This window comes from Stenotrophomonas sp. (assembly GCF_032099025.1).
GTDB lineage: Bacteria > Pseudomonadota > Gammaproteobacteria > Xanthomonadales > Xanthomonadaceae > Stenotrophomonas.
Genome location: NZ_DAMCID010000016.1, coordinates 1 through 104,313, shown reverse-complemented (window position 1 = coordinate 104,313; position 104,313 = coordinate 1). Strand labels below are relative to the sequence as shown.

Here is a 104,313-nt window from a genome sequence, read left to right as displayed (position 1 = left end):
CACCGCGGGTGGAGGTCATCCTGCTGTCGCGCAACTCCGCCGACACCGGGCTGCGCATCTTCAATTCGATCCAGCATTACGACCTGGGCATCATCCGCGCGACGTTCACCGCCGGTGAGCCGACCTGGCCGTATGTGAAGCCGTTCGGTACCGATCTGTTCCTGTCGGCCAACCCCGAGTCGGTGCGGCGTGCACTGCGGCATGGGATCGCGGCGGCGACGATCCTGCCCAAACCGCCGGGCGAGACCATCGCCGCGGCCGAGCAGGTGGATCTCAGCAAGCCGCTGGGCCAGCTGCGCATCGCCTTCGATGGCGACGCGGTGATCTTCGGCGATGAAAGCGAACGCATCTCGCGCGAGCAGGGCGTGGAGGCGTTCGGCCGGCATGAACGCGAAAACGCGCGTGAGCCGCTCAGCGGCGGTCCGTTCCGCAATTTCCTGTCGGCACTGCACACGCTGCAGGCGGTGTTCCCGTCGGGCGAAGATGCGCCGATCCGCACCGCGCTGGTCACGGCGCGCTCGGCACCGGCGCATGAGCGGGTGATCCGCACCCTGCGCGAGTGGGGCGTGCGCCTGGACGAGGCGCTGTTCCTGGGCGGCCGCCACAAGGGCCCGTTCCTGGAAGCATTCGGCGCGGACATCTTCTTCGACGATTCGCAGCACAACATCGACAGCGCCCGCCAGCATCAAAGCGTGGCCGCCGGCCACGTGCCGCACGGCGTGGCGAACGATTGAAGGTAGGTCACGACCGTTGGTCGTGACACATCGCCGGTAGGTCACGACTGTTGGTCGTGACACCGATCAATCGAGCGGAAGCTCGATATTCACCAGCTTCCACACCAATCCCTGCCGCTGCAGCACGAACACCATCGGCGCGCCCTCCGGCGTGTGGGTGGTGGCGGTGAATCGTGACGTCGACTCGAAGCGATGTGTGGCGCCCTCCAGCGGCCGCGCCGCACGCGGCGCGGCATAGGCGTCATTGCTCTCGAGGTCATTGCTGGCCCGCTTCCACAGCGTATGGCCTTCCATCAACGCACCGATCCCGGTCGGCGTCACCATCGCGTCCACCGCCGTTCCGCTCAACTTCTGGCCAGCGGTCAGCAGCAGCGCGCCAATCAGGTTGGACTGCACGTCCGGCCCAGCGCGCCGCACCATGTAATCGTCCAGCTGCGCGCGCAGGTTGGCACGCAGCATCGGGAAGTCCACGTACCGGTCCAGCGTCGAGGTGTCGCGCTGTTCAACCGCTGCGGCCAGCCCACGCAGGGTCAAATACGGCCCGCTGACCAGCCAGCCCGCCAGCAGCACCACGACCAGTCCCAGCAGCAGAAGCAGTTTTTTCATGTCACCAGCTTGCCGCAGCCCACGTCAACGCTGGGTAGAGTCGCGCTGTATGACCAAGGGGCGCCGTTTCGACGAACGCATCGCCATGCGCGCGGCGCCCACCGCCGGTCTCGGGACGGAGTTCGTGCGTGTAGGCACCGGAAGCGACCCACCCTCAAAACTCCAGATCCAACGCAGCACACAGATAGTCCACAAACGGCCCCAGCGCCACCAGATCCTTCGCCAGCGTCTGCCGCAGCTTCGGCCCGGTCATGGTGGCATCGTCCAGCGAGCGCCAGAACACCCAGTTGCGGTGCTTGAGGTCGTCGATGAACTCGAAATCCGGCTCGAAGCCGCGCGGCGCGCGCACCAGCTTCTCGCTTTCCTCGAAATCGAACTTCTTCCGAAGCGCAGGCGCATGCGCGGCCGCCTTCCAGGCGCCGGGGTTGTCCACGATGAAGTGGCGCACCTTGCGCTGGGTGGCCGGCTCGGGGTGCCACAGACCCGCGCCGACGAAGCTCTCGCCCGGCTGCAGGTGGATGTAGAACGACGGTGCCGGCACCTGCTTGCGGCGCTCATGGAACAGGCGCGCGCCCTGCCAGCTTTTGTAGGGCGACTTGTCGTTGGAGAAGCGCGCATCGCGGTAGATGCGGAACAGCGAACCACCCACGCCGCGCGGGTCGGAACGGAAGTGGGTGCTGACCTCGGCCAGGTCCGGCTGCAGGTCGGTGATCAGGCGCAGGAACGGCTGCCGCACATGCTCCTCGTATTTCGCCTTGTGTTCGTTGAACCAGGTCTTGTCGTTGTTGCGCGCCAGGCCACGCAGGAAGGTGAAGCTGGCGGGACTGAAATAGCTGCTCACAGGCTCTGCTCCAATTGGGTGCCCCAGTCGCCCAGCTGCTGCAGCAGGGCGAGCTTGGCGGGGTCGGCCGCGTGTTCGACGGCCAGGGCGTCCAGCTGCGCGCGGAACTCGCCCAGGCGCTGCTCGCCCAGCGCGGTGTCGCCAAACAGGCGCTGCCGACGGTAGTCGTTCCAGCGCTGGCGTTCGGCGGCATCCAGGGTGTGCGGGTGGTTGCGTGCGCGATAGCGGAACAGCAGCTCCGGCATGCGTGGGTCCTTCAGGCGCTCGGCGAAGCCGGCCAGTTCGGCCGGCGGGCTGGTGCGCAGGCGGGCCATCAACGCCTTGTCGCCGTCCGCCAGGAAGCCGTCGTAGAGCGAGGCGTCCACGTCACTGACCGTGGCTGTGCGTTCACCGCCGTAGACCTGCCGTACCTTCTCGACCAGCGCCGGGCCGGCCTCGCGCACACGCGCGGCATTGGCCTCCACGGTCGCCACGTCGATGCCCAGCCGGGCATGGTCGGACGGGCGCAGGTGGTTCCAGGCGACCAGCGCGGGCACCTTGTTCAGGTGCACTTCCTTGAGCGGCACGCGCTGCTCGCCCTCGGCCAGGTCTGCCGCCCGCGTGTACAGGCGGGCGGCCAGCGTTTCGGCCGGCAGCGCGAGCAGGCCGTCGATGTCGCCTTCCAGGTCGAGCGCGATGACCCGGTTGTTGATGTACGGGTGCCGCGCGATCGGCAGCACCGGCGCGGCGCACATGCGCTGGGCGGGGTAGCGCATGGACACGTGCAGCACCGGCTGCATCGCGTCCACATCGAGCAGGCTGCCGACGAAACGCTTGTCGCGCAGCTTCAGCGCGTACTCCCACAGCCGCGGCTGTGACTGCCGGAACAGCCGTGCCATGCCGATGGTGGCATGCACGTCCGACAACGCTTCGTGCGCATCGCCCTGGCGCACGTCATTGGCCAGCGCCAGGTGTTCGAGCTTGAACGAGGTGGCGCCGTCTTCGCGTTGCGGCCAGGCGATGCCCTCGGGGCGCAGCGCGTGCGCCAGGCGCAGCATGTCCAGCAGGTCCCAGCGCGAATTGCCGTTGCGCCACTCGCGCTCGTAGGGATCGTAGAAATTGCGGAACAGCCCGTGGCGGACGAACTCGTCATCGAAGCGCAGCGTGTTGTAGCCGAGCGTGCAGGTGCCCGGGCGCGCCATGAGGTCGTTGATGCGCGAAAACGCCTCGGCCTCGCTCACCCCTTCGGCGTGCGCGTGCTGCGGGGTGATGCCGGTGATCAGCGTGGCGATCGGCGAGGGCAGCAGGTCGTCGGCGGGCTTCACGTAGAAGCTCACCGGCGTGTCGATGATGTTCAGCGCGGCATCGGTGCGGATGGCGGCAAACTGGGCCACGCGGGTGCGGCGCGGGTCCTGGCCGAAGGTTTCCAGGTCGTAGAACAGGAAGCTGTCGTCGGCCATCAGTGCGCGCCCTCCAGCACCGGCAGCTGCGCGTGCACGATACGTTCCAGGGCGTCCCAGTCGATAGGGTCCAGGCTGTCGTGGCCGGCAGTGGCGTCCGCGAGGATGCGCCGTTGCAGTTCGGTGCGTTGCAGCGCCACCGCGTACGGCGTGTGCAGGAAGGTCACCATGGTGTAGTGCGGCACGAAGCGGGTCGGCCAGCGTGCCTGCAGCTGCTGCTCCAGCTCGCGCTGCAGCAGGAAGGCCGGGTCGGCCACGCGGTCGCGCATTTCCAGGTAGTTCTCCAGCGCCATCTGCTGGATGGCCTCGGCATTGGGCTTGCGGTCGCGTTCGAACGCGGCGAAGGCGCCGGCCAGACTGTCCTGCTCCAGCAGGTGGCCGGCCAGGGCAACGCAGTCCTCGAACGCGCAGTTCATGCCCTGGCCGTGGAACGGCACCATGGCATGGGCGGCATCGCCGATCAGCACGGCGCGGCCCTGCAGGTGCCACTGGCGCAGGTGCAGCGTGCCGAGCAGGCCGGGCGGGTGTTCTTCCCAGTCGCGGCGCAGGTTGGGAATCAACGGCAGTGCGTCGGGGAAGTCGCGCGCGAACAGCGCCTCGGCCTCGGCACCGCTGTTGGTGGTGGCGAAACTGGGCTCGCCTTCGTTGGGCAGGAACAGGGTGACGGTGAAGGTGCCTTCGTCGTTGGGCAGCGCGATGCACATGTAGTTGCCGCGCGGCCAGATGTGCAGGGCATTGGCGTCGATGCGGAAGCCGCCGTCCTCGGTGGGCGGGATCTCCAGCTCCTTGTAGGAGTGGTCCAGGAAGTCGATGCGCTCGTCCAAGGGGTGCTTGCGGTTCATCGCCGCACGCAGCGCCGAACCGGCACCGTCGGCGCCGATCAGCGTATCGAAACGGATGTCGTGCGGGTGGTCGTTGCGGTCATCGATGAAGCGGGCGTAGCCGGCATCGAAATCGACGGTGTGCAGGCGGCGGTGGAAATGCACCTGCGCACCGGCATCTTCGGCCAGCTGCAGCAGCGTGGTATTGAGGTCCTTGCGGTGGATGGACCAGATCACTTCGCTGTCGTCGCGGCCATAGCGCTGCAGCTGCGGTTCGCCGTGGCGCGGGTGGACCATGCGCCCGCGCATCATGACCGCCTTGGCCATCACCGCGTCTTCGACGCCGGCCTGGCGCAGGGCATTGCGACCGCGCTCGGCCAGGGCCAGGTTGATCGAGCGGCCGGATTCGTAGTCGCTGATGCGCGGGTCGCCGCGACGCTCATACAGGGTGATCCGCCAGCCCTGGCGGGACAGCAGGATGGCCAGCAGGGAGCCGGCCAGGCCGGCGCCGATGATGCTCAGGGAGCGGTGTGCAGTAGCGATCAAGAGCGGTTCCGCGAAGGAGGGGGAGTGCGGCTCAAAGTCCGGCCCAGGATTCCACTTCCTCGACGAAGTGGTGCAGGTCAAGGTAGCGGTTGTACAGCGGGGTCGGTGAGATGCGGATCACGTCGGGTTCGCGCCAGTCGCCCAGCACGCCGACCGTCTGCAGGTATTCAAAGAGGTGGCGGCCGCGCTCGCGGCCATCCACGACACGCAGTGACAGTTGGCACCCGCGCCGTTCCGGCTCGCGCGGGGTGAGCACCTCGAGCACACCCGGCAGGCGGGCACGGACCAGGGCGTCGAGCAGGCCGGTGAGCTGCAGGGACTTGTCGCGAAGCGCCTGGATGCCACCGGCCTTGTCGACCACGTCCAATGCCGCGCGCAGCGGGGCGAGCCCCAGCACGGGCGGGTTGCTGAGCTGCCAGCCTTCGGCACCCACGGCCGGCACGAACTGCGGCGCCATCTTGAAGCGGGTGGCTTCCTCATGACCCCACCAGCCGGCGAAGCGCGGCAGGGTGTGGTCGCGGTGATGGCGCTCGTGCACGAAGCAGCCGGCCACGGCGCCCGGACCGCTGTTGAGGTACTTGTAATGGCACCACACGGCGAAGTCGGGGGCGATGTCGTGCAGCTGGAGCGGAACGTTGCCCACCGAATGGGCCAGATCGAAGCCCGCCCGGGCACCCTGCAGGCGGGCCATGCGGGTGATCGCGTCCAGGTCGAACACCTGGCCGCTGCGGTACTGCACGCCCGGCCACAGCACGAGCGCCAGGCGCGGGCCGTGTTCGGTGATGGCGCGCTCGATGGCCTGCAGCGAAATCGTGCCGTTGGGCTCATCGGGCTGCACTTCGACCAGGCAGGTGGCCGGGTCCAGGCCATGGAAGCGGATCTGCGATTCCACGGCGTGGCGGTCGGTCGGGAAGGCGCCGGCCTCCATCAGGATGACCGGCCGCGCGGCGGTGGGCCGGTAGAAGCTGACCATCATCAGGTGCAGGTTGACGCTCAGGGTGTTCATGGCGACCACTTCGCTGGGCAGGGCGCCAACGATGCGGGCCAGCTGCGCATTGACCAGGCGGTGGTAGCCCAGCCACTGGGTCTCGCCGGTGAAGTGGCCTTCCACGGCCAGCGCACCCCACTTGTCCATCACCTCCTGCACGGCGGCCTTGGCCGCACGCGGCTGCAGCCCCAGCGAGTTGCCGACGAAGTACGTCTGGTCGCGATGGTTGTGCTGCGGGAACACGAACTCACCGCGCAGGGCGCGCAGGGGGTCGGCAGCGTCCAGGGCCACGGCATGGGTGCGACTGAGGATCTCGGACATGGGGCGATTGAGGTTGTCTGTGAACAGACAGTCTATCTGTGTGTCCTGCCTATGGGCTGAATCCGACGTGGGGGGTGAAGGCTGCCGGTCATGGACGTCTGATGGGCGGCTTCGGTACGTCTCCGGAAGGATCGTAGAGCCAGGCCCTGCCTGGCTGCTGTTGGCGCGGCAATCAGGCGATCAGGTGCCCGGCAGCGGGTCCACGTGCCCGCAGGCGTCGCAGGTGCGCATCTCGACGGACGCCTGGTAGCGTTCGAACAGCTTCGGCAGGTCCGTTTCGATGTTCTGCAGGGTGAAATATTCTTCGTAGAGTTTGTGGTTGCAGCGTTCGCAGAACCACATCACGCCATCGCGCTCGTGTGCCAGGCGCTTGCGTTCCACCACCAGGCCCACGCCGCCGGGCGGGCGGCGCGGTGAATGCGGCACCTTGCCCGGCAGCAGGAAGATCTCGCCGGCGCGGATCGGAATGTCGCGCACCGCGCCGTCTTCCTGGATCTTCAGCAGCATCTCGCCTTCGAGCTGATAGAACCACTCCGGGCCTTCGTCGTAATGGAAGTCGGTGCGGCTGTTCGGGCCTCCCACCACCATCACGATGAAGTCACCGTTCTCGATCATCTTGTTGCCCACCGGCGGCTTGAGCAGGTGGCGATTCTCGTCGATCCAGGCCAGCAGGTTGATCGGGGAGGCGAGCATGGGCGGTTCCGTGCGGTGGGGGGTCAGTCGCGCCGGCCGCGGCGCGGTACGTGGGCCAGCGCCTGCTCGTAGGCCGGCTGCAGGTCTTCCGGGCGACCCACGTCGATGCCCATTTCGCGCACGCGGCCGTCCTTCAGGCTGTATACCCAGCCGTGCACCATCAGCTTCTGGCCGCGCGCCCAGGCGTCCTGCACGATGGTCGAACGGCAGGCGTTGACCACCTGTTCGATCACGTTGAGCTCGCACAGGCGCGCATGCTTCAGGTCGGGCTCCTCGATCGCATCCATGATGGCAGCGTGCTTCTGCGCCACGTCGCCGACATGCCGCAGCCAGTTGTCGGCCAGGCCGACGCGCGTGTTGTTCAGGCTGGCATGCACGCCGCCGCAGCCGTAGTGGCCCACGATCAGGATGTGCTTCACCTTCAGCTGGTCCACCGCGTACTGGATGACGCTCAGGCAGTTCAGATCGGTGTGCACCACCACGTTGGCGACGTTGCGGTGGACGAACACCTCGCCCGGTGCCATGCCGATGATCTGGTTGGCCGGCACGCGCGAATCCGAACAGCCGATCCACAGGTATTCCGGGTGCTGCTGCTTGGCCAGCTGGTGGAAGAAGTCCGGGTCTTCCTTCTCGATCCGGTCGGCCCAGTCGCGGTTGTTCTGCAGCAGCTTGTGGATGTCTTTCATGGTTGCGGTACCTCTAGTTTCCAGCGCATCCACTGCGCCAGCTCCTGGGAAGAAGGGGAGTCGAGCGCCGACAGCGCATCGATCACGTTGCGCTGGTTGGCCTCGGGATGGTTCTGGCTGAGCTTGAGCTTGATCTGCGCCTGGGTGGCGCGGAAACGGAACCCGATGATGCCGCCCAGCATGCGCCGCTGGCGTGGCTCGATCGGCAGCAGGCTCCAATCGCCGCCCACGGTGGCTTCGTAGGTCGCGCTCAGCCGGTCCAGCATGGCGATCAACGCCTCTGGATCGGTGACCGGTTCGAGCGTGCCGCGCAGTTCGGCGGCCGCATAGTTCCAGGTCGGCACGCGCGCCTGCGCGTCCTTGTCCGGATACCAGCCCGGCGATACATAGGCGTGCGGCCCGTGCACCAGCACCAGCGCCGGGCCGGCATGGCCGGCCTGCGGGTTGGGGCGGGCCCAGTGGCCCTCGATGAAAATGTCGTCGCCATCGCGCCGGTAGACCACCGGCAGCAGGGTTACCTGCGGAAGCCCGTCGCTGCCGGTGGTGACCACGGTGACGAACGCATCGCGCGCCATCAGCCGGTCCAGCCAAGTCAGGTCGGTCTCAACGAAGTCGGACGGAATGAACATCGTCGGTCAGGCGCGCGCGCCCAGGTTCTGCACCATGCGCCCCTGCAGTCCGTCATCGCTGTCGGCCTGGGGCGGGCGCACTTCGTGCAGGCTGAAGCCGCGGATCAGCGCGTCTTCCTCATCCAGCCCGTCGTAGGCGACGAATTCGGCGTCGAACAGCTGCGAGCGCGCGGTGTCCTCGCTGTCGTAGCTCAGCGTGTTGCCATCGCTGTCCAGCACTTCGGCAGTGCCGCCGGGACGCACCCGCAGGCGTGCCCAGATCAGTGTGTTGCCCAGGCTGGCGAGGAACCACTGGTCGTGGTGGGCGGTGATGTCGTTCATGTCAGTACCATCGAAAGCAGCCAGAGCAGGGCGGCCATGCCCAGTCCGGCCAGCAGGGTGAGCAGCGACAGCCAGGCCGGCGTGGCCAGCCCCGACAGCGAGCGGTCGGGGGTGTCGCGGTAATCGCGGCCCAGCAGCCAGCGCAGCGCGTCCGGGCGCAGGAAGGCACCACTGCCGAAGCGGGTGGCCAGGGCAGGGTGGCGGTCGCGGATATGCACCAGCGTCAGCGGCCAGAAGATCACGAAGGCACTGAACCCGGCGATCGCCACGCCGACGAAACACAGCGCGAAGAACAGGGTCATGGGGGCATGCCTCCGTGGTCGGGATCAGAACTCGGCGGTGCCGGGTGCGCGCGGGTAGGGGATCGCATCGCGGATGTTGCCCAGCCCGCACACGTAGACCACCAGGCGCTCGAAGCCCAGGCCGAAGCCGGCATGCGGAACCGAACCGTAGCGGCGGAAATCGCGGTACCAGCCGTAATGGGCCGGGTCCAGACCGAACTGCGCCATGCGCGCGTCCAGCACGTCCAGGCGCTCTTCGCGCTGGCTGCCGCCGATGATCTCGCCGATGCCCGGGGCCAGCACGTCCATCGCCGCAACGGTCTTGCCGTCGTCGTTCAGGCGCATGTAGAACGCCTTGATGTGCTCGGGGTAGTTGGTGACCACCACCGGGCGCCCGATGTGTTCCTCGGTCAGCCAGCGCTCGTGCTCGGTCTGCAGGTCCAGGCCCCACTCGACCGGGAAGTCGAACTTCCTGTCGGCCTTCTGCAGCAGCTTCACCGCGTCGGTGTAGTCGATCTGCTCGAACGGGGCGTTGATGAAGTCTTCCAGCTTCTTGATCGCGTTCTTGTCCACGCGTTCGGCCAGGAAGGCCAGGTCGTCGCCGCGCTCATCGAGCACCGCGCGGAACAGGTACTTCAGGAACTGCTCGGCCAGGCGTGCGTCTTCGGCCAGGTCGGCGAAGGCGATTTCCGGCTCGATCATCCAGAACTCCGCCAGGTGGCGGGTGGTGTTGGAGTTTTCGGCACGGAAGGTCGGGCCGAACGTGTACACCTTGCTCAGTGCCAGGCAGTAGGCCTCGACGTTGAGCTGGCCGGACACGGTGAGGAAGGTTTCCTTGCCGAAGAAATCGCGGCTGAAGTCGACCTCGCCCTTCGCGTTGCGCGGCAGGTTGGCCATGTCCAGCGTGGACACGCGGAACATCTGCCCGGCGCCTTCGGCGTCGGAGGTGGTGATGATCGGGGTGCTGATCCAGTTGAAGCCGTTCTGGTGGAAGAACCGGTGCACGGCCTGGGACAGGCAGTTGCGGATGCGGGTCACCGCGCCGAACAGGTTGGTGCGCGGGCGCAGGTGCGCCACTTCGCGCAGGAACTCTGCGCTCATCGGCTTGGGCTGGATCGGGTAGGTCAGCGGGTCTTCGACCAGGCCGACGATCTCGATGCCGCTGGCCTGGATCTCGAACGACTGGCCCTTGCCCTGCGACTTGACCAGGGTGCCGCGGGCGATCACCGAGCAGCCCGGGGTCAGCGCCTTGACGTCGTCAAAATTGGCCAGGGTGTCATTGGCCACCACCTGGATGGGGGCGAAGCAGGAGCCGTCGGTGACATTGACGAAAGCAAGGGCCGCAGAGCCGCGCACCGTGCGCACCCAGCCCCGTACAGTTGCCTCGCCGCCTTCCGGGATCTTCCCGGCAAGCGCATGTTCAACGCTGACCACCGTCATGACTTGAATCCTCTGTTGATCGACTCGATCTCTGAACGAGGAGTTTAACGGTTGCAGCGTTCTGCTTGCGAGGCATTTCTGACTGGGCCGTGGACCTATAATGTGTCTGATCCGCTGGAGTTGTCTGTCATGGCCGTAACCCTTACCCCCGTTGCCTTTACCCGCGTCCAGAAGTTCGTCGCACAGACCCCCGATGCGCTGGGCCTGCGTTTCGGCGTGACCCGCACCGGCTGTTCGGGGTGGGGGCACATCACCGACCTGGCCCGTGACGAGCGTCCCGGAGACACCGTGTTCGAGCAGGACGGGGTGCGCATCTACGTGGACGCCGACAGCCTGGCGCTGGTCGATGGGACCCAGATCGACTTCGGCAAGCAGGGCCTGAGCGAGACGTTCACGTTCAGGAACCCCAACGCCACGGCTGAATGCGGCTGCGGCGAAAGCTTCACCACCGAGGCCGACAAGGCCTGAAACGGGCGCCGCATGGTCTCGCGTCCCCGGTTCAGCTTGCCGGGGCAGGACTTTGCTGCCACAATGCGCGGCTTCCTGCCTGATTTCTGGCAGGACCCTTGCTCCACCGCGTTCACCTGCGGGGGGCTGTCCGGCCCGACAAGGGCCACATCCGAAAGGTAACAACACATGAGTCGTCATTACGAAGTCGTGTTCATGGTCCACCCGGACCAGAGCGAACAGGTCCCGGCCATGATCGAGCGCTACAAGTCGCTGGTCGAAACCGGCAACGGCACCATCCACCGTCTGGAAGACTGGGGCCGTCGTCAGCTGGCTTACCCGATCCAGAACCTGGTCAAGGCACATTACGTGCTGATGAACATCGAAGTGGATCAGGCGGTGCTGACCGAACTGACCGAGAGCTTCAAGTTCAACGATGCAGTGCTGCGCAACCTCGTCATCCTGCGTCCGGGTGCCGACACCGAGCAGTCGCTGATCATGAAGAGCAAGGACGAGAAGGGCGACAAGCCCGAGCGCGGTGAGCGTCGTCGTCGTGATGACGAAGAAGGCGAAACCACCCCCGCCGCTGACACCGATGCCGGCGATGACGCCGCTTCGGCCGCTTAAGGAGCACTGACATGTCCAAGTTCTTCCGTCGCCGCAAGTTCTGCAAGTTCACGGCCGAAGGTGTCAAGGAGATCGATTACAAGGATCTCAACACCCTGCGCCAGTACCTCACCGAGAACGGCAAGATCGTGCCGAGCCGCGTGACCGGTACCAAGTCGAAGTACCAGCGCCAGCTGGCAACGGCCGTCAAGCGCGCCCGTTTCCTGGCCCTGATTCCGTACACCGACAACCACGACGTCTGATGAGGGCGGGCGGCCCCTGGCCGCCGCTTTCGTAGTCTCGACCGCCCGCGCCGCAAGGCAGCGGGCGGTGCCGGGTCTACCGTTCGGATATTCGGACAGCCATCCGCTGCGGGGTTCGCCTCGCTAACGAATACATATTGGAGCAACACCATGAAGCTGATTCTTCTTCAGAAGGTCACCAACCTCGGCGGTCTGGGCGACCAGGTCGACGTGAAGCCGGGCTACGGCCGCAACTTCCTCGTCCCGACCGGCAAGGCCATTCCGGCCACCGCTGGCAACGTTGCCGAGTTCGCTGCCAAGCGCGCCGAGTACGAAGCCAAGGCCGAGTCGATCCACGCTGACGCCGAAGCCCGCAAGGCCAAGCTGGAAGGCAAGAGCGTCTCGATCGCCGCCAACGCGTCGACCGAAGGCAAGCTGTACGGCTCGGTTGGCCCGCGCGACATCGCCGAAGCCTTCACCAAGGCCGGTCTGCCGCTGGAAAAGAGCGAAGTCATCCTGGGCGAAGGCGCCTTCCGCAACGTGGGCGAGTACGAGGTGACCATTCACCTGCACGCCGACGTCGAAACCACCGTCAAGGTGGTGGTGGAAGCCGAAAAGGCCTGATCCCTGCCGCAAGGCTTGGATTCTGAAAACGGGCGCCCGAAAGGGTGCCCGTTTTTGTTTGTGTGCGCCAAGAGCAGCGTTTCTGTTTTTCCGTGGTGGGGCGGCCGCCGGGCAGCCCCGCTCCGGGACACGCCGTGAACCCATCCATGGGGGCTGCTAGAAAACATCCATGTTTTCTAGCGTCCCTCCGGGGGCTACCCGCCGGCCGCCCCGATACATGGTCGGCGGCGGAAAGAAGGAGCAGCCAGGTATGGCCTGGCTCTACGGCGTGGCGTATTGCGCCTGCGCCGGTAGGGCTGTTCCCAAACGACCGCCGATCAACTGAACGCCCGCGGTAACGCATGACCCAGACCGAAGAGCGCACTGGCTGTTGCTCGTGATCGCCCTTGCGCACCAGCCATCTGCGGGCGGGACGGGCTGGGTGGGGTGGCGGGACTGTCGAAAACATGGATGTTTTTGCCAAGCCCCCATGGATGGGTTCACGGCGTGTCCCGCCACCCCGCCCAGCCCGGCGCGCTATCCGATAGCCCCAACGCCCATGGCTTTGGCTTTGCTCTGGCTCTGGCCCTATCGCCTCAACCGCCCGCACAACACCCACCCCGTTATACTCCGCCTATCGCGACTGTCCGGAAGCCCACCACGCCATGCGTCTGTCCACGATCAAGCTCTCCGGCTTCAAGTCGTTTGTTGATCCCACCACCCTGCATCTGCCCACCAACATGACCGGCGTGGTCGGGCCCAATGGCTGTGGCAAGTCCAACATCATCGATGCCGTGCGCTGGGTCATGGGCGAAAGCTCCGCCAGCCGGTTGCGTGGCGACTCGCTGACCGACGTTATTTTCTCCGGGTCTTCCGCACGCAAGCCCGTGTCGCAGGCAACCGTCGAACTGATTTTCGACAATACCGACCACACCATTTCCGGCGAGTACGCCTCGTTCAACGAAATATCGGTGAAGCGGACCGTCAGCCGCGACGGCAGCAGCAACTATTATCTCAACGGCACCAAGTGCCGTCGCCGCGACATTACCGACCTGTTCCTCGGTACCGGCCTGGGGCCCCGCAGTTACTCCATCATCGAGCAGGGCATGATCAGCCAGATCATCGAAGCCCGGCCCGAAGACCTGCGCGTCTATCTTGAAGAAGCCGCCGGCATCTCCAAGTACAAGGAGCGCCGCAAGGAAACCGAAACCCGCATCCGGCACACCCGCGAGAATCTCGACCGCCTCGGCGACCTTCGCGAAGAGATTGGCAAGCAGCTCGAACACCTCAAGCGCCAGGCCCGCCAGGCCGAGCAGTACCAGACCCTGCAGGAAGAGCGCAAGGTCAAGGATGCCGAATGGAAGGCGCTCGAATTCCGTGGCCTCGACCAGCGCCTGGGCGGCCTGCGCGAGGCCCTGTCGCAGGAAGAAACCCGCCTGCAGCAGCTCATCGCCGAACAGCGCGACGCCGAGGCCCGCATCGAGACCAGCCGCGTCCGCCGCGAAGAAGCGTCCGATGCCCTCAGCACCGCACAGGCCGAGGTGTACCAGGTGGGCAGCACCCTGGCCCGGCTTGAACAGCAGATCCAGCACCAGCGTGAAATGTCGCAGCGCCTGCACAAGGCCCGCGACGAAACCCAGCAGGCCCTGGCCGAACTGGGTCAGCACATCAGCGGCGACGAAGCCAAACTGATCGTGTTGCGCGACGCCGTCGAGCTGGCCGAACCCCAGCTGGAGCAGCTGCAGGAAGAAAACGAAATCAAGCAGGAGGCCCTGCGCGACGCCGAAGCCCGGCTTGCCGACTGGCAGGCGCGTTGGGAAGCCCATACCCGCAACACCTCCGAAGCCTCCCGTGCCGGCGAAGTCGAGCGCACCCGCGTCGATTACCTGGACCGCCAGGTGCTCGAAGCCGACCGCCGCCGTGAGGCCCTCACCGCCGAACGCACCGGGCTGGACCTGGATGCGCTGGCCGAGACCTTTGAGGAGCTGCAGCTCCAGCACGAGACCCAGAAGGCCGCGCTGGATGGCCTGACCGAGCAGGTCGAGGCACGCAAGGAAGCCGTGGCTGGCCTGCAGGATCGCCAGCGCAGCGGCCAGACCGAACTGGCGGATATCCGCAAGCAGGCCCAGGCCGCGCGCGGTCGCCTGTCTTCGCTGGAAACCCTGCAGCAGGCCGCACTGGGCCAGGAGCAGGGCGCGGCGGTGGCCTGGTTGAAACAGCATGGCCTGGATTCGGGTGCGCGCGTCGGCGAGCGCCTCAACGTGGAAAGCGGCTGGGAAAACGCCGTTGAAAGCGCACTCGGCCAGCTCATCGAAGGCGTGCTGGTCGAGGCGCCCGAACGCCTGGTCGGCGCGCTGGCCGAGCTGGGCGATGGGCGCATCGCCCTGGTCTCGGCCGACCAGAGCCCGCTTGAGGTCGCCCCGACCTCGCTGGCCGCCAAGGTGCAGGGCCCCACCGCGATCCGTCGGCTGCTGGCCCGCCTGCATGCCGCTGAAGACCTCGAACAGGCGCGTGCGTTGCAGGCGCAGCTGGGCGAGGGCGATTCGGTCATCACCCGCGGTGGCGAGCGCCTCGGCGACGGCTGGGTGCGCGTCTCGCGCTCCGGCGCCGCCAAGCAGGGCGCGCTGCTGCGCGAACGCGAAATCGTCACCCTGCGCGAGCAGATCGACAGCCTGCAGGAACGCGAAGCCGGTCTCGAAGAGCGCCTGGCTGGATTCCGTGACCAGCTGCTGGCCGGCGAGCAGCAGCGCGAAGACGCGCAGCGCCAGCTGTACCTGGCGCACCGCAGCGTGTCCGAGCTGGGGGGTCAGCTGCAGAGCCAGCAGGGCAAGGTCGATGCCGCGCGCACCCGCATCGATCGCATCGAAGGCGAGCTCTCGCAGCTGCTTGAAACGCTTGATACCGGGCGCGAACAGGTCCGCGAGGCACGGTCGCGGCTGGACGATGCGGTCAACAGCATGGGCGATCTGGAAGCGGTGCGGCACGCGCTGGAAAGTGAGCGCCGCCAGTTCAGCGACGCCCGCGACCAGGCCCGCGAGGCCGCCCGCAACGTGCGTGAGAGTGCGCATTCCCTGGCCCTCACGCTGGAGTCGCAGCGCACCCAGGTGACCTCGCTGAGCCAGGCGCTGGAGCGCATGAGCACCCAGCGCGGCCAGCTCGATTCACGCCTGGGCGAACTGCATTCGCAGCTCGACGACGGCGGTTCCCCGGTCCAGGCGCTGGAAGCCGAACACCAGAATGCGCTCGGCGAGCGCGTGCGCGCCGACCGCGTGCTGGGCGAAGCCCGCACCCTGCTGGAAGGCATCGACGCGGAGCTGCGCAATTTCGAACAGACCCGCCACCATCGCGACGAACAGGCGCTGGCCCAGCGCGAGCGGATTTCCCAGCGCAAGCTGGACCAGCAGGCGCTGGTGCTCAGTGCCGACCAGCTCACCGCCTCGGTGGAGAAGGCCGGCTTCGTGCTGCAGGACGTGATCAACGCACTGCCCGAGGACGCCCGCATCGGCGACTGGGAACAGGCCGTGCACCAGATCGACGGGCGCATGCGCCGCCTGGAGCCGGTCAACCTGGCCGCCATCCAGGAATATGGCGAGGCCTCGCAGCGCTCGGACTACCTGGATGCGCAGAACACCGATCTGTGCACCGCGCTGGAGACGCTGGAAGACGCCATCCGCAAGATCGACCGCGAGACCCGCGGCCGCTTCAAGGACACCTTCGACCGCGTCAACGCCGGTGTGCAGCAGCTGTATCCGCGCCTGTTCGGCGGCGGCCACGCTTACCTGGAACTCACGGGTGAAGACCTGCTCGACACCGGTGTTGCGATCATGGCGCGGCCGCCGGGCAAGCGGGTGTCCAGCATCTCGCTGCTGTCCGGTGGCGAGAAGGCGATGACCGCGGTGGCGCTGGTGTTTGCGATCTTCCAGCTCAACCCGGCGCCGTTCTGCCTGCTGGACGAGGTGGATGCGCCGCTGGATGAAGCCAACGTCGGTCGCCTGGCCAACATGGTCAAGGAGATGAGCGAGAAAGTGCAGTTCCTGTTCGTGAGCCACAACAAGGCGACCATGGAGGCGGCCCACCAGCTGTCGGGCGTGACCATGCGCGAGCCGGGCGTCAGCCGCCTGGTCAGCGTTGACCTGGAAGAGGCGGCACGATTGGCGGGCGCGGCCTGACGTGCCATGCTTACCTGAATGTATTTAGCCGGAGACCCCCCGAATGTCCGACATGGCACTGCTCCGCATCGGCATCCTGGCCGCCGGCCTGCTGTTGATTGCCGCGATCTTCCTGTTTGGCCGTCCGAAGAAGAAATCGCAGGGCCGTCGCCTGGAAGGCGCGGAGAACAGCACCGGCCAGCGGCGTGAGCCGATGCTGGGCGACGGGGAGGCCCCCGGCGCCGACGGCACGGCCAGCCGCGACGACGGCGTCTCGCAGCCCGAACTGGGCCTGCCCGACGTGGACGCCCCGGTCAGCGACCTGGGCAAGCGCGCCACGCAGGATTTCGACAAGATCGTGTCGCTGTTCGTGGCGGCCCGCGCCGGCGAGCAGCTGCGCGGCGAAGACATCGTCGTCGCCGCCGAGAAGACCGGCCTGGTGTTCGGCCACATGAACGTGTTCCACCGCCTGGTGGAAGGGCATCCCGAGCGCGGCCCGATCTTCTCCATGGCCAGCATCATGAAGCCGGGCAGTTTCGACATGGCCAACATCCGTGAGATGGAGACCCCGGCGATCGCCTTCTTCCTGACCCTGCCGGCGCCGCTGACCGCGCTGGACGCGTGGGAAAAGATGCTGCCGACCGTGGAGCGCATGGCCGAGCTGTTGAACGGCATCGTCCTCGACGACAGCCGCGCCTCGCTCGGCCGCCAGCGGGTCGCGCACATCCGCGACGAGCTGCGCGCGTATGACCGCCAGCACCAGGCGCCGCCACTTACGAAAGCCCCGCGTTGGTGAAGCCAACGCGACGCGTTCGACGGGCGGCCCGCGCATTCCACCTTAACCCTGCGCCGTTGGCGCGCCTGTGATCGCCGCGAACGCCGTGCGGAAGGCGGCCATCTCGGCTTCGGTGCCGACGGTGACGCGCACTACCTTGGGCCAGATCGGCCAGCTGCGGCCGATCACTACGCCGCGTTCGGCCATGGCGGCCGTGAACGCCGCACCGTCGCGCTGTACGTCGACCATGAAACAGTTCGCTTCGGACGGCACGCAGCGGAAGCCGCGCTTGCGCAGCCATTCCACCGTGGCCTGGCGCACGCTGGCGTTCTGTTCGCGCCGCTGCGCCACCAGGCCAGGCTCGCGCAGGCTGGCCAAACCGGCGGCCAGCGCCGTGACCGGCAACGGGTTGTCGCCCAGGCTGGCCAGTTCGCGCAGCCGGTCCGGGTGCGCGGCGGCCACGCCCAGCCGCAGCCCGGCCATGCCGTACAGCTTGGAGAACGTGCGCAGCACGATCAGGTCGTCGCGCTGCATCACCTGCGCGATCACCGACGGTTGCGCACTGAACTGCAGGTAGGCCTCATCGACCAGCACCCGCGTCTGCGCCGGTTTGTGCGCCAGCAGCCAGGCGATGTCGGCGTCCGGGGTGATCGAACCGGTGGGGTTGTTCGGATTGCACAGATACAACAGGCCGGCGTTGATGCGCGCGGCAGCGTCCACCATCGCGCGGACATCGTGGGCGCCATCGGCCGTCAGCGGCACGCGCGCGACAGTGGCACCGCGCGCGGCGGCCAGGTCACCGAGGCTCTCGAAGGTCGGGTCGGCCACCACCAGTCCGGCGGTAGCCGAGGTCCACACCACGGCGGCCCGGTTCAGTGGCTCGCTGGAGCCGGGGAACAGCCGCACGCGGTCCGTGCCGATCCCTTCCTGCGCGGCAAACACATCGCGCAGTTCGCCGGCCAGCGCGAACAGGTAGCGGCCGCTGTCGGCGACGATCGCGCGCGCGGCCGCCTGCGCGGCGGGGGCAGGGCCATACGGGCTTTCATTGAAATTGAGCAGCACCGGGCCGGTCGCCCGGGGTGGCGCGGAGGGCGACGCCACGGCGGTTGACGTCGCCGGCACCAGGCCGATGCCGGACAGGGCCAGGCCGGTGCCGGCCAGGTGCAGGAAGGTGCGGCGGGACGGCAGGTGCGATGACATCGCGGGAACACCGGAGGCGGGACAATGCCTGCACGCTAGCGCCACGCCGCCCGGCCGGCAAGCCACCCGCGCGCAGGCGTGCCGTCGTCGTCGCCACCATCGGCAGGGGCGGTGTGGTTGCCCGGCGCCGCCGTCACCTCAGCGGGTGGCCGCTGGCCGCCGCAGCGCCTAAAATTCACAGCCCTTCCAGGATGCCCGTCGCATGAGTCCCAGTCCCGCCCAACGTGCCGAAGGCCTGCGCCGCCAGATCGACGAGGCCGGCAAGGCTTACCACGACCGCGACGAGCAGCTGATTCCGGACGCCGAGTACGACCGGCTGGTGCGCGAACTGGAGGCGCTGGAGCTGGCCCATCCCGAGCTGGTGCAGGCCGATTCACCGACCCAGCGGGTAGGCGGCAAGGCCGCGTCGCGTTTTGCGGAGGTGCGCCACGCGGTGCCCATGCTGTCGCTGGGCAATGCCTTCAGCGATGAGGAGGTGCACGACTTCGTGCGCCGCATCCGTGAGCGCCTGCGTCGCGACGCGCTGTTCTTCTCGGCCGAGCCCAAGCTGGACGGCCTGGCGATCAGCCTGCGCTTCGAGGACGGCCGGTTCGTGCAGGGCGCCACCCGCGGCGACGGCGCGACCGGCGAGGATGTCAGCGCCAACCTGCGCCAGATCAAGGTGATTCCGCAGGTGCTGCAGGGCGGTGGTTGGCCTCAGGTACTGGAAGTGCGCGGCGAGGTGTACATGGCGCGCGCGGACTTCGAGGCCTACAACGCCGACGCACGTCTGCACGAGGGCAAGGTGCTGGCCAATCCGCGCAATGCGGCGGCCGGTTCGCTGCGCCAGCTGGACCCCAAGCTCAGTGCGCGCCGCAAGCTGAGCTTCTACGCCTACGGGATTGGCGAAGTGCAGGGCGGAGAACTGCCGCCGACCCATTCGGGCACCCTAGCGCAACTCAACGACTGGGGATTCCCGGTCAGCGATCTGTGCAAGGTGGTGGAGGGCAGCGAAGGGCTGTTGGCCTATTACCGTGACATCGGCGCGCGTCGCGATGGCCTTGCGTTCGATATCGACGGCGTGGTCTACAAGCTCGACGACCGCGCCGGGCAGGAACAGATGGGCTTCGTCTCGCGCGCGCCGCGCTGGGCGATCGCGCACAAATTCCCGGCCCAGGAACAGACCACCACCGTGGAGGCGATCGAGATCCAGATCGGCCGCACCGGCGCCGCCACGCCGGTGGCGCGCCTGAATCCGGTCGCGGTGGCCGGCGTCATCGTCTCCAACGCCACCCTGCACAACGCCGACCAGATCGCGCGGCTGGACGTGCGCGTCGGCGACACGGTGATCGTGCGCCGCGCCGGCGATGTGATTCCCGAAGTGGTCAGCGTCATCGCCGACCGTCGCCCGGCGGGTACCACGCCGTGGCAGATGCCCGCCCACTGCCCGGTGTGCGGCGCGGACATCGTGCGCGAAGAGGGCGAGGCCGCCTGGCGCTGCTCCGGCGAACTGAGCTGCCCCGCACAGCGCAAGGAAGCCATTGCGCACTTCGCCTCGCGCCGCGCGATGGACATCGACGGGCTGGGTGGCAAGTACATCGAAACCCTGGTCGACGCCGGCATCGTGCGCAGCGTGGCCGACCTGTACCGCCTCACCCGCGACCCGCTGCTGCACCTGAAGCTGGTGCTCGATGCCGAATCGCCCGAGGCGCTGGCCAGCCAGATCGCCCTGCACCTGCCGCCCGAAGGCAGCGGCGATTACCTGCGCGGCATTCTCGCGCTCGATGCGGCCGATGAGGGCTGGCGTGCACGCGCACTGGCGTTGCAGACCCCGTTCAACTGGAACACGAAGAAGATTGCCACCCGGTGGGCCGACAACCTGATCGCCGCGATCGACGCCAGCCGCAGCACCACCCTGGAGCGGCTGCTGTTCGCGCTGGGCATCGAACACGTGGGTGAAAGCACCGCCAAGGCGCTGGCCGCGTGGTTCGGTGATCTGGAACTGATCCGCCACCTGCCATGGCCGCTGTTCAAGCGCGTGCCCGATATCGGCGGTGAAGTGGCGCGCTCACTCGGCCACTTCTTCGAACAGCCGGGCAACCAGGAGGCCATCGACGCGCTGCTGCAGGTGGGCCAGGTAAAGATCAGCGACACCCATGCGCCGAGCGCGAAACTGCGCGACGGCCTGGACTTCCCGCAGTTGCTGGTCGAGGCCGAGATTCCCGGCATCACCCGGCTGCGCGCGGAGAAACTGGCCGCGCTGCTGCCCGATGCCGCCGCCGTGCTCGACGCCGAGCCCGTCCAGCTGGTGGCCGCCGGTCTGCCCAACGAGGTCGCGCTCGGCGTCGCCGAATGGCTGGACCGCGACGGGCATGGGCCGATGCTGCTCAAGGCCGAGGCGTATCGGCGCACGCTGCTGCAACGCGCGCCCGAACAGGCCGATGTGGCCGCCGGGCCGCTGGACGGCCAGACCGTGGTGCTGACCGGCACGCTCGCACAGATGACCCGCGACGAGGCCAAGGAGCGCTTGGAAGCACTCGGCGCCAAGGTCGCCGGGAGCGTCTCGAAGAAGACCTCCTTCGTGGTCGCCGGCACCGACGCGGGCTCCAAGCTCACCAAGGCCACCGAACTGGGCATCGACGTCTGGGACGAAGACCGCCTGGTCGCCTACCTCGCCGCGCAGCACTAGCGCGCGGTACCCCTTGAGGGGTCATTACGCGCTGGCGGCGGCGGTTGGCCGGCCCACGCAGACCCCACCCACCGGATGGAAACAGCATGCAGACCTCCCCCCTCGATTTCCGCCTCGCCACCGTCGCCGACACTGAACTGGTTATCGGCCTGATGCGCGCGTTCTACGCCGAGGACCAGCTGGACTTCGACGAAGCGCGCGTGCGCCGCGCACTGGCCGCGCTGCTCGAAGACCCGCGCAACGGCGAGGTGCTGCTGTGGTTGTCCGAGACCGGCGAGGTGGTGGGGCATGCCGCGCTGGCCATGGGCTTCAGCCTGGAGCAGGGCGGCCACTTCGCGCTGCTCGACGAGTTGTACCTCAGCCACGCCGCACGCGGCCGTGGCCGCGGCAAGCAGGCGCTGGCCATCCTGGAGCAGCGCGCCAATGCGCGCGGGGTGGAGCGCATGCGCCTGGAAGTGAACCACCACAACGAACTGGCGCGCCGCCTGTACCTGGCCACCGGCTACGTGGACGACACCCGCAGCCTGCTCACCCTGCAGCTGGAGAAGCGCATGCGGGACGCGCGCGCGTGATCGCCGCGCTGCGCCAGCGTGCCGCGCTCAACGCGCTGATCCGCGCCTTCTTCGCCGAGCGCGACGTGCTGGAAGTGGAGACGCCGATACTCTCCGCCGCCGGCAACACCGAACCCAACATCGACAGCTTCCACACCCGCTTCAGCGGCCATGTGGACGCCGGCAGCGCACAGCGCTGGCTGCGTACGTCCCCGGAATACCCGCTCAAACGGCTGCTGGCCGCCGGCGTGGGCGACTGCTACGAACTCGGCCGGGTGTTCCGCAACGGCGAGGCCGGCGGTCGCCACAATCCCGAGTTCACCATGCTGGAGTGGTACCGAGTGGGCTGGGACCACCACCGCCTGATCGACGAGACGGTGGCGCTGGTGCGCGACGCGTTGGCACTGGTGCAGCGCGAGGCGACCTTGCGGGTGCTCGACTACCGCAGCCTGTACCAGCAGTACGTGGGGCTGGACCCGTTCGAGGCCGGTATCGAGCAGCTGCAGGCACCGCTGGCGGACGTGCGCATCGACGCCGATGGGCTGACCCGCGACGACTGGCTCGACCTGCTCATGACCCACTGCATCCAGCCGCACTTCGGTGACGACAGCATGACGGTGGTGCACGACTGGCCGGCCAGCCAGGCCGCACTGGCCCGCATCCGTCCCGGCACCCCGCCACTGGCCGAGCGCTTCGAGTTGTACCTGGGCACGGTGGAGCTGGCCAACGGCTATCACGAACTGAACGACGCAGATGAACAGCGCACCCGCTTCCTGCGTGACCATGCCGTGAGGCGTGCACGTGGCGCGGTCCTGCCGCCGCTGGATGAACGCCTGCTCGACGCGTTGCCGGCACTGCCCGCCTGCGCCGGCGTGGCGGTGGGCGTGGACCGGTTGCTGATGGCGATGAACCGCACCGGCCGCATCGCCGACGTACTTGCATTCGACTTCGCCCACGCCTGAACGACGTTCATTCGCGACGCCGATGTCTTGCGCGCTGCGCATGATGATGCTCTGATCACACCCGATGTTGGAAGGTGGCGACGTGATCGTTCAGTGGCGGCGGGGACCGTGTTGATGAAGCTGTTGGAACCTGCAGGACCGTCGCCTTCGCTGCCGAGGTGGCGCATGCCGCGCCTGGGCGCCGCGCGCTGGACGCTGTCGATGCTTGGCCTGGCCTTGTGTGCCGGCGCACTCCCATCGCTGGCGTGGGCCGAGACCGGCTACGCCGGCCAGGTCGTCCGTTGCCAGTCGCGTGACATGGAATGGGTGCACTGCGACATGCCGGTCGCCAATGGCGTCGACCTGGTGCGCCAGCTGTCCGACAACAGCTGCGTGCGCGGCTCGGAGTGGGGCACCGATCGTTCCGGGGTGTGGGTGACCCTGGGCTGCCGGGCCGAGTTCCGCAGCCGTACGCCCGCCGGCACCGCCGGCACCGGCGAACGCAAAGTGCGCCGGGTGGTCCGCTGCGAATCCAGCGGACGCCCGCAGAACTGCCCCGTGGTGCTGCAGGGCGCACCGGTCCGGCTGTTGCGCCAGCTCTCGGCCATGCCATGCCGCGAAGGCCACAGCTGGGGCGCGCGCCGCAACGAAGTCTGGGTGACCCGGGGCTGCCAGGGCGACTTCGAGGTGGGCGCCGTCGACGGCAGCGGCTTCGTCGACGCCCCGCGCCTGCTGGTATGCGAATCCAAGTCCCGCCAGCGCCGCTTCTGCGGTGCCAGCATCAGCAAGGGCGCGCGGCTGTCCAAGCAGCTCTCCGGCAGCCCCTGCGAGGAAGGTCGCGGCTGGGGTTGGGACGCGCGTGGGGTCTGGGTGGACAACGGCTGTCGCGCCGAATTCCAGGTGAATTGACGGCCCAGGCGCGGGAAGGTCGCAGCCACGCAGGACGTGGCTCTACAATTGGGGGATGAACGCATCCTCCGAAATCGACTACGCCCGCTACGACCACATCCGTCCGATCCTGTGGACCGGTGATTCCCTGCAGCTGCTCGACCAGCGCAAGCTGCCGTTCGTGGTGGAACATGTGGAATGCCGCGACAGCGACGCGGTGGCCGAGGCCATCCATGCGCTGACCGTGCGCGGTGCACCGGCCATCGGCATCGCCGCGGCCTGGGGCGTCGTGCTGGCCGCGCAGGGCGTGCAGGCCGAGGACGGCGCGCAGGCGCTGGCCAAGCTGGAACCCGCGCTGCAGCGCCTGAACGCCTCGCGTCCCACCGCCGTCAACCTGGCCTGGGCACTGGCCCGCATGCGCCGTGCGCTGGCGCCGGCCGGGGCCGACTGGGCCCAGGTGCTGGCCGACGAAGCGCAGGCGATCGCCGAAGAAGACCTGGCGGCCAACCGCCACATGGGCGCGCTGGGCGCCGGCCTGATCGACACCGGCAGCGGTGTGCTGACCCATTGCAACACCGGCTCGCTGGCCACCGCCGGTTTCGGCACCGCGCTGGGCGTGATCCGTGCGGGCATGGCCCAGCACCGCATCGGGCGCGTCTTCGCCGGTGAGACCCGGCCGTGGCTGCAGGGCGCGCGGCTGACCGTGTGGGAACTGCAGCAGGACGGTATCGATGCCACCCTGATCGCCGACTCGGCCGCCTCGCACCTGATGAAGACCGGTGCGGTGCAGTGGGTGATCGTCGGCGCGGACCGGATCTGCGCCAACGGCGATACGGCCAACAAGATCGGCACCTACCAGCTGGCCATCGCTGCCCGCCACCACGGCGTGAAGTTCATGGTGGTGGCCCCCTCGTCCACGGTGGACATGGACACGGCCAACGGCGACCAGATCGAGATCGAGCAGCGCGACCCGGGCGAGCTGTACGGCGTGGGCGGCACCCGCACCGTGGCCGAAGGCATTGCCGCCTGGAATCCGGTCTTCGACGTCACCCCGGGCGAGCTGATCGATGCCATCGTGACCGAGAAGGGCGTGATCCTGAGCCCGAACACCACCAACATGCAGGCCGCATTCGGCTCCAACCCCTCGTAAGTGCCTGATTCTCGCCGGTAAAACCGGCGTAAAAACGGGCGGAAAGGCCCCCGTTATGGTAGACTCCGTCAGTTAATCGAGATTCCGGCGCAACCGCCCCGAAAGGGCTGGCGCGACGGACTGGACCGCTACCAGACAACGGAACCCGAATGGCAGAAACCGCCAAGGAAATCATCCAGGTCAACCTGGAAGACGAGATGCGCAAGAGCTACCTCGATTACGCCATGAGCGTGATCGTGGGCCGCGCCCTCCCGGATGCGCGCGATGGCCTAAAGCCGGTGCATCGCCGCGTGCTGTTCGCAATGAGTGAGTTGAACGCGCACAGCAACAAGCCTTACTTCAAATCGGCGCGTATCGTCGGTGACGTCATCGGCAAGTACCACCCGCATGGCGATCAGTCGGTGTACGACACGCTGGTGCGTCTGGCACAGCCGTTCTCGCTGCGCTACATGCTGGTCGATGGCCAGGGTAACTTCGGTTCGGTCGACGGCGACTCCGCCGCCGCCATGCGTTACACCGAAGCCCGCATGTCCAGGCTCACCCATGAGCTGATGGCGGACATCGACAAGGAAACCGTCGACTTCCAGCCCAACTACGACGAGAAGGAACTGGAGCCGACGGTCATGCCGACCCGGTTCCCGAACCTGCTGGTCAACGGTTCGGCCGGTATCGCCGTGGGCATGGCGACCAACATTCCGCCGCACAACCTGACCGAATCGATCAACGCCTGCATCGCGTTGATCGACACCCCGGACATCGATGTCGACGGCCTGATGGAATACATCCCGGGCCCGGACTTCCCGACCGCGGGCATCATCAACGGTACGGCCGGCATCGTCGCCGGTTACCGCACCGGCCGTGGCCGGGTGCGGATCCGCGCCAAGGCCGATATCGAAGTGGCCGACAACGGCCGCGAATCGATCATCGTCACCGAGATCCCGTACCAGGTGAACAAGGCCCGGTTGATCGAGAAGATCGCCGAGCTGGTCAAGGAAAAGAAGCTCGAAGGCATCAGCGAGCTGCGCGATGAGTCCGACAAGGACGGCATGCGCATCTACATCGAAATCAAGCGTGGCGAGTCGGCCGATGTTGTCCTGAACAACCTCTACCAGCAGACCCAGATGGAGTCGGTGTTCGGCATCAACATGGTGGCGCTGGTCGATGGCCGCCCGCAGTTGATGAACCTCAAGCAGATGCTCGAGGCCTTCGTGCGCCACCGCCGCGAAGTGGTCACCCGCCGCACCGTGTTCGAGCTGCGCAAGGCGCGTGCCCGTGCCCACGTGCTCGAAGGCCTGACCGTCGCGCTGGCCAACATCGACGAGATGATCGAGCTGATCAAGACCTCGCCCAATCCCACCGAGGCGCGCGAACGCATGCTCGCCCGTCTGTGGGAGCCGGGCCTGGTCGGTTCGATGCTGGGCGCTGCCGGCGCCGAGACCTCGCGTCCGGAAGACCTGCCCAAGGGCGTGGGCCTGCTTGCCGGCGGCTACCAGCTGACCGAGATCCAGGCGACCCAGATCCTGGAAATGCGCCTGCACCGCCTCACCGGGCTGGAGCAGGACCGCCTGACCGAAGAGTACAAGCTGCTGCTGGAAACCATCGCCGGGCTGATCCACATCCTGGAAGATCCGGACCGCCTGCGTGAGGTCATCCGCGAAGAGCTGGTCAACGTGCGTACCGAGTTCGGCGACGAGCGCCGCACCGAGATCCGCCACAGCGAAGAAGACCTGGACATCCTCGACCTGATCGCCCCGGAAGACGTGGTGGTCACCGTGTCGCACGCCGGCTACGTCAAGCGCCAGCCGGTCAGTGCCTACCGCGCACAGCGCCGTGGCGGCCGTGGCCGCAGCGCGGCGTCGACCAAGGAAGAGGACTTCATCGAACAGCTGTGGCTGGTCAACACGCATGACACGCTGCTGACCTTCACCAGCTCGGGCAAGGTGTTCTGGCTGCCGGTGCACCAGTTGCCCGAAGCCGGTTCCAACGCGCGCGGGCGCCCGATCATCAACTGGATTCCGCTGGAATCCGGTGAGCGGGTGCAGGCCGTGCTGCCGGTGCGCGAGTACGCCGAAGGCCAGTTCGTGTTCTTTGCCACCCGCAACGGCACGGTCAAGAAGACCCCGCTCAGCGAGTTCGCGTTCCGTCTGGCGCGCGGCAAGATCGCCATCAACCTCGATGAGGGCGACGCGCTGGTTGGCGTTGGCCTGACCGACGGCGACCGCGACATCATGCTGTTCGCCTCCAACGGCAAGACCGTTCGCTTCGGCGAGGATCGGGTTCGTTCGATGGGCCGTACCGCTACCGGCGTGCGTGGCATCAAGATGCCCAAGGGCGAGGAAGTCGTCAGCCTGATCGTGGCCGAGCGTGCCGGCGGCAGCGATGACGAGAGCGAAGACGACGTGCAGGTCGAGGAAGCGGTGGTCGAGAACGGTGATGCCGTGATCGAGGCCGGTGACGACGACAGCATGCTGTACATCCTGACCGCCACCGAGAACGGCTACGGCAAGCGCACCCCGCTGCCGGATTACCCGCGCAAGGGACGTGGCACCCAGGGCGTCATCGGCATCCAGACCACCGAGCGCAACGGCAAGCTGGTGAGCGCGGTGTTGATGGGCTCGCGCGACGAGGTCCTGCTGATCTCCGACGGCGGCACCCTGGTGCGTACCCGTGGCTCGGAAATCTCGCGCGTGGGTCGCAACACCCAGGGCGTGACCCTGATCCGCCTGTCCAAGGACGAGAAGCTGCAGGCGGTGGAGCGGATGGATGCCTCCATCGACGAGGGCGAGGACGAGGTTGAAGCGGCGGTGACGCCGGTCGACGCCGCCCCCGCACCGGCCGTCGGTGACGACACACCGCAGGGCTGATCCACGCCTGCGGTACCCGCGAACAACGCCGGCCCTGTGCCGGCGTTGTTCGTTTCACGCCGCGCACCAAACCGCGCGGCGCCCAACGGGTAGTGCCGGCCGCTGGCCGGCTAGCACCGATCCGTAGTGCCGGCCGCTGGCCGGCTCCCGGATTGCCGCCACAAAAAACGCGCGGCATTCACACCCGCACTGGCATAAGCGGCGTAAGCGGCCGACGGGGGAGGCCGGCCATGGTTCTGCCGTACCGGGGAGACCACCGATGTCCGCAGCAGCGTCGTCCGATCCGACCGTGGGGGTGCCCGCGCGCCACCCGCTCATCACCGTGCTTGCCCTGATCCTGCTCCTGCTCGGCGGGGTGCTGGGCGGCTTGGGCGCCTGGTTGGCGCAGCTGGGCGGCTCCTGGTACTACGTGCTGGCGGGGGCAGGGCTGTTGGTGTCCGGCGTGCTGCTGTGGGGCAACCGCCGCAGCGGCGCGTGGATGTACCTGCTGGTGTTCGCCGGCACGCTGGTCTGGACCTGGTGGGAATCGGGCAGCGACTACTGGCGCTGGGTGCCGAGACTCGGGGTGGTGACCGCCTTGGGGTTCGTCCTCGCACTGCTGCTGCCCACCCTGCGCACACCGGTGCGGAAGCGTCTCTCGCGTACCTTGGCCGCCATCTTGGGGCTGTTGTTCGCGGTGGCCTTCACCCTGGCGTTCGTCCCGCATGGTGCGGTGGCGGGCGCGCAGCCGTTTCCGGACAGCACGGCGAGCGCCGGTCTGGCGCCGACCCGCGAGGCCAGCCCGCAACCGGCCGACGAACCGGCCGCCGGCGACTGGACCGCGTGGGGCCGCAGCAATGCCGCCACGCGCTACTCGCCGCTGCAGCAGATCACCCCGGCCAACGTGGGCGAGCTGGAACTGGCGTGGCAGTTCCGCACCGGCGACCTGCCGAAGAAGCGCTGGGGGGCCGAGACCACGCCGCTCAAGGTCGGCGACAGCCTGTACCTGTGCACCGCGCGCAACCAGCTGATCGCGTTGGACGCGGCGACCGGCAAGGAGCGCTGGCGCTTCGATCCCAAGGTCCGCGACGCCTCCATTCCCTATACGGCCGCCTGCCGCGGCGTGGCCTATTACGAAGTGCCCGGAGTGCCGCAGGTGGACCCGGTACTGGCCGACGTCGCCGCCGACCTGGCCCTGCCCGAGCCACCGCCCAGCGTGAGCACGCGTTCGCTGGCGGCGGGCAATCGCGCGCTGTGCGCCGCACGCATCATCGAAGGCACGCTGGACGGACGCCTGATCGCGGTCGACGCCGCCACCGGCCGGCCGTGCCCGGGATTCGGCAACAACGGCCAGGTCGACATCACCCTGGGGATGGGCGAGGCGCCGCCGGGGTATGTATCGATCACCGCACCGCCGGCGATCGTGCGCGGCGTGATCGTGACCGGCCACCAGGTGCTGGACGGCCAGCGTCGCGATGCGCCGTCCGGCGTGATCCAGGCCTACGACGCGCAGACAGGCAAGCTGCGCTGGGCGTGGGACATGGACGCGCCCGAGCGCAGCGGCCTGCCGCCGCAGGGCAAGACCTATACACGCGGCACGCCGAACATGTGGACCACCGCAACCGGTGATGAGCAGCTGGGCCTGGTCTACCTGCCGATGGGCAATTCGGCGGGCGACTACTGGAGCGGCTCGCGCACGGACAACCAGAACCGCTACGCCACCTCGCTGGTGGCGCTGGATGTGACCACTGGCAAGCCGGCATGGCACTTCCAGGCAGTGCGCAAGGACGTCTGGGACTACGACCTGGGCTCGCAGGCCACGCTGGTCGATTACCCCACCGCCGCGGGCAAGGTGCCTGCGATCCTGCTGCCCACCAAGCAGGGCGACCTGTACGTCCTGGACCGGCGTACCGGCCAGCTGCTCACCCCTGCCGAGGAGCGCAGGGTGCCGGGCGGCGGTGTCGAGCCTGACCAGCGTTCGCCCATCCAGCTGTTCTCGCTGTACCACACCCTGCGCAGGCCCGACCTGACCGAGCGCGACATGTGGGGCATCACCCCGATCGACCAGCTGGTGTGTCGCATCCAGTTCCGCAAGGCCAGTTACGAAGGCTTCTACACACCGCCCACCGCCGACCGCCATTCGATTGAATATCCCGGTTACAACGGCGGTTCGGACTGGGGTGGGGTCGCGGTGGACCCGCGCCACGGCGTGATCGTGGCCAATTACAACGACATGCCCAACTACAACCGGCTGGTGCCGCGCGCCGAAGCGGATCGCAAGGGCTGGGTCCCCCGCGAACTGGTGCGCGCCGACCGTGGCGGTGCAGAGGGGGCAGGGGATCCGCAGACCGGCACGCCATACGGCATCGATGTCAACGCCGGCTGGCGGCTGCCCTTCACCCGGCTGCTGTGCAAGCAGCCGCCCTATGGCGGCATCCGCGCCATCGACCTGCGCAGCGGTGAACTGCTCTGGGACCGCCCGTTCGGCAGCGCACGCGGCAACGGCCCGTTCGGCATCCGTTCGGGCCTGCCGATCGAAATCGGCACGCCCAACAATGGTGGTTCCGCGATCACCGCCAGCGGCCTGATCTTCATCGCCGCCGCCACCGACGACCTGCTGCGCGCGATCGACCTCAAGACCGGCAAGGAGCTCTGGCACGCCAGACTGCCCGCGGGCGGCCAGGCGAACCCGATGGTCTACGAATACCAGGGCCGACAATACGTGGTGATCATGGCCGGCGGCCACCACTTCATGGAAACGCCACCGGGCGATTACGTGATGGCGTACGCGTTGCCGAAGACGCAGCGTTAGCGCGAACGTGCAGACCGAGTAAAACGGCCCGGGCAAAACGGACCGGGCATGACCAGCCGGGCAAAATCGGCCGGGCAACACCGATCGGGCGAAACCGACCGGGCTACACCGGCCGGGCTACACCGGCCGGGCTACACCGGCCGGGCAAAACCGACAGGGCAAAACCGGACAACACCGACTGGGTAGAGCCGACTGTTAGTCGGCTGCCGTTGATTGGAGCGTCGCCGGCGGGGAGCAGCCGACTAACAGTCGGCTCTACCCAGTCGGCCAGTCGGCCAGCCGGGCAGCCTGCCAGCCGCCCAGCCGCCCAGCCGCCCAGCCGCCCTGCCATAGACCCGACACTCAACAGGCGGCTGCCCCGACAAAACCAATCACAGAACGCCGATACCGCGACTTCGCCACGCACGGCATCGTGGCCCCATGAGCAGCCCACAACTCCACATCGGGCGCCGGTCCATGATCGGCAACGTCTACGCACTCACCATGGTCTGCGAGCAGCGTCATCGCTACTTCGACGACGCCCGATGCGCGGAGATTCCCATGCGCATCCTCCGCGCGATGGATGCGGAAGGCGTCACCAGCTCACTGGCGTGGGTCGTCATGCCCGATCACATCCACTGGCTCGCACAGCTGCGCGGCCACACGCTGGGTTACTGCGTCCAGCGCTTCAAGGCGCGCACCAGCTTCCTGCTCAACCGCTGCCAGGGGCGCAGCGGCAGAGTGTGGCAACCGGGCTATTACGACCATGCCATTCGAACGGAGGAATCCCTGCGCGAACAGGCGATGTACATCCTCGCCAATCCGGTGCGCGCAAAGCTGGCGGAATGCCTGGGTGAGTACCCGCATGCATGGTGCCGCTGGCCGGTTGGGTAGACCCAACCGGCTGTCGGTGCAGCCTTTCATGACCCACCGTCAAACCACCCGCACCATCTTCCGCATCAGATGCTCCACCACCCCCTGCGGGTCCGCAGTGCGCCCCACATGCGTGCTCGACATCTGCACGATCGAGCTGCGCTTCGCGGTCAGGAAATGGAAGCGCGCACGCGCCGGCAGCTGGGCGATCGGTCCCGCGTTGGCGTCGCCCCGGCAGATCGCCACGATCGCATCCAGCCACGGTTGCAGCGCCTCCACGTCCAGCGAGGGCGCAAAGGCGTGCATGCGCACGGCGTCGATCTCGATCGCGGCCTGCAGGTGGCGTGCGCCGGGGCACGAGACGATCACCCCGACGTTGATGAACTCTTCGCGTTCCACCCGCGGTACCACGCGGATCACCGCATAGTCATACGTATGCAGCGTGGGCACGGACGGCCTCCTGGACGAAAGCGGCGCGCGACCGCAGGCGGCACGTCAGATAATCGATGTACGCCTGGCGGTACGCTGCCGGGGTGTCGAAGGCGGGCTCGTCGACCAGCCAGCTGTCAGGCACCAGCCCGACGATGCGCTCGATCTCCGCATCCGGCAGCCGCGCGGCCAGCTCGGCATCGACCTCGGCGATCTTCGTGGCGAACGGCAGCAGCACCTGGTCGCGGATCAGCAGGAACGGCTTCTCGCATACATCGCCGGCGGTGGCCCAATCGTGGTGGAAATACATCGCCGCGCCATGGTCGATCAGATACAGCTTGCGGTGCCAGACCATCAGGTTCGGGTTGCGCGCGGTGCGGTCCACGTTGCTGGTGAAGGCATCGAACCAGACGATGCGCGAGGCCAGGTCAGCGTCCACCGGCATGGCCGCCGGATCGTAATTGATCGCGCCGGGCAGGTAATCGCTGCCCAGGTTCAGGCCTTCACTGGCGCGGATCAGGTCCTGGATTTCCGGGTCCGGCTCGGTGCGGGCGAACTCGCGGTCCAGCTCCACGAACACGATGTCGGGAATAGGCAGGCCGAGGGTGCGGGCCAACTCGCCGGCAATCAGCTCGGCGATCAGCGCTTTGGGGCCCTGGCCGGCGCCCCGGAACTTGAGGACCACCATCCCATCGTCGTCAGTCTCGACCACGGCAGGCAGGGAGCCCCCCTCGCGGAGCGGGGTGATGTAGCGGAGCGCGTGGACGGTACGCACGGGGATCCAGTGATGAAAAGACCTGGACATCTTAGCGTGGCCCATGCATCCCCGCGCCCGGGCGGTGGGTGTCGCCGAGGCCAGGCAGGCGCGGGAGGCGCGCGGAGTGTCCTGCGCAGGCCGCGCGGGGCCGCCGCCCGCGTCAGGCGAAACTGTGATGCGCCTCTCGTCCAATAAGAGCGCACCAGTGTGAAAACTATCCGGATAACGACAGATTCAACGACATTCCATTTCGACGGATCATGCGTGCTAAAACAAGGCGCCAGACATCCAGCATCTGGTATTCGATATCGGGACAACAACGAAACAACCAGGAGTCATATCATGGCTAATCTTGTTCGCGCCTTGCAGGTTTCCCTGAACCTCCGTTCGGTCAGTCCGACCCAGAGCATCCGTTCGAAGTACATTTACTGGATCATTTTCTAAGCGCAGATTCTCCGCGTGTTTTCATGAGCACGCCAGGGGTGGTCAATGGCCACCCCTGGCATTTCAGGGAGGCGGTGAGATGGCGGATCAGGGCACAGACGCGGAAGTCGTTTCAATCGACGACCTGCTTGAACGGGTTCGCCGGGAAGGGCCGGTGCTTGCATTCCAGAACGACGTGGTCGGCATTTTCGATCCAACGCTGGCGGTCAAGGTCGACAAGGCCAACACCGACAAGCACACGGTGCCTGATTCACTCATCGATTTTCTCGGCCTGCGTGGATCGCGCACACCCGTTGCATGGCGGGAAGTCCGGGCATTGCTGAGCGAGCAGGGCGGCCGGCTTGCGGCACCGGAGCACATGCGCACGCTGTATACGCGCATGCATGCATACCTGTCCCAGCGCTGCGGCACGGTGCAGGACCTGAGCGAACTCAGCTGGTGGACCATTTCCGAGCCGCTGCTTCCCCTTTTGATCGGTGGCATGAACCAGCGCGATATCGATGCGCTGGTGGGCGAGCAGAAGACCCGCTACAGCGGCATCGTGCAGCAGGATTTCTCGCTGCTGCGCCGCATTCTGAATTTTCACCTGTCACGCAAGGCGGCGCGCACGGTCACCCGCCACATCAAACAGCGGTCGCGCGATAAAGGCCGCACGCATGACGATTTCCTGCAGTCGCTGCTGCCCCTGGCGGGGCGGATTGGCGTCGACCGCGTGGCCTATCTTGTTTCGACGGTGCTGGCCGGAATGTCCGGCCTGCCGGGCATCACCGCGGCGAGCCTGCTGTATGCGATGCATCGCTACCCCGAGTGGCGCGAGCGCATCCAGGCCGAGACCACGGCGCTTGACCTGGAAACGCTGTATTCGCTGCCCATGAAGGATCTGCCGTGCACCTCGCGGTTCGTCAAGGAAACCATCCGCGTGTGGCCCGGCCTGTTCGCACTGCGTCGCCCGGCCTGGCATGACATCGAGGCCGAGGGCGTGACCATCAAGAAGGGCGCGGCCTACGAGCTGTCCTCGTATTACCAGCACCATTCGCCGGAGTTCTGGGATGCGCCCGACGTATTTGATCCTGACCGGTGGCTCCCGTCGCGCCGTCAGCCCAACAAGGGCGCCTACGTCCCATTTGGATTCTCCTCCCGGGCATGCATCGGCAGCGCGGTCGGGCACGCCCAGCTGATCCTGTTCTGTGCGCTGGTCACGCGGGATTTCGATATCCAGGTACAGGCCGATCCGGCGCCCTGGATGCAACTGGAGGGGTTTGCCATTCCCATCGACTTCAAGGGGGTGGTGGCGCCGCGTCAGGTGGGCACTCCTGCACCGCGACCGGTACCCCAGCGTGATGCCGCGCCGGTCTGTCCGCATGCCGCAGCGGCGCGCATGGCCGCTGCGCACGGGGATCCATTGACGGAGTAAGTGCGCTCGTCTTACCGTGATGCCGTAGCGGTCCGCAGGGGGTGGGCCGCCAACGCATGCAGCGACACGACCCAAACACCATCACGGAAGAAACCCATGTATACCGATGAACTGCGCATCCCCGACGGCGTGTTGAGTGACCCGGAGGCGTTCGAGATCATGCGCCTGTGGGCGGCTCACGAAGAACTGCACGTGACGCTCAATTCCGATCTCAGTGGCGGCGCTGCCGACTTTGGTGAGCTGTTGTCCGATCTGTTCGAGCACGCCGCGCGCATGTTCTCCGAACGCGATGGCCAGTCACTGGAGCACTGCCGGGACGTGATGCTGCGCGACTTCATGGAACGTGTCGGCGCACCCAAGGACAGCATCGAAGGCGCGATCCTGGACAGCGGCGAACGCCGGCTGTCGAACTGAGGACGGGTTTCTTGCAGACCTACACGTACATCCTGGACATCAGGATCACCCATCCGTCCTTCGATCCTGAGCTGATCAGCCAGGCACTTGGCAAGTCTGCAGACACGTTCTGGAAGGCAGGAGAGCCGCGCCGCACGCCGAAGGGCACGTTGCTGCAGGGGACGTGGCCGGAATCGTACTGGACCTGCAACCCCTTCTCCGAGCGTTGGCGGGAGTCCACCGAAGAGCGTTTCGAGGACGCGCTGGAGGACACATTGGGCTGGCTTGAGCCACACGCAGCGTTCCTGTTGAAGATCGCCGAACAGGGGACGATCCGCATATGGTTCAGTTCGCACAGCAACCGGAACTTCGCCGTTGAGCTGCCGCCCCGGTTGCTCGGTCGCATGGCAGCGCTGGGCATCTCGCTTGTCCACGACGTATACCAGGGCGCCTGACTGACGGCATCCGCAGCGCAAGGCCGGCAACGCACCTAGTGCTTTCGGCCCATTCCAGCACGGCGCCCCGGTGCTAGATTCCACGGGATGCCGGCGACACGTGCGCCGCCGGGAACCCATACTTTCAAGGGGATCTGGATGCTCATCCGTCGTACCTGCCTGGCTTCGGCCATTGCCGTGGCAACGCTCACTGTCGCCACACCGGCCTTCGCCGACTACGCCAAGCCGCCGGAGGCGCTGCTCAAGGTGCTCAAGGCACCGCCGCCGCCGCAGCCCAGCCTGGACCCGAGCGGGCAGCGGCTGCTGCTGACCACGCTGCAGACCTACCCGTCGATCGAGCGCGTTGCCCAGCCTTATCTGAAGCTGGCTGGCGTGCGCCTGGAGCCGAAGAACCGCAGCCGCCACGACACGCAGGGCGGCTACGGCATCCCGGCCTGCGTGGCCGATTTCACCCTCGTCGAGGTCGGCACCGCCCGCAACACCAAGGTAGCGTTGCCGCAGGGCTGCGCGAGCGCCGCGCAGTGGTCGGCCGATGGCAGCCGCTTCGCGTTCCAGAACGCGGTGGAGACCTCGGTGCAGCTGTGGGTGGGCGACGCGCAGACCGGTCAGGTCAAGCAGATTCCGAACGTACAGCTCAACCCGATCTTCGGCTACACCGTGCAATGGCTCGGCGGCGGCCAGCAACTTCTGGTGAAGACCGTGCCGGCCAACCAGGGCCCGGCGCCGTCCAGCGGCAATGGGCCGGGCGGCCCGGACGTGCAGGAGTCGCTGGGCAGCAGCGGCGAGAGCAGCACCTATGAGGCCCGCGACACGCTGACCAGCGTGCACGACGAAGCGCTGTTCGCATACTACGGTGCCTCGCAGCTGGCGGTGGTCGACACCGCCGCCGGCAGCGTGCGCAACGTCGGTGCACCCGCGCTGTACAACGACATCAATGCGGCCCCCGATGGCGTGCATGTGCTCACCGAAACCCTCAAGGCGCCGTTCTCGCATGCGGTGACGTACCAGCGTTTCGCCAATGACGTAGCGGTGGTCGACCTGGGCACCGGCCGCAGCACGCCGGTTGCCAGCCTGCCACTGGCCGACCGCGTGCCGGTGCACGGCGTGCCGGAAGGCCCGCGCGAGTTCGACTGGCGCTCCACCGATCCGGCCACGCTGGTGTATGCCGAAGCGCTGGACAAGGGCGACTGGAAGGTGACGGTGCCGCATCGCGACCGGGTGCTGGCATTGAAGGCGCCGTTCACTGGCAAGCCGCAGGAGATCGCGCGCACCGCGCAGCGTTTCGAGGGCATCGCGTGGAGCGCGGACCCGGCGGTGTCGTTCCTGTTCGAGAACGACGAGAACCGCCATTGGCGCCAGACCCGCATCGTCGACGTGGACAACCCTAAGCAGGAAGGCCGCCTGCTGTGGGACCTCTCCAGTGACGAGCAGTACGCCGATCCGGGCAACCTCGTCTTCAAGCGCCTCCCCAATGGCGCATCGGTCGTACGCCAGGACGGCGCGTTCGTGTTCCTGCGCGGGCAGGGCAGTTCGCCGCAGGGCGACCGCCCGTTCCTGGATCGCCTCGACCTGGGCTCGCTCAAGACCGAGCGGCTGTTCCGCAGCAGCACCGATGCCTATGAGCAGGTGCTGGGGCTGACCGCCACCCCGGGCCGCTACCTGACCTGGCACCAGTCGGTGATGGACCCGCCGAACGCATTCGTGCGCCAGCAGGGCGAGCGCGAGGCCGCAGCGAAGGACGGCGAAGCGCAGTACGCCTCCACCGCCAGCGCACTGACCCGGCTGACCGACCCGACCCCGGAAGTGCGCCAGATCAAGAAGCGGCTGGTGACGTACAAACGCGCCGATGGCGTGGACCTGTCGTTCACCCTGTACACGCCGCCGGGCTACCAGGAAGGCCAACGCGTGCCGGCGATCCTGTACGCCTACCCGGCCGACTTCGCCAACGCCGCGCAGGCGGGGCAGGTGTCCGGCTCGCAGCAGACCTTCACCCGCCTGGCGCCGTACCGGCTGATGCTGCTGGCCGGCTACGCGATCATCGACAACGCCTCGTTCCCGATCGTCGGCGACCCCAAGACCGCCTACGACACCTACCTGGAACAGCTGGAAGCCGATGCCAAGGCCGCCGTGGACAAGGCGGTGGACCTGGGCGTGGTCGACCGCAACCGCATCGGCGTTACCGGCCACAGCCACGGCGGGTTGATGACCGCCAACCTGATCGCACACACCAACCTCTTCAAGGCCGGCGTGGCCACCAGCGGCTCGTACAACAAGACGTTCACCCCGTTCGGTTTCCAGAACGAGCGCCGCTCGGTATGGCAGGCGCAGGACGTGTACCTGAAGGCGTCGCCGTTCTTCTACGCCGACAAGATCAAGCTGCCGCTGCTGCTGGTGCACGGCGAGGATGACGCGAATCCGGGCACCGAGCCGTTCCAGTCGCGCAAGCTCTACCAGGCCATCCGTGGCAACGGCGGCATCACCCGCCTGGTGATGCTGCCCAACGAACCGCACTGGTATACGGCGCTGGAATCGAACGAACAGCTGGTGTCGGAAATGCTCAACTGGTTCGATACGTACGTCAAAAACGCTAGGTAGAATCGTGATGGTCTTGTATTGGCTGGGGAAGATGTTGACGACCCTGTGACATAGGCCGCCCACGATGTTGTACTAATAGTAATCGCGTTCGCTACGTATTCAATCGATTGGCGTTTGAACTGGTTAAAACGGTGAGTTGGGTATTCTTGGGGTCACTATGGGACAGTTGGACAAAGCAGGGTTGCGTCAATCAATTGCGCAAAATGAAGTTGCGGCGATCTGTATCGACACAAATGTGTTCGAAGCACAGAGCTTCGCCTTTCATAGGGGCATACTGTCGCAGCTGATTGGACTTCGAGAATCTGGAATATCGTTACTAGTTCCCGATGTCATCGAGTCGGAGATTGTTCGACATATGGCTGCTAAGGCGCAGGAGGCAATAGGGCCGCTCAGGAAAAGCCTCAGAGTGGCAGATGCATTGGGTTTAATTGGGCAAAGTGCTGATCAAATTTTGGAAAGGGTTGATGATTTCGATTTGTTTGCAAAGGGCAGGATGGATGCCTTCGTTGACAGCGTTAACGGGAAGCGAATAAAGGTGTCGGATTTTGCGAATCTTGAGGATGTTATTCAAAGATTTGCTTCCGAGTCCGCGCCTTTCGAGGCAAGGAAGAAGTCTGAATTTCCGGATGCCTTTGCGTTGAGCGCTCTTGCTGGTTGGGCAGAGAGGAGCCTGACAACTGTCGTAGTGATATCGGATGACAAAGGGTGGCATGAATACTGTGATACGAGTGGTCGCGTCCACAGTGCACCCTCGTTGGCTGATGTTATTGGTGCGTTGCAGGTTGCTCAGCCGATGCTGCTGCAGCGCGCGATAGCAAATCTTAGTTCTATCGGATTTGTCGACTTTGAAAGAATGCTCTCGGATCGTGTGATCAGTGCTGATATTGACGTTCAGGCGCACAGCTACCATCATTTCGATTATGAAGTAGCGGAGGTGTCGTTGAGCGCGAATGTATCTGATCTTTCAAGCTCGGCTTGTGAGTTAATTGGTGCGGATTTCGAGCAGTTTGTGATGCGCGTCGACGTTGAGGTAGATTTGGGTCTGGTCGTGAACTTCACATTTGAAGTGTATGATTCGGTTGATCGTGACTATATTTCCATGGGTTCCACGGAACTGCTCCATGATGAAAGCGTGGTTATTGCTTGCCTTGTTCACTTTGAGTATGACAACGTCGAAAATGGCGAGTTATCGGTTGTGGAGGTTGAGCTGATTGAGCCGCGAATATCAGTAGATGTTGGAGAGGTTGAAATGGATTTGGGTGGCCCCGACGAGTACTAGTCAAGGTGTGCTCTTCGTGGAGCCACTGGGCGTTTGGCGGGTAGATCGGGTTGAGGGTCTGCTACAAGCAACGAACCGCTTCATTGGCCGCGGGTGGTGGGGGGCGATCAGGCTCATGCACGCTTTATGGAGTCGATTGGCTGCCAGGGTACAAATGACGGGATTTACCATTTTGATACTTTACGAAGGACGGAACTCAATTGAGTTCCAGTTCTTGATGCGCATGCTTGGCCTTCCTCGATATGCGATTGAAAATCTTGGCGAAGAGTTTCTCCGTCTGTGGGTCTGCGCTGCAACTTGAATTGGATGGGGGTGTAGAGATGGGTGTGGTGACTGTGATGGACTTTCTAAATTCTTCTTTCGTGAGTGCATCAGTCTCTGCGCTTGCTGGTGCAGCATTCGGTGCTTGGGGGGCTGGCTTGGCGACAGCGCGTGCAGCGAGGAAGAAGGAGCTGGGAGATGCCTTGAGGCAGGCAAACGCGGCGGTTGTTCTCGGGATGACTGCTTTGGATGCAATTTACTCTCTGAAGAAGCAGCATGTTGTCCCACTCTTTGATGAGTTTGAGCTGTCTCGGCGAGAATTAGAGGCTCACCTATACGAGCGGTCGCATTCAGGTCAGCAGGTGAAAGTGAAATTCAACATGCTTCACCTTTCGCCATTGAAGTTGCCCATTGATGGACTAAATGGCTTGGTAATGGCTGGTCAAATGATGCCAGGTAGGGCACTGGCTCTCACTGCGATGCTTGAGCAGACCTTGGTCGAGCATCAGGTCGCGCTGGAGCATCGTTACAGAGTTATCGAGGAGCTCCGCAGTTCGAGCGCTGGTTTGGAGGAGAAGATGCGCATTTATTTTGGTTTCCCCGATAAAGAGGGTGGATCCAATCTTATGTTCAAGACCAGTATGGAGGCCCTCAAGCTTTATACGGATGACCTGGCATTTTTCGTCGTCGAGCTGGTCGAAGATCTGCTGGAGCATGCAGCCAACGTTGCGGCTAAGCTACGGAAGATCGACAGATCCGCCCCGCGTGCCCTCGCCGCAGACTTGAGTTTGCTCAAGGAGAGCGGGCTCATCCCAAGTAAAGAAAATTATGAAAGCTGGCTTTCCGGGTATCCGACGACGAGAAACCCCGCCGCCGCAAGCTAGTGGTCGGTGCGATCGCCATCCTCTTTGGGTGCGTAATCTCTACCAGGCTATCCGTGGCAACGGCGGCATCACCCGCCTGGTGATGCTGCCCAACGAACCGCACTGGTATACGGCGCTGGAATCGAACGAACAGCTGGTGTCGGAAATGCTCAACTGGTTCGATACGTACGTCAAAAACGCGAAGTAAACGCGTCGGCTGGATCGGGGGACACGCAGGGCGTGTCCCTGCGCGGGTTGTGGACGTGTGGCGGTGCGGCAGGCAAAGTGCGGGGCATCTGTCAAACAACGCCGCAAGGAGAGCTGCCATGCAGGATGACCCGCGCCCGCCGTACCGCAACGTGCGCCTGGCCAGCCTGCTGGTTCTCATGGCGGCGCTGGTGCTGCCGCTGGCGGCCTCGGCGCAGCCGTCATCCCCCAGCGCCAACCCCGATCGCCCGCGCACCTGCCTGGTGCTCGGCGGGGGCGGCGCGCGCGGCGCGGCGCATATCGGCGTGCTCAAGGTGCTGGAACGCGAGCGCGTGCCCATCGACTGCATCGTCGGCACCTCGATGGGCGCCGTGGTCGGTGGACTGTACGCGTCCGGGTACTCCGCCGATGAGATCGAGACGGTGCTCGACCGCATCGACTGGGCCGAGGTGCTGCACGACAAGCCACCCCGCAACGAGCGCAGCATGCGGCGCAAGGAAGACGACCTGCGCCTGCTCGGCGGTGTCGAGGTCGGCATCAGCGACGGGAAGATCGCGTTTCCGCGCGGGCTGATCCAGGGCCAGAAACTGGAGATGCTGCTGCGCCGCCTGCTGCTGCCAACCTGGCAGGTGCGCGACTTCGACCAGCTGCCGATTCCGTTCCGCGCGATCGCCACCGACATCGTCACCGGCGACAAGGTGGTGTTCGCGGAAGGCGACCTGGCGCTGGCCATCCGCGCCAGCATGTCGGTGCCGGGCGTCTTCGCGCCGGTCCGCTACCAGGACCATCTGCTGGTGGATGGGGGAGTGGTCGACAACCTGCCCATCGACGAGGCACGCCGGCTGGGTGCGCAGCGCCTGATCGTGGTCCGCGTGGGCACGCCGCTCATGACCGAGGAACACCTGGATTCGCCGTTGGCGATCAGCCACCAGATGGCCGGCGTGCTGATGAAGCGCGTGGTGGAGGAGCAGTTGGCCACGTTGGGCCCGCAGGACCTGCTGATCACCCCGCCACTGGGCGACATGGGCAGCCAGGAATTCAACCGGTCGCCGCAGGCGGTGGGCGTGGGCGAGCAGGCGGCGCAGGCCGACGTGCTGGCGGTGCGACGCTACCAGGTGGACCCGGCGCGCTACGCGGATTTCCAGCAGCTGCATCGGCCGCCCGCGTACGAGGCACCGATCGTGGCCTTCGTGGACGTGCTGCGCGACGGCACGCGCACCTCGCACTACATCGAACAGCGCCTGCAGCCGCAGGTGGGGCAGCCGCTGGCACCGGCGCATATCGAACGGCAGGTGGCGCTGACCTACGGCGAGGGCCGCTACGAGCAGGTGCAATGGCGGCTGGACGACCGCGATGGGCAGCAGGGGGTGGTGGTGGCGCCGCAGGACAAACGCTGGGGGCCGGACTTCCTGCACTTCGCGCTGCGCCTGTCCGATGACTTCGATGGCAGCAGCAACTATCAGCTGATCAGCGAGTTCACCCGTACCGGGCTGAGCGAGCAGGGCGCCGAACTCAAGCTGCGCGTCGGCCTGGGCGAGGTCGAGGAGGCCTTTGCCGAGTACTACCATCCCTTCGGTGCCCGTGGCCGCCACGCGCTGTCCACCTATGCACGCTACCGCGCCACCGATCTGGACCTGGCGTTGCTGAACCGCGGGGCGCTGGCCCAGTACCGCTACAGCCAGTGGTTCGGCGGCCTGCGCTGGGCGTACTCGCCGCATCCGGACTGGGAGTTCGCCAGCTTCCTTGAGCGCGGCCAGGAACGCACCCGGCTGGACGTGGGCAATCCCACCGAGCTGGGCAACTACCGCGCCGACATGGGCAGTGTCGGCTGGCAATTGCGCCACGATTCCATCGACAGCTCTGCCTTCCCCAGCCGCGGCCAACGCCTGTCGTTGACCCGCCAGCACTATCTGGGCGCGCTGGGTACCGAGGACCCGGCAGCGGTCACGCGGCTGCAGTGGGACGGCGCCTGGTCCCGGGGCGAGAGCCGTTGGCTGGGCGGCCTGCGCGCGTCGTCCGCACATGGCGGTGATGACCTGCTGGCCACGTACGGGTTCCTCGGTGGGCTGGGCAACCTGTCCGGCTACCCGGAAGAAGCCATCTTCGCGCCGCAGACCGCGCTGGCGCGCGTGATGTACTACCGCCGCGTGGCGCATGCCGATTCCCTGCTGACCATTCCGTTGTACGTGGGCGGCAGCGTGGAGTGGGGCGGGTTCTGGGCCACGCGCGACGAGGTGAACATCGATGGCATGCAAACCGCCGGCAGCGTCTTCGTCGGTGCCGATACCTTCCTTGGCCCGGTGTTCCTGGGCTACGGTCGTGCCCAGGGCGGGCACGATTCGTTCTATCTCACCTTCGGTTCGCTGCTGCGTACCCTCGATGGGTTCTGAAGGCATAGTGCAAGGGGTGCCATTCGTCTCATTGCGACCAGGGTTTAGATCGATACAATCGATCCAGCCACGCAGGGCGTGGCGCTACGTTGATGGCCCGTCCTTTCCGCTTTGGGAGTTCGTAGTGCACCGTTCGATGCTGGTTGCTGCTTCGCTTGTCCTGACCGCCGCGCCCTGCGCCCTGCAGGCCGCCGACCTCGCCGCCGAGGTCAATCCCTTCATCGGCACCACCAACGCCGGCAACGTCTATCCCGGTCCGTCGGTGCCGTTCGGCATGGTCGCCTTCAGTCCGGAAATGACCCCGTTGCCCGGCAAACGCTTCGCCATTGCCGCGCCCGGTGGGTACGAGTGGCGGGGCAACGGCGTGCGCGGCTTCAGCCTCACCCATGTATCGGGCACCGGCTGCACCGGGGCCAGTGGCGATATCCCGATCATGCCGGTGACCACCAAGGTGGAGCTGTCGCCCGCGTCGGTCGAGGCGGGCCTGCGCTATGCCAGCGTGCTCGACCATCGGCGCGAGTCGGCCAGCCCCGGCGCGTACCAGCTCACCCTCGACAACGGCGTGGTGGTGGACCTGGGCGCCACCGCGCGCACGGCGGTGGGGCAGTTCCAGTTCCCGGCCAACAAGCCCGCCAACCTGCTGTTCCGCACCTCCGACAGCGAAGTCGGCAGCACCGATTCGAGCATCATCATCGACCCGGCCACGCGCACCGTGCGTGGCTCGGTCACCGCCGGCAACTTCTGCGGCTATCTCGCCGAAGACCGCCGAGAGAGTTACTACACGCTGCATTTCATCGCCGAGTTCGACCAGCCCTTCGAGGTCGGCGGCACCTGGCGCGATGAGACCGTGCAGGTCGGTGCCCGCGAAGGCGGCGGTGGCACCAGCTATGGCACCCAGGGCCACCCGCCGGCCGGCAAGGGCGCCGGCGGCTGGATCCAGTTCGATCCCGCGCGCAGCCCGACCGTGACCGCGCGCATCGGCATTTCCTACGTGGACGAGGCTGGCGCGCGCGCCAACCTGCGCCGCGAAAGCCCGGCCGGCACCACGGTGGCGGCGACCCAGGCGGCCACCCGCGCCGAATGGAACACGGCGCTGGGCCAGGTGCGCGTGGCAGGCGGAACGCCGGACGAACGCACCGTGTTCTACACCGCGCTGTACCACACGCTGCTGGCGCCGAATCTGTTCAGTGACGGCGACGGCCGCTATCGCGGCATGGACGGCAAGGTACACGCACTGTCGAAGGGTCAGCGCGCGCAGTACGCCAACTACTCCGGCTGGGACGTGTACCGCTCGCAGCTGCAGCTGGTCACCCTGCTGCACCCGCAGGTGGGCTCGGATATCGCCCAGTCGCTGCTCAACCAGGCCGACCAGAACGGCGGGGTGTGGGACCGCTGGACGCATCTCACCGGCGCCACCGGCGTGATGAACGGCGATCCGTCGCCGCCGTCCGTGGCCGCCATCCACGCCTTCGGCGGGCGCAACTTCGATCTGCAGCGGGCCTACGCGTCGCTCAAGCGGGCGGCCACGGTGCCGACCGAGCGCGACCTCAGCCGGCGCGGTTGCCCAGTGTTGTGCGTGGGCCAGCGCCCGGGCCTGGACCAGTGGATGGCGCTGAAGTACATGCCGGTAGGCGCGCCCGGTTGGGGCATGGCGTCGGACACGCTGGAGATGGCGGCCGCCGACTTCGGCCTGGCCGAGCTGGCGCAGGCGGCCGGTGATGCCAAGGGCGCGGCGCTGTTCCGTGAGCGCTCGGGCTGGTGGCGCAACCTGTACAACCCCAAGGCGACCGCGAAGGCCGGTTACATCCAGCCGCGCAACGCCGATGGCAGCTGGCCGGTGTTCGATCCGGCGTCGGACGAGGAGTTCGTCGAAGGCAGCGGCGCGCAGTACCTGTGGATGGTGCCGTTCGATCCGGCCGGCCTGATTGAAACGCTGGGTGGCCGTGACGCGGCGATCCAGCGGCTGGATGCGTTCTTCCGCAAGGACAACGGCGAGTGGGCGGTCACCAAGTCCGGGCCGCTGCATGCCGAGCTGGACAACGAGCCCTCGGTGGCCGCGCCGTGGCTGTACAACTTCGTCGGCCAGCCGTGGAAGACGCAGGAGACCGTGCGCCAGGCGATGCGCCAGATCTGGACCAACGCGCCCGAAGGCATGCCCGGCAATGACGATCTGGGGCAGATGTCGTCGTGGTATGTGTGGTCCGCACTGGGGCTGTACCCGATGTACCCCGGCCGCGCCGACCTGGTGATCGGCAGCCCGCTGTTCCGCGAAGCGGTGATCCAGCGCCCGGGCGCCACGCTCACCATCAAGGCCGCTGGTGCGGCGATGGACGCGCCATACGTGCAGTCGCTGCGGGTGAACGGCACGCCCAGCGATGCCAGCTGGTTGCCCGCCAGCCTCGTGCAGAAGGGCGGCACCCTGGAATTCGAGCTGGGTACGGAAAAGAACGCGCAGTGGGGTGCGGCAACGCTGCCGCCTTCGTATGGACCGCACTAACGGAGTCGCACGCATGTCACGTCACCACCGCCTCACGTTTCTCATCGCCCTGGCACTCGCCGTGCCAGCCGCTGGCACCGCAGCGGAACCGGCAGTGGATCCGCTGATGACCAAGCCGGTCGAGCAGGTCACACCCGACCAGGTGCGCCAGATGCAGCAGCGTCTGGCCGACTGGCCGCAACTGCAGCGCTACCGTAGCGAGAATGCCACGCTGCCACCGGCGGTTGCCGGGAAGTCGCGTGTCGTGTTCTTCGGCGACTCGATCACCGAAGGCTGGGGGCCTACTGGCAGCGACAGGTTCTTTGCCGGCAAGGGCTACATCAACCGCGGCATCAGCGGGCAGACCACTGCGCAGATGCTGGTGCGCTTCCGCCAGGACGTGATCGCGCTCAAGCCGGCGGTGGTGGTCATTCTCGCCGGCACCAACGACATCGCCGGAAATACCGGTGCGGCCACGCAGGGCATGATCGAAGACAACCTGCATGCGATGGTGGAGCTGGCCAAGGCGCACGGCATCGCGGTGGTGCTCAGCTCGGTATTGCCCGTCAGCGACTATCCCTGGCGCCCCGGCGTGCAGCCGGCGGAGAAAGTGCGCGCATTGAACACGGCATTGCACGCCTATGCGCAGCAGCAGTCGCTGGTGTGGCTGGACTATCACGCCGCGATGGCCAATGCCGAAGGTGGCCTGGATCCCGCGCTGGCCAAGGACGGCGTGCATCCCACCCCGGCAGGCTATGCGCGCATGGCGCCGCTGGCGGAAGCCTCGATCCAGCAGGCGCTGACGCCGTAAGCGTGGCGCGCGTCTACAATCACGCATCGTGACGACACGGATGACTTCGCATGCTGCACCACATTTCGCTCGGCGTTCGTGACCTCGCCGTGGCCGGCGCGTTCTACGACGCGCTCCTGGAAGCGCTCGGCTACCGCCGTGTGTTCGAGGACGAGACCGCGATCGGCTACGGCCTGGTCGACGACAACGACCTGCTGTGCCTGAAGCTGCGCGATGACGCCACCGCCCCCGGGGCGGGCTTCCATCTAGCGTTCGCCGCGCCCTCGCGCAACGCGGTGGACGCCTTCCACCGCGCCGCACAGCACGCGGGCGGGCGCGACAACGGTGCGCCGGGGCTGCGTCCGGACTATGGCGCGCAGTACTATGCCGCGTTCGTGATCGATCCCGACGGTCACCGGCTCGAAGCGGTGATCAACGCCGCCGGCTGAATCGCGCGTTCCCCTCGTTGAAGGAGTCACCATGCACGTCGTTCATCCGCTCCTGCAGCGCGTCGCCGGCATCCTGCCGTGGCTGGGCCTGCTGGCCAGCCTGGGCATGGCCTGCGTGGTGACCCTGGTCGGCGTGGTGGCGATGCCGAGTTTCGCGACACTGTTCGGCAGCGTCGGCCAACCGCTGCCGTGGCTCACCAACGCCTTCAGCCAGGCCTACCTGCTGGCCTGGCTGGCGCCGCTGCTGGTAGGGGCGGGCTGGTACTTCCGCCCCACCGTGCCCGGTCGCATCGTGGCCGGGGTGTTCGGACTGGGCGCGGCACTGCTGGGCGCGGTGAGCGTCATCTTTGCGATGTACCTGCCGTATTTCATGATGGGCTCGCTGGTCTGAGTCCAGCGGCCGCGCAGCCGGCAATACGCCGCAGCGTGCGTCACGGCCGCCAGAACCCCACCTGCAGTTCGGCCAACGTCAGCTCCTGGTCGTGGTTGGTGTCCAGCGACTGGAAGCGCATGTCGGCCACGCGGCTGACCTCCTCCTCGCTCAACTCGCCATCACCATTGAGGTCGGCCACCCGGATCCGGTCGGCCGCCGTGAGCTGGCCATCGCGGTCCGGGCCGAGCACGGCCTGGACTTCTTCGACGCTCACACGGTAGTTGTGGTCGGCATCGAGGGTGCGGAACAGTGCGCCGGCGTCGTATTCGTCGTCGCTGACCCGGCCGTCGTTGTTCTTGTCCAGGGCGGCGAAGCGCTGCGCGGCGGTGTCGCCCACGGACTGCGCCTGGCTGGTGGCGGTCAGCCCCAGGCAGAGCACGAGCGAGCAGGCAAGGTGCGAGGCAAGGTGGTTCACGGGACACTCCGCAGGACCGGTTGGGAGGTGCCAGTGTCCGCTGCCGCCCGCGCCGCGGCTACGGCAATACCTGCGCCTGGCACCAGTATTTCTACTGGCGCCATCGGTGCGGTATCAGTCGAAGCGCCAGCGCAACCCGGCGTAGACGCTGCGGCCTTCGCCCGGGGTGGAGCGCGCCACGTCCTTGCCGGCATCGTTGTAGCCCGGCGTGACGGTGGCCGCGTAGTGGCGGTCGTCCAGGTTGCGCAGTTCGGCCCAGGCCTGCCAGCGGCCACCGGGCGCGTCATAGCCCACCCGGGTGCCGAAGATCACGTGGCTGTCGGCACTGAAGCTGTTGGCGTAATCGACGAACATCTTCGACGCGTACTCGGTGTTGAGCGCAGCGTAGAAGCCAGTGGGGTGCGCGTAGCGCAGCTCGGCCTGGTAGTAGTGGCGGGGCAGGCCGGGCAGGCGGTTGTCACCGAAGCGTGCGTCGTGGCGGTAGCGGAAGTCGCTGAAGGTATACGCCTGGCGCAGCGAGAGTCGGCCGGCGGCACCTTCCCACAACGCGCTGTCCAGCCCGGCTTCGAGGCCACGGTGCACGGTAGGACTGGCGTTGTTCTCGGCCACGAACAGGTTCGGCACCGGCAGTACTTCCACAGTGAGCAGTTCGTGCAGCACGCGGGCGTAGTAGCCGGTGAGCTCCCAGTGGCCGAGCGCGCTGTCGCCGCGTGCGCCCAGCTCCAGCGTGGTGGCGGTCTGGTTGTCCAGCGGCACCGGCGCGCGCTGGCGGCCGGTGGAGGCGCCATTGCCGGCGGCAAAGTACTGGTTCGAGCCCCAGATCATCGACCACGGATGCGGCGGTTCCACCGAACGGCTCAGGTTGCCGAACCACTGCGTGGCCGCGCTCTGCTGCCAGGTGAAGCCCAGCCGCGGTGCGTAGTCCCACTGGTGCTCGCGCAAGCGCTCCGGGGTGGACGGCCAGGTGACCTGCACGTCGCGGCGGGTGTTGATCAGCGCCAGCCCGGTCTGCAGGCGCAGCGTGTCGCTCAGCGCCAGGTCGTTGCCCACGTGCAGCGTGCTGTCGGTGCCGTGGTGCGAGAAGTCGCGGGTATGGGTGCCGGCAGGGTAGCCGTTGTTGGCGAAGCGCAGCGTTTCGCGCACGTCGGCATCCAGGTCGTGGGTGACGCGCAGGCCGAGCGTGGTCACGCTGTCGCGGCCGAACAGCGTGTGGCGCCGGCGGTAGTCGAGCGTGGCATTGAGGTTGGTGTAGTCCAGCTGCTGCCGGTACAGGCTCTCGTTCAAGTCCATCGGGTAGTGGTGATACACCAGCCCGGCCTGCAGCGAGGAATCCTCATCGATCTGCAGGGTGGTCATGTTGCCCAGCCAGGTGCTGCCCGGCTGCGGGCGGCGCGCGTCGATGGCCAGGTTGGCCGGATTGGCCGCGCGCGGATCGTGGCGGATCTGGTCGCGGGTCAGGCGCCCGGGCGTTTCGTGGTTGGTCTCGCGGTAACGCAGGAAGAAGCGCGTTTCCAGCTCTGGATTGATCTGCCAGCCGACGTTGGCCATCGCGCCCTTGCCGTCGCCGGCCGCGTGATGCTGGTAGCCGTCGTACTCGCTGTCGGTGTAGGCCAGGTAGTAGTCCACGTCACCGGCAACGCCGCCGTAGCCCACGCCGCGCTTCTGGTAGCCGCGGCTGCCGGCTTCGTAGTGCAGCTCCAGCCCGGCCGAATCCCGGCCGCTGCGGCTGACGTAGTCGATCGCGCCGCCCAGCGCCAGCGCACCGCGCTCGATGCCATTGGCGCCACGCAACACGTCGACGCGGCTCAGCCACAGCGGTTCCAGCAGTTCATACGGCGTGCCGCCCGGTCCACTCAGCGGCAGGCCATCCAGCGACACGGCGATGCCGGACGCATGTGCGCCCGGGCCACGGTTGATCCCCGAACCACGGATCGACACCTTGGCCCCTTCATTGCCGGGTGACTGCGCGCTGATGCCGGGCTGGTAGGCGAGCACGTCGGCGCTGCCAGCCAAGCGGCCCTCGGCCTTGGCCAGGTCGATCACGTTGCCGGCGCCGGGCACGCGTTTAAGCGCGTCGCGCGCCTGCGCGGTGGCGTTGGCGGCGGTAACGTTCACCGCGTCCAGGGTGGTGGCCTTGTCGCCCGGGGCGGCGTGGGCGGCGGCCGCAAGGGCTGCACAGAGGGCCAGGGTCAGCGCGGACAGGGTGGGGCGGTGCAACGACAGAAGAGGGGGCATGCGTCTGGAACCGGTACGGAATGGAGCAGCAGTCGACAGGGCGACGTCCTGTAAACCATCGCGAGGGCGCGAAAGTTAACAGGTTGCGCCGCCGCCGTCACCCGCCGAAGGCGTACGGTTCCTTTGTGCGGACCAGCGGTCCGCACCTACCGACGGAGGAATCCTCCACGCCAGGTGTCGATCGTTGGTCGGCACGCCCTCAAAGAATCCCAGGCAGATCCAGCCCCTTCTCCTTCGCGCATTCGATGGCGATCTCATACCCCGCATCCGCATGCCGCATTACGCCGGTGGCCGGGTCGTTCCACAGTACCCGCGCGATGCGCTTGGCGGCCGCTTCGGTGCCGTCGCACACAATCACCATGCCGGCATGCTGCGAGAACCCCATGCCCACGCCGCCGCCGTGGTGCAGCGACACCCAGGTGGCGCCGCTGGCGGTATTGAGCAGGGCGTTGAGCAGCGGCCAGTCCGACACCGCATCCGAACCGTCGGCCATCGCCTCGGTCTCGCGGTTGGGCGAGGCCACGCTGCCGCTGTCCAGGTGATCGCGGCCGATCACCACCGGCGCCTTCAGTTCGCCGTTGGCGACCATCTCGTTGAAGGCCAGCCCCAAGCGGTCGCGGTCGCCCAGCCCGACCCAGCAGATGCGCGCCGGCAGGCCCTGGAATTTGATCTTCTCGGCGGCCATGTCCAGCCAGCGGTGCAGGTGCGGGTTGTCCGGGATCAGCTCCTTCACCTTGGCATCGGTCTTGGCGATGTCCTCCGGATCACCGCTCAGCGCGGCCCAGCGGAACGGGCCGATACCGCGGCAGAACAGCGGGCGGATGTAGGCGGGCACGAAACCGGGGAAGTCGAAGGCATTTTCAACGCCTTCTTCCAGCGCCATCTGGCGCAGGTTGTTGCCGTAGTCCACGGTCGGCACACCCAGCGCATGGAAGGCGAGCATGGCGCGGATGTGGTTGGCCATCGATTCGCGCGCGGCGGCTTCCACTTCTTTCGGCGCGGAGACGCGCTTTGCGTCCCATTCTTCCACCGTCCAGTCCTGCGGCAGGTAGCCGTTGACCGGGTCATGCGCGGAGGTCTGGTCGGTCAGCAGGTCCGGCTTGACCCCGCGCACCAGCAGCTCGTCCAGCACGTCGGCCACGTTGCCGAGCAGGCCGACCGACAGCGGCTTCTTCGCCGTGCACGATTCCTCGATCAGGCGCAGCGCCTCGTCCAGGTCGTCGGTCCAGGTGTCCAGGTAGCCGGTGCGCAGGCGCATCTCGATGCTGCTCCGGCGGCATTCCACCGCCAGGCACGAGGCGCCGGCCATCACCGCGGCCAGCGGCTGCGCGCCGCCCATGCCACCCAGGCCGCCGGTGAACAGCCACTTGCCGGCCAGGCTGCCGTTGTAGTGCTGGCGACCCATTTCGACGAAGGTCTCGTAGGTGCCCTGCACGATGCCCTGCGCGCCGATGTAGATCCAGCTGCCGGCGGTCATCTGGCCGTACATCGCCAGGCCCTTCTTGTCCAGCTCGTTGAAGTGGTCCCAGTTGGCCCAGCGCGGCACCAGGTTGGAATTGGCAATCAGCACGCGCGGCGCATCCACATGGGTGCGGAACACGCCGACCGGCTTGCCCGACTGCACCAGCAGGGTCTGGTCGTCGTCCAGGCGGGTGAGCGTTTCCACGATGGCATCGAAGCTTTCCCAGTCGCGCGCGGCGCGGCCGATGCCGCCGTACACCACCAGTTCCTGCGGGCGCTCGGCCACGTCCGGGTGCAGGTTGTTCATCAGCATGCGCAGCGGCGCCTCGGTCAGCCAGCTCTTGGCGGTGAGCGTGGTGCCGGTGGGCGCGATGATGGTGCGGGTGGAATCGTGACGGGTCATGCAGCACTCCGGGAGTTCGCGAATTCAAGGCAGGCAGTCAGCACCTGCTGCAGCGTCTGGCGCAGCGGTGCAGCGTGATCGGGGTCGAGCGGGGTGGGCCAGCTGTGCACGTCCACCTGTTCCGGTTCGTGCATGTAGCCGCGGCAGGCCAGCTCCATCTGCAGGCTGTGCACGCCGCCGGGGATGTCGCTGTAGTGGCGGGTGATCCAGCCGCCCTTGAAGCGGCCGTTGCGCACGTGGCCCATCCCGCTGAGCCGGCACAGGTTCTCCACCACGTCGCTGAGCGCGTTGTCGCACGAGGTATCCGGCGCGCCGGACGGCCCCGCCGTGCCCAGGTTGAACTGCGGCAGCTCACCGTCGAACAGGTGCGGAATGTGCGAGCGGATCGAGTGCGCGTCGTACACCACCACGGTGGCGTGTCGTTGGCGCAACCGGGCGATCTGCGCGGACAGCGCGTCGTGGTAGGGCGCGAACCAGGTGTCGCGGCGCAGGGCGATGGCGTCCGCATCCGGCGCCCGGCCCGAGTGGTACAGGGGCTGGTTGTCGAAGGTGGTCAGCGGGCACAGCCCGGTGGTGTTCTGGCCCGGATACAGCGACACCCCGCTGGGATCGCGGTTGAGATCGATCACCGAACGCGAGATCGCCGAGCGCACCGTGGTCGCGCCGAGGCGCTGGGCGAAGTCATACAGCTCGTGCACCCACCAATCCGCGTCGCGGCGTGCCAGCCACGGCGAGACGAAGCCGTCCACCAGCGCATCGGGCAGTTCGCTGCCGGTGTGCGGGAAGCTGACGATCAGCGGCGCATCGCCCTCGTGGACCTGCAGCCACTCCGGGTGGCTGTTCATGCCAGCGGCTCCACCTGCGGCAGGATGTCGGCCAGGCCTTCGGCCAGCGCGCCGCTGCGCACCAGCGCGGTCGCCGCCAGCATGTCGGGGTGGAAATAGCGGTCGTCCTGCAGGGTCGGCACCTGCGCCCGCAGGCGGCCACGCACGCGTTCCAGTGCTCCGCTGGAACGCAGGCCGGCGTGGAAGTCGCAGCCCTGCGCGGCGGCCAGCAGCTCGATGCCGACCACGTTGGCGGCGTTCTCGGCCATCTGCAGCAGGCGGCGCGCGCCATGCGCGGCCATCGACACGTGGTCTTCCTGGTTGGCTGAGGTCGGGATCGAATCCACGCTGGCCGGGTAGGCGCGCTGCTTGTTTTCCGACACCAGCGCGGCGGCGGTGACCTGCGGAATCATGAAGCCCGAGTTGAGGCCCGGCTTCGGGGTGAGGAAGGCGGGCAGGCCGGACAGCGCCGGGTCCACCAGCATGGCGGTGCGGCGTTCGCTGATCGAGCCGATCTCGCAGACCGCCATCGCCAGCATGTCGGCGGCGAAGGCCACCGGTTCGGCGTGGAAGTTGCCGCCGCTCAGGGCTTCGTTGGTGTCGGTGAACACCAGCGGGTTGTCGGACACGCCGTTGGCTTCGATCGCCAGTGTGGTGGCGGCCTGGCGCATCACATCGTACGCAGCGCCCATCACCTGCGGCTGGCAGCGCAGGCAGTACGGGTCCTGCACGCGAACGTCGTTGTCGCGGTGCGATTCACGGATCGCCGAGCCCTGCATCAGCGTGCGCAGCGCGGCGGCGGTGGCGATCTGCCCGCGCTGGCCGCGGATCTGATGGATGCGCGGATCGAACGGCGTGTCCGAGCCTTTGGCCGCTTCCACCGACAGCGCGCCGGTGACCAGTGCGGCCTGGAACACGGTGGTGATCTCGAACAGGCCGGCCAGCGCGTACGCCGTGGAGTACTGCGTGCCGTTGAGCAGCGCCAGGCCTTCCTTGGCGCCCAGCACCAACGGCGCCAGCCCAAGCCGGGCCAGCGCCTCTGCCGACGGCAGGCGCTCGCCGCCCACGAAGGCCTCACCCACCCCGATCATCACGCTGGCCAGGTGCGAGAGCGGGGCCAGGTCGCCCGAGGCGCCCACCGAGCCCTGGCACGGAATCACCGGCACGATGTCGTGCTGCAGGAAGGCTTCCAGCAGGGCCAGCGTTTCCGGGCGGATGCCGGAGGCGCCCTGGGCCAGGCTGGTGAGCTTGAGCGCCATCATCAGCCGCACCACGGCGGCCGGCATCGGCTCGCCCACGCCGGCCGCGTGCGAGAGCACGATATTGCGCTGCAGGGTTTCCAGGTCATCGCGCTCGATGCGGACGCTGGCCAGCTTGCCGAAGCCCGTGTTGATGCCGTACACCGGCTCGCCCTTCGCGACGATGTCGGCCACCGTCTGCGCGCTGCGCAGGACGGCCCCGGCGGAGGCCGGGTCCAGGCGCACGCGCGCACCGTCGTAGATCGCGCGCCACTGGGTCAGCGTCACCGCGCCGGGCTGCAGGGTCAGGGTGTTGCTCATGGAATCTCCAGACATCACAAAGGTCAGACGGATACGCCGCGCATCACACGCGCGTGCAGGGGATTGAAGCCCATGCGGTAGACAAGGTCGGCGGGTGCCTCGATGTCCCACAGGGCCAGGTTGCAGTCCAGGCCGACCGCCAGCCGTCCGATCCGGTCCTGCCGGCCCAGTGCACGCGCCGCTTCACGGGTGAAGCCGGCGATGCATTCGTCCACGGTCATGCGGAACAGGGTGGCGGCCATGTTCATGGCCAGCAGCGGGCTGGTCAGCGGCGACGTGCCCGGGTTGCTGTCGGTGGCCAGCGCCAATGGCACCCCGGCCGCGCGCAGCGCGTCGATCGGGGGCAGGGTGGTGTCGCGGGTGAAATAGAACGCGCCGGGCAGCAGCACCGCCACGGTACCGGCCGCACGCATGGCGGCAATGCCCTCGGCGTCGAGGTGTTCGATGTGGTCGGCCGACAGCGCGCCGTAGCGGGCGGCCAGCGCCGCGCCATGCTGGTTGGTCAGCTGCTCGGCGTGGATCTTCACCGCCAGTCCGTGCTGCCGTGCAGCGGCAAATACCTGTTCGGCCTGCGCGGTGCTGAAGGCGATGCTCTCGCAGAACACGTCCACGGCGTCGGCCAGGCCCTGTGCGGCCACCGCCGGGATCATCACGTTGCACACCTCGTCGATGTACTCCTGCGCCTGGCGGCCGGGCGGCACCGCGTGCGCGCCGAGGAAGGTGGGCACCACCTCCACCGCGCGCTGGCGTGCCAGTTCGTGGGCCACGCGCAGCTGCTTGGTCTCGTCCTCCAGGCTCAGGCCGTAGCCCGACTTGATCTCCACGGTGGTGACGCCTTCGGCCAGCATCGCGTCCAGCCGTGGCAGGCTGGCGGCCAGCAGCGCGTCCTCGCTGGCGGCACGGGTGGCGCGTACCGTGGAGACGATGCCGCCGCCCGCGCGGGCGATATCGGCATAGCTCACGCCCTGAAGGCGCTGCTCGAATTCATTGGCGCGGTTGCCGGCGTACACCAGGTGGGTGTGGCAGTCGATCAGGCCCGGGCTGATCCAGCGCCCGCCGCAGTCCACGCGCTGCACGGGCTCAAGAGGGTCCGCCGAACCGGCCGCGCCCACGTGCACGATGTGGCCATCGCGGGCGGCGATCACCCCGTCGCGGATCACGCCCAGGCCAGGGCCATCGGCGGTGATCAGGTGGGCGTTGGTCCAGAGGGTGTCACAGTGCATGGCAGCAACCACGGCGGCTTATATGTCTATACAATATAGGCGCCTCTTCCGGGATGTCCAGTCATGCCAGCCAACCCTGCCTCTGCCGTCGCCTTCCATGCCGAACATGCCTTGCTGCCGCAGGGCTGGGCGCGCGATGTGCGGATCGTCGGGGTAGGGGGCACGCTGCAGGAGGTGACCGCCGGTGTGCCGGCGCAGCCGGGCGATACCCCCCTGTCGATCGCGCTGCCCGGGCTGGGCAACCTGCACAGCCATGCGTTCCAGCGCGGCATGGCGGGGCTGACCGAGATCGGCGGGCGCAGCGGCGACAGCTTCTGGAGCTGGCGCGAGCTGATGTACCGCTTCCTGGCCCACCTGCAGCCGGAGGCGGTGCAGGCCATCGCCGAACAGGCCTACGTGGAGATGCTCGAATCCGGCTTCACCCGCGTGGGCGAGTTCCACTACCTGCACCACGCCGCCGATGGCACGCCCTACGCGGACCGCGCCGAGATGGCCGGGCGCATCGCCGCTGCCGCGCAGGGCAGTGGCATCGGCCTGACCCTGCTGCCGGTGTTCTACGCGCATGCCGATTTCGGTGGGGCCCCGCCGAACCCGGCGCAGCGTCGGCTGATCCACGACGTGGACGGTTTCGCCGCGCTGCTCGACCGCTGCCGCCAGGCGCTGCGCGGGCAGCCCGATGCGGTGCTGGGCATCGCTCCGCACAGCCTGCGCGCCGTGACCGGCGAAGAGTTGCAGGCCCTGCTGCCACTCAATGACGGCCCGGTGCACATCCACATCGCCGAACAGACCCGTGAAGTGGACGCGTGCGTGGCCTGGAGCGGTCTTCGCCCGGTGCGCTGGCTGTACGAACACGCGGCGGTCGACGCGCGCTGGTGCCTGGTCCACGCCACCCATGTGGACGCTGACGAAGTGCAGCGCATGCTCGACAGCCGCGCGGTGGTCGGGCTGTGCCCGATCACTGAAGCCAACCTGGGCGATGGCCTGTTCCCGATGCAGGGCTTCGCGCGTGCCGGCGGCCGCTTCGGCGTCGGCTCGGATTCCAACGTGCTGATTGATGCGGCCGAGGAACTGCGCCTGCTCGAGTACGGCCAGCGCCTGCAGCTGCGCGGGCGCAACGTGCTGGCACCGCAGGACGACACCTCCAGCGGGCGCTGGTTGTTCGAGCAGTCGTTGCGCGGCGCCGCACAGGCGCTGGGCGTGACTACGGGCCTGCAGGTGGGCGCGCCGGCCGATGTGGTCGAACTGGATCCGCAGCACCCGGCGATGATCGCGCGCGAAGGGGATGCCTGGCTTGACAGCTGGGTGTTCGCCGCACGTAATGGTGCCGTGCGATCGGTCTGGCGCGGGGGACGCGAACTGGTCCGGCAGGGACGCCATGTGCAGCGCGACGCCGTGGCGGCGCGCTTCGTCCAGGCCCTGCGCAGCGTGCTGACCGCCGCGCGCTGATCCCCGCCCACCCATTCCAGGACTCCCGAGTGACGGGCAAGAAAGCAGCCACCCTCAACCAGCGCATCCGTGCCGAGCTGGAAAGCCGCATTCTCAGCGGCGAATGGCCGCCGGGGTTCCGCATCCCGTACGAACACGAACTGATGGAGCAGTACGGCTGCTCGCGCATGACGGTGAACAAGGTGCTCACCGCGCTGGCCGAGAGCGGCATGATCGAACGTCGTCGCCGTGCCGGTTCGTTCGTGGCCCGGCAACCGCCGCACCTGGAGCAGGTGGCGCTGGAAATACCGGACATCGCGATGGCGGTCGGTGCGCGCGGCCACGTCTACGGCTACCAGCTGCTCGATCGCGCCTACCGCAGCCCGAATGCCGAGGCCAGCGAGGAAGTGGCCCTGTCAGGGAGCGAAAAACTGCTGGCGATACGCTGCCTGCACCGCGCCGATGGCAAACCGTTCGCGCTGGAGCACCGGCTGATCAGCCCGGTGGGCGTGCCGGACGTGCTGGCGGTCGATTTCAACACCACCGCGCCGGGCAGCTGGCTGCTGCAGAACGTGTCGTGGACGCGCGCCCAGCACCGCATCAGCGCCTGGGGCGCCGATGCGGCTGCTGCTGCGCTGCTGGAGGTCAAGCCGGGCACGGCCTGCCTGGTGATCGACCGCCTGACCTGGCGCGGCGAACAGCCCATCACCTGCGTGCGGCAGATGTTCCTGGGCGACGCCTGGGACCTGGTTGCCCGCTTCGCCCCCGGCGCGCGCTGAGGATTAGAGCGTGGCGCACTGCCGCCAGCGCACCGGTTCGTCGGTACCCAGGCGCGGGTTGAGCTGGATGCGCACCGTGCGCAGCGCCGGGTAGCGCTTCACCTGCGTGCAGATATGCGGCCAGAGCGCGTCGATCTCTGCCGAACGGTTGATCGCCAGGGTCTGCCGGGTCTGCCAGAACGCGCTGAGCACGCCGCTCTGCTGGCCCAGCAGCGCCGCCAGCTCACGCTGGTAGCGGGCCAGTGTGGCCGGGTCCGGATCGGGCTCGGTGCCGAGGATGTGATTCGGATCGCCGCCGTGGGCGGCAGCGGCCGGTGCAGGGGGCGGCGCAGCGGCGTTCTCGACCGGGGCCGCTGCCGTGCCGGCCGGTGCAGCAGCCGGCACATCTGCCGCCTTGGGCGCCGGGGTGGATGCCGTCGGCGCAGGCGCAGGTGCCGCCGTCGCCGGAGCCTGCGCCATCACATGCGCGGACTGGTCCAGCCGCGATGTGAGGTACCCCATGCCCACGATCAGCCCCAGCGTCAGCGAGCCCAGCGCGGCAATGGAAATGCGTCGGATCGCCTCGCGCCGTGCCGCCTGCTTGACCCGGGCTTCCACGTCGCCGGGCAGGTAGGGCTGCAGCAGCGGCCACAGCAGGCGGCCGTCCAGGACCTCCACGTGCTGCTTCTCGGCGGCGGCGCGGCCATCGCGCTCGATCTGTCCTTCGGTGATCAGGATCCCGCCACGGCCGCCGGCCAGGCGGGCCGCCGCGCCCAGTTCGTTCACCGCAGCGGTGCCGATCCGGTAGGCGCGGCCATGCTTGCACGACACCAGCCAGCGCTGCTGCTGGGCGTTCTGCATCAGGAAATCGCTGCGCGGCTCGTGGCTCTCATCGACATGGTCGGGAACATCCTGCAGCCCGCGCTGCTCGCGCAACGCCCGCTTGACGATTTCTGAAAAATCGCGCCAGTGCATGCCGGCCAACGCGTTGAGGCCCAGGCGGGTCTCCTTGCGGCGGCGTTTCACCAGCCAGAAGTAGGCGGCGGCCAGGGACCAGACAACGAGGGCCAACAGGAGAGCCAGAATCCAGGAGAACATGAGGCCTAGGAGATGAACACGGATGTGCGTAGACAGTTTATATGCGCTCGCGCCTGTCTGTGGGGTGTCGTTTTTGTCTCGACTCGCGCATCGATGGTCGGGTCGGTGATGGAAGTCTCATTTCGTGCCGCTGCATCCCGGACACGAAAAACCCGCCAATCCGTAGCCGTGAGGGGAGGGAACAAACGGCGCAGAAGCGATTGGCGGGTCGTTTTCGATTGTCAACAAAGTCGTGTTGCTTTGCAACAATCTCCGTGCGGTAGCGTGTGGTCTACGCTCAGGGATCCGAGCCGGGCGACTGATGGGTACCCGGGCGCGGGTCTGCGTTGGGCGAGGCACTGCGCGCTTCGGCGCGGTTGACGCGGGTGTTGAGCGCATCGATCCGGGCGTTGAGCGCGGCGACGTCTTCGGCGGTGGGGATGTTCAGGCGCTTGAGCACGCCCTGGACCCGGTCATCGAAGGCCTTCTCCACCTTGTCCCAGGTGCCGGAGGCCTTTTCACGCGCCTCGCCCAGGTGTTCTTCGACGTTGTCGCGCCAGCGCGGCGCATCGCCGGCCTGCTCGCGGTTGCGCGCGTCGATCGACTCGCCTTCCTTGACCAGGTTGTCGAAGACGCGGCTGCCCTCGGCCTGCGCGCGTCCGAACGCGCCCAGCCCGGCCAGCCAGATCTGCTGCGCCGAATCGCTCAGCTTGCGCGAGAAGCGCTCGGCCTGATCCTGCAGCGAGGGCTTGTCGCCCGGAATGCGGTCATCGAAGTCATCGTGTGAGTTCATGGGGCGATCCTGTGAGTGGCCACCCGCCGATCCTACCCACGCCCGGTGTTGCGCGGCGTGATGGCCGCGCCCGTTTGCAGCGTGGGTTCAGCCCAGCTTTTCCTTCAGCACGCGCTGGATTTCGCTTTCCACCATGCCCTTCATCATCGACACCGGGAAGCCCAGTTCGGCAGAGACATGCACCTGGCCGGGCAACAGCTCGATCAGCCCCTTGACCCCGGAGCCGTTGAACTTCAGCGCGTCGCCAACCCAGCTGCTTTCCAGCGAGAACTTCTCGGTGAGCTTGGCCACCATCGACTCGATCGCCTTGCGGGCACCGTCATCGGGCAGGGCGTGGGCGTGGCGGATATCAATGCTGGACATACAGTCTCCTGGCGGGCGATAGCGGGGAAAGGGCGTGCATTGTGCGCATCCTCGCCCATAACTCCAAGGTGTGCGTCACACTTCTTCTTCCCAGACAGCCAACCTGATAGGCTGCGCCGCGTGCAGAACCTGCTTGTTCACTTCACCCATCGCCAACACCCCGACCAGCCGCTGCGGCCCGGGGTGCAGCGCATCGTGCGCCACGCGTCCGGCAGCGTCCGCCTCGGTGGCGACGCGGCGGGCACCCTGCTGCTGGCGCAGTTCTGCCTGGACGACCGCGGCCTGTGGCTGCAGGTGGCCAACGGAATGCGCGGCATCCACGTCAACGGGCGTCCGGTGCGGCGCATGGCGCTGCTGCGTCCCGGCGACGCAGTCTATGCCGATGGCGTGGAAATGGTGATCCAGGGCGAATGCGAAGCCCTCAACCATGCTCCCTCCCGCAGTGATGAAATCGGCGACGATCCGCGCCTGCTGCGCGGCGTTGGCGGGCAGCACCACGGCCGCAGCTTCACCCTGGACCGCCCCCGGCTGATCGGGCGTGGGGCCGAGGCGGACATCGTCATCGACGACCCGGCCTTCGCCGAACAGCACGCGCGGCTGGAGCGGCACGGCGAGCGGTTGTTGCTGCGCGATCTGGGCGCGGGCGAGTCGACCCGGGTCAACGGCGTCAGCGTGCGGCACTGCTGGCTGCAGCCGGGTGACCAGCTGGTGTTCGACGCCCAGCACCGGTTCGTGCTGGAAGTCCCGCACGACGGTCGCAAGCGCGTGGCCAGCCACGAAGAGGATGAGCTGCTCGACCTGCCGGCGGCGGTGGAAGCTCCGGTCAAGCCGCGCCGGGTGAGCCGCTGGCCATGGCTGCTCGGCAGTGCGTTGTTGCTGGCCGCCATCCTCAGCCTGCTGCTGTGGTTCGGCGCGCGCTGACCGGATAGATTCAAACGCAACCAAATTGGCCTTGTGCTGCAAGGCCTAAAGGCTGGTGCGCTGCGGCATACTAGGGGTCTTGCCCCATAGGTGTGACATGACGCGCGCGTTCAACTTCAGTGCCGGCCCTGCAACCCTGCCGGAATCGGTCCTGCGCCAGGCGCAGGAAGAGATGTTGGAATGGAACGGCGCTGGCGCCTCCATTGTTGAAATGAGCCACCGCGGCCCGGAATTCATGGCCGTTGCCGCCCAGGCCGAAGCGGACCTGCGCCGCCTGATCGGCATTCCGGACGACTACGCGGTGATGTTCCTGGCCGGCGGGGCCACCACCCAGCAGGCCCTGCTTGCGCTCAATTTCGCCGCGCCCGGCCAGACCGTGGACTACGTGCTCACCGGCCATTGGGGCAAGACCGCCATCAAGCAGGTCAGCCCCTACGTCACGGTCAACGTTGCCGCCAGCAGCGAAGCCAGCGGCTTCCACGACATTCCGCCGCGCGACCAGTGGCAGCTTTCCGATGATGCGGCCTACGTCCACATCACCGCGAACGAGACCATCCACGGCGTCGAGTTCCGTGACACCCCCGACGTGGGCGGCGTCCCGCTGTTCGCCGATTTCAGCTCGTCCATCGCCAGCGAACCGCTCGACGTCTCGCGCTACGGGCTGATCTATGCCGGCGCGCAGAAGAACCTCGGCCCGGTCGGCGTGTCGGTGGTGATCGTGCGCCGCGACCTGCTCGACCGCAGCGGCCAACCGCGCGCGGACATCTTCGATTACCGCTCGCACGTCGCGCGCGATTCCATGCTCAACACCCCGCCTACCTGGAACTGGTACCTGGCCGGGCTGGTGTTCCAGTGGATGCTGGCCGAAGGCGGCGTGGAGGCGTTCGCGCGGCGCAACGCCGCCAAGTCCGCCCTGGTCTACGGCGCCATCGATGCCTCCGGCGGTTTCTACCGCAACGACGTGGTGCCGGCGGCGCGCTCGCGCATGAACATTCCGTTCTTCCTGCCCGATGAAACCCTCACCGCACGCTTCGTCAGTGAATCCAAGGCTGCCGGGCTGCTGGCGCTGAAGGGCCACAAGGCGGTCGGCGGCATCCGTGCTTCGCTGTACAACGCCCTGCCGGTGGAAGGCGCGCAGGCGCTGGTCGCCTTCATGGGCGACTTCCAGCAGCGCAACGGCTGACGCGTTCAAATTTACCGGGGCGCTGGCCGCCCCACTGCACCTGGAACCCCTGATGGCCACCAAACCCGCCAAGCCCAAGGCACCCTCCGCCAAGCCTGCACCGGCTAGCTCGACCAAGGCCGCGCCCAAACCGGCCAAGGCCAAGGCCGATGCACTGCCGGCCGCCGCCGCGCCCGTGCTGTCCGACGTGCGCGCCAAGATCGACCATATCGACCGCAGCATCCAGGCGCTGATCGCCGAGCGCGCGCAGTTCGCCCACCAGGTCGGCAAGGCCAAGGGCAAGCTCGCCGCCGCCGTGGACTATTACCGCCCCGAACGCGAAGCACAGGTGCTGCGCATGGTGGTGGATCGCAATGAAGGTCCGCTCAGCGATGAAGTACTGGTGCACGTGTTCCGCGAAATCATGTCCGCCTGCCTGGCCCAGCAGGAGCCGCTGAAGATCGGCTACCTCGGCCCGGAAGGCACCTTCAGCCAGCAGGCCGTGCTCAAGCATTTCGGCCGCTCGGCGCTGGGCCTGCCGCTGGCCAGCATCGAAGAAGTGTTCCAGGAAGTGGAAGCAGGCAACGCCGACTTCGGCGTGGTGCCGGTGGAGAACTCGGGCCAGGGCACCATCCAGATCACCCTGGACATGTTCCTCACCTCCAACCTCAAAATCTGCGGTGAAGTCGAGCTGCGCGTGCAGCAGTACCTGATGTCGCGCAGCGGCCGGCTGGAGGATATCGAGCGCGTGTACGGCCACCCGCAGTCGTTCATGCAGACCTCGTCGTGGCTGCGTGCCAACCTGCCCAAGGCGGAAAAGGTGCCGGTCTCCAGCAACGCCGAAGGCGCGCGGCGCGCCCGCAATGCCGACGACGCGGCGGCCATCGGTGGCGAGAGTGCAGGGCACGTGTACGGCCTGAAGAAGGTGGTGACCAAGCCGATCCAGAACGATGCCGACAACACCACCCGCTTCCTGGTGGTGGGCCGGCAGTTCTTCCCGACCTCCGGGCACGACCGCACCTCGGTGCTGGTGTTCATCCACGACAAGCCCGGCGCGCTGTTCGACGTGCTCAGCCCGTTTGCCCGCCACGGCATCAGCATGAACCGCATCGAATCGCGTCCGTCGCACAACGCCAAGTGGGAGTACGGGTTCTTCATCGACCTGGCCGGCCACATCGACGACCCCGCCATGCAGGCCGCACTGGCCGAGCTGGAGGCGCATTCGGCGCAGATCAAGGTGCTGGGCTCCTATCCCGTCGCCGTGCCCTGATTCGACCGGCGCTGCCGCCCCGCGTACGGCGCCGTTGCAACGACTTTCCGCATTACTGCCGCCCCTGGGGGCGGCCTGACAGGATTCATCGATGACCGCTTCCGCTTACTGGATCGCCCGCAAGGGCCAGCCCCTTCAGGGCAGCCTGACCATTCCCGGCGACAAGTCCGTGTCGCACCGCGCGGTGATGTTCGCCGCCCTGGCCGACGGCGTGTCGCACATCGACGGCTTCCTGGAAGGCGAGGACACCCGCGCCACCGCCGCCATCTTTTCGCAGCTGGGCGTGCGCATCGAGACCCCGTCGCCGTCGCAGCGCATCGTGCACGGCGTTGGCGTGGATGGCCTGCAGGCGCCCAGCGCGCCGCTGGACTGCGGCAATGCCGGCACCGGCATGCGCCTGCTCGCCGGCCTGCTGGCCGCGCAGCCGTTCGACTCGGTGATGGTGGGTGACGAATCGCTGTCGCGGCGCCCGATGCGCCGCGTGACCGGCCCGCTGGCGCAGATGGGCGCGAAGATCGACACCGACTCCGACGGCACCCCACCGCTGCGCGTGCACGGCGGCCAGGCGCTGCACGGCATCGACTTCGCCTCGCCGGTGGCGAGCGCCCAGGTCAAATCCGCCGTGCTGCTCGCGGGCCTGTACGCCGCCGGCGTCACCGCCGTGACCGAACCGCACCCGACCCGCGATTACAGCGAGCGCATGCTGCGCGCCTTCGGCGTGGAGATTGAATTCTCCCCCGGCCAGGCGCGCCTGCAGGGCGGCCAGCGCCTGCGCGCCACCAACATCGCGGTGCCGGCCGATTTCTCGTCGGCTGCGTTCTTCCTGGTGGCCGCCAGCATCATTCCGGGGTCGGAACTGCGCCTGCGCCAGGTGGGCCTCAACCCGCGCCGCACCGGCCTGCTGGCGGCACTGCGCCTGATGGGCGCGGACATCGTCGAGGAAAACCATGCCGAGCAGGGTGGGGAAGCGGTGGCCGACCTGGTGGTGCGTCATGCGCCGCTGCACGGTGCGGAGATCCCCGAGGCACTGGTGCCGGACATGATCGACGAGTTCCCGGCGCTATTCGTGGCCGCCGCTGCGGCGCAGGGCAACACCGTCGTGCGTGGTGCGGCCGAACTGCGGGTCAAGGAATCGGACCGTCTGGCGGCAATGGCCACCGGCCTGCGCAGCCTGGGCGTGCAGGTGGACGAAACCGAAGATGGCGCCACCATCCACGGCGGCCACCCACTGGGCAGCGGCACGATTGAAAGCCACGGTGACCACCGCATCGCCATGGCCTTCGCCATTGCCGGCCAGCTCAGCACGGGCGAAGTGCGCGTCAACGACATCGTCAACGTAGCCACCTCGTTCCCCAACTTCGACGGCCTGGCCCGCGGCACCGGCTTCAACCTCGCCTGACCGGTAGAGCCACGCCATGCGTGGCTGCGTAATCCAACCGGTAAAACCGACCGGGTAGAGCCGACCGGGTAGAGCCGACTGTTAGTCGGCTGCTCTGCTCTGGTCTGCTCTTCTTCGCGCAAACCCAAAAAGACAAAAAAAAAGGGGCCGATCAAACAGATCGGCCCCCCGGCTCCCCCGCCGTTATTCGTCTACACCCTTACCGCTCGGTACGGAAATCCACCGGCACACGCACCACACTGGCAACGGCACGACCGTTCTGCAGGGCCGGCTCGAACTTCCAGTCACGCACCGTGCTCAGCACCGCACGATCCAGATCGCGGTCGCGCGAACCGCTGCGCTGCACGATGTTGGCGTCCGTCACCTGGCCGCGCGTATCCACGTTGAGGCTGGCAATCACACTGCCTTCCACACCGCTACGCAGCGCCGTGCGCGGGTACACCGGCTTCGCATTGCTGGTCAGCGGCCGCGCATCGCGGTTACGTACCGCAGGCGCCGCGCGGCGCTGCGTGGTGGCCGGCGCGGCCTCGCGGTTCACCGGCGCGGGCGTCGTGGCAACCGGCGTTTCCGTGGCGGGCAGCATGCGCTCGCCCACCGGCGCCGTGACGCCCTCGGTCGGATTCGCGTAGCGCAGCCAGACCAGCGCGGCGGCGAACATCGCCACGATCAGCGCCATCCACAACCACGGAGAAGTGCGGCGGCGGGCCGGATCGTCGAGAACGTCGCGCTGGTGCTGCGGCGAAGTGGGCATGTCGTGTGCATGGGTAACACTCATGGCGGACTCCTGGTGTCGAGTTGACGCCTGCAGTCTTGCCTGCCGCCGGTCGAAGGTGTGTCACCGAAGCGTCAACGCGGCGACTGCATTCCCTGTGAGGTTCAGCATGATGATCCCGGCCTATACACGGGATTGACGCGACCGTGATCGCATATGACCACTAAAACGATGGCGACGCGGAACGATTACCACCCGGAACGATCACCACGCGGTAGGTACCAACCGTGGGTCGGTACGCATCAAACGGCAGGTACCAACCGTGGGTCGATACGCACTACGAGGCAGGTACCAACCGTTGGTCGGCACGCGCCAGGCGCCGCGTTACTGCGCCTTGAAATCAAACGGCACTTCGATGCTGCCGGTCACGGCCACGCCGTTGCTCTGCGCCGGCAGGAAGCGCCAGCGGCGCACCGCATCGGTGGCGGCGCGATCCAGGTCGCGCGAACCACTGCGCTGCACGATGGTCACATTCATCGGCACGCCGGTGGCATCCACATCCACGCGGACCACCACGCTGCCGGCCTCGCCCCGGCGCAGCGCGGCGGGCGGGTAGGTGGGCGGCGGTGACTGGTCGGCAATCGGCTGCGGGCGGTCGCCGGCGGCCATCGCCGTCTGCGCCGGCGCCGTCGTCGGGGCTGCCGGTGCGGCCGGCGGCGGCGGGGGCGGGGCGGTTTCCACCAGCTGCGGGCGCTCCTCGTTCGCCGGGGGTGCCTTCGCATCGGGCATGTCGCTGGAACCCGCCGCCGCGGCGAGGGGTTCGGGCAGCGGCTCCACCTCGGCCACCTGTTGCGGCGTCTGGGCCGGACCGGCCTTGTAGAAGTCGTCGTTGCGGTTGCTCAACCACACCACCAGGAACAGCAGCACGCCGACGCCAAAGGCGATCCCGGCGATCATGAGGCTGCGGCGGGGCAGGTGGAAGGTGATGTTCTTGCCAGACGAAGAGCGGGAAGCGGACATGAGGCATACCGTGGTGAACAACCCGATTCTGCCATGCCCGGAATGAACCGGGCGGCAGAAAAACGGATTACAGGCGATAATCCCCCTCCAGACCCGCACATACCGCCCAAACGCCATGCTTGATCCAGCCCTGCTCCGCCAACAGCCCGCCGACCTCGCCGAACGCCTGCGCACCTCGCGTGGTTTCGAGCTGGACGTCTCCGGACTGGAGTCGCTGGAAGCCGACCGCAAGCGCATCCAGGTGCGTACCCAGGAGCTGCAAAGCCTGCGCAACAGCCGCTCCAAGGCCATCGGCCAGGCCAAGGCCAAGGGCGAGGACGTGTCGGCGATCATGGCCGAAGTGGCCGCCTTCGCCGATGAGCTCAAGGCCTCGGAAGTGGCCCTGGACGACCTGCGCGAGAAGATCGAAGCCATCGCCATGGGCATCCCGAACCTGCCGGCAGAGGATGTCCCGGCCGGCAAGGACGAGTCGGAGAATGTCGAGCAGAAGCGCTGGGGCACCCCGCGCAGCTTCGATTTCCCGGTGCTGGACCATGTCGAGCTGGGCGCGCGCCTGCATCGCCTGGACGGTGAGAGCGGCGCCAAGCTGTCCGGCTCGCGCTTCACCGTGCTGCGCGGCCCGATCGCCCGCCTGCACCGCGCCCTGGCCCAGTTCATGCTGGACCTGCATACCGGTGAACACGGCTACGAGGAAACCAACGTTCCGGTCCTGGTCAACGAAGAATCGCTGCGCGGCACCGGCCAGCTGCCCAAGTTCGAGGACGACCTGTTCAAGACGGCGGTGGGCGAGTCTACCCGCTACCTGATTCCGACCTCGGAAGTGTCGCTGACCAACATTGTCCGCGACGAGATCGTCGACGCCGAGCGCCTGCCGCTGAGCATGACCGCCCATTCGCTGTGCTTCCGCGCCGAAGCCGGCAGCGGCGGCCGCGACGTGCGCGGCATGATCCGCCAGCACCAGTTCGAGAAGGTCGAACTGGTCACCGTGTGCGCCCCGGCGGACAGCGAGGCCGAGCACCAGCGCATGACCCGTGCCGCCGAAGTGGTGCTGGAAAAGCTGGGCCTGCCGTACCGCAAGGTGCTGCTGTGCACCGGTGACATGGGCTTCTCCGCGATCAAGACTTACGACCTGGAAGTGTGGCTGCCCTCGCAGGACACCTACCGTGAAATCTCCTCGTGCTCCAACACCGGCGACTTCCAGGCCCGCCGCATGCAGGCCCGCTGGCGCAACCCCGTAACCGGCAAGCCCGAACTGGTGCACACCCTCAATGGCTCGGGCGTAGCGGTTGGCCGCGCCATGATCGCGGTGATGGAGAACTACCAGAACGCCGACGGCAGCATCACCATTCCCGACGCCCTCAAGCCCTACATGGGCGGCCTGGACACCATCGCCTGATGCAGAAAAACCCGCCGAAACGCGGGTTTTTTGCATCTCAACCCAGCGCATCCCACCGTAGAGCCACGCCCTGCGTGGCTGCTAGTCGCCAGGGCGCCGCAACCGCGCGTAGAGCCACGCCCTGCGTGGCTGCCCTCCGCTCGAAACCGCCCCGTAGAGCCACGCCCTGCGTGGCTGCCCTCCGCTCCAGCACCGCGCACAGCCAGGCATGGCCTGACTCTACAACCGGTCCCACACGCAAAAAAAAACGGCCCCGCAAACGCGGGGCCGCAGGGTGGGCCGGATGGGGGAGGGGGTCTCCGGCCCGGGCGGGGCGTCCGACGAGGACTCAACGCCCGCCCTGGAACACTCAGGCCTCGGCCAGCTCTTCAAACTCGGCAGCCGGCAGGCTCGCCAGCGCTGCAGCAATCGCCTCTTCGCGGTGCGTCGGCGAATAGGCAATGCCCTCGGCGCGCACGAATTCCACGTTGTTGATGCCCATGAAGGCGAACACCTGGCGCAGGAAGGGCTCCTGGAAATCGGCCGGCGAATCGGTATAGATGCCGCCGCGTGCGCTGGCGATGATCACCCGCTTGCCACCCGCCAACCCCACCGGGCCGTTCTCGGTGTACTTGAAGGTGCGCCCGGCCACCGCCACGCGGTCGATCCAGGCCTTCAGCGTCGAGGGAATGCTGAAGTTGTACATCGGCGCGCCGATAACCACCACGTCCGCCGCCAGGAACTGCTGCATCACCGCTTCGGCGTCAGTCGCCTCGGCCGCATCAGCCTGGGCAAGCGATCCACTACTCAAATGGGGAATGGGATTACGATCGAGATCGCGGTAGGTTACGTCGAGGTTCTCGACGGTCTCATTGAAACGTGCGACCACCGCCGCGGACAGCTGGCGGGACACCGAGTTGTCGCCCAGCACGCTGGCATCAATGTGAAGAAGCTTCATGGCAATCACCTGTTATCCGGGGAAGGGCGGTCAAGGCGCCGCCGACGGAGAAGAGGTTAGGTTGTTGCGTCGCTGGGATAAAGGTGGTTGAATATCACGTATTGTTCTATATCTGGAACTTCGGTATGCAAGACCTCAATGATCTGTACTACTTCGCCATGGTGGTCGACCACGGCGGTTTTGCCGCGGCCGAACGTGCCCTTGGCATCCCAAAATCCCGCCTGAGCCGCCGCATCAGCCAGCTGGAGACCGATCTGGGTGTCCGCCTGCTGCAGCGCTCCACGCGCCGCTTCGCGGTCACCGACGTGGGCAACAGCGTGCACCGCCATGCGCAGACCATGCTCGCCGAGGCCCAGGCCGCACGCGAAGTGGTGGACCGCCTCAGCGCCGAGCCGCGCGGCCTGGTCCGCGCCAGCGTGCCGGTGTCGCTCGCGCAGATGCAGCTGCCCAAGCTGCTGCCGAAGTTCCTGGCCCAGTACCCCAAGGTGCGGCTGCAGCTGAACATCAGCAACCGCCGCGTGGACATCATCAATGAAGGCTACGACGTCGCCCTGCGCGTGCGCTCGCGGCTGGACGACGACGGCAGCCTGGTCATGCGCAGCTTCGGGCAGGTGCAGGAACTGCTGGTCGCCAGCCCGAAGTACCTCGATCGCGCCGGCCGCCCCAAGGACCCGGACGAGCTGGCCAACCACGTCACGCTGAGCATCAGCGAAGACGAAGCGCGCCAGCGCTGGGAACTGCACGGCCCGGAAGGCGCGGTCCGCCGTGTGGACCTGCAGCCCCGCGTGGCCGGCTTCGACTTTCCGCTGCTGCAGAGCATGGTCAAGGACGGTTTCGGCATTACCATGCTGCCCGAAACCGTCTGCGCCGACGCCGTGCGCAGCGGTGAGCTGGAAGTGGTGCTGCCGGAATGGTCGCTGCCGCAGGGTGTCTGCCACGCCGTGTTCGCCTCGCGCCGCGGCCTGCTGCCGGCGGTCCGCGTCTTCATCGACTTCCTGGCCGAACACCTGCCGCCCCAGCTGGAGGCCTCGCGCCTGGACTGCGGTGGCGCGTGCGAGCGGGCCAAGGAGAAGATCAAGGCCAGTGCGCTGGGTGCGTTGGCGGTGGATGCGGGGTGAGGTGACGCGGGCGGCCTTGGGGAAACCGGGTCGCCCATGCGAGAATACGCGCCCGGCTGAGGCCGGCGCACGACATACGGAGAGATGGCCGAGCGGTTTAAGGCACCGGTCTTGAAAACCGGCGAAGGGTCAAACCTTCCGTGGGTTCGAATCCCACTCTCTCCGCCAGTTACGCAAAACGCCCCGAAAGGGGCGTTTTGCGTAACTGGCGGAGAGAGGTGGGTGCCGACCCTGCGCGGGTTCGACGGATTCGCCTGGAGCGAATCCGGACAGCCGAACGGCTGGCTCCGCAGCGCAGCGCAGCGGAGGGGTTAGGTGTATGGATGCACCCAACAACCCCGGGCCACCGATCACTCAACAGAAGGTAGCGCTGTTGGCTCTATACGAAGAGCCGTGGATTTATATATAGGATCTATCCGCCAGTGCATCCGACAGAGGTGCCTTGCCTAGGCGTCCAGCTCAGCTGCCCGGCCTCGATGCTGATGGTCTGTTAGCCGTCCGAAAACACGGTCCGCCCTTCGGTAGTTACCTGCTCTGCGAGGCTGACGGGAGTGCCACCGTTGACGGAAACGGTGGCGCTCTCTCCGAGTAGTTGAACTCCGAGATGCGTATCCACAGCGATATTTGGACGTCGGATGCGCCCCTCCGCTGCCCCCAATTGACGCGTCGGGCTCAGCGATCTGTTGCGGCTGGCAAGCGGTGGCGCACAAGAGCAAAGCAGCGCAGATTGAGAGCTGACGGAGCATGATGGTTCTCCCAGCAAAGGATGAACGAAGAAGGTTCCTGCAATCGAGCTTCCACCCTTCGGCAGGTCCGTTGGCAATCCCAGGCTGAAGTCCTTGGACCATCCGCTGGTGCCTCGCTGCCTCACGCTGTCATGTTGGCGCTGAAAGCTCTGCCCATCTTCGAGCGTGAAATGCATGTCCTGGTCAAACCAGAGCAGAAGGCCAGCAATAAGCGTTCTGCGGCTGAGCCCAACGCCGCAATCTCCCCGGTTTGCGCACGGATGAGCCCAGCGATGCCGGTCTCAATTTTTAATCCCTGTGTTAGCTTAGTCATGTAGAGCCGCGCTCTACGTGGCTGAACAGACCTCAACGCCGAGCATCATCCTTGGCCTGCCAACCTTCGCTTTGACACCCTCCAATATGTCAATCTCGTGTGGATGGCGAGGTGGATCTGAAAGGCAAACTCGTTAATCACTTGTTAGCAGTGTTTGGCCGGGGCAGAGCGTAAAGGTCAGAGATTGGGTTGGGAAGTCATAGAGCGATCGGCGTCTGTCCAATCTCGCGGTTTTGGTTCGCCCCCCGTAGAGGCGTGGCCTCAGGGCGGGGGCATGAGGGCTATATCCAGTCAGGCGATTGCCATGCTCCGTGAGACCCCCAGTCGGAACTCGATCTGTGATTGTGGTAGTGGACGAAAGTTCAAGCACTGCCACGGAATGGGCGGCCCAGGGCCAAACTTAAGCGGGGGCCATCACCATTCCGCTACTGTGCTCGTCCACCATGAGCTTGAGCGGGCCCGTATGGCCGATCAGGGATTCGGCCGCGCCATTGTCTCGCAGTCGCTCGAGGGTGGCCGTCGAGCCGTTTGCATGGGCAGCCGTTGGATGGTCGGTCGCTGGGTTACTTTTCCAGACTTTTTGATCGACTACGTAAAGGGCCTCTTTGAAGCTGACTGGGGTAATGCGGAGATTGCGAAGCCTGAAGGTGTCCGCCATCCACTCATAGTTCTGTACCAGCGCGTGTGCGCAATGCAGCAGCATGCGCGAGTCGATGTACAGGAAGGTGTCGTAGTGGAATCGCCTGTCACGGGAGCTGCCTCGCTGTTCTTCAGCTTGGCCTACAACCTCTACTGCATTGAGCATAACGCTCGAAAGCAGCCGAATTGGCGGCGATGGATCCATCGGTTCAAGACCGGCGAGGATTTTTATGCGACCTGTTACGAGGCCTACGCGGCAGCATCATTTATACGTGCGGGGTTCCTTGTCGACTTCCTTGATGAAGGAGAGCCCGGAAAGAAGCCCGAGTTCCTTGCCTTCCTTCCTGCAACTGGCAAGACGTTGGCAGTTGAGTGCAAAAGGAGGGCCCATGAGATTACAGATAAGAACAACGAAGTTGGTCAGCTCAATAGGGCATTCGATCAAAATCGAACTGGTCACACCCTTGTCGCGTTTATTGAACTTGCTCGGCCGTTTCTCTACGAAGGGGATGGCTCCATCCCTGAAGTGCTGCGCTCCGCCATTCGGCGCATTGAACGACATGCCGCTACTCCGTTGGGCCAGCAGCAGGAGGTCGCGTATATTATGCTGACAAACCAGTCTCAAGTTCATTTTCTTGAGAGTGGCGTGGGGCAGGTAGGGTATCTGCACGGCTACAAAATTCCGGAGCTAAGGTTCAGAGAGACTGGCCCCCTCGAAGAGTTGCTTGCATCGCGCGATGCCCACCCTGAAATTTTTCGCTTACTTAGCTCAATGCAGCGGCACAACCATGTCCCGAACACGTTTGATGCCTCAGAGCCACGAAACGATGCCGGACTTCGTACGCCGCTTGATTGCTTTGACTTCTACTGGGATGCGTACAGGCACACCCCCCGCCACCAACTGCTTGAGTGGATGGCGGGCTGGCCGGAGCGCGCTGAGCTCGACGGTTTAGACCAGTCTAGGCTGGCCCGCCGCTTTGCCAGTCACTTCGCTTGTCTTCACGCAGAGAGGATTCAAGCTGGCCGGCTAGCCAGCGCTGAGTGAAGCAGGCAAAGGGGCCGTGCCTGGCGCATGCCTGGTAGCTATGGTGTTTTCATGGGCCGAAGCCGGCGGCCTGTAATGCTCACTAATATCCGCTTGAGTCGAGGGCCTGACTCTTGCGATACGATACTCATGTTGCCGCAATACGTCTTGGCAATGACAGCCTACGAAGATGCGTTGTTGGCCAAGTCAAGTGAGTGCATGCCGCCAAGCGCTTGGGTGGGGGATAATTTCGGTGGGCGATGTGGCCCATGTATCAGCTGAGTACAAGGTAGCTCGATCGATGGTACTGGACAATCGTGAATGGGCATGGGTCATATGGTTTGCAATTGCGCTTATTGTGGTGCTTCGAAGTGCCAAACTAAGGCGGGCATCATTAACCGTCCTAAGAGCCTTGGCCCAGCGCAGCATTGTTTCTATTTTGGCGCTTTTGTTTGCCTACATCACGCTGATCATCTTGGGGCTTTGGCATCTCGGCTGGTGGGAGCTTGGCAACCTTAAAACGACGCTGATATGGGCTTTCGGTTCTGCGTGCGTCGCTGTGTTCAATGCCCAGAAAGTCGAAGATGACGCTAACTTCTTCCGGCGCGCACTGCGAGAGGTGGCAGGGATTGCCGTAGTTGTGGACTTCCTCACCGCTATCGATACTTTTCCGCTTTGGGCAGAATTTCTCATCGTCGGTGGTGCGTTCTTGTTGGCCGCGTTGAGCGCGGTAAGCGCCAAAGAGCCGTCTCAACGCCTCGTGCATCGCGGGGCCAATGCCTTGCTGATTGCACTTGGCGTTCTGATGCTCGGAAAGTCGATCTTTCACATTGCTGTCGACTTCAAGGAGGTCGCCAATGTGCAGACTATTCGAGAGTTCCTTCTGCCCATCTTCTTGGGCCTACTCCTGCTGCCCTTTTTGTTCCTTCTCAACGCTTACTTGGTCGCAGAAAGTGTGTTGATCGCTTACAAGCACCAAAGCAAAGCGCCCAAGCTTGCGAGATATGCAGGCGCGAAGCTAATTCGCCAATTAGGTCTCGATATGCCGGCGTGGCGCCAGTGGCAGCGTCATGCGGGGCGCTTTGCGCCTTTAAGCTTTGCCGAAATTGAAGCGTCGGTGCTGGAGGTCAAGCAGACTCGTCGCCGTCAGAAAAGACCTCACCGCGTCAAGCCTGTGATGGGCTGGCTGCCCGAGGACGCGATGGGCTTTCTCGCCCGCCAAGGGCTAAAAACACGGTCGTATTACCGGGCCGGTGATATAGAATGGCTGGCTGCGTCTGGCATGGTGGACTTGGACGCCGGGGTAATGCCCAACAATGTGGCCTACTACATCTCCGGGGAGGCGTTTATCGTCAAAGAGCTTCGCTTGAAGCTCAATATCAATCAACCGGAAGAGCAAGAGGGTGCCATTGAACACTTTGGTTTTCTTTGTCACGAGCTTCTCAGAAATGCGCTTCCTTTTGCTTGCGCGCAGGATCTGCCGTTTGAGCTTGAAGTAGGGCATTTCACCGTATTTGGACGCCATACGGTGAGGATGACACTCTTTGATTGGACCGGTGGGATGAAGGGGGGATTTGATCTGACCTTTGTGATTGCGATGCCCGAAGATGAGTTCGCAACCGATTAATCACCGTGCAAAGGTCAGGAATTCACCTGCTTATTTCATGGAAAATGGATGAGCCCCGCGATGCGGGGCTCAATCTTGTCAGAGCGTGTCAGCCAACCAAAGTGGAGCCACGCCCTGCGTGGCTGAACAAACCTCAATGCCGAGCATCATCCTTGGCCTTGCCAACGTCGCTCTGCACCTTCCCGACTTCCTTCTGCACCTTGCCTTCAAGCTCCTGCGACTTGTCGCCCGTCACCTTGCCGGCAACTTCCTTCACGGTGCCCTTGACCTGGTTCTTTACGCCTTCAGTACGGTTCTTGTCCATGTGCGGATGCCTCGAAGTTGAACCCGTTGTGGGTGGAACCATCCTGCGTGCACCCCGGTGGCGAGACGGTGAACTGCAGCATCACGCGACGCACATATCGTGAGTGGCTTCACGTCGGTCTCCAAGCGTGTGGAGGCTGAGCCTGCGCCGGATGCCCCGGAAGGCGAATATCTGGACGCGATGAGAACACTCATTGAGTCGTTTGAGGTTTCGTTGGGTGAGCCTCGTCGCTTCTGTCCGGACCCTCTGGCGTTGGGTACACGGCTACGATGTCAGTGCTATCGACTATTCTGAAGCTAGTGGCCGGAGGGGGAACTCGCTACATCGGCATGGAGTGTCGCGCCACACCGGCGGAGCAGGGCAACGCCGGCCCCACAATCCGAAGCTGGCCCTGAAATGGCCAATGTAGTAACGTGTCTACATTGGGCTTCCTAGCTGGAGAGGTGCCGTGGCCATTCATACGTTTAGTAGTCGCAAATTCCACCAGGAGCCAGGGGCGCTAAAAAAGGCTGCCGCTGACGGTCCAGTGTTCATTACCGACAGGGGCACAACGCAGTACGTACTGTTGACCAAAGCGGACTATGACCGGCTCTTTACAGCCCAGCCCAGACGAACGTTGAGCAGCGCGATGCGTATGCCCGAGGCGGCCGATATCGACTTTGAGCCGATCCGTGTGGGGATTGAGCTACGCGAAGTGGATCTGGACTGATGCTCTTGCTTGATACGAACGTGGTCTCTGAGCTGAGACGCATTGGGACTGGAAGGGCTGACGCCAACTTTCAAAAATGGGCGGATGACGTTGACCTTGCACACTGCTTCATTTCGGTGATTACCGTAATGGAAGTAGAGCGAGGCGTGATCTCAAAGGAGGCCAAGGATGGGGCTCAGGGCAGGGTGCTTCGTGCTTGGTTTGAGCAGAAGGTGCTTGGTGAGTTCTCCGGGCGAATACTGGCGGTAGAGCTGAGCGACGCCCGAATTTGCGCGTCGATGCATACGCCTCACATTCGACCGGAGAACGACACTGTTCTTGCAGCAACCGCCAAGCGAGCGGGTCTGACGGTCGTCACCAGGAACGTCAAAGATTTTTCCGCACTGGACGTGCCCTACATCAACCCTTGGGCTTAGTCAGGCTGGGCAGCCACCCCAGAGGGCGTCGGCTGCTCAGGCATTGCTGCCCAGTCCACTATGGAAATCAACGCCATCAGGTTCTTGACGGTCAGATCCTCAATCGCGCCAGGGCAACGCTCGAGCAGGCCGAACAGCTTGACCATATCGATCATCCGGAGGTCGTAGATGCGCAGCAGCTTCCGGGCTACCCGGAACAGGTCGTGTCTGACCGTGTCGTCTTGGCCGATCAGGCAATGAACGTGCGAAACGTATGCTCCCTTTGGGCCTGACGCCCAAACCGCGCTTTGCAGCTCGTGCAGTGTCATCTCGCCCAGCGGCTTTCCGGTCGCGGCGACGCGGGCTTTGAGGTATTCGTTGAGCGCCGCCCAGTCGGCAGTGTTCCAATCGAGAGCGTCTGACAAGACACCAAAGTCATTGGCGATATCAATCGCAAAGGGCGAGGGTGCTGCTAGGGTGTCGAACGACATGGCGGGATTCCTCAAGTAGTGGAGATCCATCGCCCTGCAAGAAAGCATTAGCGGGCGCTGGTGCGCCTCTGGCTCGGGACGCCAATCCCGGTCGCGGATCAGCCAGCGACGGGACGATCCTGATTGCTCGGTGCAACGGCTGTCAACAGTCTGTCTTCGGAATTGTGCACTGGCATTGATTAGCTGCGCTGGCTCGTCGCGAACGCCACCATTTCTCAGGAATTCAGTGGCGAAGTTGAGGCATCCAGCGATGAGAGGCGCATCACCATATCGAGTCGCTATGGCTCGTCGACTCCCGCGCCGACTCTGCTGGCTTGCACATTGACGGCACACACGCCCGATAGACAGCGAATGGGTGTTGTGATCCTATGCCGCGATCCACACTGGATACGATCAGACGGACGCCGCAACGACACAGGTTGACTGATATGAATATTTCCCCCATCCGTAACCCTGCTGACTACAAGTTGGCATTGAAGTCGATTTCCAAGCTTGTTGAGACGGATCCTGCTCCCGATAGTCCGGAAGGCGAATTCCTGGACGTGACGGCAACGCTCATTGAGGCGTATGAAGTCAAGCAGTTTGCGATAGAAGCGCCGGACCCTATCCAGGCGATCCAGTTCAGGATGGAACAGGCTGGACTCGAGCCGAAAGATCTCGCTGCATCGATAGGCAAGCCGATCTAGGTGTGCGAGGAGATCAGCGGCAGGCGCCGCCTCTCCATTGAGATGATCCGTAAGTTGCACAGGAATGCTGGCGTTCCTGGGGGACGCGTGATTGGCGCATGTGTGGCAGAGGCGTCGAGCAGCTGCTCGGCAGCTGGTCGTTCGTCCATCGCGTTACTGTCGATCTTCAAGCCGTGCTCGACTGCCGGCTGATCGAACGCCGCTTTCAAGCAAAGATTCGGCTCAGACCCATGTGCGTGCGGTCGCAACGCGTGGTCCAGCTCAGCAGGCCGGTGCTGATCTCTTCATCTAAAAGTGCGTGTATCGAACGGAGAGGGGGCTGCAGCTCGGCGCCCTCTCCGCTCTTTGTTGCGTTTAACCAGACGATCGTCGTCAAACGCTGGTGTCTTCGTTGCATACGCGTTCAAGCCCAGAACTACAGGCACTTATAAAATTGCTGAAACCCCATAGGTTGCAGCTACTGATCGTCTGCGATCGACAAGTACTCTTCCAGAACATTGGCGCGTTCGCTGAGGCGAAAGAGTTCCTTCTGCATGACTTGAAAGCTGCTCACCGTTTCGCTGCCATAGAGTGACGACTCAAAGGCATTGCTGGCGTTGTGGAGATCGAGCCAAGCGCGCTCGGCGCGGATCAGGTTGTCCTTGGCCGTGCCATTCTGTTTGCTGAGCAGCGCTTTGTAAGCGGCGTTCAGCCGCGCGTCTTGTCGCTTTTTCTCCGCAGATTGACATGCAGCAAGTGCGATGCTTTCTGATCCCGCACTATCAACGCAGCTATAGAAGAGATCCGTAATGCCTGCGGGAGCTTGACGCTTGATGACTTCAGTGGTGCTTTCGTACGCCTGCGCGCCCGACCCATACATGGCAAGTGCAAGGCCGATGGTGATGATTCCGGTGTAGTTTTTCATGCGGTGTCAGCCTCGATGTAGCTCAGTGTGGTCATTCTTGAACGCGAACCGCGGGACTGCATGCGGTGTAATAGGTGCGGCATTTCTTCCTGTTGGTTTTTCAGCTAGCGGATGCGGGCTGGGGGACTGGGGGGCTGCATGATCTCTTCGGGTGTCACTTTCGTCGCTGGCGAATAACAGTCAAGAGACAGAAACAGGAATCACAACCGAGATGTCATCGCAAACAGCATGTTCTAGCGCCCCGCCGCCTTCCGAACCTCAAGCGCGACCCGCGCCTTGACGCCGTCCACCTTGGGGCTGTCCGGTTGTGTGTAATCGAACGCCTGGATCAGAAACACCGTCTGGTCGCCGGCACTCACGCAGTAGGACACCAGCGAGCGTCCGTCGCCTGGCGGGGCAGACACATGAACCACCAGCGTCTTCTGGTCCTGGTTCACGCGGGTGGTATAGCCCACTGCGGCGGCACCCTTGGCCAGGGCGGCGCGGCATGCCGGCAGGCTCAGCACCTTGGCGGGGAAGCGGTCGACGTCGTAACCAAGGCTGAAATCCTGGGCCATGGCCGAAGGCGCAAACGCGGCCGCGGCGGCGGTGAGGGAAGCGATCAACACTGCTTTCATCGTTTACTCCGTGCAACGTTCAAAGAGGGCGCTGGCTCAAGCCCGGACGAAAATCTCAACCCGACGATTGAGCTGACGCCCGGCGGGGTTGTCCTTGTTTTCCAGTGTGTTGGGTGCAACGGGTTGGGTCTCACCGTAGCCCTTCGCGCTGGCATCCTGCGCCGCGCCGCGTTCGCGCAGTGCCGTCACCACGGATGCGGCCCGGCGTTCGGAAAGGGACTGGTTGTACGCATCCTCGCCCTTGGCATCGGTATGGCCACGCACTTCCATGCCCTTGGCCTGCACCTGCTTCAACGCACCGGCAAGGGTGTCGAGCAGCTGCGCGGCATCGGGGCGGATGTCTGCCTTGTCGAAATCGAACAGCACGCGGTCATTGAGGGTAATCAGATACCCGCAGGGTGCGCCGGGCGGGGCGAACTTCTTCAGCGGCGGGAAACGGCCTGCCGGTTGCAGGCGCGGCATGGGCGGCATCTTCACCGCACGTGCCGGCGGCCCGATGGTGCCGGTGCCGTCGCCGTTGTTGGTGATCAGGCCGGCCTCGGCATTCCAGGTGCCGGAGCCATCGGCGTTGATGCGCAGCAGGCCCATGGGGCCATTCCAGGTGCCGCTGCCGTCGCCATTGTTGGTGATCAGGCCGCTGTCGCCATTCCAGGTGCCGGCACCCTTGCCATCCAGGCGGATGAGGCCGGCCGGTCCGTTGTAGGTGCCCGAGCCGTCGGCGCCCACCTGGATGATGGCCGCTTCGCCGTCACCGCTGCCGCCGGCGCTGCCGTTGATGGTACCGCTGCCATCGGCGTTGACGCGCACCAGGCCGCCCTCGAAGTTGGCCGTGCCGCTTCCATCGGCATTGATGGCGAAGATGCCCTCATCGCCATTGCGCAGCAGCTGCCCGCGCTCGTCGATGCGGGTGATGCCGCCAACATTGACCAGGCTGCCTGCCGCGTCGCAGCGGGCCGGCGAGACGGTCACGCCGGCGACCGGGTCCAGAATGGACTGCATCGAGGACTCAAGCGCCCGCTGCGCAGGCGTGACACCGAGAATGTCCGGCACGACGATGTTCGGGATGACCGGGAACTCGGGCACTTCACTCGCAGCTTCTTCGCTCTCTTCCGCCGATGCGGTGGTTGCCGGCTTGCTCGCAAGGTCTGCATCAGCCGCAGCCGGCGTCTGTTTGTCATCAGGGGCCTTGGAGCAGCCCGGCAAGAGGATCGCGAAGAACACGGCAACAGCAAGAGGCACATGCTTCAAGGAGCTCATGGATCCGACAGTCCCGCAATGGTGGCTGGCCGCAAATCTTATCCAGCGCACATTTCGGCGGCGTGAAGCCGAACATTGCGGCGAGAGATCGCTTCAGGTAACGCGCAGCTTCCCCTCCAGCACCCGCTGCAGCGCCCGAAGCCGCGCTGCGTTGCTGGTTGCCGATACCAGCACGGCGAGCGCGCAGGCCAACAGCGTGCCTCCGGTGGCGGCCGCGGCCAGTGCCAAGGTGCTGCCGCTGATGAGCACAACAACGGCGCTGCACGCGAAGAACGTGCCGGTGAAACCCACCGCCATGCAGCCGGCCACCACCTGTTGATTGGCCAGCAGCGTCGTGCGGTTGCCCAATACCCAGGCGGCGTACCCGACCCACGATGCCCCGATGAGCAGCATCACCCCGAACGCGGCCTGCGCGCGGCCGGGCAGGGCAGGCTCGGTCGCCAGCAGCGCGCCGATCAGCGCGCACATGATCAACGCCAGCAGCAGCACCGCCACATGCGTGTAGCGCGCCGCAGGCGAAAGCGTGCGTGCGGTTAGCGCCCGAAGATGGGCTTCCAGCGCAGCATGGTCAACGTGGGTGTTCATGGCAGTTTGTCCTTCTCGGTAAGGTGGTTGCGGAACAGCTGACGGGCGCGGTGCAGGCGCGATTTCACCGTGCCCAACGGGACGTCCAGCACGACGGCGATCTCGGTCAGCTGCAGTTCTTCCAGGTAGAACAGGGTCAATACCTCGCGCTCGATCACGGGGAGGGCATCCAAGCCGTCGTGCACCAGCTGCTCCCGGTCGATCTGAAGCGCGCCGCCATCCAGCGCGGGCAGGGTGTCCAGCGCCGCGTGCGGATCGATGGGCAGCCGGTACTGGATGCGCAGGCGGTCGGCGACGGTGCGGTGGGCGATGCCGAACAGCCACGGGCGGAATCGCTCGGGTTCCCGCAGCCGCCCCAAGCCACGCAGGACCCTCAGCCAGACGTCCTGGACCAGGTCATCGGCCACGTCGCGGTCCTGCGCCAGCTTGAAGGCGTAGCGGTGCAGCGGCAGGGTCCAGCGGCTGATCAGCGCGTCAAACGCGGCCCGCTCGCCGAGCTGGCAGCGCACGACCAACAACGTGTCGGCCGGGTTTTCCTTGCTGAGCCTGTCATCCACCGCGGGTCCCCTGTCATCCGTTGATGCAGTAGTCGGGCGTTTCGCTGGAAAGGTTCACGGGGCAGCACCCCCCGCACCGGTTTACAGGCTCAGTGTCGCACCGGACCGTGGCCTGTTGGCCAGTACCGATCGTCCATCTTTCGGCTTGTACTGACACCGCGGATACCCCGAACACGACGAAAACTCCCCATACGGCCCGCTCCGTTGCACGATCACCCCGCCATCGCAGGCGGGGCAGGCCTGCTCGCGGATCGGCTCGCCGTTGACCGTGCTGATGCTGACCGCGCCGTCATGGACCAGTTCGTTGAGGAACGAAGACCGCTTGCCCTGCACGGTGAACATCGCCACCGAACGCCGCGCCCGCGTCAGCGCCACATAGAACAGGCGGCGCTCCTCGCCGAGCGGGTAGCTGTCGGCGTGCGGCATGGCCAGCCCCAGCACCGGGTCATCGGCGCGTGCGCTCGGGAAGCTGCGCTCCAGCATCGCCGGCAGGATGACGATGTCGGCCTCGGCGCCCTTCGAGCGGTGCGCGGTATGGAAGGACAGCTCCAGGTGGGCGCCGAATCGTGACGCCCAATGCGCCGGCAGGAAGGTGCGGTCGGCGTTGTAGCGGCCGAGGATGAACACCGACAGCCGCCCGTTCCGGCCCGCCGGAATCGCACCGCTCTGCAGCTGTTGCTGCAGCCGCTGCAGGTACTGGTAAACCGCATCCTGCAGCCGGTCGCGCGTGGCAACCTGGAAGGCCTGCAGTACCGGGCCGTGGGCCGGGGTGGCCGAGCGCACCTGCTTGGCGATCTGGGCAGGGTTCCTCGACACGAACCGGCTGGAGGCGTCGCACAATGCCTGCGGGCAGCGGAAAGTCTGCTCCATGTGCATGACCTGTGCGGGGCCGAAGGTGTCCTCGAAGCCCGTCATCACGCTCACATCGGCGCCGGCGAACCGGTTGATCGACTGCCAGTCATCGCCCACCGCGAACAGGTGGCAGCCCGGCGCCTGCACCAGCGCCCGGCACAGCCGCGCGCGGGCGCGTGAGGCGTCCTGGAATTCGTCGGCCATCACCAACCGGTAGGGCGATGCGTAACGACCCTCCTCAAGGTACGCCGCGGCTTGGTTGAGCATGTCCTCGAAATCGATGGCGTCCTCGGCGGCCAGCGCGTCGTCCCACGCGTGCAGGATCGGCGTGGCCAGTTCCAGGAACAGGCGGTAGCGATGCTTGAAGCGGTCCTCGGGCAGCTGCCGCAGGCGCTCGGCCATGTCGGCCACGCCCAGTCCGTTGCTCTTGGCGTGGCTGATGAAGGTGCGCACCAGGCCGATCAGCTCGCTGTCCGGCATCGGCGTAGCACCGCCGTCGGGAAGTTCACGGTCCGGGTTGGGGTCCAGCGCAAGCCCGTGGCGGCTCAGCGCATCGCCCAAGGCGTCGAACAGCGCCCCGCTGCGCAGCTGCTGCGAGTGGGTTTCAATGCAGGTGGCACTGCCATCGCGGGGGTGGGCGTTGCCATCTTCGTCCGTGTCCAGCCGGTGCGTGTGGTACAGCGCGGTGCCGGGATAGAAGAAGTCCGGGGGCGCCTGGCGAAGCGTGTCGGTGGCCGTATCCAGCGTGGGGTGCGGCTCGTAGGTGTAGTCCACGCCGTTGTAGAACAGCCAGTCAGCAATGACGCACTCCTCGATGTTGCGCACGCGCTCGCCCCGCAGCGTGCGCACGTAGCGGTTGCCCTCGGTATCCCAGCCGTCCGCGACGGGCGCTTCGCCCTGCAGCGGCAGGTCGCGACCGAACACCAGCCGGAACAGGTCCCACTGCGTGCGGAAGTGCAGGGAGCGATCCTTCAGCCGGTCGATGATGTCGGCCAGCTGGTGGAAGCCCTGTGCGGCATCCACGGCCCAGCCCGGCACCTCGGGCATGCGTCCGCTGACCTTGCCGATGATCTGCCGCCCCAATGCATGGAACGTGCGCGCCTGAACGCCCTCGGCATCCATGCCCAGCCGCTGGAAGGCGGCGTCGGTGCGCTGCTGCAGCTCGGTGGCGGCCTCCTTGTTGAAGGCCAGCATGACGATCTGGTCGGCGGCCACCAGTCCGCGGTCGATCGCGTAGGCGGCCTTGGCCACCATGGTGGAGGTCTTGCCCGATCCCGCCGCGGCGACCACCAGCATGCGGCTGTCGAAACAGATCACCGCGCGCGCCTGCTCCGCGGTCAGCGGCTGGCGTTCAACCTGGTCCAGCAGGTCGCCGGCGTCGCTGCGCTCGCGCTGCAGGTGGGCCTCGTTGCGCGCCGTCCACAGCGCGGGCCAGTCGCCACACCAGCGCAGCAGGTCTTCTTCAATCGCCGAGTCGTTGCCATCCAGCTGCGGGCGCAGTGCCGGATCGTCGAATACCGCCCACAGCGCCTCGTCATCCAAGGGCAGGGCGGGGCGCTGCTGCTGCAGCGTCCGAAGCTGCTCCTGGGTGAGCCAGCGCCGCTGGGCATCGGCACGCGCCAGCAGCGCGTCGGCGTGGACCAGCCAGTCGCGGATCTGCCCAAGGGCGTCATTGGCGTCGGCCAGGCGACGGTCCTGTTGCCGTGCGTGCACGCTGGTGGACCAGAGCGCGTGCAGGCCGGCGGCCTGCTCATTCGGAAGGCCGCCCAGCCGGAGGTCACCGTCTTCGGTGGCGAAATGCAGCGTGCTCCACACCGGACCGCGCTGTACCCGCCACGCGGATGACGCACCGGTGGCCAGTGTGTAGACCCGTGCATCCACGGTCAGCTCAAAGCGGTCATCAACCCGGCGCAGCCGCCAGTCCGGCGAGCGCGAGAGGCGCAGGCCCCATGGGGAAGGGGACCAGTTGTGCGTCATCACTACATCCAGAAAAGCGGGCGGGTCGCCGATGCAGGGCGTGCATCGGGAAAGCAATCATCGCGTCATGATAGGAAAAACCAAACGAAAAAACCCCGCCGCAGCGGGGTCTCTTCAGGGTGTGGCTATTCGTACCGCTCAGCGATCGCAGGCCACCGCGTCATGGGTGCGCGACTGCCGCTCCACCAGCACCGCCACGCCCCACAGCAGCAGGCCGCCCACCGCGGTGGCCGCGCCCACATAACCGGTCACGGCCGGGCTGAAGCCGGCGCCGATGGCCATGCCGCCGAACCACGGGCCCAGCGCGTTGGCCGTATTGAAGGCGGCGTGGTTGGAGGCGGCAGCCAGGGTCTGGGCCTCACCGGCCACGTCCATCAGGCGGGTCTGCAGCACGGCAGCCAGCGCGCCCATCGTGCCCACGGCAATGATCATCGGGAAGACGGTCCAGACCGAGGTGGCCGCCAGGGGGTAGGCCAGCAGCACCACGATCGACCACACCAGCACCAGCCCGGCGGCACGGAACTGGAAGCGGTCCACCAGCCAGCCACCGGCAACATTGCCGATGATCGCGCCGACACCGAAGATGCCCACGGCCACCGGCATCCACGACTCGGCCAGGCCGGTCACCTGCACCAGCGTCGGGGCAAGATAGGTGAACACACAGAACATGCCGGCGAAGCCGACCGAGCCGATCGCCAACGCCAGCCACACCTGCGGGCGGTTGAAGGCGCGCAGCTCGCGCATCGGCGAGGTGCGCACCTCGTCCGGGTCGGGCAGCAGGAAGCGCGCGATCATCACCACCGTGGCAATTGCCAGCACGCTGACCAAGGCAAATGCGGTGCGCCAGCTGAGCTGCTGGCCCAGCCAGGTGGTGAGCGGGTTGCCGACCAGGATTGCCACCGACAGGCCCAGCAGCACCTTGGACATTGCCGCGCCGCGCTGTGCGGGCGGGCTGATCGCAGCCGCCACCAGCATCGCCACGCCGAAGTAGGCGCCGTGCGGCAGGCCGGCGACGAAACGGGCGATGAGCATGGTCGCGTAGTCCGGTGCCAGCGCGCTGGCCAGGTTGCCCACGGCATAGAAGCCCATCAGGCCCAGCAGCAACGTCCGGCGGGCATAGCCGGCGCCGGCGAAGGCCAGCACCGGGGCACCCACCACCACGCCGATGGCGTAGGCACTGATGAGATGACCCACCTGGGTCTCGCTGATCGACAGCCCGCGGCTGATTTCCAGCATCAGCCCCATGCTGGCAAATTCGCTGGTGCCGATGGCAAAGCCGCCCAGCGACAACGCCAGAATGATCAGCGTCCGCTCGCGGGCAGACAACCGCGCGGCCAAGGGGAGGGTAGTGGTGGTCATGGGACGGCAGTGGGACGGAACGAGGCGAGCTATTGTACTGCTGCGGCGCACCATACGCCTGAAATCGTGGCCTTCGCCACTGGAATGCTGTGGTCCGGCGTGCGCGGCTGCAACTCGATTGACCCGCCATCCGGCGCCATTTCACGTTGGTTTCACGCGGTCTTCACGGCGCGCCGCAGCGCTCACCGCAGGCTTGAGCGTCTTTCTGCAGGCGAGGCGAGCGGATGCAGCTGACCCCGAATATCAGTCTCGAGGAGCTCACCGCGACCTCGACCGGTCTGGCCAACGCGCCCACTCGCCGCGAGCGTGCCGCGTTGCTCGCATTGGCCACGCACATCCTGCAGCCGTTACGCGATGCGGTAGGGAAACCGGTGTACATCACCTCGGCGTTTCGTTCGGCGGCGGTCAACCGCGCGGTCGGCGGTGTGCCCGGCAGCCAGCATCGATCCGGCCAGGCCGCCGACATCCACGTCGATGGCATGACCTCCATGGCGCTGGCGCGGCGGATCGTGGCGCTCGGGCTGCCGTTCGATCAGTTGATCGAAGAGTTCGGGCAATGGGTCCACGTGTCCTACGGCGCGCAACATCGACGCCAGCAGTTGACCGCGGTGCGACGCAACGGAAGCACCCGCTACCTTGATGGCGTGGGGTGATCTGTTGAACGCGATCCCGTTCCATTGTCCCGCCACGCGCAACATTGTCGCGAATACACCTGTATCTACATGCGTATTGTCGGTAATTTCTGATTGGCATCGCGCTCAACGTGCATTAGCATGCCGCCATTGGCGTCGATCCGGGGAGCATGCGTGATGGTCGAGTACCCTCATGTGTTGCGGGTCGACGGCAGATTTCAGGTGGTGGCACTGACATATTCGCCGGTCTACAGTCCGGCCGATGTGTTCGGCTATGCCGTTTTCACCTCTGACGGAACACGCGTGACCGATGTAGTGTCGCTGGACCAGGCGCACAAGCAATGGTTGCTGCTGCTCGAAGAGGAGAAGGTGGTCAGTCTGGAAGATGAGACGACAGAAACGCGCTCGACGCCACGCAGGCGTCGGCGCTAGCCGTAGCGCCTTGGGGCGCGTCATGGAGGATTGGGTTTGTCCACGCAGAAGATTGTTGTCACCGCTGTCGTCGTGCTGTTGACCGCGCTTGTCGGCTACTGCCTCGCCGGGTATCTCACCTTGCTGTTCCTGCGCCTGGACACCGGGCTGTTCACCTGGAGCACCTATTACCAGTACATCCAGGCGATGGACCAGCCTGCGGTGGCGCCGTACCTGACCAAGATCAAGGCGGCTGGCGCGGTGGGCTTCGGCCTGCCGGCGCTGCTGTGCCTGGTCGTTCTGTTCCTCATGTTCAAGCCCAAGAAGAAGTCGCTGCACGGTGATGCGCGCTTCGCGGCGGCCTCGGACCTGGCCAAGCATGGGCTGTTCAAGAAGTCCGACAACGGCATCGTGGTGGGCAGCTTCGGCGGCAAGCTGGTGCGGCTCAGTGGCCAGCAGTTCGTGATCCTGGCCGCGCCGACCCGCTCGGGCAAGGGCGTGGGCGTGGTCATTCCGAACCTGCTGGAGTACGGCGAGTCGGTGGTGGTGCTGGACATCAAGCAGGAAAACTTCGACCTCACCAGTGGCTGGCGCGCCGGCCAGGGCCATGAGGTGTTCCTGTTCAACCCGTTCGCCGAAGATCGCCGCACCCATCGCTGGAATCCGCTCAGCTACGTGTCCGACGACCAGGCGTTCCGTGTCTCGGAACTGATGAGCATCGCCGCGATGCTGTACCCGGATGGGTCCGATGACCAGAAGTTCTGGATCAGCCAGGCCCGCAACGCCTTCATGGCGTTCTCGCTGTACCTGTTCGAGAACTGGGACGATGAGCGCCGGATGGGCTTCCCGTCCGGGCAGGGCACGCCGACGCTGGGCGCCATCTTCCGCTTGTCCACCGGCGACGGCAGCGATCTCAAGAAGTACCTCAAGGCGCTGTCGGAGCAGAAGTTCCTGAGCAGCAATGCGCGCTCGGCGTTCGCCAACATGCTGTCGCAGGCCGATGAGACCTTCGCCTCGATCATGGGCACGTTCAAGGAACCGCTCAACGCCTGGATCAACCCGGTGCTGGACAAGGCCACCAGTGCCAACGACTTCCTGCTCACCGACCTGCGCAAGAAGAAGATGACCATCTACATCGGCATCCAGCCCAACAAGCTGGCCGAGAGTCGCCTGATCATCAACCTGTTCTTCAGCCAGATCATCAACCTCAACACCAAGGAACTGCCCAAGTCCAATCCGGACCTGAAGTACCAGTGCCTGCTGTTGATGGACGAATTCACCGCGATCGGCAAGGTCGACATCATCGCCTCGGCCGTATCCTACATGGCCGGCTACAACGTGCGCCTGCTGCCGATCATCCAGAGCATGGCCCAGCTCGATGCCACCTACGGCAAGGACGTATCGCGCACCATCATCACCAATCACGCCCTGCAGATCCTGTACGCGCCGCGCGAACAGCAGGATGCCAACGACTATTCGGAAATGCTCGGCTACACCACCGTGCGCAAGAAGAACGTCACCCATGCGCGTGAGAAGACCCACAGCTTCACCGAGGAGCGCCGCGCGCTGATGCTGCCGCAGGAGCTCAAGGCCATGGGCAACGATCACGAGGTGTTCCTGTACGAAGGCATTCCGCATCCGGTCAAGTGCGACAAGATCAAGTACTACCAGGACCGTTATTTCACGTCGCGTCTGCTGCCGAAGACCGCCGTGCCGATGTTGGATTTGTAGTCATCACATGTGAAAACGTGTGACGTGTGTCTCGAAAAATGGATGTGAAGGTTAAAAATTTGTCATGCTTGACGTTGATTTGACGCGAAGTTGTGGCATCGTATTTGTGATGGACGTTCCATACGTCATGAATTTGTTGTTGAGGACAGTGCTGGAAGACATGCACTGAAGTACTACCAAGAGGAACATGGATGGCTTTTCTCGGGTTGAGGGGTGAAGGCGCAGGGGCCGGACACGCGTTCGGGGCGTTTTCACACCAGACGGGGCGGGGGCCCGGTTGCACCACTGAAAGGTGTTGCAGCTTGCATCCAACGTTGGTTCGTCGCGCCTGACAGCAGGCCGCGACGGGTCGATGTGTTGCCGTTATTTCCGGGCTAAAAGCCGCTATTCCGTACGTCATAGGGAAGTCCGTATGAAGCAAGCGTTTCTATCTAAGGGTTGCACTGTTGCCATCGTCGCTGTTGCCGTGCTGATGGCCGGTTGCGCAACCAAGCCCGCGCCGGATTTCGGCGGCCGCTGGAAGCCGGTGAATCGTTTCGCCAGCACCACCATGGAAATTCCCCTGTACAGCAGCTACGTGTACCAGGCATCTCCCATGGACGGCACGTTGAAGACCATGCTCGAGCGTTGGGCCAAGGATTCGGGGATGACCCTGGATTACCGCCTGACCTCGGACTACACGCTGTATGGCGCGGTCGCCAACATCACCACCACCAATCCGCAGCAGGCGGTCATCGATCTCACCTCCGCGTATGCGGGGCAGGGTGTGTCGATCTCCATCGTCGGCAACCAGATCGTGGTCCAGTCCGCTTCCGCCTCTACCGCCTCGGCCGGCAGCGCCGACGCGGCCAGCGGAAGCTGAGCCGGTAGGGATCAGGCAACCGCGATGTTCCCCACGCCTGGCGTTGGGGTGTCGTGCCCATTGATATTCCAGCAGTACGGATGAATTCCATGTTCCGAAAGAAGGACGCAGGCAACAGCCCGAAAGTGGACCAGGCCGTCTCCAAGGCGGTGAGCTACGAGATCACCGTGGCCGACCTGGCACGCCGCAGCGAGCGCCGTGCATGGTGGGTGGCGGGGTCGTCGCTGGTGATGTCGCTTGCCTTGGCCGGCGGCTACTACTACATGCTGCCGCTGAAGGAGAAGGTGCCGTTCCTGGTGATGGCCGATGCCTACAGCGGCACCGCGACCGTGGCCAAGCTGACGGGCAACTTTGAAGGGCAGACCATCACCGCCAGTGATGCGATCAACCGCAGCAACGTGGCGCAGTACGTCATGGCGCGCGAGTCGTACGACTTCGCGGTGATGGGCCTGCGCGACTGGCAGCTGGTGCACGTGATGTCCAGCAAGCCGGTCAGCGATGCGGTGCGCGCCCGTTATGCGGGCAACAACCCGCAGAGCCCGATCCTGCTGTACGGCAAGGAACGCGCCATCCGGGTGAAGATCCTCAGCATCACCCCGCTCGAAGCCCAGCCCAATGGCGGCTTCCGTGGCGCGTCGGTGCGCATCCAGCGCAGCATCTACGACAAGATCAAGAGCACCACCAACTACCTGGACAACCAGCTGGTGACCCTGCGCTTCCGTTACGACGGCAAGCTGGCATTGTCCGAGCAGGAACGCATCCTCAACCCGCTGGGCATGGAAGTATTCGAGTACCGCGTGGATAACGATTATTCCCGCGGTATTCCGGGTCCGGACGACGCCGCGCTGCAGCAGCAGGGCGAGCAGGTCCAGCAGGCGGCGTATGACGCTGCCCAGGCCGCCGCCGCCGCGCCCGCGATCGACCCGGTCACCGGCCAGCCGGTCGCCGTGCCGCCGCAGGGCTATCCGCAGCAGCCGGCGCAGGGGCAGCCGTACCCGGGCCAGCAGGTGCCGCAGGGCGCGTATCCGGCCCAGCCGGGCCAGGGACAACAGATGCAGGGGCAACCGGCCATGAGGCCGGCTCAGGGAATTTCCACCGGAACTGCTGATGGAGCAAGCAACCGATGAGTAGTCGAAAGGTAAAAGGAGGAGCATTGGCCGTCGTGTCGATGCTGTCGTTGATGTTCTCCGCAGGTGCGTCTGCACAGGCAGTGGATCACTACGAATACGAGCAGGACCGCATCTATCCCGTGCGCACCGGCCTGGGTCTGACCACCCAGATCGAGCTGAGCCCGAACGAGAAGATCCTGGACTACAGCACCGGCTTCAGCAGCGGCTGGGAGCTGACGCGTCGCGAGAACGTGTTCTATCTCAAGCCGAAGAACGTCGACGTCGACACCAACATGATGGTGCGCACCGAAACGCATTCGTACATCTTCGAACTGAAGGTGGTGGCGACCGACTGGCGCCAGCTGGAACAGGCCCGTCGCGCAGGCGTGCAGTACAAGATCGCCTTCAGCTATCCCAGCGACACCGAATTCGGTACCGCCCAGGCGGCGGTGCAGGAAGAAGCCAAGCCGTTGCTCAGCACCGAGCTGGCCAAGGATCGCCAGTACAACTTTGACTACTCGTACTCGACCCGTCGCGCCAAGAAGATGGGCTGGTTGATTCCGGTCAATGTCTACGACGACAGCCGCTTTACCTACGTCAAGCTGCCGAACTCACCCGAGTACAAGACCGGCATTTTCCCCGCCGTGTTTGGCCGGGATGAAGAGTATGGTGAGGAATACGTGGTCAACACCACCGTGGAAGGCAATACCCTCATCGTCCATGGGACCTACCCGTACCTGGTGGTCCGCCACGGCGAGAACGTTGTCGGCCTGCGAAGGAACGTGAAGAAATGAGCCAGCACAACACTCCGGGCAACGACCCGAACGACATTCGAGACGACGGACAGCGCGAGTACGGCGCCGGCCAGGGGGGCGTAGATCCCTCCAATCCGTACTTTGGCAACGCACAGGCTTCGCAGGCACCGGATCTGGATGCCGGCGCGCCGCAGCTGCGCTCGGCCGAAGAGCAGCGCCTGAACCGAAAGGCCCTTGCGTTCATGGGTGGCATCCTGGTGCTGCTGATCGGCATGGGCTTCCTGCTGTTCCGCAAGGGCACCGAGGAGGAGCCGGTCAAGAAGGCTGAAACCACGCGTGCGTCGGCTCCCGAGATGCCGCGCCTGGGGCCGGATTCGGTCGGTGGCGTGCCGCCGCTGCCGTCCGATGCCCAGCCGATTCCGATGCTGCCGCCGCTGCCGGAGAACGACAGCCGCGAGGCCCGCATGGCGGCGATGATGCCGCCGCCGCAGGAACGCGAGATCGACCGTGGCCCGACCCTGATGGATCGTCGTACGGGCGGTGGCCCGGGCGTGGGCCAGGGTGATGGCACGGAAGGCGCAGGTGCGAACGACGACTACAGCAAGATGATGATGGCCGCCATCCAGGCCAGCAACGGCGGCCAGCCGGCCGCGCCGGAACGCGTGCGCCGCGGTCCGGATGTGGATGATGTGTCCAATGCATCGTTCATCCGTTCGCCGGATGCGCTGCTGGTGCGCGGCACCTACCTGCGCTGCATCCTGGAAACCCGCATCATCAGCGACTTCGCCGGCTACACCTCGTGCCTGCTGACCGAACCGGTGTACTCCATCAACGGTCGTACGCTGCTGCTGCCCAAGGGTTCCAAGATCTATGGTTCCTACGGCGGTGGCCCGGTCGGTGATCGCGTCGAAGTGATCTGGGACCGCGTCACCACCCCGAACGGCATCGACGTGGCCATGTCCAGCCCGGGTATCGACGGTCTGGGCGGCGCCGGCATGCCGGGTCAGTACTCCGCGCATTGGGGCAGCCGCGTCGCGTCTGCATTGATGATCAGCCTGCTGGCGGACGCCTTCAAGTACGCCGCTGCCGAACACGGCCCGGAAAGCACGACCATCACCGGCAGCGGCTTGGCGGTGCAGTCCCCGTATGAAAGCGCCACCGCCCGTCAGATGGAACGCTTGGCCGGTGAGGCGCTGGCACAGCGTCGTCCGCCGACGGTGACCATCAACCAGGGTACCCGTATCAACGTATATGTCGCCAAGGATGTCGACTTCAGCCAAGTGCTGGGAAGCCGGTAACGAAGTGACCTGACCATGGATGCAGAAGTGGCCCCCATCGCCCAAGTCTCCAGTGATTTCCTGCGCTATCAGTACGAAGTGCTGGGAATTGCCGAGTACATGAGCTCGCCGGACGTGACGGAAATCTGTATCAACCGTCCCGGCGAGCTGTACCTGGAAACCCGGGCGGGGTGGGAGCGCGTGGACGTGCCGGGCCTGACCTTCGAGCGGGCCCGGCAGTTCTGCACGGCCGTGGTGAATGAAAGCAACACCGGTCAGCGTATTACCGACGCTGACCCGGTGGTGTCGCTCACCTTCCCGACCGGGCAGCGCGCCCAGTTCGTGATCCCGCCGGCCTGCGATGCGGGCAAGGTGTCGATCACGATCCGTCTGCCGTCCAAGCACACCAAGACGCTGAGCCAGTACCACGAAGACGGTTTCTTCAACCAGATCCTGGAGCAGGACGGCAGCCTCAGCGAGCAGGACCGCGAGCTGATCGAGCTGCGTGCCTCCCGCGAGTACGCCGAGTTCTTCCGGCGTGCGGTGAAGTACCGCAAGAACATCGTGGTGTCCGGCGCCACCGGTAGCGGCAAGACCACCTTCATGAAGGCCTTGGTCAACCACATTCCGGACGGCGAACGCCTGGTCACCATCGAGGATGCCCGCGAGCTGTTCCTGTCGCAGCCCAACGTGGTGCACCTGCTGTATTCCAAGGGCGGGCAGAGCACCAGCAACGTGACCGCCAAGAGCTGCATGGAGGCGTGCCTGCGCATGAAGCCCGAACGCATCATCCTCGCCGAGCTGCGCGGCGATGAGGCGTTCTACTTCATCCGCAACTGCGCCTCCGGCCACCCGGGTTCGATCACCAGCTGCCACGCCGGCAGCCCGGAGCAGACCTGGGACCAGCTGGCGCTGATGGTGAAGGCATCCACCGAAGGCTCCGGCCTGGAGTTCGACGTCATCAAGCGCCTGCTGATGATGACCATCGACATCGTGGTCCACATCAAGGCGCATGCCGGCTCGCGCTACATCACCGGTATCGACTTCAATCCCGGCCGTGCACAGGGAGGGCAGCACTGATGCTTCCAGGACTGGAAATGCTGGCCTGCCAGGACATGGCGGTGCCCATGGACATCATGCAGCACGTGATCAACGTGGAGTCCTCGCGCAACCCCTACGCCATCGGCGTGGTGGGCGGTGCGCTGGCGCGCCAGCCCAAGCAGCTGGATGAAGCCATCGCCACCGTGCGCATGCTGGAAGAGAAGGGCTACAACTTCTCCGTCGGCCTTGCCCAGGTCAACCGCTACAACCTGCCCAAATACGGCCTGGACTCGTACGAGAAGGCCTTCCGCCAGTGCGACAACCTGGTGGCCGGTTCGCGCATCCTGGCCGAGTGCTACAAGCGCTCGGGCGGCGATTGGGGCAAGTCGTTCAGCTGCTACTACTCGGGCAACTTCACTACCGGTTTCCGCCACGGGTACGTGCAGAAGATCTACGACTCCATCCAGCGCAGCCAGCGCGTGGCCGCGGCCGATGGCGTCGGCCCGATCAACGTGCTGCCGCGCAGCGCACGGCGCGAAGTGAAGGTCGAGCACCATCCGCAGTTCGAGTCGGCCGCGCAGAGCCGTGTGATCGCCCAGGGCGCTGCCGTCGCACAGGCGCTCGCGGACGACCCGGCACGCGCCTATGTCGTCTACCCGTCGACCTCGGCCATGGCCCGCGGCAGCCTGGTCAATCTGGCCGACCAGGCGTTGTCACGCGTGGTGCTGGGCGCGGTGGATCGCAACATGACCCAGGCGCCGGCCGCGCCGCAGCGGGTGCAGATGCAGGCACCGGCTGTGTCGCCGCAGCTCGGTGCCGCACCTGAAGCCCCCGTCATGCTCCGGCCGTGGAGCGAGCGCAATGCGCCCGTTCCGACGGCATCGTCAACCCCGCAATACAACCCGCCGGTTCCCATGCCGGCGGCACCACCGGTTCCCGCAGGGGATGCAGCCTTCGTCTTTTGACGCGGGCGCGGCACGGTCAAGCCCCCGATTGGCCACTCAGTAATGCAAGCCCATCAACAAGGATATCCACCCATGAAGCGATTCAATCTCGATCTCGTCAACGCCCAGCGCACCCTCAAGACCGTGCTGATGGCCACCGCGTTCGTCGGCGCCATGTTCGTTCCGCAGGCCTTCGCCCAGGATTTCGGTGGCACCGACGAGAAGGTGTGCGGCTTCTTCGACAGCATCAACGGTCTGCTGAGCATCGCCTCGATCGCCGTGGTGACCATCGCGGTCATCTTCGCCGGTTACCAGATCGCCTTCGCGCACAAGCGCATTGCCGACGTGGCGCCGATCCTGATCGGTGGCCTGCTGATCGGTGCGGCCGGCCAGATCGCCAGCATGCTGCTGGGTGACAGCTCGGACAACAGCGCCTGCAGCGCGATGCTGACCAACACCCTGCAGTACTACAGTGCATAAGAACGTCGTTTTTCGCGGCTGCACACGCCCAGCGATGTTCATGGGCGTTCCCTACGTGCCGTTCTTTTTCGTCGTCGGTGGCCTGTTCCTGCTGAGTGTCTATACGAACTTCTGGTACCTGGCCAGCATTCCGGTGGCTGTGTTCGTGATGCGACACATGGCCAAGCGCGACGAAATGATCTTCCGGTTGATGGGCCTTCGGCTGCAGTTCAAGTTGAAGGTGCGCAACGTCCAGGATCATGACGGCATGTGGGTGTTCAGCCCGAATCACTACCGCACCAAACCGGCACCCAAGGATTGAGGTGCCGGAATGGCCCTGGCAGCACCTGCCCGGGCCATTCCGACTTACCGAAGACCCCTCATCGGAATCAGCAGCATGTTCAGCCCAGATACCTCCATTGCCGAATTCATCCCGCTGTCGTCGCACGTGTCCACCAACGTGGTCAAGACGACCGGCGGCGACTACCTGTTGACCTGGCATCTGGAGGGTCTGCCGTTCGTGGGCCGCGAGGAGTGGGAGCTTGAGCACAAGCACAACACCTTCAACCGCCTGCTGCAGACGCTGCGTGCGCCGGACTTCGTCAACGTGGCGTTCTGGGCCCACGACATCCGCCGCCGCCGCACCCTGAAGGGCAAGAGCACGTTCAAGCAGAAGTTCAACCAGGACGTGTCCGATCAGTACATGGGCATGCTCTCCTCGCAGCGCATCATGCAGAACGAGCTGTACCTGACCATGCTGTACCGCCCGGTCGTGACCGGTAAGCGCTTCGTGGAAAAGTCGGCCGACGTCAGCAAGCTGCAGGCCGAGCAGACCCAGGCCATCGAGAAGCTGATGGAGCTGGCCGGCAACGTCGAAGCGGTGATCCGCGACTACGCGCCGTACCGTCTGGGCATGTACGAGGCCAAGAATGGCATCGTGTTCTCCGAGACCCTGGAGTTCTTCGGGTACCTGATCAACCGCATCGATGAGCCGGTGCCGGTGTTGTCGGCCCCGATCAAGGACTTCCTGCCGGTCAGCAAGCACATGTTCTCGGCCAAGACCGGCGATTTCGTGATCGCTACGCCCAATGGTGTCAACCATTTCGGCGCGATCCTCAATATCAAGGAGTTTGCCGAGGGGACTTACCCGGGCATTCTCAATGGCCTGAAGTACCTGGACTTCGAGTACGTCGTCACGCATTCCTTCAGCCCCATGGGCCGCCAGGACGCGCTGAAGGTGCTCGACCGTACCAAGGGCATGATGATCTCCTCCGGCGACAAGGCCGTGAGCCAGATCATCGAGCTGGACCAGGCCATGGACCAGCTGTCGTCCGGCAACTTCGTGCTGGGCGAGTACCATTACACGCTGGCCGTGTACGGCGACAGCCAGGCCAAGCTCTCCCAGAACGTGGCGAGCACCCGCGCCGAGCTGTCCAATGCCGGCTTCGTGTCGGTGAAGGAAGACCTCGCCGTCACCTCGGCGTTCTACGCACAGCTGCCGGGCAACTGGCGCTACCGTACCCGCCTGGCGAACCTGAGCTCGCTGAACTTCCTGGGCCTGTCGCCGCTGCACAACTTCGCCACCGGCAAGCAGCACAACAATCCGTGGGGTGACTGCGTTACCACGCTGCAGACCACCAACGGCCAGCCGTACTACTTCAACTTCCACGCCACCCACCCGTCGGAGAATTCGCTGGGTGAGAAGGCCATCGCCAACACCATGGTGATTGGTAAGTCCGGTACCGGTAAGACCGCGCTGATCAACTTCCTGCTCAGCCAGGTGCAGAAGTACGACCCGTCGCCCACGATCTTCTTCTTCGACAAGGATCGCGGCGCGGAGATCTTCGTGCGTGCCTGCGGCGGCAACTACCTGGCACTGGAGAACGGTTCGGCCACTGGCTTCAACCCGTTCCAGTGCGAGAACAATGAAGCCAATGTGCAGTTCCTGGCCGACCTGATCAAGGTGCTGGCCGGCAAGAAGGAATACAGCGCCCGCGAGGAAGAGGACATCTACCGCGGCGTGGAGAGCATGCTCGACACCCCGATGCACCTGCGCAGCATGACCAACTTCCAGAAGAGCCTGCCCAACATGGGCGATGACGGCCTGTACGCGCGCATGCGCCGCTGGACGTCGGGCAACTCGCTGGGCTGGGTGTTCGACAACCCGGTCGATACCATCGACCTGAGCAAGGCCAACATCATCGGGTTCGATTACACCGACATCATCGACAACCCCGAAGTGCGCGTGCCGGTGATCAACTACCTGCTGCACAAGCTGGAATCGCTGATCGACGGTCGTCCGCTGATCTACGTGATGGACGAATTCTGGAAAATCCTGGACGGCGAGGGTGGCCTGAAGGAATTCGCCAAGAACAAGCAGAAGACCATCCGTAAGCAGAACGGCCTGGGCATCTTCGCCACGCAGAGCCCGGAAGATGCGCTGAAGAGCGACATCTCCGCCGCCCTGATCGAGCAGACCGCCACGCTGATCCTGCTGCCGAACCCGAACGCCAGCAAGTCGGACTACATGGACGGCCTGAAGCTGACGGAAGCCGAGTTCCGCGTGGTCACCGCACTGGACGAACGCTCGCGCTGCTTCCTGGTCAAGCAGGGCCACGCATCGAGCGTGTGCCAGCTCAACCTGCGTGGCATGGACGACATTCTGTCGGTCATCTCGGCGTCCACCGACAACATCGACATCATGCACCGGGTGCTGCAGACCGCATCGGCCCGGGCGCGCACGCCGGTCAGTGAGCTGACCCCGGAGCAGTGGCTGGAAGAGTTCTACAAGAATCGCAAAGGATCGGGCAAGCCGTCAGCGGCCAGCTCGGACGCGGCCTGACGTAAGGATACGGATCATGAGCAACATGACATTGGAGGGTGCAATGAACATCTCGACCAACAACACGACCAAGGCTCGTCCCGCCAAGCGCATGCGACTGCGCGCAGGCGTGCTGAGCATCGCCTTGCTGCTGGGAACGCAGAATGCGTACGCGGGCATGCCGGTCATCGACATCACCTCGATCATCGGCGATATCCGCTCGTGGATCTCCGACACCACCACCTATGCCAAGGAAGCGGTGCGTTGGAACCAGATCAAGCAGCAGATCGATGAAGTGCGTGCGATTTTTGACGCGTTCAACTATCTGATCGGCCTGCCGGACGGTGCGCCGCTCAAGAAGGTGCCCGACAAATATCTGGTTGAAGAGACTTGCGGTAAGAAGGCCTTGGGCTTTGACCTCAAAACCGTGTTTACGCTTACCGGCATCAGCGCCGGCGACATTGCATCGCAGCAGGCCCAGATCTGCGTAAATATCCGAATGATGCAGAACAAGAAGTACAACGACTCAATCGATTTCCTTGAAAAGACTGTCAAGGAAGCACAGGAGCAGATGTACAAGAATTTCATGAGTCGCATCGGCAGCAACAAGACCGGTGCGGTGCAAGCCGCCGACAGCGACACGCTGCGCCTTGGCAATGAGCTGACGATGATGGCCCAGCAGTGGGGTACCCGCATGCAGGCGTATGACGCCTATATTGCGGGCCAGGAACAGAACCAGAATGTGCTGGCCAGGGCCGCCCTCAAGGGCAACCCGAAGAACAAGCTGCTGGGGGACCTTGTGCAGACGGTCGCTCTTAAGGGCGCTCTCAGCGTTGATTGAGCGGCATGAGTCCGGCGGCTATTTGGCGGGCCGGGCCCTGGAAAGTGGGAACACCAAAGGACTATGGAAATGAAGCTCGAATCGATCGCAAATCTTGACATCTCGGGAGGCCTGCAGGACCTGCTTGGGTACGCCACGCGTATCCAGTCGATCGGCGACTTCGTATTCTTCCGGTTGATCCTCAACTACCTGGAAGATCGCATCAACAAGTTCGGCATCGAGATGCTGAACAACATGATGACCTGGGTAGGCGGCATCGCCCTGGTGCTGATGACGCTGTGGGTCCTGATCCAGGGCTACCGCATCATCACCGGCCAGAGCCGGGATTCCATGATGGCGCTGGTCACCAACATGGCGCGCGCGGCGCTCATCGTCAGCGTCGCTACCAGCATGGCCATCTTCGGCACCAGCATCCAGGACTTCCTCACGAAGGACGTCAAGGGTGTGATCTCAACCGTTGTCACCGGCAAGAATGACCCGCCGGAGAAGCAGATTGACCAGGCGCTGGGCTGGATGCAGGTCGCGCTGTCGAGCGTTGACGCCATCAAGGTGGTCGACGATCCCAGCATCAGCAATGACAAGACGCAGGCACAGCTTTTCATTGGCCTTGGCACCGGCGGCCCGGCCGTAGTGGCTGGCTCGATGCTGCTGCTCTACCAGATTGCCATGGCGCTGTTTGTCGGCTTCGGCCCATTGTTCATCCTGTGTCTGCTGTTCGACCAGACCAAGCAGCTGTTCCAGAAGTGGCTGTTCTACGGCATCGGCACGATGTTCTCGATGGCCGTTCTGGCGGCGATGGTCTCCATCGCACTGGACATGGTCATCCGCGTATCGGTCGCCTTCTGGGCCCGCGCGGCGTTCGAACAGTTCCTGCTGGATGGCGGTTCTTCAGACGGCATCACCAGCCAGGCCATGCAGCAGGGCGGCATGGGGTTGATCCTTACAACGCTGATTCTGACTGCACCCCCAATGGCCGCGTTCTTCTTCCAGGGAACGCTGGGCAACTTCATGGCATTCTCCCAGATAGGCGGTGCCGGAGCGGGTCAGCCGGGTCCGCAGGGCCAGCCGCCGGGTTCGTATACGCCGCCGCAAAGTACCAACGCCAATACCTCGAATGATGCTGGGTCGATCGCAAATAACCAACATGTGATGCCACGTAACTTTGGCACGTCGTCCGGAATCGCCCAGCAGGACACCGGAAGGAAAGGCGCAGCACTAACCTGATAACAAGTGATCCAAGATGAAGCGATTGGAAGGTAAGATCATGTTGAGACTGGCTCTCCTTGCGTTCATGAGCTCTGCTTCGTTCTGGGTGCATGCCGAGGGATCTTGCCCGCCGGGTCAGTATCCGATCGGCGGTCAAGGTGTGCAGGGTTGCGCGCCGATTCCAGGTGCGGGCGGTAGTCAGAGCTCTGGGTCCCCCAGGCCGACTGGGAAGTGGGAGACGCGTTGGGGCGCCATTGCTGAAGACACTTCAAACATGTCTACTGGCACTGCAGTTTCTTATAAGTCCAAACGAGCTGCGGTCTCTGCTGCACTCGATGATTGCAAGCGCGTGGGAGGGAAGTCGTGCAAGCTACGGATTGCTTACTACAATCAATGCGTTGCAATGGCCGATCCTACCGTTGAGTTCAGGCAAAGGAGCCCGCAGGGCTCGATAGGGCAGACGATGGCAAGTGCAGCGGAGACGCTTGAGCTTGCCAAGGCAAATGCCATGAAGCGCTGCGAAGATTTTGGTTCCGGTCAAGAGTGCAGCGTTGTCTATTCGGCTTGCAGCATGTCCGAATTCAAAGCGTTCTAGCGCCGCAATAGCACGAGTATTCAGAGGGAGGTTCAGAAGTGAGCCTCCCTTTCTCGGTTTTCTCTCCATGTCGGAAAGGATGTTGCGGGTTCGACACCGCGGCCTGACATCCGAGCTCAACGACCTTTCCCGGATCGAGGCGCGCGCATTGGGGGTATGTCGCTCACATGTCTGCGACATACGGCCGGCAGCGCGCAGCACCCGCAGGCTTGACGCGGTTTGGGGCGGGGGCGAGACTCTTGCAAAATCCAATTGTGTGGCGGTTCGGCTGTTGCCCGGATAAGAAACGCCATGCCGTTTTCCGAGTTCAAGTCGTGCGGATTGCCGCAGTTATGCATCGTTGACACCACCGCGTTTCCAAGGAGGGACACATGAGAGTTGCATTACTTGTTCTGCTGGGCGTTGCATCATTCTGGGCAAGAGCGGAGGGCGGATGTCCGCCCGGCCAGTACCCGATCGGTGGACAGGGCGTGCAGGGTTGCGCTCCTATCCCCGGCGCGGGTGGCTGGCAGCAGAGTCCTGGCAACGCCAGCTACCTGTCCCAGATGGAAGATGCGGCTGCAACCGCCATCGCGGCCGCCGCCCGCGCCGCCAACAAGGTGAAGATCCGCGAGGACGCTACGCGCGACTGGTGGGGTGTCATCGTGGTCAGCACCGAGGAAGGCATTTGGAATGCGGCACTGAATGCAAAGACGGCTAACGACGCCGCCATGGACGCAATGACCCAGTGCAAGGGCACCTGCACGCCGGTGCTGTCATTTGCGAACTCGTGCATGGCACCTGCGTATAGCAGCGAAGGCGGCATGTACTGGAGCCCAGGCGAGTCCCGCGAGAAGGCAGGGGCCGGCGCGGTCGCGGCCTGCAGTGCGAAAGGCGGCACTCGCTGCGAGAGCCCACCCAAAGAGGCATTCTGCTCTGGCTGGAAGTACGCCTACAGCGGCCGTGAACGCTTTTCCCATCGCCTGTTGTTGGAGGCCAGTGGTGACGTAGCGGGTCCCAAGTTCGTCGAATTTCCGGGTGCGAAGGAGTACATCGCGAAGCCGCTGGCGCGGCGCGGGGCTGTCACCGCCATGGAGCGTGCCAAGCCGAAGACGCAGGACGGCTCCACGCCGGAAGTGTCCAATGAGGATGCGGAGGCAGGGCCGGAGGGAATGACGCGCGTGGCCAAGCCGTGGTTCGCCATCGCTACCAGCAGTAGCACCGCTGCCTTTGCGGCGAAGGTTGCTCCCTCCGAACAGGACGCCAAGGAGACCGCTGTCAGCGCCTGTGGGGCGGATTGCAGCGTACTCGTCGCAGCGCCGCATGGCGAATGCATTGCGGTCATCAGGGCGCCACAGCCGGGCGGGCGCGTCGCAAGCTTCGGAGGGCGGGGCGATACGACGGCGGCGGCGGAAGATGTCGCGTCGACCGCCTGCAGGGCAGTTAAAGCAGCGTCCTGTCCAGTCGTGCTCAGCCAGTGCATGAAGTAGGGCGGCGGGTATTGGCTACGGGCTCCGGTCGGCTTGACGTCGGCAGTAGCCGGGGTAGCGCGCGTCGAGAAAGATAGGGTGTGCCACTCAATGGGCGTCGCCAGCTGCAATGTCACCTATTTCGCGTGCAGCATGTCGGGCGTTCAATGCCTTGCAGTAGCGACATGATTCAGATCTGGGAGAGGAGGTTCAGCAATGAGCCTCTTTTTTCTGTGGGTGCGCTCTGAGCCGGTTCCCTGCGTCAACCGTGCGCATTTTCCGCGCGAGTCGCGTTGGAAGCGACGTCTTTGCGCTTTGTCGGTTGCGTGCGTGCGCGCGCGGCGCAAGGAACTTCCGCCGTCAACCCGGAACTCAAATCCATCTTGTCGCGCGCAGCGTCGATCCAGGAGCGCAGGATCCAATACGCCCGCGATACCGATATCGCTCTGCCTCTTGGGGGGCTTCGGTAAGGTTGGCGCACTGGCACCCTGCGACGCATTGGTAGTGCGCGCCAACTGATCCGGCAGGATCTACAGAAACAATCGAATTCCCTTTCTTGTTCCGGTCCTGCACGGTGCCGGTCGAACTGAGAGGGGGAGATTGTGATGAATAGTGATCAAGGGACATGCAGGACTGGAAGCAGCCGCGGACGCCTGCGCGTGCTGGCCGCCATGATGTCCGTGCTGACGATAGTGGTGCCGCAGACCGCTGCAGCCGGCGCGCCGGTGATCGACATCACCTCGATCGTGGGTGACATACAGAAGTTCTTCAACGACGCCATGGTGTATGCGAAGGAGGCAAAGCGGTGGGAGCAGGTCAAGGCGCAGATCGATGAAGCTCGCGCGATCTTCGACCCACTCAGGTTCGGCATGGGCCTGCCGGAAGGAGCGAAGATCCAGAAGGTGGCGCCGGATTACCTGGTAAAGGAGGTGTGTGGGAAGAAGGCGGTCGGCCTCGGCATGGAGACTGTCTTCTCGGTGCTCAAGTTCGACGACAGGTATGCGCTCGCAGGGCAGCAGCGGCAGATTTGCGTCAACATCCAGATGATGGAGAACCGGAAGTTCAACGAGACGGTCATGTTCCTCGAGGATACGATGGAGCAGGCGGAGGACACCCTGCGACAGATATTCGAGGCGCGCGTGGACGGTGGAAATACGACGGGCGGCGTCCAAGCCACCCAAAGCGACACTGCCCGCCTCACCAACGAGCTCAACGTTCTTTCCCAGCAGTGGGGCACCCGCATGCAGGGGTATGACGCCTACATTTCTGCGATGTACGCCCGGCAGCGCGTTCTGGCCAGGGTGGCCTTCAGGGGAGATCCGAGCGCAACGGCGGCGTCCGATGTCGTTCAGACCCTTGCGCTGAAGAAAGCGCTGGAGATTGACTGAGTGCCATGACGCCGGTGCGCTGCCTGCACCTCACGTTGGCCTCGCGTCCGGCAGGAGATCAATAGTTCATGGCAAGACAATCAGGTGCGATGGTTGGCGCCGCGCTAGTGGCGTTGCTGGTGGTGACTCCGGCGTGTGGCCGCACGGAGACGGCGATGGACGGGAAGACGGCGACGGCTGAAGAGGACGTGGCGAACCGAGGGCGTGGTCTTGCGAAGCTCAACCCGACCCCGAAGGGCGTGCCATGCAGGCGTTATGCGGCCTCATGTGACGGAACGAAGTCACGCTGTGCGGTGCAACAATAATCGCGCCGCTGCCGCTCTCGGCCTTGCATCAGTCGCTATCCGCCCCTGATTGCCATCTTGGGTGTTCAAAGTTGTGATCTAATTCAAATATTCCCGGCTTTGTCGCGACGCGGATTTCACGACTGGTGTAGGGTGTCGCCGTTGGGAATGCGGCGATGGTTGGAAGGGCGCTCAAAGGGGGCTTTGAGTGCAATCAGGGGTCTCCACGGTTTCAGGTGTGCGGTTGCCGGGCTCGGCGAACGTCACCCCATGGCCCATGGCATCGCTGCGGTCCATGTCATTCCACTCCAGCTTCAAGGACGAAATATGCGAAATGCTTCGCTTTACTCCCGGCACCTGAGTGCCCGCTGTTCCACCTCGCTGTTGCTGCTCCTGCCGTTTGCGATGGCTACCGCGCACGCCCAGTCCGTGGAGGACGCGGTTGACCCCGCGCCCGCGGTCATAGAGCAGGTAGCCGCGCCGGCATCCGATGCTGCATCGGCCCCGGTCGCCGTTCCGGCAGGGGAACCGGTGATGGAAGATCAGACGTCCGCTGATATGGCCGGCGATGTGCCCGCAGACGCTGTCATGGAAGCGGTCACTGAATCGCCTGAGGCCTCGCCGCCGGCGGTTGAGGCGGCTGCGGTGCCGACGCCGGCAGCAGAGCCTGCTGCCGCTGTTGCAGTACACGCTCCTGCCGCCGCGGCACCGGTCGCTGTGCCCGCTGCTTCGGTGGCGGCAGAGGCGCCTGCGGCCAGCGTTCCGGCACCTTCCGCGGTAGCAGTGGCAGACACGGCTGCTCCGGCTGAGGCGGTTACCGCGCCTGCACCTGATGCACCGCCGGTGCCGCGTCCGCTGGTCGTACCGAACCTGGTCAACGAGAACAACGCCATCGAGCGCCAGCTGGGCGCACGCTGTCCGAACGATCTGGCCGCGCGCCTGGCAACGCAGGACAACCTGCTGATCGGTGCGTGCCAGGGCACCCTGCCGGCCCACCTGGCCAACGTGCTGAAGGCCATTCCAGAACAGCAACTGCTGCTGCCGCGCGCCGTGCGCGAGCGTCAGGTCAGCCAGAAGGCGTGGTTCAAGGCGGTGCCGGGCTACGGCCTGCGGCCGGACTTCCTGGCCGTGCAGAACGGGATCTGGGTGCGTTCGTTCGAGGGCGCCGATGCGGCCACCACGGTCTATCTGGTCTCCGGCCCGTTCACCTGCGTTGACGGACGTCACCCCGAAAGCATCGCCGGCGAGACGATGCGCCTCTCCACCGGCAGCTGCCGCGAGGCACTTGTGCAGGAGCGCGTGTACCAGGTGACCGCGGGCGCGGCACCGCAGGACATCACCGCGCAGGTGATGCCGGCCCAGCCGCTGGTGTCCGATGGCGACCGCAAGCGCTACGGCGTGGAAGCGACGAGCGTGAAGCTGGACGCGGGCAAGCTGCAGTTTGGTCCGGCGTTGCGCTGGTATGCCGACGTAAGCGCCGAAGGCAAGGGCGAGCCGCGTACCTATGGCGAGTGGGGCCGCCTGCACCTGGGCTTCCTGGTGTGGAACGGCGAGCGCTTCGAGACGCGCGATACGGTGCCGCGCAGCCTATGGACTTGTGATCCGGTGGCGCCGGGCGATACGGCGTGCAGCGGCTATGCGGATGCGGGGCGTGACCCGTTCATCGTCAACAGCACGGCCGTGGCAGGGCAGAGCGCGACGCCGTAAGGCGGGGGTGTTCTGAATCAAAAAAGCGCCCTTCGGGGCGCTTTTTCGTTACGGGAGGGCGGCTGGAGATCAGTCAGCCGTGACCAGCGCAAAGCGTGGGCGCATGACGCCATCGGCCTCGACCTGTGCGACGAACATGTCGTAAGGCCGCACCCAGACGCCCAGGTCTGCATCGAGCGGGCGGTACAGCACCAGCGGCTCCAGCGTTTCGCTGTGGCGCACCACGCCCAGCACCTGGTAGTTGCCGCCCTTGAAGTGACGGTAGCGGCCGGGCGTCAACGGGGGCAGGGGAGCCAGATTGGACATGAGGGTCAGTTCCTGAGAGTGCCGCATTGTCGCACGGCCCCCCTCCGAGCACGGGTCTCAGGCGGTCATGCTGCGCGCGGCAGTCTGGGTCTCGGTCTGCTGCCGGTTCTGCTGTTCCAGCTGCTGGCTGGCGGCGCCGGCCTCCAGTTGGCGGCTGCTCTGCTCCAGCGGGGTGTTCATGGCCGCGACGGTGGCCACGGTGACGCGCAGGTGGGCAGGGTCGTCCACCTTGCCCTGCACGGCGAAGGTATGGGCCGCGTCGTTGCTCATCAGCAC

Annotated in this window: 93 protein-coding genes, 1 tRNA gene and 1 pseudogene; 58 read left to right on the top strand and 37 right to left on the bottom strand. The window is 65.5% G+C overall.

Annotated features, from left to right (window positions below; all coding sequences use genetic code 11):
* A partial coding sequence (locus RT456_RS12895) for a 5'-nucleotidase (RefSeq protein WP_313347271.1) occupies positions 1 to 734 on the top strand: 734 nt, incomplete at its 5' end.
* Between the two features lie 66 nt (positions 735 to 800).
* Here the strand turns inward: RT456_RS12895 and RT456_RS12890 are convergent.
* The 11 genes from RT456_RS12890 to asnS all read right to left on the bottom strand — a co-directional run bounded on the left by RT456_RS12890 (position 801) and on the right by asnS (position 10,346).
* Positions 801 to 1,340 (bottom strand): DUF2939 domain-containing protein, encoded by a 540-nt coding sequence (locus RT456_RS12890; protein WP_313347269.1) that lies wholly within the window; start codon positions 1,338 to 1,340, stop codon positions 801 to 803.
* A gap of 154 nt (positions 1,341 to 1,494) precedes the next feature.
* A complete protein-coding gene (locus tag RT456_RS12885) occupies positions 1,495 to 2,181 on the bottom strand; it encodes a DUF2461 domain-containing protein (protein ID WP_313347267.1) in 687 nt (228 codons plus the stop codon).
* On the bottom strand, positions 2,178 to 3,620 hold the full coding sequence (gene sbcB / locus RT456_RS12880; RefSeq protein WP_313347265.1) for an exodeoxyribonuclease I: 1,443 nt from the start codon (positions 3,618 to 3,620) through the stop codon (positions 2,178 to 2,180). Before sbcB ends, RT456_RS12885 begins: the two co-directional genes overlap by 4 nt.
* Positions 3,620 to 4,987 carry an NAD(P)/FAD-dependent oxidoreductase gene (locus RT456_RS12875; protein ID WP_313347263.1) on the bottom strand — a complete coding sequence of 456 codons (1,368 nt, stop codon included), beginning with the start codon at positions 4,985 to 4,987 and terminating at the stop codon, positions 3,620 to 3,622. Before RT456_RS12875 ends, sbcB begins: the two co-directional genes overlap by 1 nt.
* A gap of 31 nt (positions 4,988 to 5,018) precedes the next feature.
* Positions 5,019 to 6,296, bottom strand: a complete 1,278-nt coding sequence (gene kynU, locus RT456_RS12870; RefSeq protein ID WP_313347261.1) for a kynureninase — start codon at positions 6,294 to 6,296, stop codon at positions 5,019 to 5,021.
* Between the two features lie 180 nt (positions 6,297 to 6,476).
* Positions 6,477 to 6,989, bottom strand: coding sequence for a 3-hydroxyanthranilate 3,4-dioxygenase (locus RT456_RS12865; protein WP_313347259.1), 513 nt, complete (start codon positions 6,987 to 6,989; stop codon positions 6,477 to 6,479).
* 23 nt (positions 6,990 to 7,012) lie between these two features.
* Entirely contained in the window at positions 7,013 to 7,675 is a 663-nt protein-coding gene (gene can / locus RT456_RS12860; protein WP_313347257.1) for a carbonate dehydratase, read from the bottom strand.
* Positions 7,672 to 8,304, bottom strand: coding sequence for an FMN-binding negative transcriptional regulator (locus RT456_RS12855; protein WP_313347255.1), 633 nt, complete (start codon positions 8,302 to 8,304; stop codon positions 7,672 to 7,674). Before RT456_RS12855 ends, can begins: the two co-directional genes overlap by 4 nt.
* A 6-nt stretch (positions 8,305 to 8,310) precedes the next feature.
* Complete coding sequence (locus tag RT456_RS12850) at positions 8,311 to 8,625, bottom strand: hypothetical protein (protein ID WP_313347253.1); 315 nt, start codon at positions 8,623 to 8,625, stop codon at positions 8,311 to 8,313.
* Positions 8,622 to 8,927: a hypothetical protein gene (locus RT456_RS12845; RefSeq protein WP_313347251.1), complete on the bottom strand. Its 306-nt coding sequence runs from the start codon at positions 8,925 to 8,927 to the stop codon at positions 8,622 to 8,624. The genes RT456_RS12850 and RT456_RS12845 overlap by 4 nt, the downstream gene beginning before the upstream one ends.
* 24 nt (positions 8,928 to 8,951) lie before the next feature.
* Positions 8,952 to 10,346 (bottom strand): asparagine--tRNA ligase, encoded by a 1,395-nt coding sequence (gene asnS, locus RT456_RS12840; RefSeq protein WP_313347249.1) that lies wholly within the window; start codon positions 10,344 to 10,346, stop codon positions 8,952 to 8,954.
* Positions 10,347 to 10,475: 129 nt separating this feature from the next.
* Here asnS and RT456_RS12835 point away from each other — a divergent pair, with 129 nt between their 5' ends.
* From RT456_RS12835 to zipA, 6 genes are all read left to right on the top strand, one after another.
* Positions 10,476 to 10,814 (top strand): iron-sulfur cluster assembly accessory protein, encoded by a 339-nt coding sequence (locus RT456_RS12835; protein WP_313347247.1) that lies wholly within the window; start codon positions 10,476 to 10,478, stop codon positions 10,812 to 10,814.
* Positions 10,815 to 10,982: 168 nt separating this feature from the next.
* A complete protein-coding gene (gene rpsF, locus RT456_RS12830; protein WP_313347246.1) occupies positions 10,983 to 11,420 on the top strand; it encodes a 30S ribosomal protein S6 in 438 nt (145 codons plus the stop codon).
* 11 nt (positions 11,421 to 11,431) lie between these two features.
* Positions 11,432 to 11,662, top strand: a complete 231-nt coding sequence (gene rpsR / locus RT456_RS12825) for a 30S ribosomal protein S18 (protein WP_002804494.1) — start codon at positions 11,432 to 11,434, stop codon at positions 11,660 to 11,662.
* Positions 11,663 to 11,812: 150 nt separating this feature from the next.
* Positions 11,813 to 12,265, top strand: a complete 453-nt coding sequence (rplI, locus tag RT456_RS12820; RefSeq protein ID WP_313347244.1) for a 50S ribosomal protein L9 — start codon at positions 11,813 to 11,815, stop codon at positions 12,263 to 12,265.
* A 644-nt stretch (positions 12,266 to 12,909) separates the two neighbouring features.
* Positions 12,910 to 16,413 carry a chromosome segregation protein SMC gene (gene smc / locus RT456_RS12815; RefSeq protein WP_313347243.1) on the top strand — a complete coding sequence of 1,168 codons (3,504 nt, stop codon included), beginning with the start codon at positions 12,910 to 12,912 and terminating at the stop codon, positions 16,411 to 16,413.
* Positions 16,414 to 16,456: 43 nt separating this feature from the next.
* A complete protein-coding gene (gene zipA, locus RT456_RS12810) occupies positions 16,457 to 17,188 on the top strand; it encodes a cell division protein ZipA (protein ID WP_313347242.1) in 732 nt (243 codons plus the stop codon).
* A gap of 42 nt (positions 17,189 to 17,230) precedes the next feature.
* Here the strand turns inward: zipA and RT456_RS12805 are convergent, their stop codons facing one another.
* Positions 17,231 to 18,367 (bottom strand): pyridoxal phosphate-dependent aminotransferase, encoded by a 1,137-nt coding sequence (locus tag RT456_RS12805; protein WP_313347241.1) that lies wholly within the window; start codon positions 18,365 to 18,367, stop codon positions 17,231 to 17,233.
* 202 nt (positions 18,368 to 18,569) lie between these two features.
* On the opposite strand from RT456_RS12805, the gene ligA reads away from it, so the two are divergent.
* The 8 genes from ligA (at position 18,570) to RT456_RS12765 (ending at position 31,093) form a co-directional block, all read left to right on the top strand.
* Positions 18,570 to 21,035, top strand: a complete 2,466-nt coding sequence (gene ligA / locus RT456_RS12800) for an NAD-dependent DNA ligase LigA (protein ID WP_313347239.1) — start codon at positions 18,570 to 18,572, stop codon at positions 21,033 to 21,035.
* A gap of 86 nt (positions 21,036 to 21,121) precedes the next feature.
* Positions 21,122 to 21,607 carry a GNAT family N-acetyltransferase gene (locus RT456_RS12795; RefSeq protein WP_313347237.1) on the top strand — a complete coding sequence of 162 codons (486 nt, stop codon included), beginning with the start codon at positions 21,122 to 21,124 and terminating at the stop codon, positions 21,605 to 21,607.
* The gene (gene epmA, locus RT456_RS12790) at positions 21,604 to 22,548 is read left to right on the top strand and encodes an EF-P lysine aminoacylase EpmA (RefSeq protein WP_313347235.1); all 945 of its coding nucleotides are present in this window, start codon (positions 21,604 to 21,606) and stop codon (positions 22,546 to 22,548) included. Before RT456_RS12795 ends, epmA begins: the two co-directional genes overlap by 4 nt.
* Positions 22,549 to 22,749: 201 nt before the next feature.
* On the top strand, positions 22,750 to 23,436 hold the full coding sequence (locus RT456_RS12785) for a DUF3011 domain-containing protein (protein ID WP_313347280.1): 687 nt from the start codon (positions 22,750 to 22,752) through the stop codon (positions 23,434 to 23,436).
* 55 nt (positions 23,437 to 23,491) lie between these two features.
* Positions 23,492 to 24,565, top strand: coding sequence for an S-methyl-5-thioribose-1-phosphate isomerase (mtnA, locus tag RT456_RS12780; RefSeq protein WP_313347233.1), 1,074 nt, complete (start codon positions 23,492 to 23,494; stop codon positions 24,563 to 24,565).
* Positions 24,566 to 24,714: 149 nt separating this feature from the next.
* Positions 24,715 to 27,429: a DNA gyrase subunit A gene (gyrA, locus tag RT456_RS12775; RefSeq protein WP_313347232.1), complete on the top strand. Its 2,715-nt coding sequence runs from the start codon at positions 24,715 to 24,717 to the stop codon at positions 27,427 to 27,429.
* Between the two features lie 259 nt (positions 27,430 to 27,688).
* On the top strand, positions 27,689 to 30,220 hold the full coding sequence (locus RT456_RS12770) for a membrane-bound PQQ-dependent dehydrogenase, glucose/quinate/shikimate family (protein ID WP_313347230.1): 2,532 nt from the start codon (positions 27,689 to 27,691) through the stop codon (positions 30,218 to 30,220).
* Positions 30,221 to 30,640: 420 nt separating this feature from the next.
* The gene (locus tag RT456_RS12765; RefSeq protein ID WP_313347229.1) at positions 30,641 to 31,093 is read left to right on the top strand and encodes a transposase; all 453 of its coding nucleotides are present in this window, start codon (positions 30,641 to 30,643) and stop codon (positions 31,091 to 31,093) included.
* 39 nt (positions 31,094 to 31,132) lie between these two features.
* Here the strand turns inward: RT456_RS12765 and RT456_RS12760 are convergent, their stop codons facing one another.
* Together RT456_RS12760 and RT456_RS12755 are read right to left on the bottom strand one after the other, a co-directional pair.
* Complete coding sequence (locus RT456_RS12760) at positions 31,133 to 31,522, bottom strand: DUF3037 domain-containing protein (protein WP_313347227.1); 390 nt, start codon at positions 31,520 to 31,522, stop codon at positions 31,133 to 31,135.
* Complete coding sequence (locus RT456_RS12755) at positions 31,500 to 32,276, bottom strand: HipA family kinase (protein ID WP_313347226.1); 777 nt, start codon at positions 32,274 to 32,276, stop codon at positions 31,500 to 31,502. The genes RT456_RS12760 and RT456_RS12755 overlap by 23 nt, the downstream gene beginning before the upstream one ends.
* A gap of 580 nt (positions 32,277 to 32,856) precedes the next feature.
* Between RT456_RS12755 and RT456_RS12750 the strand changes: the two genes are divergently transcribed.
* The 12 genes from RT456_RS12750 (at position 32,857) to RT456_RS12695 (ending at position 46,665) form a co-directional block, all read left to right on the top strand.
* A complete protein-coding gene (locus RT456_RS12750; RefSeq protein ID WP_313347224.1) occupies positions 32,857 to 34,116 on the top strand; it encodes a cytochrome P450 in 1,260 nt (419 codons plus the stop codon).
* A 96-nt stretch (positions 34,117 to 34,212) separates the two neighbouring features.
* Complete coding sequence (locus tag RT456_RS12745) at positions 34,213 to 34,530, top strand: DUF5076 domain-containing protein (RefSeq protein ID WP_313347223.1); 318 nt, start codon at positions 34,213 to 34,215, stop codon at positions 34,528 to 34,530.
* A gap of 11 nt (positions 34,531 to 34,541) precedes the next feature.
* A complete protein-coding gene (locus RT456_RS12740) occupies positions 34,542 to 34,964 on the top strand; it encodes a DUF4279 domain-containing protein (RefSeq protein ID WP_313347222.1) in 423 nt (140 codons plus the stop codon).
* A gap of 138 nt (positions 34,965 to 35,102) precedes the next feature.
* Positions 35,103 to 37,559 carry a prolyl oligopeptidase family serine peptidase gene (locus RT456_RS12735; protein ID WP_313347220.1) on the top strand — a complete coding sequence of 819 codons (2,457 nt, stop codon included), beginning with the start codon at positions 35,103 to 35,105 and terminating at the stop codon, positions 37,557 to 37,559.
* Positions 37,560 to 37,716: 157 nt separating this feature from the next.
* Entirely contained in the window at positions 37,717 to 38,838 is a 1,122-nt protein-coding gene (locus RT456_RS12730; RefSeq protein ID WP_313347218.1) for a PIN domain-containing protein, read from the top strand.
* A 227-nt stretch (positions 38,839 to 39,065) separates the two neighbouring features.
* Entirely contained in the window at positions 39,066 to 39,983 is a 918-nt protein-coding gene (locus tag RT456_RS12725; protein ID WP_313347216.1) for a hypothetical protein, read from the top strand.
* Between the two features lie 28 nt (positions 39,984 to 40,011).
* Positions 40,012 to 40,170 carry a hypothetical protein gene (locus RT456_RS12720; RefSeq protein WP_313347214.1) on the top strand — a complete coding sequence of 53 codons (159 nt, stop codon included), beginning with the start codon at positions 40,012 to 40,014 and terminating at the stop codon, positions 40,168 to 40,170.
* 118 nt (positions 40,171 to 40,288) lie between these two features.
* A complete protein-coding gene (locus tag RT456_RS12715; protein ID WP_313347212.1) occupies positions 40,289 to 42,559 on the top strand; it encodes a patatin-like phospholipase family protein in 2,271 nt (756 codons plus the stop codon).
* Positions 42,560 to 42,695: 136 nt separating this feature from the next.
* On the top strand, positions 42,696 to 45,056 hold the full coding sequence (locus RT456_RS12710) for a GH92 family glycosyl hydrolase (protein WP_313347211.1): 2,361 nt from the start codon (positions 42,696 to 42,698) through the stop codon (positions 45,054 to 45,056).
* 106 nt (positions 45,057 to 45,162) lie between these two features.
* Positions 45,163 to 45,846 carry an SGNH/GDSL hydrolase family protein gene (locus tag RT456_RS12705; protein WP_313347278.1) on the top strand — a complete coding sequence of 228 codons (684 nt, stop codon included), beginning with the start codon at positions 45,163 to 45,165 and terminating at the stop codon, positions 45,844 to 45,846.
* A 50-nt stretch (positions 45,847 to 45,896) separates the two neighbouring features.
* Positions 45,897 to 46,274: a VOC family protein gene (locus tag RT456_RS12700; RefSeq protein ID WP_313347209.1), complete on the top strand. Its 378-nt coding sequence runs from the start codon at positions 45,897 to 45,899 to the stop codon at positions 46,272 to 46,274.
* Between the two features lie 31 nt (positions 46,275 to 46,305).
* On the top strand, positions 46,306 to 46,665 hold the full coding sequence (locus RT456_RS12695; RefSeq protein ID WP_313347207.1) for a hypothetical protein: 360 nt from the start codon (positions 46,306 to 46,308) through the stop codon (positions 46,663 to 46,665).
* Positions 46,666 to 46,705: 40 nt separating this feature from the next.
* Here the strand turns inward: RT456_RS12695 and RT456_RS12690 are convergent, their stop codons facing one another.
* The 6 genes from RT456_RS12690 to hutI all read right to left on the bottom strand — a co-directional run bounded on the left by RT456_RS12690 (position 46,706) and on the right by hutI (position 54,827).
* Positions 46,706 to 47,122, bottom strand: a complete 417-nt coding sequence (locus RT456_RS12690) for a hypothetical protein (protein ID WP_313347206.1) — start codon at positions 47,120 to 47,122, stop codon at positions 46,706 to 46,708.
* Positions 47,123 to 47,236: 114 nt separating this feature from the next.
* Positions 47,237 to 49,357, bottom strand: coding sequence for a TonB-dependent receptor (locus RT456_RS12685; protein ID WP_313347204.1), 2,121 nt, complete (start codon positions 49,355 to 49,357; stop codon positions 47,237 to 47,239).
* Positions 49,358 to 49,556: 199 nt separating this feature from the next.
* Positions 49,557 to 51,221 carry a urocanate hydratase gene (hutU, locus tag RT456_RS12680; RefSeq protein ID WP_313347202.1) on the bottom strand — a complete coding sequence of 555 codons (1,665 nt, stop codon included), beginning with the start codon at positions 51,219 to 51,221 and terminating at the stop codon, positions 49,557 to 49,559.
* Positions 51,218 to 52,066 carry an N-formylglutamate deformylase gene (gene hutG / locus RT456_RS12675; protein ID WP_313347200.1) on the bottom strand — a complete coding sequence of 283 codons (849 nt, stop codon included), beginning with the start codon at positions 52,064 to 52,066 and terminating at the stop codon, positions 51,218 to 51,220. Before hutG ends, hutU begins: the two co-directional genes overlap by 4 nt.
* A complete protein-coding gene (gene hutH / locus RT456_RS12670) occupies positions 52,063 to 53,604 on the bottom strand; it encodes a histidine ammonia-lyase (RefSeq protein ID WP_313347199.1) in 1,542 nt (513 codons plus the stop codon). The genes hutG and hutH overlap by 4 nt, the downstream gene beginning before the upstream one ends.
* A gap of 23 nt (positions 53,605 to 53,627) precedes the next feature.
* Complete coding sequence (gene hutI, locus RT456_RS12665; RefSeq protein ID WP_313347197.1) at positions 53,628 to 54,827, bottom strand: imidazolonepropionase; 1,200 nt, start codon at positions 54,825 to 54,827, stop codon at positions 53,628 to 53,630.
* Between the two features lie 63 nt (positions 54,828 to 54,890).
* On the opposite strand from hutI, the pseudogene RT456_RS12660 reads away from it, so the two are divergent.
* Positions 54,891 to 56,249: pseudogene (locus RT456_RS12660) on the top strand (formimidoylglutamate deiminase); the annotation flags it as partial.
* A gap of 53 nt (positions 56,250 to 56,302) precedes the next feature.
* A complete protein-coding gene (hutC, locus tag RT456_RS12655; RefSeq protein ID WP_313347196.1) occupies positions 56,303 to 57,031 on the top strand; it encodes a histidine utilization repressor in 729 nt (242 codons plus the stop codon).
* Between the two features lie 3 nt (positions 57,032 to 57,034).
* Here the strand turns inward: hutC and RT456_RS12650 are convergent, their stop codons facing one another.
* The 3 genes from RT456_RS12650 to RT456_RS12640 form a co-directional block, all read right to left on the bottom strand.
* Positions 57,035 to 58,108: a restriction endonuclease gene (locus RT456_RS12650; RefSeq protein ID WP_313347194.1), complete on the bottom strand. Its 1,074-nt coding sequence runs from the start codon at positions 58,106 to 58,108 to the stop codon at positions 57,035 to 57,037.
* A gap of 277 nt (positions 58,109 to 58,385) precedes the next feature.
* On the bottom strand, positions 58,386 to 58,880 hold the full coding sequence (locus RT456_RS12645) for a phasin family protein (protein WP_313347191.1): 495 nt from the start codon (positions 58,878 to 58,880) through the stop codon (positions 58,386 to 58,388).
* Positions 58,881 to 58,967: 87 nt separating this feature from the next.
* Positions 58,968 to 59,243 carry a polyhydroxyalkanoic acid system family protein gene (locus RT456_RS12640; RefSeq protein ID WP_313347188.1) on the bottom strand — a complete coding sequence of 92 codons (276 nt, stop codon included), beginning with the start codon at positions 59,241 to 59,243 and terminating at the stop codon, positions 58,968 to 58,970.
* A 120-nt stretch (positions 59,244 to 59,363) separates the two neighbouring features.
* Here RT456_RS12640 and RT456_RS12635 point away from each other — a divergent pair, with 120 nt between their 5' ends.
* The 4 genes from RT456_RS12635 to aroA all read left to right on the top strand — a co-directional run bounded on the left by RT456_RS12635 (position 59,364) and on the right by aroA (position 63,995).
* Positions 59,364 to 60,164, top strand: coding sequence for an FHA domain-containing protein (locus tag RT456_RS12635; RefSeq protein WP_313347185.1), 801 nt, complete (start codon positions 59,364 to 59,366; stop codon positions 60,162 to 60,164).
* A gap of 97 nt (positions 60,165 to 60,261) precedes the next feature.
* Complete coding sequence (gene serC, locus RT456_RS12630; RefSeq protein ID WP_313347183.1) at positions 60,262 to 61,347, top strand: 3-phosphoserine/phosphohydroxythreonine transaminase; 1,086 nt, start codon at positions 60,262 to 60,264, stop codon at positions 61,345 to 61,347.
* Between the two features lie 52 nt (positions 61,348 to 61,399).
* Positions 61,400 to 62,596 (top strand): prephenate dehydratase, encoded by a 1,197-nt coding sequence (gene pheA, locus RT456_RS12625; protein WP_313347180.1) that lies wholly within the window; start codon positions 61,400 to 61,402, stop codon positions 62,594 to 62,596.
* Between the two features lie 91 nt (positions 62,597 to 62,687).
* On the top strand, positions 62,688 to 63,995 hold the full coding sequence (aroA, locus tag RT456_RS12620; protein ID WP_313347178.1) for a 3-phosphoshikimate 1-carboxyvinyltransferase: 1,308 nt from the start codon (positions 62,688 to 62,690) through the stop codon (positions 63,993 to 63,995).
* 199 nt (positions 63,996 to 64,194) lie between these two features.
* On the opposite strand, the gene RT456_RS12615 is transcribed toward aroA, so the two are convergent.
* Entirely contained in the window at positions 64,195 to 64,770 is a 576-nt protein-coding gene (locus tag RT456_RS12615; protein WP_313347176.1) for an energy transducer TonB, read from the bottom strand.
* A gap of 321 nt (positions 64,771 to 65,091) precedes the next feature.
* The gene (locus RT456_RS12610; protein WP_313347174.1) at positions 65,092 to 65,727 is read right to left on the bottom strand and encodes an energy transducer TonB; all 636 of its coding nucleotides are present in this window, start codon (positions 65,725 to 65,727) and stop codon (positions 65,092 to 65,094) included.
* 115 nt (positions 65,728 to 65,842) lie between these two features.
* Between RT456_RS12610 and serS the strand changes: the two genes are divergently transcribed.
* Positions 65,843 to 67,123: a serine--tRNA ligase gene (serS, locus tag RT456_RS12605; protein ID WP_313347172.1), complete on the top strand. Its 1,281-nt coding sequence runs from the start codon at positions 65,843 to 65,845 to the stop codon at positions 67,121 to 67,123.
* Between the two features lie 349 nt (positions 67,124 to 67,472).
* On the opposite strand, the gene RT456_RS12600 is transcribed toward serS, so the two are convergent.
* Complete coding sequence (locus RT456_RS12600; protein WP_313347276.1) at positions 67,473 to 68,060, bottom strand: NAD(P)H-dependent oxidoreductase; 588 nt, start codon at positions 68,058 to 68,060, stop codon at positions 67,473 to 67,475.
* A 125-nt stretch (positions 68,061 to 68,185) separates the two neighbouring features.
* Between RT456_RS12600 and RT456_RS12595 the strand changes: the two genes are divergently transcribed.
* From RT456_RS12595 to RT456_RS12580, 4 genes are all read left to right on the top strand, one after another.
* The gene (locus RT456_RS12595; RefSeq protein WP_313347170.1) at positions 68,186 to 69,178 is read left to right on the top strand and encodes a LysR substrate-binding domain-containing protein; all 993 of its coding nucleotides are present in this window, start codon (positions 68,186 to 68,188) and stop codon (positions 69,176 to 69,178) included.
* A gap of 78 nt (positions 69,179 to 69,256) precedes the next feature.
* Positions 69,257 to 69,346, top strand: a tRNA-Ser gene (locus RT456_RS12590).
* A 1,423-nt stretch (positions 69,347 to 70,769) separates the two neighbouring features.
* Positions 70,770 to 71,921: a hypothetical protein gene (locus RT456_RS12585; RefSeq protein WP_313347168.1), complete on the top strand. Its 1,152-nt coding sequence runs from the start codon at positions 70,770 to 70,772 to the stop codon at positions 71,919 to 71,921.
* Positions 71,922 to 72,201: 280 nt separating this feature from the next.
* Positions 72,202 to 73,527, top strand: a complete 1,326-nt coding sequence (locus RT456_RS12580; RefSeq protein WP_313347166.1) for a hypothetical protein — start codon at positions 72,202 to 72,204, stop codon at positions 73,525 to 73,527.
* Between the two features lie 133 nt (positions 73,528 to 73,660).
* Here the strand turns inward: RT456_RS12580 and RT456_RS12575 are convergent, their stop codons facing one another.
* Entirely contained in the window at positions 73,661 to 73,831 is a 171-nt protein-coding gene (locus RT456_RS12575; RefSeq protein WP_313347164.1) for a CsbD family protein, read from the bottom strand.
* A 448-nt stretch (positions 73,832 to 74,279) separates the two neighbouring features.
* Here RT456_RS12575 and RT456_RS12570 point away from each other — a divergent pair, with 448 nt between their 5' ends.
* Positions 74,280 to 74,540: a type II toxin-antitoxin system prevent-host-death family antitoxin gene (locus RT456_RS12570; RefSeq protein WP_313347161.1), complete on the top strand. Its 261-nt coding sequence runs from the start codon at positions 74,280 to 74,282 to the stop codon at positions 74,538 to 74,540.
* Complete coding sequence (locus RT456_RS12565; protein WP_313347158.1) at positions 74,540 to 74,956, top strand: type II toxin-antitoxin system VapC family toxin; 417 nt, start codon at positions 74,540 to 74,542, stop codon at positions 74,954 to 74,956. Before RT456_RS12570 ends, RT456_RS12565 begins: the two co-directional genes overlap by 1 nt.
* Here the strand turns inward: RT456_RS12565 and RT456_RS12560 are convergent.
* Positions 74,953 to 75,426, bottom strand: a complete 474-nt coding sequence (locus tag RT456_RS12560; protein WP_313347156.1) for a hypothetical protein — start codon at positions 75,424 to 75,426, stop codon at positions 74,953 to 74,955. The genes RT456_RS12565 and RT456_RS12560 overlap by 4 nt on opposite strands.
* Before the next feature lie 428 nt (positions 75,427 to 75,854).
* On the opposite strand from RT456_RS12560, the gene RT456_RS12555 reads away from it, so the two are divergent.
* Positions 75,855 to 76,112: a transcriptional regulator gene (locus tag RT456_RS12555; RefSeq protein WP_313347153.1), complete on the top strand. Its 258-nt coding sequence runs from the start codon at positions 75,855 to 75,857 to the stop codon at positions 76,110 to 76,112.
* Positions 76,113 to 76,569: 457 nt separating this feature from the next.
* On the opposite strand, the gene RT456_RS12550 is transcribed toward RT456_RS12555, so the two are convergent.
* The 7 genes from RT456_RS12550 to RT456_RS12520 form a co-directional block, all read right to left on the bottom strand.
* Positions 76,570 to 77,016 (bottom strand): lysozyme inhibitor LprI family protein, encoded by a 447-nt coding sequence (locus RT456_RS12550; RefSeq protein ID WP_313347150.1) that lies wholly within the window; start codon positions 77,014 to 77,016, stop codon positions 76,570 to 76,572.
* Positions 77,017 to 77,249: 233 nt separating this feature from the next.
* The gene (locus RT456_RS12545; RefSeq protein WP_313347148.1) at positions 77,250 to 77,633 is read right to left on the bottom strand and encodes a DUF6180 family protein; all 384 of its coding nucleotides are present in this window, start codon (positions 77,631 to 77,633) and stop codon (positions 77,250 to 77,252) included.
* 36 nt (positions 77,634 to 77,669) lie between these two features.
* Positions 77,670 to 78,890, bottom strand: a complete 1,221-nt coding sequence (locus RT456_RS12540; protein WP_313347145.1) for an OmpA family protein — start codon at positions 78,888 to 78,890, stop codon at positions 77,670 to 77,672.
* A gap of 93 nt (positions 78,891 to 78,983) precedes the next feature.
* A complete protein-coding gene (locus RT456_RS12535) occupies positions 78,984 to 79,475 on the bottom strand; it encodes a hypothetical protein (RefSeq protein ID WP_313347142.1) in 492 nt (163 codons plus the stop codon).
* Complete coding sequence (locus RT456_RS12530) at positions 79,472 to 80,032, bottom strand: RNA polymerase sigma factor (RefSeq protein WP_313347139.1); 561 nt, start codon at positions 80,030 to 80,032, stop codon at positions 79,472 to 79,474. Before RT456_RS12530 ends, RT456_RS12535 begins: the two co-directional genes overlap by 4 nt.
* 81 nt (positions 80,033 to 80,113) lie before the next feature.
* Positions 80,114 to 82,861, bottom strand: a complete 2,748-nt coding sequence (locus tag RT456_RS12525; RefSeq protein WP_313347136.1) for a UvrD-helicase domain-containing protein — start codon at positions 82,859 to 82,861, stop codon at positions 80,114 to 80,116.
* A gap of 138 nt (positions 82,862 to 82,999) precedes the next feature.
* A complete protein-coding gene (locus tag RT456_RS12520) occupies positions 83,000 to 84,220 on the bottom strand; it encodes an MFS transporter (protein WP_313347133.1) in 1,221 nt (406 codons plus the stop codon).
* Between the two features lie 224 nt (positions 84,221 to 84,444).
* On the opposite strand from RT456_RS12520, the gene RT456_RS12515 reads away from it, so the two are divergent.
* The 17 genes from RT456_RS12515 (at position 84,445) to RT456_RS12435 (ending at position 103,731) form a co-directional block, all read left to right on the top strand.
* Complete coding sequence (locus tag RT456_RS12515; protein ID WP_313347130.1) at positions 84,445 to 84,873, top strand: D-Ala-D-Ala carboxypeptidase family metallohydrolase; 429 nt, start codon at positions 84,445 to 84,447, stop codon at positions 84,871 to 84,873.
* 156 nt (positions 84,874 to 85,029) lie between these two features.
* A complete protein-coding gene (locus tag RT456_RS12510) occupies positions 85,030 to 85,284 on the top strand; it encodes a hypothetical protein (RefSeq protein WP_313347127.1) in 255 nt (84 codons plus the stop codon).
* A 36-nt stretch (positions 85,285 to 85,320) separates the two neighbouring features.
* A complete protein-coding gene (locus tag RT456_RS12505; protein WP_313347124.1) occupies positions 85,321 to 86,994 on the top strand; it encodes a type IV secretory system conjugative DNA transfer family protein in 1,674 nt (557 codons plus the stop codon).
* Between the two features lie 412 nt (positions 86,995 to 87,406).
* On the top strand, positions 87,407 to 87,856 hold the full coding sequence (locus RT456_RS12500; RefSeq protein ID WP_313347122.1) for a hypothetical protein: 450 nt from the start codon (positions 87,407 to 87,409) through the stop codon (positions 87,854 to 87,856).
* Between the two features lie 89 nt (positions 87,857 to 87,945).
* Positions 87,946 to 88,983, top strand: a complete 1,038-nt coding sequence (locus tag RT456_RS12495; RefSeq protein WP_313347119.1) for a type IV secretion system protein — start codon at positions 87,946 to 87,948, stop codon at positions 88,981 to 88,983.
* The gene (locus RT456_RS12490) at positions 88,980 to 89,759 is read left to right on the top strand and encodes a TrbG/VirB9 family P-type conjugative transfer protein (RefSeq protein WP_313347116.1); all 780 of its coding nucleotides are present in this window, start codon (positions 88,980 to 88,982) and stop codon (positions 89,757 to 89,759) included. The genes RT456_RS12495 and RT456_RS12490 overlap by 4 nt, the downstream gene beginning before the upstream one ends.
* Positions 89,756 to 91,018 (top strand): TrbI/VirB10 family protein, encoded by a 1,263-nt coding sequence (locus RT456_RS12485; protein ID WP_313347113.1) that lies wholly within the window; start codon positions 89,756 to 89,758, stop codon positions 91,016 to 91,018. Before RT456_RS12490 ends, RT456_RS12485 begins: the two co-directional genes overlap by 4 nt.
* Positions 91,019 to 91,033: 15 nt before the next feature.
* Entirely contained in the window at positions 91,034 to 92,077 is a 1,044-nt protein-coding gene (gene virB11 / locus RT456_RS12480) for a P-type DNA transfer ATPase VirB11 (RefSeq protein ID WP_313347111.1), read from the top strand.
* Positions 92,077 to 93,003 carry a lytic transglycosylase domain-containing protein gene (locus tag RT456_RS12475; protein WP_313347108.1) on the top strand — a complete coding sequence of 309 codons (927 nt, stop codon included), beginning with the start codon at positions 92,077 to 92,079 and terminating at the stop codon, positions 93,001 to 93,003. The genes virB11 and RT456_RS12475 overlap by 1 nt, the downstream gene beginning before the upstream one ends.
* A 72-nt stretch (positions 93,004 to 93,075) precedes the next feature.
* Positions 93,076 to 93,462, top strand: a complete 387-nt coding sequence (locus tag RT456_RS12470; RefSeq protein WP_313347105.1) for a TrbC/VirB2 family protein — start codon at positions 93,076 to 93,078, stop codon at positions 93,460 to 93,462.
* Positions 93,455 to 93,763, top strand: coding sequence for a VirB3 family type IV secretion system protein (locus RT456_RS12465; protein WP_313347102.1), 309 nt, complete (start codon positions 93,455 to 93,457; stop codon positions 93,761 to 93,763). Before RT456_RS12470 ends, RT456_RS12465 begins: the two co-directional genes overlap by 8 nt.
* Before the next feature lie 75 nt (positions 93,764 to 93,838).
* Positions 93,839 to 96,283 (top strand): VirB4 family type IV secretion/conjugal transfer ATPase, encoded by a 2,445-nt coding sequence (locus RT456_RS12460; protein ID WP_313347100.1) that lies wholly within the window; start codon positions 93,839 to 93,841, stop codon positions 96,281 to 96,283.
* Between the two features lie 16 nt (positions 96,284 to 96,299).
* Complete coding sequence (locus tag RT456_RS12455) at positions 96,300 to 97,103, top strand: hypothetical protein (protein WP_313347098.1); 804 nt, start codon at positions 96,300 to 96,302, stop codon at positions 97,101 to 97,103.
* A 69-nt stretch (positions 97,104 to 97,172) separates the two neighbouring features.
* Positions 97,173 to 98,327, top strand: coding sequence for a type IV secretion system protein (locus RT456_RS12450; RefSeq protein WP_313347096.1), 1,155 nt, complete (start codon positions 97,173 to 97,175; stop codon positions 98,325 to 98,327).
* Positions 98,328 to 99,275: 948 nt separating this feature from the next.
* Complete coding sequence (locus tag RT456_RS12445; RefSeq protein WP_313347095.1) at positions 99,276 to 100,373, top strand: DUF4189 domain-containing protein; 1,098 nt, start codon at positions 99,276 to 99,278, stop codon at positions 100,371 to 100,373.
* Between the two features lie 584 nt (positions 100,374 to 100,957).
* The gene (locus RT456_RS12440) at positions 100,958 to 101,740 is read left to right on the top strand and encodes a hypothetical protein (protein WP_313347092.1); all 783 of its coding nucleotides are present in this window, start codon (positions 100,958 to 100,960) and stop codon (positions 101,738 to 101,740) included.
* Positions 101,741 to 102,867: 1,127 nt separating this feature from the next.
* Positions 102,868 to 103,731, top strand: a complete 864-nt coding sequence (locus RT456_RS12435) for a hypothetical protein (protein WP_313347089.1) — start codon at positions 102,868 to 102,870, stop codon at positions 103,729 to 103,731.
* Positions 103,732 to 103,800: 69 nt separating this feature from the next.
* On the opposite strand, the gene RT456_RS12430 is transcribed toward RT456_RS12435, so the two are convergent.
* The gene (locus tag RT456_RS12430; RefSeq protein ID WP_313347086.1) at positions 103,801 to 104,037 is read right to left on the bottom strand and encodes a DUF1653 domain-containing protein; all 237 of its coding nucleotides are present in this window, start codon (positions 104,035 to 104,037) and stop codon (positions 103,801 to 103,803) included.
* Between the two features lie 57 nt (positions 104,038 to 104,094).
* A partial coding sequence (locus RT456_RS12425; protein ID WP_345785092.1) for an XVIPCD domain-containing protein occupies positions 104,095 to 104,313 on the bottom strand: 219 nt, incomplete at its 5' end.

Coding starts and splice junctions, on each gene's coding strand:
- RT456_RS12890 (WP_313347269.1), bottom strand. CDS start 1,340: ATGAAAAAACTGCTTCTGCTGCTGGGACTGGTCGTGGTGCTGCTGGCG.
- sbcB (WP_313347265.1), bottom strand. CDS start 3,620: ATGGCCGACGACAGCTTCCTGTTCTACGACCTGGAAACCTTCGGCCAG.
- kynU (WP_313347261.1), bottom strand. CDS start 6,296: ATGTCCGAGATCCTCAGTCGCACCCATGCCGTGGCCCTGGACGCTGCC.
- RT456_RS12865 (WP_313347259.1), bottom strand. CDS start 6,989: ATGCTCGCCTCCCCGATCAACCTGCTGGCCTGGATCGACGAGAATCGC.
- can (WP_313347257.1), bottom strand. CDS start 7,675: ATGAAAGACATCCACAAGCTGCTGCAGAACAACCGCGACTGGGCCGAC.
- RT456_RS12855 (WP_313347255.1), bottom strand. CDS start 8,304: ATGTTCATTCCGTCCGACTTCGTTGAGACCGACCTGACTTGGCTGGAC.
- RT456_RS12850 (WP_313347253.1), bottom strand. CDS start 8,625: ATGAACGACATCACCGCCCACCACGACCAGTGGTTCCTCGCCAGCCTG.
- RT456_RS12845 (WP_313347251.1), bottom strand. CDS start 8,927: ATGACCCTGTTCTTCGCGCTGTGTTTCGTCGGCGTGGCGATCGCCGGG.
- asnS (WP_313347249.1), bottom strand. CDS start 10,346: ATGACGGTGGTCAGCGTTGAACATGCGCTTGCCGGGAAGATCCCGGAA.
- RT456_RS12835 (WP_313347247.1), top strand. CDS start 10,476: ATGGCCGTAACCCTTACCCCCGTTGCCTTTACCCGCGTCCAGAAGTTC.
- rpsF (WP_313347246.1), top strand. CDS start 10,983: ATGAGTCGTCATTACGAAGTCGTGTTCATGGTCCACCCGGACCAGAGC.
- rpsR (WP_002804494.1), top strand. CDS start 11,432: ATGTCCAAGTTCTTCCGTCGCCGCAAGTTCTGCAAGTTCACGGCCGAA.
- rplI (WP_313347244.1), top strand. CDS start 11,813: ATGAAGCTGATTCTTCTTCAGAAGGTCACCAACCTCGGCGGTCTGGGC.
- smc (WP_313347243.1), top strand. CDS start 12,910: ATGCGTCTGTCCACGATCAAGCTCTCCGGCTTCAAGTCGTTTGTTGAT.
- zipA (WP_313347242.1), top strand. CDS start 16,457: ATGTCCGACATGGCACTGCTCCGCATCGGCATCCTGGCCGCCGGCCTG.
- RT456_RS12805 (WP_313347241.1), bottom strand. CDS start 18,367: ATGTCATCGCACCTGCCGTCCCGCCGCACCTTCCTGCACCTGGCCGGC.
- ligA (WP_313347239.1), top strand. CDS start 18,570: ATGAGTCCCAGTCCCGCCCAACGTGCCGAAGGCCTGCGCCGCCAGATC.
- RT456_RS12795 (WP_313347237.1), top strand. CDS start 21,122: ATGCAGACCTCCCCCCTCGATTTCCGCCTCGCCACCGTCGCCGACACT.
- RT456_RS12785 (WP_313347280.1), top strand. CDS start 22,750: ATGCTTGGCCTGGCCTTGTGTGCCGGCGCACTCCCATCGCTGGCGTGG.
- mtnA (WP_313347233.1), top strand. CDS start 23,492: ATGAACGCATCCTCCGAAATCGACTACGCCCGCTACGACCACATCCGT.
- gyrA (WP_313347232.1), top strand. CDS start 24,715: ATGGCAGAAACCGCCAAGGAAATCATCCAGGTCAACCTGGAAGACGAG.
- RT456_RS12770 (WP_313347230.1), top strand. CDS start 27,689: ATGTCCGCAGCAGCGTCGTCCGATCCGACCGTGGGGGTGCCCGCGCGC.
- RT456_RS12765 (WP_313347229.1), top strand. CDS start 30,641: ATGAGCAGCCCACAACTCCACATCGGGCGCCGGTCCATGATCGGCAAC.
- RT456_RS12745 (WP_313347223.1), top strand. CDS start 34,213: ATGTATACCGATGAACTGCGCATCCCCGACGGCGTGTTGAGTGACCCG.
- RT456_RS12735 (WP_313347220.1), top strand. CDS start 35,103: ATGCTCATCCGTCGTACCTGCCTGGCTTCGGCCATTGCCGTGGCAACG.
- RT456_RS12730 (WP_313347218.1), top strand. CDS start 37,717: ATGGGACAGTTGGACAAAGCAGGGTTGCGTCAATCAATTGCGCAAAAT.
- RT456_RS12715 (WP_313347212.1), top strand. CDS start 40,289: ATGCAGGATGACCCGCGCCCGCCGTACCGCAACGTGCGCCTGGCCAGC.
- RT456_RS12710 (WP_313347211.1), top strand. CDS start 42,696: ATGCTGGTTGCTGCTTCGCTTGTCCTGACCGCCGCGCCCTGCGCCCTG.
- RT456_RS12705 (WP_313347278.1), top strand. CDS start 45,163: ATGACCAAGCCGGTCGAGCAGGTCACACCCGACCAGGTGCGCCAGATG.
- RT456_RS12700 (WP_313347209.1), top strand. CDS start 45,897: ATGCTGCACCACATTTCGCTCGGCGTTCGTGACCTCGCCGTGGCCGGC.
- RT456_RS12695 (WP_313347207.1), top strand. CDS start 46,306: ATGCACGTCGTTCATCCGCTCCTGCAGCGCGTCGCCGGCATCCTGCCG.
- RT456_RS12685 (WP_313347204.1), bottom strand. CDS start 49,357: ATGCCCCCTCTTCTGTCGTTGCACCGCCCCACCCTGTCCGCGCTGACC.
- hutU (WP_313347202.1), bottom strand. CDS start 51,221: ATGACCCGTCACGATTCCACCCGCACCATCATCGCGCCCACCGGCACC.
- hutG (WP_313347200.1), bottom strand. CDS start 52,066: ATGAACAGCCACCCGGAGTGGCTGCAGGTCCACGAGGGCGATGCGCCG.
- hutH (WP_313347199.1), bottom strand. CDS start 53,604: ATGAGCAACACCCTGACCCTGCAGCCCGGCGCGGTGACGCTGACCCAG.
- hutI (WP_313347197.1), bottom strand. CDS start 54,827: ATGCACTGTGACACCCTCTGGACCAACGCCCACCTGATCACCGCCGAT.
- RT456_RS12650 (WP_313347194.1), bottom strand. CDS start 58,108: ATGTTCTCCTGGATTCTGGCTCTCCTGTTGGCCCTCGTTGTCTGGTCC.
- RT456_RS12645 (WP_313347191.1), bottom strand. CDS start 58,880: ATGAACTCACACGATGACTTCGATGACCGCATTCCGGGCGACAAGCCC.
- RT456_RS12640 (WP_313347188.1), bottom strand. CDS start 59,243: ATGTCCAGCATTGATATCCGCCACGCCCACGCCCTGCCCGATGACGGT.
- serC (WP_313347183.1), top strand. CDS start 60,262: ATGACGCGCGCGTTCAACTTCAGTGCCGGCCCTGCAACCCTGCCGGAA.
- pheA (WP_313347180.1), top strand. CDS start 61,400: ATGGCCACCAAACCCGCCAAGCCCAAGGCACCCTCCGCCAAGCCTGCA.
- aroA (WP_313347178.1), top strand. CDS start 62,688: ATGACCGCTTCCGCTTACTGGATCGCCCGCAAGGGCCAGCCCCTTCAG.
- RT456_RS12615 (WP_313347176.1), bottom strand. CDS start 64,770: ATGAGTGTTACCCATGCACACGACATGCCCACTTCGCCGCAGCACCAG.
- RT456_RS12610 (WP_313347174.1), bottom strand. CDS start 65,727: ATGTCCGCTTCCCGCTCTTCGTCTGGCAAGAACATCACCTTCCACCTG.
- serS (WP_313347172.1), top strand. CDS start 65,843: ATGCTTGATCCAGCCCTGCTCCGCCAACAGCCCGCCGACCTCGCCGAA.
- RT456_RS12600 (WP_313347276.1), bottom strand. CDS start 68,060: ATGAAGCTTCTTCACATTGATGCCAGCGTGCTGGGCGACAACTCGGTG.
- RT456_RS12595 (WP_313347170.1), top strand. CDS start 68,186: ATGCAAGACCTCAATGATCTGTACTACTTCGCCATGGTGGTCGACCAC.
- RT456_RS12585 (WP_313347168.1), top strand. CDS start 70,770: ATGGGCAGCCGTTGGATGGTCGGTCGCTGGGTTACTTTTCCAGACTTT.
- RT456_RS12580 (WP_313347166.1), top strand. CDS start 72,202: ATGGTACTGGACAATCGTGAATGGGCATGGGTCATATGGTTTGCAATT.
- RT456_RS12575 (WP_313347164.1), bottom strand. CDS start 73,831: ATGGACAAGAACCGTACTGAAGGCGTAAAGAACCAGGTCAAGGGCACC.
- RT456_RS12565 (WP_313347158.1), top strand. CDS start 74,540: ATGCTCTTGCTTGATACGAACGTGGTCTCTGAGCTGAGACGCATTGGG.
- RT456_RS12560 (WP_313347156.1), bottom strand. CDS start 75,426: ATGTCGTTCGACACCCTAGCAGCACCCTCGCCCTTTGCGATTGATATC.
- RT456_RS12555 (WP_313347153.1), top strand. CDS start 75,855: ATGAATATTTCCCCCATCCGTAACCCTGCTGACTACAAGTTGGCATTG.
- RT456_RS12550 (WP_313347150.1), bottom strand. CDS start 77,016: ATGAAAAACTACACCGGAATCATCACCATCGGCCTTGCACTTGCCATG.
- RT456_RS12545 (WP_313347148.1), bottom strand. CDS start 77,633: ATGAAAGCAGTGTTGATCGCTTCCCTCACCGCCGCCGCGGCCGCGTTT.
- RT456_RS12540 (WP_313347145.1), bottom strand. CDS start 78,890: ATGAGCTCCTTGAAGCATGTGCCTCTTGCTGTTGCCGTGTTCTTCGCG.
- RT456_RS12535 (WP_313347142.1), bottom strand. CDS start 79,475: ATGAACACCCACGTTGACCATGCTGCGCTGGAAGCCCATCTTCGGGCG.
- RT456_RS12525 (WP_313347136.1), bottom strand. CDS start 82,861: ATGACGCACAACTGGTCCCCTTCCCCATGGGGCCTGCGCCTCTCGCGC.
- RT456_RS12520 (WP_313347133.1), bottom strand. CDS start 84,220: ATGACCACCACTACCCTCCCCTTGGCCGCGCGGTTGTCTGCCCGCGAG.
- RT456_RS12515 (WP_313347130.1), top strand. CDS start 84,445: ATGCAGCTGACCCCGAATATCAGTCTCGAGGAGCTCACCGCGACCTCG.
- RT456_RS12510 (WP_313347127.1), top strand. CDS start 85,030: ATGGTCGAGTACCCTCATGTGTTGCGGGTCGACGGCAGATTTCAGGTG.
- RT456_RS12500 (WP_313347122.1), top strand. CDS start 87,407: ATGAAGCAAGCGTTTCTATCTAAGGGTTGCACTGTTGCCATCGTCGCT.
- RT456_RS12495 (WP_313347119.1), top strand. CDS start 87,946: ATGTTCCGAAAGAAGGACGCAGGCAACAGCCCGAAAGTGGACCAGGCC.
- RT456_RS12490 (WP_313347116.1), top strand. CDS start 88,980: ATGAGTAGTCGAAAGGTAAAAGGAGGAGCATTGGCCGTCGTGTCGATG.
- RT456_RS12485 (WP_313347113.1), top strand. CDS start 89,756: ATGAGCCAGCACAACACTCCGGGCAACGACCCGAACGACATTCGAGAC.
- virB11 (WP_313347111.1), top strand. CDS start 91,034: ATGGATGCAGAAGTGGCCCCCATCGCCCAAGTCTCCAGTGATTTCCTG.
- RT456_RS12475 (WP_313347108.1), top strand. CDS start 92,077: ATGCTTCCAGGACTGGAAATGCTGGCCTGCCAGGACATGGCGGTGCCC.
- RT456_RS12470 (WP_313347105.1), top strand. CDS start 93,076: ATGAAGCGATTCAATCTCGATCTCGTCAACGCCCAGCGCACCCTCAAG.
- RT456_RS12460 (WP_313347100.1), top strand. CDS start 93,839: ATGTTCAGCCCAGATACCTCCATTGCCGAATTCATCCCGCTGTCGTCG.
- RT456_RS12455 (WP_313347098.1), top strand. CDS start 96,300: ATGAGCAACATGACATTGGAGGGTGCAATGAACATCTCGACCAACAAC.
- RT456_RS12450 (WP_313347096.1), top strand. CDS start 97,173: ATGAAGCTCGAATCGATCGCAAATCTTGACATCTCGGGAGGCCTGCAG.
- RT456_RS12445 (WP_313347095.1), top strand. CDS start 99,276: ATGAGAGTTGCATTACTTGTTCTGCTGGGCGTTGCATCATTCTGGGCA.
- RT456_RS12440 (WP_313347092.1), top strand. CDS start 100,958: ATGAATAGTGATCAAGGGACATGCAGGACTGGAAGCAGCCGCGGACGC.
- RT456_RS12430 (WP_313347086.1), bottom strand. CDS start 104,037: ATGTCCAATCTGGCTCCCCTGCCCCCGTTGACGCCCGGCCGCTACCGT.